This is a genomic window from uncultured Lacinutrix sp. (assembly GCF_947500325.1).
Classification (GTDB): Bacteria; Bacteroidota; Bacteroidia; order Flavobacteriales; family Flavobacteriaceae; genus Lacinutrix.
The window spans coordinates 57672-173014 of sequence record NZ_CANMRQ010000007.1 but is presented as its reverse complement, the minus strand read 5'-3'; the positions used below and the strand labels follow the sequence as shown (position 1 = coordinate 173014).

The window sequence follows — 115343 nt, the reverse complement described above, 5'->3', positions numbered from 1 at the left end:
AAAAATAATTAATGTCCGTTTATAAAACTATTCGTTTAATTAAAAAAACAGCGTGCAAAGCACGCTGTTTAATAACTAATATATTCAAATAAAAATGGTTGTATTCGATTTTTTAGTAGCCAGGATTTTGATCTGCTTGCGTTAGCCCTTCATTAAGATTGATTTCATTAATAGGTATAGGAAATAAATTATTTTTCATTGTGTATCCAGTACCTGTTAATTCTGTTGGAGCCATTCCCCATCTAACTAAATCCCAAAAACGTTGTCCTTCTTGAGATAGCTCTAGAAACTTTTCATTAACAATAACATCAAATAACGCTGTTCCAGACGATGTATTATCTGGAGCTAAACCAGCTCTTACTCTTACTTTATTCAATTCTGTTCTTGCAGCACTATCTTGACCAGCTTTATTATAAGCCTCTGCAGCTAATAGTAAAACTTCTGCATAACGAAACAATCTCCAGTTAGTTGTATAATTTAATTCTCCTGTTCCAGTTGGAGCTGTATCTTCTGGACGAGTAGCAAATTTAACTCTAATAGCCCCTTCATAATCCCATATACCTCCAGCTGGCGGACTAACACTTCCTCCTAATGCAATAAGTTCAGGTTCTTCCATAATACTTGCTGCTTTACGTACTGTGTCTCCAGTATCGTTAAAAGCGTCAACTAATTTAGCTGTAGGCAAGTTAAATCCCCATCCGTTTGATAATCCAGTACCTGTTAAATCAAAAATACCATCTCCTCTAGGTCCCATTAATTGAATATGCAAATTACTTTCAACTCTTCCACCCCATTCTAGATTAGTTGCTGGCCAATCATAGTTTTGATTAGACACATATCCTATTTCAAATAAAGATTGTTTACCAAAGTCTGTACTTTGAGACCAAACAGTACTGACGTCATTTTCTAAATCATGTGCTGGATTACTAATCACAGATGAAAAGAAAGGAATTGCTTCTTGATATTTTTCAGAAAAAACTAACATTTTTCCCATAAGTGCTTGTGCTGTTCCTTTAGACACTCTATATTCTGATTCAATCGCTGTTTTATCTGGTAATCCAGCAATTGCAGCAGTTAAATCTGATTCAATAAACTCATAAACATCAGCTCGAGATGACTTACCTATAGGTAAATCTCCATCACCTTCGGGTAATTGCTTCCTTAAAGGGATGTCTCCAAACATAGTTGTTAGTTCAAAATATGACCATGCTCTAAAGAATTTAGCTTCTGCTAATATTGCCTCTTTATCAGGTAAATTTCCTAATTCTACCCTATCAATAATTAAATTAGCTAAACCAATAGTCTTATAGAAATTTGCCCAAACATTAGCAATTGAAGGATTAGCGGTAGATACAGCAGTATAATCATCTATATCTTGTAATTGTTGCTGGTCTCCAGAATTTCCTCCTGCTGCATTAGCATCGTCTCCTGGTAATAACTTAACTAAAAAAGCACTATGCCAATCTTGACCGTATGTAAATTGCATTAAATCGTACAATCCAACTATAGCCGATTTAGCATTTTCAGAATCTTCAAAAAAGTTTTCGGAATTTATAGATCCAATTTTTGGGTTATCTACAAAATCATCTCCACATGAATTTAGTGATAGTAGTGACGCAATAGCCAATACACTTAAAAATAGTTTTTTCATAATTTTTGTTTTTTTTGGTTAAAAATCTACAGATAGTCCAAATACTGCTTTAGCTGGAATTGGATAGTATCCACGATCTAATCCTATACTGTTTGGAGAGAAATTTCCAATTTCAGGGTCTAATCCTTTATATTTTGTAAACGTAAAGTAGTCATCTAAAGATACATACAATCTTAAGTTTTTCAAAAATATACTCTTCAAAAAGTTCTGCGGTAGACTATATCCTAATTGAATTTGTTTAATCCTCATATAAGAACCATCTTCTACAACTAAATCAGTTTCATAAAGCTTATTTAAATCACCTGCAACACTTTCTGCCGATGGGAATGTAGCGTTATCACCTGGTTGTGTCCATCTATCTTCAAAAAAATGTAACGGTTTATTTGTTCTTTGTCTAGTTGGTTGATGGTAAGTAGCCATTATATCATTTCCTGAAGTCCCTTGAAAAAGCAGGCTAAAATCAAAGTTCTTGTATCCCATAGTAATGTTTCCTCCGTACAATAAATCTGGATGTGGTGAACCGATCTTTGTTTTATCTTCATTATTTATTTGACCATCTCCATTTTGATCTACTCTTATTAACTCTCCAGTTGCAGAATCTACACCAGCAGTTTGATATCCATAGAAATACCATACTGGTTCTCCTAGTTCAAATCTTGTAACTCCATCTTGATTTTGAGGTGCATTCGCTCCTTGAATAAATCCATCTTGAATTGATGAGCCATCTGCTCGTGTAATTTCGGTAACTTCATTATCTAACGTAGATAAATTTAAGTTTATACCGTAACTAAAACCAGAATCAGTTCTATCATTCCATCCTAATTCAACCTCTAAACCTTTATTTCTTATTGAACCTCCATTAAACTCTGGAATTACACCTCCAGCTGATGGTGGAGTAATTAACAATCCATTATTAATTGCTAAATCTTTAGTATCTTTTATATAATATCCTAAATTAAAATCTAGACGATTATCAAAAGATCTTGTTTCTATTCCAAAATCCAATTGCTCTGAGGTTTCCCACACTAAGTTTTTATTAGGAATAGCTCCAAATAAAATACCTAAGTCACCTTCATACTCTAATGGCAATCCTTGATAACCAGGTGAAACTCCCTGTAAGTCAACAACATCTGCATTACCTGCTAAATTAGCTTTACTTCCATTTTGTCCCCAACTCCCTCTAACTTTTAAGAAATTAATTTTCGAATCGTCACTCCAAAAATCTTCTTTAGAAACTATCCAACCAACAGAAGCTGCTCCAAAAAATGCTCCTCTATTATTTTCTGGAAACTTATCAGATTGATCATAACGACCAGATCCTTCAAACAAATATTTACCAGCATAATTATAAGATAAACGACCAAACCCAGAGGTTAAATTGTCTCTAAATAAGCTTCCGCCAATTGGATTGAAAGAGGTATAGTTACTAAAATATGGATCTGTAAAAACAGCAGTATTTGGTAATGAAGCCGATAAACTATAAAAAGGGACTTTTGTTTCTTCTGCTGAATATCCTAATAATACTCCAAAATTATGCTCATTAAATGATTTTTCATAGTTAGCAAAGTTTTCCCATAACCATTTTGTACTTCTAGTAATATTTTCGGAAATCCCATACTGCGTGTTTTGAGCTTCTGATGTCACGTAGTATAAAACATTAGTTTCATTTTTATTAAAGAAATTACCTCTTTCTAATCCAAATCTAGATGTAAATGTCAAACCTTCCATTAATCTTACTTTTGCATAAGCAGACATAAGTAATTTACCATCATTATTTTTGCTATTAGCTATTCTGTTAGCATAAGCTACAGGATTTAATACTTCACCATCTGAGTATGTAGGATAACCATAAACCTGTCCATTATTATTTGTTAACAATGGAACATTAAAGTCATTAGCATTATCTAAAACTGTTTGAGGTACATCTGAACTATTTGCATAAGTTACTGGCGTTAAAGGATCGATAATTAATGCATTTTGAATAACACCTCTTGTATCGCTATTTTGCGGAATACCTCTACCAACTATATTAGTATATGCTGCATTTACTCCAACCTCTAACCAATCTTTAGCTTGTGTTTTTAAATTAGATCTAAAAGAATAACGTTTAAATGAAGAGTTATCTCTTCCTACAATTCCATCTTGATCTAATAGAGATGTAGAAAATAAGAATGTTGTTTTCTCACTCCCTCCAGAAATTGATAAATCATGCCTTTGAAAGAAAGCATTATCAAAAGTCTCATCTATCCAGTTAGTATTGACTCCATTATTAACAATATCTGTCTGTCCAGCTTCCTGCATATACTGCACAAACTGATCAGCATTCATCAATTCCATTTTAGTTTTTACAGATTGAGTACCTACTTGAGTATTATAACTAATTTTGGTCTCTCCTCTTTTACCTTGCTTTGTAGTGATTAAAATAATACCGTTAGCACCTTCGGTTCCATAAATTGCTGTAGATGCAGCATCTTTAAGCACTTCAATGTTTGCTATATCACTAGGCGCTATATTTTCAATACCACCAACTTTCATACCATCTACAATAAATAAAGGCCCAGTATTTCCATTTGAACCTGTACCACGAATTCTTATTTGAGCAGTAGCTCCTGGTGATCCAGAAGAAGACGTAATAGTAACACCAGAAACACGTCCTTGCAAAATTTGTTCAACCCTTTGGTTTGATTGCGTTTGAATATCTTTTGACTTAACACTTGAAATAGCTCCTGTCACTAAAGCTTTTTTCTTAGTACCATAACCTACAACTACCACTTCTTCTAATTGAGAAGCATCTTCTTCTAATAGTATATTAACAGAAGATTGACCAGCTACACTAATCTCCTGAGTCAAGTACCCAAGATAAGTTACCACTAGGATAGCATTAGAATCTACTTCATTTAAAATGTAGTTTCCATCAAAATCTGTTGTGGTACCATTTGTTGTCCCTTTTACGACAACATTTGCGCCTGGCAAAGGACCATTAACATCGGAAACTGCTCCTGAAATACTTTGCGCATACGCACTTATACTTAACACAAACACTCCTAGAAATAGTAAATTTCTAAATAAATAGTTTTTCATAGTTTATGAATTAGTTAGTTATATATTAAATTTTAATTTATAATTATTAATTTTACAATATTAATAGACAAAATAGTATTAACAATTAATAAGATTAAATAATCTATTTCGTCCACTACAAATCTAACCTTGATATATTCAGATAGCTAATATGATTTTATCAATTATTAATATATTTTTAACATTATTACTTTAAAAACCTCAAAATAAACATGCTAGAAAACATCCATAGAGAAATAACACAATTAACTCCTGAAGACAGTTTCCTTGTCTACGACAGAGTTAAAGACGATTTTGATTTCCCAATTCACTTTCACCCAGAATACGAATTAAACTTTATAAAAAACGGCAAAGGCGTTAGAAGAATTATAGGTGACCACATTGAAGAGATAGATGATTTAGAACTTGTCTTAGTAGGCCCAAATCTACCTCATGTATGGGAACTTCACAACTGTACAAACAAAAAAATACACGAAATAACCATACACATAAACAACGACTTATTAGATGAAAAACTATTAGCCAGAAAAATATTCAAACCCATTAAAGACATGTTTTTAAGATCTGCTCACGGGGTATTGTTTTCAAAAAAAACAATAAGCGAAATGACACCCAGACTGAAGAACCTATCCAAAATAGCAGGCATAGACTACTATTTAGAATTTGTCTCAATACTTTACGACCTATCTAATTCTAGAAATCAAAAAATGCTTTCCACTTCTTTTTCACAAAAGAAAGATTTTGAAAATAGCTCTAAAATAAAAATCGTCTATGACTATATTCAAGAAAATTTTCATAACAAAATCTCTCTTAATGAAATATCTGAACTGGTAAACATGAGCCCTGTATCTTTTAATAGGTTTATTAAAAATCGTACCGGAAAAACCTTTGTAACCTATGTAAACAATACCCGTATTAGTCACGCCACCAGATTACTTTTAGAAGAAGATTTAAGCATTGGAGAAGTCAGTTTTAAATGCGGTTTTAACAACATAGCAAACTTCAACAGAATATTCAAAAAAATTAATAATTGCACACCATCAGAATTCAAAAGTGAATTTATTGGCATAAAACGCGTATTATAAACTCATCAAATTATTAACACTAAAGACCTATACTATTTAATTACTTTTTAAATAAAAATAACACTATCAAACAACTCTATAGATTTAAAAAAATATCGTATTAATTAAAAATAATACCACTAATTGATTATTTAAGCTTAATTTAATGACATTCTTTAATGTAATTTTACACTGTTTTATATAATAATATGTCATTTATTTGCACATTAAAATATAAATCATTGACTACAAGAATATTAACTGTAGACACTAAACTTATAATGAAAATTAATTATAAACAAAATAGTACATATCACCTTACAAAGGTGTTTATTTTAGCGTTAACAATTTCGGCTTTTATGGGATGTAAAGAAAACAACCAATCAACTGTTTTAGATTCTAATTCAGAAAATGTCATTAAACAAAAAGTAGATTCTCTATTAAACCTAATGACTATAGAGGAAAAAGTTGGTCAAATGAATCAATATAATGGTTTCTGGGACGTTACTGGCCCTACTCCAACTGAAGGAAATGCAGAAAAAAAGTATGAGCATTTAAAAAATGGATGGGTAGGTTCGATGCTTAATGTTAAAGGTGTTAAAGAAGTAAGAGCTGTTCAAAAAATAGCCGTAGAAGAATCTCGTTTAGGCATACCCTTAATTATAGGTTTTGATGTTATTCATGGATACAAAACATTAAGCCCAATACCATTAGCGGAAAGCGCCAGTTGGGACACTGAAGCAATAAAAAAATCAGCTCGCATTGCAGCCAGTGAAGCTTCTGCCGCAGGAATAAATTGGACTTTCGCTCCGATGGTAGACATTTCTCAAGATGCTAAATGGGGACGCGTTATGGAAGGCGGAGGAGAAGACCCTTATTTAGGAAGTAAAATAGCTCAAGCCAGAATTAAAGGTTTTCAAGGAGACGATTTATCTCTCCCAAACACAATAGCCGCATGTGCTAAACATTTTGCAGCTTATGGTTTTAGTGAATCTGGGAAAGATTATAATACTGTAGACATAAGTGGAGCAACATTACACAATTTAGTTTTACCTCCTTTTAAGGCAGCTGCAGATGCTGATGTAAAAACGTTTATGAACGCCTTTAACGACCTTAACGGCATACCTGCTACTGCAAACAAATATCTTCAACGTGATATTTTAAAAGGAACATGGAATTGGAAAGGATTTATAGTTTCGGATTGGGCTTCTATAGGAGAAATAAAAACCTGGGGAAGAGCAAAAGACAACAAAGACGCAGCTCGCATTGCTGTTGAAGCAGGATCTGATATGGATATGGAATCTTATGCTTATATAGAAGAACTAGCAAATCTTGTAAGAGAAGGCACCGTTAAAGAATCTATTTTAGATGACGCCGTGAGAAGGATTTTACGCGTAAAATTTGAATTAGGTTTATTTGAAGACCCATATAGATACTGCGACGAAGCAAGAGAAAAAGAAATCATTGGTAACAAAAAAAATCATGATGCTGTTCTTGACATGGCAAAAAAGTCTATTGTTTTACTAAAAAATGAAAACAATTTACTACCATTAAAAAAAGAAGGGCAAAATATAGTGCTTATAGGAGCATTAGCATCAGACAAAAATAGCCCATTAGGCAGCTGGAGACTTGCCTCAGATAACAACACTGCTGTTTCTGTTTTAGAAGGTATGCAAAATTATAAAGGCAACTCTTTAGTCTACAAAAAAGGTGCAGATCTTACAATTGGAAAAACCAGTTTCACCAAAGAATTAAATATAAACACAACAGACAAAAGCGAATTTAATAGCGCTATTAGTGCCGCAAAAAAAGCCGACGTTGTTGTTATGGTTCTGGGAGAGCATGGATTTCAAAGTGGAGAAGGAAGAAGCAGGACTAACCTACAATTACCAGGAGTACAACAAGAATTATTAGAAGAAGTATATAAAGTAAATAAAAACATAGTTTTAGTTTTAAACAATGGTAGACCTTTAGCCATAACATGGGCAGACAAACATATTCCTGCAATAGTAGAAGGATGGCAATTAGGAACACAGAGCGGTAATGCTATAGCTCAAGTCTTATATGGAGATTACAACCCTAGCGGAAAACTACCAATGACATTCCCTAGAAACGTTGGACAAACTCCAATTTATTATAACCACAAAAGCACAGGTAGACCAGAACCAATGCAAGACCCAAACATGGTTTTTTGGACGCACTACTCTGATGTAGACAACTCACCACTGTATGCTTTTGGACATGGCTTAAGTTATACCTCTTTCAAGTATAGTAATTTAAAATTAAGTAAATCTACCGCTTCAATTAAAGACGATATTACAGTATCTGTAGATATTACCAACACAGGAAAAATAGACGGAAAAGAGGTTGTTCAATTATACATTAGAGACCTAGTAGCTAGTCTAGCCAGACCTATAAAAGAATTAAAAGGTTTTAACTTAACTGAATTAAAAGCAGGCCAAACAAAAACTATTGAATTCACCTTAAACAAAAGCTCTCTTGGTTTTTATGATAATAAAGGAGAATACATGATTGAACCAGGGGAATTTAAAATATTTATTGGAGGTAGCTCAAATACTGTATTAGAAACAAATTTTGAATTAATCCCTTAATTACATATTATTAATAGCTAAAAAACAGGATTCAATTCGTATTGAATCCTGTTTTTATTTAAATTAATTTAAATAAAAACACAGAATAGATTTCTAATAAGTAAGGAAAAATATAAATTTGCATAATTAGAAATAGCTAATCACACTTATAATTTTATCTTTTGGAAAACAAAAAAGCAATTAAATTAATCGACAATATTCTAAAAAACCTTGAAACAACAGGTATTAACACAGATGCATTAATTGAGGATATTAAAAAACTAAGAACTTACGTTATAGAAGAAGAAATCCCTCTTGCAGTAAAGGTTCTTCGTTACACTTACGAACATATTGAAGAAAATAATTCATTTCTTATACCAATACCAGAGGACAATCCAATAGATGAAGATTCTGAATTAGACAATACCACAACAGATACTGATCCTGTTGAAAGTCTTAAATATTTAATTTCTCTTATCAAAAACCTTGACAACGAACTAAACATATTAGACTTAAAAGACTACAAAGAAGCTCTTTTAGCCTATTAAATCTTTACAAATAGCATTATTGAATTATATAGATGAAATTGAATAATGCTATTTTTTTTACATATTGTTTTTTCCTTTAGCTTCATTTTTTAAGCCCTTTCTTCTAGTATTTAACTCTAAGGTTATCACATCCATTTTCTTTTGATTTAAAGGATACAATAACATTAAGCTAGCAGCTAGCATTACCACAATAGCAGGAACCCAACTCATTAGCATAACTACACCAGGAATAGCACCTGATATAGACGCAGCATCTTGGCCATTATAGTTAAATGCAGCTAATACAAAACCTATAATAGCACCAGCTATACCTCCACCAAATTTAGTAGCAAAAGAACCTGCAGAATATATAAGCCCAGTAGCTCTTCTAGAGTTTTTATACTCAGAATAATCAGCTGCATCACCTAACATAGTAAAAAATAATGTTGGAAAAATTGCAGAAGCAAATTCCGATATAAGGCCTAATGTAAAAATAGCACTAATATTATCAGGACCACAAAAAACCAATGACGCATTAACCAAACCCGAAAAAATCAATGCATAAATAAATAGATTTTTCTTACCAATTTTTTTACCTAATGAAGCTGTAATCATTGCTCCTCCAATGGATGCTAACATGAGTCCTATTAAATAAGTTGCTGTTAACAATTGATCATTTAGATAATGTGTGAAATATATAACCACAATACCCTGCTTAATGGAATTATATACATTAAATAATAATCCAACTACTAATAACACCAACCATGGCCTATTAACTATTAAATCTTTAAAATCTTTAGCAAAGTTATTTTTTTGATTTGCTGGAGGCATCACCCTTTCCTTAGTTGAATAAAAAGTAAATAACATAAAAACTATTAAAAAAACAGACAACACATAAATTGATTTACTATAACCTGTTTTCTGATTAATAATAGAGATATTATTGATTTCTAGATTAGCTTCACCTTCAACAACAAAAGTATATTTTTCGCCAGATTTCATTGCAAAACTTTTACCACGTGTTCCTTCCTTTTCACTTGAAGAACCATTTTCCCATGCAAAAGTTGCAATCCCTGCTTCAGTTTTTATGTTAGCATTAGGCACATTATCTAAAGCAGACACCTCAACTCTAAACTTTTCTTCACTTAATCTATCAACTTGAATATCACTATTTACATTTCCAAAATAAGCCACTAAAAACAACAACAAACCTTGTACAATCATACCTCCCGCAAAAGCTCCAACCATCCTAAAAGACCCTAAGCTAGTACGCTCTTTATCATCACCAGTCATTACAGCCATTAACGCTCCATATGGTATATTATTAGCAGTATAAATAAGCGTAAACAAAATATAAGTAACATAAGCATACACAATTTTCCCTGTAGCACTTAAATCTGGAGCAGTAAACAATAAAGACAAAACAACACCTAAAGGAATTGCTGTCCATAAAATCCAAGGGCGAAATTTTCCATATTTAGAATTAGTACGATCTCCAATAACTCCCATCAATATATCACTAATACCATCACTAAACCTTGCTACCAAAAACAAGACCCCAACTATTGCTGGACTTAAACCAAAAACATCTGTATAATAAATAAATAAAAATGTGGACACACCTCTCCACGCTATATTCGCCGCACCATCTCCAAATGCATAACCAATTTTCTCTTTTAATGAAAGTTTAGCCAATTTCGACATAATTATTCTTGTCTTTTTAAATTAATAATAAATTATTATACCTCTATTACACACAAAGGTTTTCCTACCTAATTTGTTCACTTTAAAATCATATTCAATTAAAAACAAATAATTAATAAGAGTGAAAAATACTATCTATACAAAAATAGAGATCACATTCACAGTCACAAAGCCTACTAATGCTAACAATGTTGTCATTACAGTCCAGCTTTTAAATGTTTGCTTTTCAGTTAAACCTAAATATTTACTCACCAACCAAAACCCACTATCATTAACATGCGATAATATTGAAGCTCCAGATGCTATTACTATAACCAAAAGTGCTTTATCTACCTCTGACACATTTACAGATAAAAGTGGCGCACAAATTCCTGCAGCTGTAATCATTGCTACCGTAGCTGAACCTTGTAACACTCGAACCAATACTGCAACTACAAAAGCAAAAACAAAAACACTTACTCCTACATCTGTAAAATAATTAGCCATCATCTCTCCTACTCCAGTATTAACTAACATTTGCTTAAAGACACCTCCGGCTCCTGTTAATAAAATTATAATACCTGCTGGTTCCATAGATTTTGTTGTGATATTCAGTAATGACTGACCACTAACTCCTCGTCTAATTCCTAAAAGATACATTGCTATTAAATTCGCTATAATTAAAGCAGAAAAAGGATGCCCTATCATTTGCAACCATTTTTTAATATCTTCTGACACCAAACTTTCACTAAATAAACTACTATTTAATACTGTATTCAAGACAATTAACACTATAGGTATTCCTATAATACCTATTATTAAACCTACTGAAGGATATGAAGACACCTCACTACTTTCTTTCAACAAATCTGGCGCTTTAACATGAATTTTGTTACCTATATATTTTGCAAAAAGAGGTCCGCTAATTATAGCAGCAGGCACTCCAGCTATAAATCCAAATAAAATGACCCATCCAAGATCTGCCTTTAAAATATCTGCAACAGCTACTGGACCAGGTGTTGGAGGAATAAATGAATGTGTAATTGCTAAGCCTGCTAATAATGGGATACCATACAACAGCAAAGACTTTTTTGTTTTTCGCTGTAAAGAATATATCAATGGCACCAGTATAATAAAAGCTACATCAAAAAAAACAGGAATAGCAATAAAGAAACCGGTTAACATTAAAGCCCAAGAAGCATTTTTCTCCCCAAACTTACTCAATAAATACCTAGCCAAAGCTTCTGCTCCTCCTGAATACTCTAAAATAGCACCAAACATAGCACCTAAACCAACTACAACAGCAACAAAACCAAGCGTATTACCCATACCATCTTGCATTGTTTTAATTATATCCACTGGATTCATTCCCGAGATAATACCAACCAAAATACTAGCTATAAGCAACGCAATAAAAGCTTGTATTTTAAACTTAAGAATTAACACCAGAAGAACGATAATCCCTAATATTACAGCAAAAATAAGATTAGAATCTAACATAAATCACTTCCAATTAGTATGAAAAAACACATCCAATGGTGCATCTATACGGTTATAAGTATGCGCTCCAAAATAATCACGCTGCGCTTGTATTAAATTAGCTGAAGATTGATTTGTTGTTATACCAATCCAATAATTATATGCTGCACAAAAATTTGGAGCAGCTATTCTATTAGACACAACATATTTTATTACTTCAGAAACAGCATCTTCATTAACGTTTAAGTCTTTAATAATTGACCTATTATCAAACAAAGAAGTTGTTGTATTAAAATTTCGAACCAACTCATTCATTAAACTAGACTTTATAATACATCCATTAGTCCAAACCCTAGCAATTTCACTAAGATTAAGCTCCCATTGATACTTCAAAGAAGCCTGTTCTATTAATTGAAACCCTTGATTATGATTAATTATTCTTGCAAAGTAATAAGCCTTCTCCAAAACCGCTAAACTTATCTCTACACGTCTATACTGCCTCCTTTTCACTTGTTTAGACAGAAGCTTTCTTAGCGACTTATATGACGATATATAGCGAGCAAAAACTGCAGCATTCATCATTGTATTAGGCACTCCTATATCTAATGCAGCTTTACTAGACCAAGAACCAGTTCCTTTACTACCAGCCTTATCCAGTATTAAATCAACTAAATAACTATCTTTTTCTTTTTTACGTAAGATGTTAGTTGTGATCTCTAATAAATAACTCGAACTCTCTCCTTTATTCCAAAATTCGAAAACTTTAGCAATATCCTCATTAGACATAAAAACTGACAATATCTGATACATTTCGGCAATCAGTTGCATTTCGGCATATTCAATACCATTATGCACCATTTTCACGAAATGCCCCGAACCATCTGGCCCAATATATGAACAACAGGGCTTACCATTCTTATCTTTTGCTGCTATAGACTCTAAAACAACAGCAACATTTTCATAAGAACTTCTACTTCCTCCAGGCATTATTGAAGGCCCTTTTTTAGCTCCTTCTTGCCCTCCAGAAATACCAGCTCCAATAAAATTTATATTATAAGCTTTTAAAAAGTCACTTCTTTTTTTTGTATCCAGGTAATGAGAATTACCACCATCAATTACAATGTCATTAGCAGACAATAACGGCAACAACACTTTTATTAAATCATCTAATGCTGTACCTGCTTTAATCATTATCAGTATTTTCCTAGGTGTTTGTATAGAATCTATAAACTTTGACATACTAACAAAGCCCTTGATATTTTGCATATCATTATTCTCTTCCAAAAAATCAGAAACTACAGCTTCTTCCCCTTTAACGCTTCTATTATATACAGATAGTGTATGCCCTTTACCAGCAATATTAAGAGCTAAACTCTTACCCATAACTCCTAATCCAATAACCCCGAAAAAAGATCTATTTTTCATTTTTTAATTTTTGATATTATAATTTGAATAATATCTAAAGGCTTATTCTCAATATTTACATACAAACCATAATTAGGCTCTTCTAAAGCATTAAATTGAGATTCTAATAAATTTGACTTCATAAAGTGCCCTGCTCTTTTTTTTATTCTCGATTCAATAGTATTAAATGCGCCTTGCAAATACACCCAATGTATATTACTTACATTAGAAGCCAAAATTCGTCTGTAACTTTCTTTAAGCGCTGAACACGCTAAAACCACTCCATTATCGTCTTCCCAAGAACTCAGCTTTTGAGAGAGACTAGTTAACCATGGTTTTCTATCTACATCATTTAAAGCTTTACCTCTTTGCATTTTATCTATATTAGATTGCGGATGAAAATCATCTGCATCATAATAATCAAAACCTAATTCTAGAGCGAGCTGCATACCTATTGTAGTTTTTCCGCAACCACTAACTCCCATTACAATAATTATCATTTTATTTTAAAACAAAACCTTTCACTAAACCTGAGACCGAATTTTGCCCAACATAAACATTAAACTCCCCTTTTTCAATTACTGGCTTAAGACTATTATTAACAAATTCTAAATCTTTACGGTTAATTATAAATTTAACTATTCTCGTTTCTCCGCTATTCAACCTCACTCTTTTAAAGCGCCTTAATTGCCTCACTGGTCTTGTCAAACTACCAACTTTATCCTGTAAGTATAACTGCACCACTTCTTCACCAGCGCTTTCACCTGTATTAGTTAGAGAAACAAAAACCTCTAATTCCTCAGATTCTGTTATTTCTGTCTTTGACAGTCTTAAATGTTCTAGTTTAAATGTTGTATATCCTAAACCGTAACCAAATGGAAAATGCGGTGTAAAACCTGCATCTAAATAATGAGTTGTATTACCCAAAGAACTTTGCCAAGCGCCTACAGGTATATCATCTATTTGCACAAAACTCTCAGCATCTGATGGTCTACCTGTATTTTTATGATTATAGAATAATGGTAATTGACCAGCAGTTTTTGGCCAAGTCACTGGTAATCTTCCTAATGGTTCTTTTTTTCCAAAAAGAATATCATAAATTGCAGGACCAGCCATTGTTCCTGGGTGCCAAGCCATTAAAACAGCATCTACATCATCAATAATATTAGTTATAGTAATTGGTCTACCTGCCATTATTACCAAAATTATAGGCTTACCTGTTTTTGCTAATATCTTAATTAACTCTTCTTGTTTTCCTGGTAAATTTATATTCGCTCTACTATGCGCTTCTCCAGAAAGAATAGCCTCTTCTCCAGCAATAAAAACAATTACATCTGAAACTTTAGCTGCTTCTATTGCTGCCTCAAAACCGCCAGTTGATTTATCTCTACTATAAGACAATCCTTTAGAAAACTTAAAAGACACTCGCTTATCTTTAAATGTTTTTAAAGGTGTTACTGAATGCTCTTTTTCCCCATCAAAAGTCCATGTTCCTAATTGCTCTCTTGGCGCATTAGCTAACGGTCCAATAAGTGCTATTTTAGCAGACATTTTAAGCGGTAAAACACTTTCATTTTTTAATAAAACTGTACTTTTAATTGCTGCCGTTTTTGCCTTAGTTAAATGTTCTTCAGAATATAAATCCCCAGTATGAGTTTTAGAACGATATGGTTTTTCAAACAAACCTAACTTGAATTTTACTCGTAATATATTGCGAACCAAAAAGTCTATTTGATCTTCTTTTACTTTACCTTCTTTAATTAATTCTTTCACATAAAACTCATAAGACTTACTGGTCATCTCCATATCCAAGCCTGCATTCACTGCTAAATCAGCGGCCTGTTTTTCATCTTTTGCATAACCATGATTAATCATTTCTGTAACAGAATTCCAATCACTAACAACAAATCCATCAAAATTCATCTCATCTCTAAGAACATCTGTTAACAACCATTTATTACCAGACGCTGGCACTCCATTTACTTCATTAAAAGAAGTCATTATTGTCTGTACACCTGAACTCAATGCTGCTTCAAAAGGTTTTAAATACACATTTCTTAATAAAGGCTCGTGAATAATAGCTGTATTATAATCCCTACCTCCTATTGCTGCTCCATATCCTATAAAATGCTTAGCACAAGCTGCCATACTTGTAGGGTTTGTTAAATTATCTGTTTGAAACCCTTCTACATACCCTTTTGCAAGTACAGAAGCTAAATAAGGATCTTCTCCAGGAGACTCAGCTATACGTCCCCAACGACTATCTCTAGCTATGTCTAACATTGGAGCAAATGTCCAACGTATTCCATAAGAAGATCCTTCTATTGCTGATATTCTTGCAGAAGTTTTGGCTGTTTCCTTATCCCATGATGCCGCAATACCTATAGGTATAGGAAATATTGTTTTAAAGCCATGTATAATATCTCTTGAAAAAATTAATGGTACTCCTAATGGACTTTCCTCTATAGCTATTTTTTGTAATTCATCTACATAATCTACCTTCATAACATTTAAAAAAGCTCCCACTTTACCATCTCTAACGTCTTGTTTTAACTCCTCAGGAAGTACTTTTGTTCGACTAGATGTTCCTCTTAATGATAATTGTCCTATTTTTTGCTCTAAAGTCATTTTAGTAATGATTTTAGTAATTCTATCTTCTATATCTTGCTCTTGTTGAGCACTTGTAGCATTATAACTAAATAACAACACTCCCAAAATCAGCAAATAGTTTATCTTATAGATTTTCATCTCATCGTTTATTTTAAATTATTTTGATTTCCAAAAAAGGAGCTTTTAACGCCTTTAACCCCAGGATTAACACTAAATACAGAACCAGATAAAGGATATTGTTTCTTTTCTTCCTCTGTCATATCTACACTAGCAGTAGTTACATATAAAGTTTCTAAATTATCTCCTCCAAAAGCACATGAAGTTACATTATGAGCTGGTATTTCTATTTTAGATATCAACTGTCCAGTAATAGGGTTAAATCTAGCCACAGCATTACCATTCCATAGACCTACCCATAACATATCATCTTCATCTATAGTCATTCCATCTGGATATCCTAATGAAACAGGAACTTTTATAACAATACGCTCGTTTTTAATAGTATTTGTTTTTACATCAAAATCAAAAGCTCTAATATTTCCTGTTGGAGTATCTATATAATACATAATTTCCCCACTAGATGTCCATACAATACCATTCGAAATGGTAATATTACCTAGCATTTTTAAAACCTCTCCTTCTTCATTTATTTTATACAAACTAGCATTAGGTTTTGTTTGTTCTAAATGCATAGAACCTACCCAAAGGTTTCCAGATGGGTCGCATTTTCCATCATTAAACCTATTTTCTATCATATTAGCTTCTACGTTAGCTAACAAACTAAAATCTCCTAGGTCTGTATTTATTTTATAAATACCATCTTCTAAAGCTATAACTGCTTCCGTTTCGTTATACGGCACAACAGTTCCTACTCGTGATGGGGTAGAAAAAGATTTATTTTTTTTTGTTTTAGGGTTATAAATATGAATTTTTTTATCTTCGATATCTATCCAATACAATTCTTTCGTTTTATGATTCCAAAATGCACCTTCACCAAGTGATGATTTAATTTCATATTCAAGAATTGGAGTTTTATTTTCAACAATTACAACTTTATCATCTTGTAATTGTTTCTCGGTTTTACAACTTAGCATTATAGTTTGGGGCATAAACAACAATAACAACAGAACATTAAAAACCCTATATTTAAAGGGCGTAAAACGTTTTTTTAAATTCATAGAGATCATTTTTAACAAAAATATTTCTCATATATAAAACATAAGAAATATTTAAATTATACCTAGCCCCTAAGATATCTATTATTGATAATACTATTTTGTATGATTTTAATCGTATTTTATCTAGTATATAGAATTTTATAACGAATAAAAATTATTTTTTAAGAATATAATTACTTATAATTTTGAAAACAATAAAGATTGATACTTCTCTTTATTATAGAGTCTCATGTAAAAATACCCTGTTCCTGCCAATCCCATCATTAAGCCTGGTGTATATTGGTTAGTATTTAAACCTGAAGGCCATGACGAATTATTTTGTTGATATTTATTAATACCCGCTACACCAACTGCTTCTGCAAGTTTTACATGCTCTTCTCTACCACAATCTAGCAAAATATCTGAATTCCCTGCTACACCATGGCATAATGAAAAATTAGTATTACTTAAATCTGCATTTAGTGTATTATAAACATTAGCAGTAGTAGTAGATAGTGCAATTTCCATTTCCTGAACATATACTGAATCTGGCATTAATTGATTAGCTCTATATCTAGAAATTGCTATTCCAGGTGCTCCATGACACCAAGATATACCACATACATTCCCTGAATCTTGCTTAACGACACCATCTCTATAATCTGGCCAATTTTGTTGTGCAGAATCAAAAGAAACTCTTTCGTAATTAAATCCTCCTATAGCTGTATTTAAATATTCTTTGCTTCCTGTAACATTATAAAGCTGCAGCAAAGCTAATGCAATTCCTGAAGCCCCATGAGAAAACCCAGTTAAATCTTTTTGTGATGGCACAGTAGACCAAGAACAGATATGGCCTTCTTTTTTAGCTGTATTATTTAACAAATCTCCCAATTCAATCGCTTTATCAAGCAGTTCTTTTTTATTGAATTTTCTATAAGCGTCCAACAATACTGGAATAGTTCCCGCTACTCCACTTATTAAATCTATCTCATGATTTTTAATTGAAACAGAAGTAATACTATCGAGGAGTTCTAAACCATCTTCTATCCATTTTTTTCTATTTAGCGTCTCTCCTACTTTTATTAATGCTGAAGCAATACCTGGTTTACCTGAATAAAAACCATGGTTAGATAATTTAGTTGTATTTAATTTCATTTGCGAAATAGCTCCCTCTATAGTTTTTAATAAAATAGGATCCTTTTTTTCGGAATATAGTGCAACCAAGAAAAGGACTATACCAGAAGTTCCTGAATAAACATCAGAACCAAAAGCTCTTACGACAGTTTTATATTCTCCATTTAGAGCCTCTATAGAGTAGCCTTGCCAGCTACAAGAGTCTTCATGCCAAATGGCTGAGTTTATTAATTTACAGCCAATTTCCCAAGCTGTATCTAAAAATATATTTTTATCTATATTATTCATAGGTCATTGTTTTAATTTTAAAATAATTGAGATCCTGAATTCAAAAATGGTTTTTCAGGATTGATTCCTTTTTTTATAAAAGCATTAGAAATGTTATTTAACATAGCATTAGAGTCTAGTTTTTTACCTATGTTATTCAATATAGTTTCTGCAACGGTAGTTATTCTATTCATACCAAAACTTTCATGAATACTAGGGCTTTCAGCAATCCCTACTCCTTTACTATATCTATAGGTAAAAAGAGGCACATCTTCATCAAGATAACTCTCCATTAATCCACAAAGTTCTGGCAACAACAATTTTACTACTTGCATATTTTTGTTTTCTATATACAACACTGCTGCATCACGCCTAAAGTAAAGTTTTGGATTATTTAAGCATTTAAATAAAAAAGGGATATTATAATGATTTAGTTTTTTTGTGATTTTTTCTATAAGAACTGGCGCTCCTTTATCATTAATATTCCAATAAATTCGAGTCATCATTTTATTAAAATCAATAATTTGATTACTATTTACATAATAAAACGTTGGTTGCTTATATTTTTCTTCTCTTGGAAAAAAAAGACTCACCATATCTCCTACTTTAGTAGTTAATATTTTTTCCTTAGGCCTTAGCTCTGTTTGATAAATTGTTCTTACATTTAACTCTTTAGCTACTTCAAAAAAACCATTAGACAAGTTTCTTTTTACTAACCAACCATCTTGAGTTTTATCTTTTGTATAGTTATTTTTAGATAATAAACTAACATATATCTCATCTAAATCTATAACTCCATTATATTTATTTACTTCTCCTTTTTGATAAGTATCTTTTAAAGCATAACATTCAGAGTACAATACACGAACTAATTTACTTAATACATTTTGTGATGTTATCTCATAGTTTTGTCCTCTAAAAGCAATATTAAATTTAGAAATATCTAATTGCGAATTAATTCTTACCAATTCTTTTACTATAACATCATCTTTAAACATATACTTCTGTTTTTATATTAAACAATTCTGATAATGCTTGTAGAGGATTTTTAATAATATTAAAAGCCAATTGAACACATCTTATATTATTAGCTTCAACTTTTAAACTATAAGTAGTTCCTTCAACACTAGTTTGTATAATTCTAGCAGCTGTTAATTGCATTGTTTTTATAAAAAAAGCATTATAAGATTCTCTAGGATAATTTTGCAACTCTAAATATTTAAAAAGAAAAGCCTTAGCAGAAGGTTTCATGTGTTTAATATCATAAGGCTCCATATCCTTAGGCAAACTTTGATTAAAAGGGTCATTATTATCAAAACCAAAAAGCCATGCAGTAATATAAGACTGTAATAACCCTGCTATATCCCATATAGGATCTCCTATATCTGCTAATTCCCAATCAATTAACTTTTGACTCTGTTCATCTTTAGAAATTAAAAAATTCACCCATTTAACATCTCCATGAATTAAGTGAGTAAACTGCCATTTTTTTGCCAAACCAATCAACGTCTCTTGTAATTGGTTATTTTCTTTTATCAAACTAATAACAGCAGTACTGGCTTTATTACCAACAAAAAACTCATGAGCTTTATGTTTATCTAATTGTAAAATCCATGGTAAGTTTTTAGGAAGTTTATCAAAATTATTAAGTTTGTTATAACTTACATGATAAGTTGATAAAATTTTCGCTTGTTCTTCAGCAAGATTTAAATCAAATTTTTTAGTATTCATATAGTAATCATGTAAGCTTTTTGCTCCGTAAAAGAGCTCTGTTACCATAATATTATTTTCTTTATCACAATGAATAAGTGGAGGAACATACTTAGACATTAAGGCTAGTGATTTATTTTCTTTAAACAAATGATATGTATTTATTTCTCTTTCAAATAAATTATTTGTTTTAAGGTCTGAAGCCATTTGTTTTATAAAAAGAGAATTATTAGGTCCAATCACTATTTTCATAATATTATTTCTTGTTCTGACTGGTTGGATTAAATAATTTCCTTTTATAACTTCAGAAGCATCTACTATTTGCCTTTTATACAAATAGTTATATACATCAAGAGGTTCTAATCGCATAATCTATCTTATTTTTATAGTATAGATCGCAGAAAATGATTTTCTGCGATCTAACTTGGTTTATACTAAAATCTGTTAGCAGATAGGTGGTATATTAGTACATGTTGTAACACAACTTACAACCGGCACTGTTGGAAAACCGCCTGCAGCATTTGCTGTTGCTACCTGAGCTGGTCCTGTAGCACATAAAGGCGGTACGTTTGTACATGTAACTGCACAACTCACGACTGGCACAGTTGGAAAGCCTCCCGCTACATTTGCTTGAGCAGCCTGAGTAGCTCCTGTAGCACATACTGGTGGTACATTTGTACATGTTACTGCGCAACTTACAACTGGCACTGTAGGAAAAGCTCCTGCAGTATTTGCTGTTGCTGCTACATTTGCCTGTGCAGAATTACATACTATTGGTACTCCAGTGCATGTTGTTACACAACTCACTACTGGTACTGTTGGAAATCCTCCTGCTGTATTAGCTGTTGCCACCTGCGCTGGTCCTGTAGCACATAAAGGCGGTACATTTGTACATGTAACTGCACAACTTACAACTGGTACAGTTGGAAATCCTCCAGCTGTATTTGCCGTTGCTGCTACATTTGCTTGTGCAGAATTACACACTATTGGTACTCCAGTGCATGTTGTTACACAACTCACTACTGGTACTGTTGGAAATCCTCCTGCAGTATTTGCTGTTGCTGCTACATTTGTTTGTGCAGAATTACATACTATTGGTACTCCTGTACATGTTGTTACACAACTTACTACTGGCACTGTTGGAAATCCTCCTGCTGTATTTGCTGTAGCCAATTGAGCCGGTCCTGTAGCACATAAAGGTGGTACATTTGTACATGTAACTGCACAACTCACAACAGGTACCGTTGGAAATCCTCCTGCAGTATTTGCTGTTGCACTTACATTCGCTTGGGCTGTATCGCAAACTATTGGTATTCCTGTACATGTTGTTACACAACTTACTACTGGAATAGTTGGAAATCCTCCTGCTGCGTTTGCTCCTTGTCCTTGTAAATAATTATTATAAATATCTCCTTGTAATAAAGAAGATGCCGATTCATCTCCACAATCTTTACAAGCGCTATGCAATGATCCTCCTGCATTTAATGATAAAATACTAGCAAATTGACTATCATCAATCTCATTATGAATACCATTAAGTACTAATGGAATAGAGAAGTGATGTGTAAAGTCAAAACATTTCCATCCAAAAACAGGAACATCAACACATGGTTTTAAACCTAAATCAAAACTAATAATACCATCTGCTTCGTTAAAGTTAGCAACACTAATTGTAATTTTGAATCTACTAAATGGTTGCCAAGTAAAACTAACATTGGTATTGAAATTGAAACTTTTGCTAACATTCCCAAAAGGAGTGTTTAGCGAAATTGTAATAGTAACTCGACCTTTTACAGCACTTGCAGAAATACATGCATTACACCCTAAAAAAGAAGGTGTACACCATTGTACTGCAGTTAAATTGTCGTACCCTTCTATAAGAGCACCGTCTTTCACGTTTGATACTTTAGACATGACTTTGTTTTTTTGATTTCCCTTACTCGTAAGGCTTTTCAGGTTCCGCCCCGTTTATTAATGTGGTATCTGAACTCCACAATAGTATTTGTAATATTACATCGTGAAGTTATTACCTTTAAAAGGTGCTCTTGAGCGTAGAAATACTCGTTTTTCAGTTAGGGGATTTACACCTTTTCTTAGAAAACATTGAGGTGTTTATAAAAAAAATCATTATTTTTTTTATAAATTAAGGCAGGCTATTATGTCTAAAATATATTCCATAAAAAAAGGCTTCCTAGTAAGGAAGCCTTTTTTTATTTAAGAAATTTAATTCTATTTTGTTTTTACTGGTGCATTAAGCGATTTACTCATTTCCATTGAAATTGCAGAACGATCGAACTTTAATTTTCCAGACATAGTTTCTATTACACAACTACCATCTTTATCATTAAGCTCAACTACTTTTCCATGTAAACCACTTTTAGTAATTATTTTATCTCCACGTTTTAGCTCTGTTGCAAATTTCTTTTCTTGCTTATTTCGCTTCATTTGTGGTGCTATTATAAACAAATAAAAAACTGCTATAATAGCGACTATTGGTAAAATACCTGAAATATCTCCCATTACTTAATTACTGGAGATAAAGGTTGTGCCTTAGCTGGCGCATTAGGATCTGGCTTTACAAAAGCTGTAATCTTAACTACATCTTTAGTATTTTTAGTATTTGATGTAACAGTAATTGCTTTAGAAACTTTGTTATTTCCTTTACCATTAAATTTAACTGTAAATTTACCTTCTGCTCCTGGAGCTAATGGCTCTCTAGACCAATCTTTTGGTATAGTACAACCACATGTACTTTTTACATCTGTAATTACTAATGCAGATTCTCCAGTATTTTTATAAGTAAATACCGTTTCTACTGGAGTTCCGTTAATTATTTCTCCAAAATCATGTTCCATCTTGTTAAACTCAATTACTGGATATTTTGAAGCTGCCGCATCTCTAACTGCTGCTGCCGCTACATTACTTTCATCAATTTTTTTTGTTGCATCTTCTTTACATGATGTGAATGCTATCATGCATAACGCGCTAAATAATACTACTGCTTTTTTCATAATTTAATTTATTTATTTTGGGTAATGGTCGTAAAAATAATAATAATTTTGAACTACATCAACCCTCGACCAACTTTATTTAATTTTCCTTCATTTTGGTATTCTTTTACCAGTTTATCTAAAATACCATTAATAAACACGCTACTTTTTGGTGTTGAATACTCTTTAGCGATCTCTAAATACTCATTAATAGTAACTTTTGTAGGTATAGAAGAGAAGTTTTTAAGCTCACAAATTCCCATTTTCAAGAGTAAATGATCAATATTTGCAATACGATCTGCATCCCAATTTTGAGTTTTCTTAGATATTTCTTCTGTTAATGCATTTTGATTTAGAAGTGTTTTCTTAAATAAATTTACTGCAAATTCTTTATCGTCAATATCTTTATACAGTTTAGGAAGAAAATGAAAAGCATCAGATTGTGGCTTCGATTTTCTTAATAATTTTAATATAGATGTATTGACTGTAGGTAAATCATCTAACCATGTTAAATTTTTATCTTCAAGATAATCATATAACTTATCATTTGGTGCAATAATTTCTTTAAAAACTTCTACAATAAAATTTCTATCTTCTTTAAATGTTGAAGTACTAGTATTTAAGTATTCAGCATATAAATCACTATTAAGGATTGCTTTGAAAATAATTTCTACATATTCACTATCTAAATCCCAATTAATAAATTTAGATTCTGCTAATTTAGCTTGCAATTGCTCATTATTTTTTAGCATTGCTAAAACTTCATTATTTACAAACTTACGATTAGGATTTTTTTCTTTATCAGTTGCTAAGTGTTTCTTACTGGTTTTTTCTAAGTGATCTTCTGCGCGTTTCTGAACAGCTATTAATAAAGAAATAAGCAGTAAATAAAGGTTGTACATATTATTAATACTGTACATTAAAAACTTTTGGTCTTTAGAAAAATCATCACTTTCAGTACCTTTAAAAGCGTATAGTACTTGCATGACTTTAATTCTAATGTGTCTTCTACTTAACATATTTACAAAGAACGATTTTTTTTAAAAATTAAGAGGCGAAAGTGAATCTCACTTTCGCCTGCAAAAATAGTATATTTTATGAATAGTTAGCTATTCGAGTTTTCTTTTTTTCTTACATCAATTCTACCTTGCGCAATATTTAATGCTGCTTGATGTGTTGTGATGTTATTTGTTTCGGCGCTTGTTAAAATTTCTAACGTTGTATTATAGATATTTTCCGTTTTACGCATAATTTCTGTTTTACCGTAATTTTCTAACTCTGCATATACATTAATAATACCACCTGCATTAATTAAAAAATCTGGTGCATATACGATACCTCTATCTTGAAGCATTTGACCGTGAATATTTTCGTTTGCTAACTGGTTATTTGCAGCACCAGCAATAACCTTAGCTTGAATATTATTTATTGTAGCATCATTTATTGTAGCACCTAAAGCACATGGTGCATATATATCTACAGCTTCACTATACACATCATTACCTCTATATATAGTCGCTCCATATTTCTCACTCACCTCTGCTAAACGCGCTTCATTAATGTCTGAAATAATAACTTTAGCTCCTTCATTTGTTAAGTGTTCAACTAGAGACTCTCCAACATGACCAATACCCTGAACAATCACACTTTTATCCTCTAAAACATCTGTACCAAATTTATATTTTGCAGCTGCCTTCATTCCCATAAAAACACCATATGCAGTAATTGGAGAAGGGTTTCCTGCACCTCCTTTAGATTCAGAAATACCTGTAACATAAGGAGTTACTTCACGAACTAAATCCATATCACTAGTTTCCATTCCTACATCTTCAGCAGTAATATATCTTCCACTTAAAGAATGAACAAACTCTCCAAAACGTTTCATTAATTCTGGTGTTTTTTGAGTTTTAGCATCTCCAATTATAACAGCCTTTCCGCCACCAAGATTTAAACCTGTAATTGCAGATTTGAAGCTCATACCACGAGACAAACGAAGCACATCATTTAAAGCTTCCCATTCGTTATTATATTGCCACATTCTAGTACCTCCTAATGCAGGTCCTAATACTGTATTATGGATACCAATTATTGCTTTTAAACCTGTATCTTTGTCGTTGCAAAAAACTATTTGCTCGTGATTATCGAATGATAATTGACCAAAAACTGGATCAATTTTATGTAGTTCATTTGTATTTATTACTTCTGATACCATATCTGATTTTTAAATTAGGGATAACATTTTTACATATTATGTAAAAACAACGTCCAAAAATAACCTAATATTAACATTAATACAACAATATTAACGTTAAATTGAGAAATTGTTAAAAACTTTTAAAAGCACCAATAATTGTAAATGAAAGAATTACAGCACCTTAACAAATATTTCTTAAAATATAAACGCCAATTGTTAATTGGTATTTTTATTACCATAGTTTCTAAACTATTCACTGTATTTGTCCCAAAACTTATTGGTTCTATTATTGATAATGTTAGCGCAGAAATGCAAAATGCATCTCAAAACATTGATGTTTTTAAATCTGGCTTACTTCAAAATATCTTACTAATAATTGGAACAGCAATAATAGCAGGTATTCTTACTTTTTTTATGAGGCAATTTATTATTAATGTTTCTCGATATATAGAATTCGACCTTAAAAATGAAGTCTATCAACAATATCAAAAACTATCTCTAAACTTTTATAAAAAAAATAGAACTGGAGATTTAATGAATAGAATTAGTGAAGATGTTGGCAAAGTTCGTATGTATGCTGGCCCTGCAATAATGTATAGTATAAATACCTTAACGTTATTTGTTGTGGTTCTTATTTTTATGTTTAAGCAAGCACCAATATTAACTTTATATACTATTATACCTTTACCAATACTATCTATTTTAATCTATAAAATTAGCAAACAAATACATAAACGGAGTACTGTTGTACAGCAATATTTATCAAAACTGTCTACGTTTACTCAAGAATCTTTTAGTGGCATTTCTGTTATTAAAGCCTATGGAATAGAGCCTCAAACTGCTTCTAGTTTTACAAATCTAGCAGAAGATAGCAAACAAAAACACTTACATCTAGTAAAAATTCAAGCATTCTTTTTTCCTATGATGATTCTCCTTATCGGCATCAGTAATATTATAGTTATTTATTTTGGTGGAAAACAATATATAAACGGTCAAATATCTTTAGGTAATATTATTGAATTTATTATTTATGTTAATATGCTAACTTGGCCTGTGGCAACAGTTGGCTGGGTTACTTCTATTATTCAAGAAGCAGAAGCTTCTCAAAAACGAATTAATGAATTTTTAAAGGTGAAACCAGAAATAACAAATCATAACAACACACTTTCAGAAATTAATGGAAATATTACATTTAACAATGTTCATTTCACATACGACGACACTAATATTAAAGCAATAAAAGGGATTAGTTTTTCTGTCAAATCTGGAGAAACTTTAGCAATTATTGGTAAAACAGGTTCTGGTAAATCTACTATTTTAGATTTGGTTGGTAGGTTATATGATATTGATAAAGGTGAATTATTAATAGATGACAAATGTATAGATCAACTTAATCTTTATAGTTTACGCGATGCTATAGGTTATGTTCCTCAAGATGCCTTTTTATTTAGTGATACTATAAACAACAATATTAAATTTGGTAAAGAAAATGCCACTAATGAAGAAGTAATTAATGCTGCAAAAAATGCAGAAGTTCATAAAAACATAAATAAATTCACTAATAAATATGAAACAGTGTTAGGTGAACGAGGTATTACTTTATCTGGTGGGCAAAAGCAACGTGTATCTATAGCTAGAGCCATTATTAAAGATCCAAAAATATTATTATTTGACGATTGCTTGTCGGCAGTTGACACAGAAACAGAAGAAAAAATACTTAACAATTTAAAGAAAGTATCTACTGGAAAAACTACCATTATTGTTAGTCACAGAATTTCTTCAGCCAAAAATGCAGATCAAATTATTGTATTAGATGATGGCCAAATTGTACAAAAAGGTAATCATAACCAACTTATAGACATTGATGGCTACTACAAAGAACTATATTTAAAGCAATTAAGTGAGAATTCAACAGTTACAACAGAAATAACTCCTTTAAAAGAAAAGCCTTAAAATGTTGTACGGTTTCAATTTTTTTATATTTTTGAAACTCAAATAACAACAACATAAAGACTATGCACAATAACGAGATGATGGAGAAAGAGGAAATTTACTCGAAAGTTTTAAGAGCAGGAAGACGTACTTATTTTTTTGATGTTCGAGCTACAAAAGCTGGAGACTACTACTTGACAATTACAGAAAGTAAGAAATTTACAAACGATGATGGATCGTTTCATTATAAAAAACATAAGATTTACTTATACAAAGAAGATTTTTCTGAATTTAATTCTATCTTACAAGAAATGACAGATTATGTTATTGCCGAAAAAGGAGATGAAGTTATAAGTGATCGTCACCAAAAAGATTTTAAAAGAGAGTATGATACGCCAGCTGCTAACACAGCTACAGAAGCGCCATCGACAACTGAAGACAATACCCCAGCAGAAAGTCGTTTTACAGATATAGATTTTGATGATATATAAATAGTCTTTACTATAAAAACATATAAAAACCGTTACTTTTTTAGTAGCGGTTTTTTTTATCACAAAAACGAAATCCTTTGATATTTAGATGTTTATAACTACATATAAGTAACTAAGATCACAAAATCAATGCGCTATTATCGACTTTTACTATACACTTTATTACTTTTAATACCATTAAAAATACATACACAAAACGAGAACAAAATCTCATTAGACAGTTTTAAAAAACTTCGTAAACAAATTAAAACTTATCAATATCAATATAATTACTCTGAAGCGATTAAAAATAGTTCTTCATTAATTGAAGAAGCAAAAAAAAACAATAACGATTTTTACGAATTTTATGGACTTATAGAATTAGGTTTTGTTCATCATTTAATAAATGATAGTATAAAAGCGAAAACATATACAGAAAGCGCTTTAGAAAAAGCCATAGAAACAAAAGCGGATACTTTAATATTATGGGCCTATAATGACTTAGCAAATGTTCAAAAAGTAACTAAGTCAAATTATACAAAAATGATAGGTTATTATCAAAAAGCTATAGATATATCTAATAATACTCCTGAAGCTTCCTTACCTGTAGCAGAACACATGAATATTGGAAATGCATACATAACAGTAGAGCAACCCGAAAAAGCATATTATTATTTAAAAAAAGCTAAAGACTATTTAAATCAAGAAAAAAGACATGAATTATTTTATTTAAATCTTAATATTCTTTTTGGACGTTATTATAATGCTATAGGCGATTATAAGAAAGCTATTCAAACTTTAGAAACATCTCTAAGTCTAGCAGAAGAAAAATATTTAAATCAAACTTCAAGTTCATATAAATACTTAGCCATTGCCTATGAAAAATTAAAAAAACCTTCTAAGGCAAATAAATACTTAAGGCTACAACAAGCTGTCGACTTAAAATTACATAATCTAGAAAAAGATGTATTACTCGCAGAAACTAGTGCCAAATTTGAAATCGATTTGTATGAAAAAGAAATTGATGCTATTAATATGGAGAAAATTAATTCTCAAAAATTAGCAAAAAAGTCTACTACATTTACAAGAATTCTAAGTTTTCTATCTTTAATATTATTAGCTGGTTTAATCGCCATCTTTGTTCTTGCCAAAAATCGAAAAAAATATATTAATCAATTATCCTATAAAAATGAAGAGCTCACACATGCAAAAAATAAAGCTGAACAATTATCTAAATTAAAGACTAAATTTTTCTCTACTGTAAGCCATGAAATTAGAACACCTCTTTACGGTGTTATTGGATTATCTTCGATTCTTTTAGACGATAAAAAACTAGAGTCTCATAAAGAAGATTTAACCTCTTTAAAATTTTCGGCAGATTATTTACTGGCATTAATAAACGATGTATTAATGCTAAGTAAAATGGAAAGCAATGGCGTAAAACTAGAAAAAACACCTTATAAATTAAGTAGTTTAGTAAACAGCATTACCAATTCATTTGCATTTTTGCTTGAACAGAATAATAATAAACTTATAGTAGATATTGATTCGCAAATTCCTAATGATTTAATTGGAGACTCCATTAGGCTTTCACAAATTTTAATGAATTTAATTGGAAACGCAGTAAAGTTTAATGAAAATGGAAATATTTGGTTATCAATTAAATTAATAGAGGTCACTAATAACAATCAATATTATTCAAAATTCATCGTAAAGGATGATGGTATTGGTATTCCTTTAGAAGAACAAAGTGCTATTTTTGAAGAATTTTCACAAGTCCAAAATGACAACTATAGTTATCAAGGTACTGGGTTAGGTTTACCTATAGTTGTTAAATTACTAGATCTACATAATAGTGAAATACATCTAGAAAGCACACCAAACAAAGGAGCTACTTTTAGTTTTATATTACCATTAACAGCAAATTTAGCTATTAAAAACACAAACATAGAAAATGGAAATTGTTTAACAAAAAACAAGAAAGAACATATTAAAAATTGCCACATACTTATAGTAGATGACAATAAAATTAATCAAAAAATCACAAAAAAGATTTTGCAAACTAAAAATTACAACTGTAGCATTGCAAGTAATGGGAAAGATGCTATAGACCTAGTTAAACAAAATAAATATGACTTAATATTAATGGATATTAATATGCCCGAGGTAGACGGACTAGAAGCCACAAAAATTATTAGAACTTTTAACAAAACAACTCCTATTGTAGCTTTAACGGCAGTTGAAGATAGAGGAATTAGACATAAAGCTTTCAATTCTGGTATGAATGACCTTATTCTAAAACCCTATGATAATTTGCAGTTCTTTTCTACTATTTTAAAGAATTTAAGTAAGTAAGATATTATAACTTAACAGCTAAAATAGCAATAATTAAAATAGAAATAATTGTTATAAACGCAACAAAAATACCACAACTGCCATATAAAATAGATGCAATTATTAATAACCATAAAGGTACGAGTACAAGAGCTATAGCAAACCTAAAAGTAGATGTAAATTCAATTTCTTTAATTTTGGGTTGTACTATTTTTTTCCAAACTAAATAAGGAGCACAACAAGTTATAATTAAAAGCATTTTAAAAAACGCTTTTACACTATTCTTTTTTCTTTCTTTTGATAGACCTATGCATGTTTCAAAATTTGAATTAATACATCCGTTAATTTCTTCTGGCTTTAAAAAATTAGCATTTAAACCTTTTAACTTATTTAAAACAACATCATAATCATCACCATCAATATGTGTTGTTAGCTTTGATAAAGCGATATGTATATCGCTTTTTACTTTTTTTATTGCTTCATGCTTATTCTCAAAATTATAATTAGCGGCTTTAATAGCTTCGCCAAAAACAAGTAAAGCTTCATCGGGGCAAGCCTTAGCATTTTTATAGTTAAATCCTATAGGAATAAGCTGTAATTCCGTTTCAGGATTTGTTTCTAAAACTTCAAAAATAATACGTGTAAATCCTTTACTTAATGGTCTTACTACTCGTTTTAAATTGTGACTCCCTTCAGGAAAAATAGTGACAGCTTCATTTTTATTCAATAATCCTACACATTGACTAAAAATGGCATTATTTTGAGATATATTTTGCCATCCATCACGCACACGATATACAGGAATAAGCTGCAAACTTTTTAAAATCTTAGCTACTAAAGGTTTTTTAAACACCTGTGCTCTAGTTAAAAAATGGGCATATCTACCAGATTTAACTGCAATTAACAAAGGATCTAATAATGCATTTTGATGATTACCTAAAAATAAAACTGGTTTATCTTTAGGTATTTTATTGTGCTTACGTACTTCTATTTTTTTAAAATAGAAAAACAAACCTATTGTTATATAGGTTTTAACAAACAAAAGCCAAAGTTTTTTCAATAGAGAAGATTGCAAATTAGTTAGTTTTCTATCAATCAATATAATAATTAAATATAAAGCTTAAGAAATAACAGAACCATTTTTAACAGCTATTTCTGGATTTAATAAAATCACATCTTTACCATTAACAGCTCCTAAAACTAAACATTCACTCATAAATTTTGCAATTTGTTTTTTAGGAAAGTTTACAACCGCTAATATTTGCTTATTTAGCAAATCTTCTTTTTTGTATAAAGTAGTTATTTGTGCAGACGATTGTTTTATACCTAAACTGCCAAAATCAATTTTTAATTGATAAGCCGGATTTCTAGCTTCTGGAAAATCGTTTATTTCTATAATTGTTCCTATGCGAATATCTACTTTAGTAAAGTCGTCAAATTGTATGGTATTACTCATTTCTAATTATATTTGTTATGCAATTTAATGTTTCAAAATGAAATTACTTTATTCATCTATTTTCTTTTTAATGATATATTCGTTTTCTAATGCACAAGCAAAATTTGAAAAGGAATCTAGAATATCTCATAAAAATGTCCCTATTAAAGCTAAAACATTTGTTTTTAAACTCGCTCCATCTAAAAAAGTTAGATGGTATAAAGAACAAAGTCTAGATGGAGAATCTATAGAAGCAAAAACATCGTACAATAATAAAAAATATAGTATTGAGTTTGATACAAATGGAAAACTACAAGATATAGAAATCAATACTAAATGGAATTCTATTAATAAAAATACTATAACAGCTATTAAAAAAAATATTGAGTTTGAGTTTTCAAAATTTAAAATTAAAAAAATTCAAACTCAATATTCTGGAAATAAAACAGACTTATTAAGTTATTTTAAATCTGGACAACGCAATAATATTACAATTAAATATGAAATTGTTTTAAAAGGAAAAACTAAAAAAGGAAAGCAACTTTTTGAAATGTTATTTTCTGAAACTGGCATGCTAGAAAAAAGCAATATTATCATATTTAGAAATACAGATAATATTGAGTTCTAATAATGAAAAAAATAACATTAATACTCATTTTTATATCTATACACTTTGGTTCTATAGCACAAGGCAAGTACCAAATTGGAACACTACCAACATTAAATATCAATAAGAAATTAGAAAATAATTGGCAGATAAATTTTAAATCAGAATTTAGACAATTATTTAAAGAAGGATCTTTTGGTAAAAATAATACTGGAGAGTATATCTACGTGCATACAGATGCAGCTTTTATTGCCTCAAAAAAAGTAGGACTTAATAATAAATTGGCTGGTGGTTTTTTATTGCGTTTTAAAAATAAAGATGTTATAAAACGAGCAATTCAACAATTTACTATTATAACTCGATACAATAGTTTTAGACTAGGACAACGTTTTGCCTCAGACCAAACTTTTAAAAAAAATGAATCTATAGAATGGAGATTAAGATATCGACTTACATTAGACTTTCCTCTAAACGGTCAAGCTATTGATAAAAATGAATGGTATCTAAAAGTAAACAATGAATATTTAAACAAATTTATTAGCGAAAAATACGATTTAGAAATTAGACTCACACCAGTATTAGGTTATGTTTTTACAGATAATAATAAACTAGAATTTGGATTAGATTATCGTCTTAATGACTTTCTAGACAATCCATCTAGGCAACGCTTTTGGTTAGCATTAAATTGGTATATTATTATTTAATTAAACTATTGCTAGTTCTTTTATAGTAAAAACATATTAGGATATATCTTTTTATATTGTAACTATATTATTTTTTTTATAAAAACTGTCCCCCTTTTTGATTTTACATACGTCTTATAGATATAAACAATTTAAAAATATAAAATTATGAAAGAATTTATGATGATTTTTACCGGTGCAGATTATGCAGATTTAGGCTTATCTCCTGAAGACCTTCAAAACCGTATGGGTAAATGGTTTGCTTGGGGAAACAAAATGGAAAATGCCGGCATATTACGTGGTGGGAATGCATTAAACCCAAACATGCGTCGCATTGTTGGAGAAAATCGAACTGTAACAGATTTAACCTCAACAGAAGTTAAAGAAATTGTTGGTGGTTATTATTTGGTTGAAGCTAAAGACTTTGATGCTGTAGAAAAAATTGCCCAAGATTTTCCAGATTATGATCTTGGAGGAACAGTTGAGATTCGAGAAGTAATGGTATTTGACAAATAATGGAAAACAAAATCATAGACCATCTATTTCGCCATCATAGTGGAAAGATGGTCTCTGTTTTAACTCGTATTTTTGGGTTAGATAACCTTGATATAATTGAAGATGCTGTACAAGACACTTTTATTAAAGCTAGTATTTCATGGCGACAACAACTACCAGATAACCCGCAAGCATGGCTTACTCAAGCTGCAAAAAATAGAGTGTTAGATATCTTTAGAAAACTTAAAGCCGAAAAAAAACATCTACCAAACTTTAAACAAGGTATAGACGAAATTACCATTAATGATCTCTTTTTAGATAATGAGATAGAAGATGCACAATTGCGTATGATTTTTACTGCATGCCATCCAAAGTTAAATTCTAGAGATCGCATTTCTTTTGCCTTAAAAACTGTATCTGGCTTCAGCACCAAAGAAATAGCGACAGCTTTATTAACTAAAGAAGACAGCATTAAAAAGCGATTAACTCGTGCCAGAAAAGCTATTCAAGAATCTAAATTACAATTTAACATACCTCAAGGAAAAGCACTTCCAGAAAGATTAGAAAGTGTTATGGAGGTTTTATATCTTATTTTTAACGAAGGTTTTCATTCTAACAAAAAAGAAGAATTAATCCGTAAAGAATTATGTGCCGAGGCTATGCGATTATGCAAAATGCTATTAAAAAATGAGCATACTCGAAGCGCTGCATGCTATGCATTATTTGCATTAATGTGTTTTCATTCTGCGCGTTTAGACTCTAAAACAAATGCTGATAATGAAATTTTAGACCTAAAAACACAAGACAGAAAATTATGGTGCTCTTCGCTTATTGAATTAGGTAACACTATAATGTATAAAGCAGTAGAAGAAGATAGCTATTCATGTTATCATTATGAAGCAGCTATTGCAGCAGAGCATTTAAAAGCATCAAGTTTTGAAAAAACAAATTGGAAAAAAATATTGAATTGGTATGAATGCTTAAATGAAATACAACCAATGCCATCCCATTTATTGACTATGGCTGTTGTTTGTTTACAGGTGAAAGATTACAACAATGCAATCATCTACTTAAATCAAATAAGCCCTAAAGACTTTGAACAACGCGCTTATCTATATTATGGCACCCTTTCAGATTACTATAGTGCAACAAACAACTTTCAAAAAGCCATTAACAATATTGATCTTGCTTTAGAAATCGTTAATAATACACTTGAAAAAGAGTATTTAGAGAAAAAGAAATTAGATCTGTTGTTAAACTAATATTTAAGAAAGTATAAAACTCTTATACTTAATCCCAGCCTTTACGTTTAATCAAATTCGCTATATGCGCATAATGATGCTCACTATGCCAAGCATAAATACCTAAATTTTCTTTTAAAGCAACAGTTTCATTCCCTTCGGGATGAATAAAGGTACGTTCTAAATCTTGTAAACTTAATCCTTTTACAAAGCAGACTAATTTAGCATGAATAACTTTAATATGTAATAATGATTGCTCGATTGGTTCATTATAATCATGTTGCTTAGCCCAAGCATTTTCATTATATGCTTTAATAAGTGGATTATCTTCTGTCATTGCCCACTTAAAACGCGTATAACTATTATGATGACTATCACTTAAGTGATGTACTACTTGACGTATAGTCCAACCTTCTGGTCTATATGGTGTATCTAGTTGTTCATCATTTAAATTAGTGACTAATTGCTCTAAATTACTAGGCAACTGTTCTAAAATAGCAATCCATTTAGTAATATGCTCTTGTGTTATTTTTTTGGGACAATCAAAATGTCCTATTGGGTATTTTAACTGTTCTAATTCTTGTGCTGTCATATAGTAAAATTAATATATTTTATATGATTGCTCAATACTTTATAAGCAAATCGAGAATATTTACCTTACTTTTTTTCATAAGCTTCCACAAATCGCTTGGCTCTTTTGTTTCCACTATTAAACTCCAACGCTTTTTTATAATTATTATAGGCTTCTAAACTGTCTCCGTTTCTTGTATAAGCATCTGCTAAACTATCATAAACATTATCGCTTTCAGGATATAACGCCACATTAATCTTAAGCACCTTTATGGCATCTTCATATTTTTTCTCTCTAATCAATTTATATCCAAAACGATTAAAATCTCTCTCTCTTATATATATACTTGTAGAATCTTCCTTTTGAATATTTAAATAGCCTACAAGCGCCTTATCGTATTCTTTATTCTTTAAATAAGCACTAGGCACATTAAAAGTATCTGGCATTCTCTTATAATCGTATGCTATTTTCTTATCATCTTCTGTTACATCTGTAATATAACGCACCTTAGTTTCTGGGTGCGTCATAAACCGTAACTTTTTATTCATTTCTACGCTCGTAAAAGTATTTTCATCAATTGCTATTGGGCGCATATCTGCACCTCTCCATGTTACTTGTAACTTATTATTAGAATCAAAAGAAACCTCAATTGCTTCATCTAAACTATACAAATAACGACCTGCTGTTTTATCTTTAAATTCTTGTGTGTACTCTATATTTTTAGAGCAACCATAAAAAATGATTGCTAATAATGGAATTAATAAGTGTTTAATTTTCATATTGATTAGATTAATGTATCAAAATGTGTTTAGCAGTAGAAATTTCAATTAAACTAAAAACTAGCACTAATCTGTACATTTTAAATAGGTTTGGTTAATTCTTTAAAAATTGAGACATAAAAAAACGCCTCATTATAAATGAGACGTTTTAAATATATTTTTGTTACGTTTAAGCTTAATAAATAAAATCTATTTATGGCAAACAAAAGCGAGTTAACACATTTAAAAAAAAATATAATTATCTGCTTACTTCACATCCATTAATTCTACATCGAAAATTAAATTAGCATCTGGAGGTATAACGCCACCAGCACCACGAGAACCATAAGCTAAATCACTTGGTATTACAAAACGAGCTTTATCTCCTACTTTTAATAAAGCAACACCTTCATCCCATCCAGCAATAACTTGCCCCATTCCTAAAGCGAAATCTATTGGCGCATTACGTTTGTATGAAGAATCGAAAACAGTACCATCTGTTAATGTCCCTTTATAATGTACAGAAACTGTTTTTCCTTTTTCTGCTTTAACACCATCGCCTTTTTGAATAATTTGGTAACGTAATCCACTATCTGTAGCATCAAAACCTGCAGCATACTTTTCTAATTCTGCTGCTTTAGCTTCTCTTTCTGCTGCAACTCTTTTTTCACGTGCTCCTTCAAATACTCTAAAAGCTTCAATAGCATTAAATTTCTCTGCTGTTTCTCCTACTCTAACTATTTCTAATGTTTCAATTTCATCTCCTTGAGCAATAGTATTAACAATATCTTGTCCTTCTATTACATTTCCAAATACTGTATGATTACCATCTAACCAATCTGTAGCTATATGAGTAATAAAAAATTGACTTCCATTTGTTCCAGGTCCAGCATTTGCCATAGATAATATTCCAGGTCCGCTATGTTTTAAATCTGGATGGAACTCATCATCAAATTTATAACCTGGATTTCCAGTTCCAGTACCTTGTGGGCAACCACCTTGAATCATAAAATCTTGAATCACTCTATGAAATTTTAATCCATCATAATAAGGTGTTCCTTGAGGTTTTGCTGAGTTCTCCATATTTCCTTCAGCTAAAGCCACGAAATTACCAACTGTTCCTGGTGTTTTTTCAAATTCTAAATTGACTAAAATAGTCCCTTTATTCGTATTGAATTTTGCGTATAAACCGTCTTGCATTATCTTGTTTTTTAATGAGGTGCAAAGATATGAAGAAGTTAAAAGTTTTGAGTAATGCCTTAAGAGTTTTTTTAATATGTTATTATATATTTTATTAGCTTTGATGTTCTTAAATAAAAAACGACTATGGGACTATTTAATAAGCTTTTTGGAGCCTCAGGAGATAAAGACGATGTTTATGAAGACGATAATTATATTAATACCATTGTAGACCATAGTAAAGATGAGCCTTTAGGGATTTCTAATAAAAACTTAATATATGCAGGCTATAGTGAATTAGGTGGTTATTATTATATTCAAACTTATATTATTGGGCAGTTAAAAGTTAAAACAAAAACTGGTGCAAAACTTCACATTGAAGGTGACAATTATTCTTTTAAATTAAATTCTGATATGACTGAGTTAGAATCTGAAAGTGCAGATCGTTTTAAAGGTTATGTTACAAAAATTGACTTTGAAATTGAAAAGGAAGCTGTTGATAAAATATCTAAAAGCACTATAAAAACATTAACTTTTACTACAAAAAAAGACAAAGTCATTTTCACTAAATATAAAAGTCAATAATAGAATCTAATAAATTTAATACTATGCTAGAACAATTTTCTAAATTTAAAATTAAAAACACTCAAGTTATTTATGGAGGAAACCGTGGTACAAATATCGCTAATTCAGAGAAATCACATAATGAAGACGATCAACCTGCATAATTGATTTTAAGTGTAATAAAAAGACAATCTAAATTTTAGATTGCCTTTAAAATATAAAAAAGTCTGTCAATAAAATATTCTAGTTTGCAACTTCACTAATAAATTTAATACGATATAAACGTAATTCTTCGTCATCGTAATCGCCATCAAATTCATCGATAGCAACATCTATTTTATCTGTTTCCGACTCCATAAAATAATCATGAAGTTCTTCCTGTTGATCTTCATCAAGCAAATCGTCTATCCAATAGTTAATATTTAATTTCGTTCCAGAAAACACAATAGCTTCCATTTCTTTAATAAAAGCGGGCATTTCCATTCCTTTAGCAGATGCTATATCAGATAAAGGGAGCTTTCTATCAACATTTTGAATAATATATAACTTTAAACCTGAATTAGTACCTGTAGATTTTACAACAAAATCATCTGGACGTTCAATGTCATTTTCTTCAACATACTTTTCTATTAATGCAACAAAATCTTTACCGTATTTTTTTGCCTTACCTTCTCCAACACCATGTACATTACTTAATTCTGAAAGTGTTATTGGATATTTCAAAGCCATATCTTCTAATGAAGGATCTTGAAAAATAACAAATGGTGGTACTCCAATTTTTTTAGCATTAGATTTACGTAAATCCTTCAACATTTTCATTAGTGTATCGTCAACAACTGCTCCACCACCTTTTGATGCTGTTATAATATGGTCATCATGCGTCTCATCAAAAGTATGATCTTCAGTCATCATAAATGATATCGGCTTATCTAAAAACGCTCGCCCTTCATCACTTATCTTTACTACACCATAAGTTTCTATATCTTTCTTTAAATACCCAGCAACTATAATTTGACGTAATAATGCCATCCAATACATTCTATCTTTCTCCTTACCATTTCCAAAAAATGGTTGTAGATCTGTTTTATGGGAGCTTATCATTGCGTTAGAGTTACCAGTAATTACACTAACTAAATCTTTAGACTTATATTTTTCGTTAGTTAACTTAACAGTTTCAATAACTAAAGCAGCCTCATCTTTGGCTTCATGTTGTTTTTTAGGATGCCTCATGTTATCATCCATATCTCCTCCATCTCCAGTTTCATTATCAAACTCTTCTCCAAAATAATGTAGTATAAACTTTCTTCGAGACATTGAGGTTTCACAAAATGCAACAACTTCTTGCAATAGTGCTTGTCCTATTTCTTGCTCTGCAACAGGCTTTCCTGACATGAATTTTTCTAATTTTTCAATATCCTTGTATGCATAATATGCTAAACAATGCCCTTCACCTCCATCACGGCCAGCACGACCGGTTTCTTGATAATAACTCTCTATACTTTTTGGAATATCATGATGGATAACATAGCGAACATCTGGCTTATCTATTCCCATTCCAAAAGCAATAGTAGCAACAACAACATCAATATCTTCCATTAAGAACATATCCTGATGCTTGGCCCTAGTTTTAGCATCTAAACCTGCATGATATGGCACTGCTTTAATACCGTTTACTTGTAATACTTGTGCTAATTCTTCAACCCTTTTTCGACTTAAACAATAAACAATACCTGTTTTACCTTCATTTTGTTTTACAAAACGAATAATATCAGAATCTACACTTTTAGTTTTTGGTCTAATTTCATAATATAAATTAGGTCTATTAAATGATGCTTTATATGTTGTTGCATCACTCATCCTAAGGTTTTTTAGTATATCTTCTTGTACTTTAGGTGTTGCAGTAGCTGTTAAACCTATAATTGGAATATTATCTCCTATTCGTTGAATAATGGTTCTTAAATTTCGATATTCTGGTCTAAAATCATGTCCCCATTCACTAATACAATGTGCCTCATCGACAGCCATGAATGATATTTTTACACTGCGTAAAAATTCTACATTCTCTTCTTTAGTTAATGATTCTGGTGCTACATATAATAATTTTGTAATACCATTAGTAATATCTTCTTTTACCTGTTTAACTTCTGTTTTATTCAATGAAGAATTTAAAACATGAGCAATACCATTATGATCTGAAACACCACGAATAGCATCAACTTGGTTTTTCATAAGTGCTATTAATGGAGAAACCACAATAGCTGTACCTTCTTGCATTAATGCAGGTAATTGATAGCATAATGATTTACCTCCGCCCGTAGGCATAATAACAAAAGTATTTTCTCTATTTAAAATACTCTCTATAACTTGTTCTTGTAGGCCTTTGAACTCACTAAAACCAAAGTATTTTTTTAGCGCAGCTTGAATTTCACTCTTCACGTTTAATTATAAGGAATTTATTAATACTAAATCTTTAATAATAAATGACTCTTTAAATTTCTATCAACAAAATGGTAATTTAACAGCTCTTCTTTTTTTGAAAAAATTTAATGTTCTTTTTTAATTGAAAAACAATTTAAAGTCCTTTTAATTTTTCGCTAAATTTGCAGCTGTGTTACAAATACCTAATAGAATCATTTGCACAATATTTAAAGATAATAAAATCTTTTAAAAGCAGACTAATTAAAAATTGATAAATTTTGAATACTAAAAAATCTATTATAAATATTGCTAAAGAAACCATTGCATTAGAAAGCGAATCAATTAGTCATTTAGCCAATTTATTGGATAATGATTTTGCAGATGCTGTAGAATTAATATACAATTCGAAAGGGCGTGTAATTATTACTGGTATTGGTAAAAGCGCTATTATAGCGACAAAAATCGTTGCAACTTTAAACTCTACTGGAACACCTGCTGTTTTTATGCATGCTGCAGATGCTATTCATGGAGATTTAGGTTTAATTCTTAAAGACGATGTGGTAATATGCATTTCAAAAAGTGGTAATACGCCAGAAATAAAAGTATTAGTTCCATTAATTAAAAATGCAAAAAACAAAATGATTGCCATAACTGGTAATAATGAGTCGTTTTTAGGAACTCAAGCAGATTATGTTTTAAATGCTTATGTAGCAAAAGAAGCTTGCCCTAATAATTTAGCTCCAACAACCAGCACTACTGCTCAACTAGTTCTTGGTGATGCTTTAGCTGTTTGTTTATTAGAATTAAGAGGGTTTTCGAGTAAAGATTTTGCAAAATATCATCCTGGTGGTGCATTAGGCAAAAAATTATATTTACGTGTACACGATTTATCATCTGTTAATAAAAAGCCACAAGTTCAACCTAATACAGATGTTAAACGAGTGATTATTGAAATTTCTGAAAGTATGCTAGGTGTTACAGCTGTTGTAGAAAACAACAAAATAATAGGTATTATTACTGATGGAGATTTAAGGCGTATGCTTACTAAAGTTGAAGATTTTTCTGGATTAACAGCCAAAGATATTATGAGTAGTAATCCAAAAATAATAGCTGAAGATGCCATGGCTGTTGATGCAATGGAAATAATGGAAACCAATGGTATTTCTCAATTATTAGTAGAGAACAATGGCAATTATGCTGGTGTTGTACATTTACATGATTTAATAAAAGAAGGCATTATATAATGGCAAAAAAAAATGTAAACGAGATGTCTTTTTTAGACCATCTAGAAGATCTAAGATGGCATTTGATACGTATTTTTATCGCTATAGTAATTAGTGGTACAATTGCATTTCTTTTTGGTACATTTATTTTTAAGAATATAATAATGTGGCCAAGAGACATGTCATTCCCTACCTACCAGTGGTTATGTAGCATGTCACAGTTAATAGGTTTTGAAGACACTACTTTTTGTAAGGCCGAGTTTCCTTTCATTATTCAAAACCGAACAATGGCTGGTCAGTTTTCTGCTCACATATGGACATCTGTATATGCCGGTTTTATTATAGCTTTTCCGTATGTAATATATCAACTATGGCGCTTTATAAGCCCTGGTATGAAAACAAAAGAACGTAAACACTCTCGTGGGTTTATTATTATATCGTCTTTATTATTTTTTATAGGAGTGTTGTTTGGTTATTTTATTATTATACCATTATCTATAAACTTCTTAGCTAATTATAATATAAGTGCTGAAATATCAAATGAAATAGATATAAGCTCATATATATCACTTATAAGATCTTCTGTTATTGCTTCAGGTTTCGTATTCGAGCTTCCTATAATTATTTATTTCTTAACCAAAGTTGGTTTAGTCACACCTCAGTTTTTAAAAAAATACCGAAAGTTTGCTTTAGTAATAGTATTAATACTTTCAGCAATTATAACACCGCCAGATATTGCAAGTCAAATTATTGTAGCTATTCCTATATTAATATTATACCAAGTAAGTATATTTATCTCAAGGGTTGTTGTAAAAAATCAAAATAAGAAAAAAAGTAAAGATGTCAGAGTTAGTTAAGGAATTCAACGATTACCGTTCAAAAATGAACGACAAAATATTAGCCGATAATAATAAAGTTATAAAGCGTATTTTCAATTTAGATACCAATGCTTTTAATGAAGGTGCTTTAGATGTTCCTACAAAAGAACTATTGGGATTAGTAGCCTCTACTGTTTTACGTTGTGATGATTGTGTTAAATACCATTTAGAGTCTTGTTATAAAGCTGGTTTATCTAAAGAGAAAGTTGTCGAGACGCTAAGTATTGCCACTTTAATTGGTGGTACTATTGTAATACCTCATTTACGTAAAGCCTATGAATATTGGGATGCTTTAGAATCTCAAAGTTAAACTTTAGCTAAATTATATAGCCTAAAACAGTAGTCTAATAGATTTTACTATTTTTATAACATTCTAATATATACAAATGAAACTTAAAGCCGAACATTTAATGAAGTCCTATAGTGGACGAAAAGTTGTAAAAGACGTTTCTTTAGAAGTTAATACTGGAGAAATTGTTGGTTTACTTGGCCCAAATGGAGCAGGTAAAACAACTTCATTTTACATGATTGTTGGCTTAATAAAACCAAATGGTGGTAGTATTCATTTAGAAGGGACAAACATTACTAAATACCCAATGTATAAACGTGCCCAAAATGGTATTGGTTATCTTGCCCAAGAAGCATCAGTATTTAGAAAATTAAGCATTGAAGAAAATATTTTAAGTGTTTTACAACTTACTAAGCTTAGTAAAAAAGAGCAATTACATAAAATGGAATCACTTATAGATGAATTTAGTTTAGGGCACATAAGAAAAAATCGTGGAGATTTACTATCTGGAGGAGAACGTAGGAGAACAGAAATTGCTAGAGCATTAGCTACAGATCCAAACTTTATTTTATTAGATGAACCTTTTGCTGGTGTAGATCCAGTGGCTGTAGAAGATATACAGCGTATTATAGCTCGTTTATCTAAAAAGAACATTGGTATTCTTATTACCGATCATAACGTACAAGAAACTTTAGCTATTACAGATAGAACATATTTAATGTTTGAAGGCGGTATTTTGAAAGCTGGAGTTCCCGAAGAATTGGCAGAAGACGAAATGGTTCGTAAAGTGTATTTAGGACAAAATTTCGAACTCCGTAAAAAGAAAATTGACTTTTAAAATTAATATTAAAATCTATACTTTAAAAAACAGCTTATTATTTTAAAATAATAAGCTGTTTTTTTTTATGTCATTATAAAAAGTAGGGTAAAAAGGCTATTAATTGTTCATAGTACATAAATAGATATTTAATGGATTACTCTATTTAAATTGTTTAGGTTATGATACTTATCCCTTGAAATATTTAATAGCCATTTATTTTATAAATGAAATACTACAAGAGGTATTATAATTATTGATTACTAGCCCAACAAAAAAAGTGCCCTTAACTTTTAATGTTGGGCTTTAACATTAAATTAAAGACTATGTTATTTATATTATTATATAGCTATTTCAAGCTTAAAAAAAACAGAACAACTTCTATAAAAATAAATATTTTTTAGCCCTTAATAAAAAAATAAATATTTTTAGTAGGGTGTTTTCTTATATAGATGTTATTATAGTAAGTAGGTATTATTATCTTATTTATAAATAATGATTTAAACATGAAACATACAGTAAATACTATTATATAGTATCCCTAAAAAGAAACATAAATTAAATTACAAGGGTAAATAAGAAACAAAAAAATCCAATATCAAAGCGGTATTGGATTTTCTTTTTTATATAAAATAATATTTATCCTTATTCAGTATTACGCTCTTCATTCACTAACTTTTTTTAGTAACGGCCTTTTACAACATCTGTAATTAGTAAAATAATAATTATAGATATAGAATGTAGTTTTACTCATTTTGAACAATTTTATTCTCAAAGATTTTTAGATAAGTTAAATGCTATTTCAGCCGCTAACGTTATCCCATATCTATAAGTTTAAATACTTTATACATTTCACTCTTCAATAAGAATATTAAAAAATATTCTTATATAATTTGTAAATATTAAAAATATAGTTATATCTTTATGATATCAAAATAATATCATTTTAAATTAAATATATAATTATGAAAAAAGAAAAAATAATTACACCTGCTAACGGATATCTTATGCTATTCATTTTCTTTATTATGTTCTTTGGTAGCATTACTGCACTTATTATAACAAAACAGAAACTTTATATTATTCCTATTCTTATTGCCATTTTTATTGCTTTTGGATTTTTAATGGTACAACCTAATAATTCTAGAGTGTTATTACTTTTCGGAAAGTATGTTGGTACAATTAATAAAAATGGGTTCTATTGGGTCATTCCTTTTTACACAAAAAAGAAAATCTCATTACGAGCAAGTAATTTTGATAGTGAACGCTTAAAGGTAAATGACAAACTTGGTAACCCAATTATGATTAGTACAATTTTAGTTTGGCGAGTTAAAGACACATACAAAGCTGCTTTTGATGTAGATAATTATGAAAATTTCGTTCGTGTACAAACAGATGCTGCTGTTCGTAAACTGGCTAGTATGTATCCTTATGATAATTTTGCAGATGAGGGACATACAGAAGATATTACGTTACGCTCTAGTGTAAATGAAGTTAGTGAAACTTTAGAAAAAGAAATTGATGAACGCTTATCTATTGCAGGTATTGAAGTATTAGAAGCTAGAATTGGTTATTTAGCTTACGCTCAAGAAATTGCAAATGCTATGTTAAAACGTCAACAAGCAACAGCTATTGTCGCAGCAAGACATAAAATTGTTGAAGGCGCAGTAAGTATGGTAGAAATGGCGCTTGAAGAATTAGGAAAAAAACAGATTGTAGATTTAGATGAAGAACGTAAAGCTGCTATGGTTAGTAATCTTATGGTAATTCTTTGCGGAGATAAAGATGCTTCTCCTGTTTTAAATACTGGAACATTAAATCAATAATTTGTATTAATTTTAACGAATTAATTAAAAATTAAAATGGCTAAGAAAAAAGCTTTTGCATTACGTATAAATGAAGATATGCTTAAGGCTATTGAAAAATGGGCTGCAGATGAATTTCGTAGTACTAATGGTCAGATCGAATGGATGCTAAATGAAAGTTTAAAAAAAGCAAAACGTAAACCTAATACTAAAAACACAAACAATTAATCTCATCACATTTTAAATAAAATAAGCATCGCTAACTATTTGTTTTATATGTACTAATTTATTTTTTCCGAAGAAAGTAAGTCATTCCATTTTCTGCAATAATTCCTAGTCATAAAAATTAGCAATACTATATCTGTGTAAGACATAAAATTGAGATTTATGTTACAAGAGAACGTTACTATATAACTAAAGAATTAATTAGACTTATTAATCTCTTGAGATTCTTTTGCCATAATTTCACTTTCTGCTATTATTTTTTTTTGATAGCGACCTTGTACTACATCTATAATTACTAGAATAAAAATTACAAAATAGAATGTAGTTTTACTCATTGGAACAATCTCATTTCCAAAGATTTTTAAATGAGCCAAATGCCCTCCTTCAGTTATTAACATAATTCCAACTATAAATAATATAAACAAACCTAATACTTCATACATTCTGTTTTTTGCCAAAAACGCTGAAATCTTATCTGCCATTATTAACATTAATAAACCACTAATAACAATAGCAATTGCCATTACTATAAAAGCAGTTGTAGGGTTTTCTATTTCGCTAGTAAGCCCTATTGCCGCAAGAATAGAATCGAAAGAAAATACTAAATTCATTATAACAATACTAGTAACAACTGCATTCGCAGACTTTGTTCTCTTCTTATTATCACCTTCAACATCATGACTTAAATCTGGCACTGCAATCATATGCCATATTTCTTTAATAGCTGTGTATATAATAAAAGCGCCACCAGCTAAAACAATTAAACTATGCCCATTAAATGCAAATTTAAATACATCTTCAATTTCACCAGTAAGCCAAGAAAAAGGTTCTTGAAAAAAATCTATAATAGAAACTAAAACAAATAATAAAACTATTCTAAGCACAATAGCTATTAATATACCTACTTTTCGAACTCTTTTCTGTTCAGATTCTGGTGCTTTTTTAGATTCTAAAGAAATGTATAATAAGTTATCGAACCCTAAAACTGCTTGTAACATTATAAGCATTAAAAGTGTAAAAATAATTCCTGCCATTGGTGTTTAATGTTTTTTATTTAATAAAGAAAAAATAATATATAATAATATAATTAATGGGATTGCTGCAAAGTGAAGTACAATTAGTAGCACTATACTTAAAATTATAAAAATATAACGCACTGCATTGTTTTTAAAACTATAATCTTTGAACTTAAGTGCAAACAATTTGATGTTAGCATTAAGCAAATAACAACTCACTATTGTTAAAATAATTAGAAACCATTTATTCAATATTATTTCATTGAACAAATCGTTATTTTGAAACTCCATAATTAAAGGCAAAGACATAATTAACAATGTGTTTGCTGGTGTAGGCAAGCCTTTAAAATAAGTTTGTTGATCTTCGTCTATATTAAACTTTGCTAACCTATATGCAGATGCTAAAGTTATAAATAAGCCAATTATAGGAGCCAAAGCCATAGAAAAGCCAGACCAATGTAATGACCAATCGTTAGAAGCTTCCATCGCAGGAGCATCTACAGCTATAGCAATTAGTTTATACATAATTATACCAGGCACTAATCCACTTGTAACCATATCTGCTAAAGAATCCAACTGTACACCTAAAGCACTCTGCACATTCAACTTACGAGCCAAAAGCCCATCAAAAAAATCAAAAAAGATACCTAGAAAAACAAACAAAGCTGCTGTAACAAAATGATTTTGAACAGCAAATAATACTGCAATACTTCCAGATAAAAGATTTAGAAGCGTTACAAAATTTGGTATAAAACTTTTTATTTGCATTGGTTAGTTTTTTGTAAAAATAGGAAAGTATTTACGTCTAAAAAAAGGATAATACAATATACTATTTAATTTGAAGTTTAATATATAGAAAAATTGTACCATCTTTGTAAAAAATTTGCGATTGAAATCTCTTTTTACACTAGTTATAGTGACAGTGTCATTGACACTTTATGGACAAACTAAATATTCTAATGAATTTATGAATATTGGTGTTGATGCTGCTGCATTGGGTATGAGTAATGCAGTTACTGCAAATACTAATGATGTTAATGCAGGCTACTGGAATCCTGCTGGATTAGTTAATTTAGAAGATAGCCAATTGGCTTTAATGCATTCTAGTTATTTTGCAAACATTGCAAATTATGATTACTTAGCTTTTGCAAAGCCAATTGATGACCGAAGTGCTTTAGGTATATCTGTAATACGTTTTGCTGTTGACGACATTTTAGATACTACTCAACTTATAGATGATCAAGGTGCTGTTAATTACGATCGTGTAAGCTCTTTTTCTACAGCAGATTATGGTGTAACTTTATCTTATTCTAGACGTTTACCTGTTCAAGGTTTTAGTTATGGAATAAATGCTAAAGTAATAAGACGTGTTATAGGGGATTTTGCAAATTCTTGGGGTTTTGGATTAGATGCTGCCATTCAATTTGAAGCACGAAAGAACTGGAAATTTGGTATTATGGCTCGTGATATTACGACTACTTATAATTCATGGAGTTATGATGATGAAGCATTAGCAAGAATACAAGATGCAATTGATGGGCAAAACCAAGAAATTCCTGAGAGTACCGAAATAACAATACCAAAATTACAAATAGGAATTTCTAAAAGCTATATATTTCATTATGATTATTCATTACGTGCCGAATTAGATTTAAATATTCGCTTTGAAGAAAACAATGATATTTTTTCAACTTCATTTGCCAGTATTAACCCTGCATTTGGTTTTGAATTTGGCTATATAGACATGATATATTTACGTGGAGGCGTTGGTAATTTTCAAAATGAACTCCAAATAGACGATACCAGCGAAAACTTAACATTTCAACCAAGCTTAGGTGTTGGCTTTAAATACAAAGGAATACATGTAGATTATGCCTTTACAGATATTGGAGATCAAAGTGTCGCTTTATATTCTAATGTGTTTTCTGTGAAATTAGATTTAAGTATCTTTAGATAGATTTTTTTAAGTATCCATGAAACATTTTATACTCTCGCTAACTTTTCTTTTTAGCTACATTTCTTTTTCTCAAATTTCTACAACATCTCAAAACACAGAGATTAGTATTATTACTATTGGACCAGGAAACTCTTTAAATGATGCTTTTGGACATAATGGATTTAGAGTAAAAAACGACTATATTGATGTAATATATGACTACGGAAGGTATAATTTTGAGGACCCCAATTTTTACACAAATTTTGCAAGAGGAAAACTAAAGTATTTAATGGGTAAGTCTAGAAGTAAAGACGTTATTCTTTCTTATAAAAGACAAAACCGAAGTATTAAAGAACAAGTACTTAATTTAAACGAAAATCAAAAGCGTGAGTTATATAGGTATTTAGTAAACAATAACAAACCTGAAAACAGAGCTTATCTCTATGATTTCTTTTATGATAATTGTGCCACAAAAATGCGAGATGTTTCTGAAAGTGTTTTAAATAGTAATATTGAATACATTAATCCTGATGTGTACAAGGCTGAAACATTTAGAACACTAATACAAAATAATTTAAATTGGAATTCTTGGGGAAGTTTAGGAATAGATATCGCTTTAGGCTCTGTTATTGATAAAAAAGCAGAACCTAGAGAGTATATGTTTCTTCCTGAAAATGTTTTTCAATTTTTTGAAAAAGCAAAATTTAAAGGAACAGATACACCTTTAGTTAAAAAATCTAAGGTAATTTATACTCCAACTGAATCTTATAAAAAAGGAAATTTCCTTATGAGTCCTATATTTATTTTAGGTCTAGTTGGTTTATTTATTTTATGGGTGACTTATAAGGATAACAAAAAAGAAAAACGTTCTAAATGGTTAGACGTTTCAATCTTTTTAATAACTGGAGTTATTGGTGTTTTTATTCTTTTACTTTGGTTTGCTACAGATCATACAGCCACTGCTTTTAATTATAATTTACTATGGGCTTTCCCTTTTAGCTTAATAGTAATATCCCAAGCTTACAAAACCATTGCTAAACGTTGGTTTATTAAATTTATAAAATTGCTAATTATTATGCTTTGCTTAATGGCTCTTCATTGGATTGTTGGTGTACAACGCTTTGCTCCTGCCTTATTTCCATTGGCAGTTGCACTTATAGTTCGTTATGTTTATTTAATTAAATTTTATAAATCTCAAGCGCAATAAACTTATTATTGTCCTCGAAAGAAAATAACTGTGCTTAACGTTTTTATAATAATATTAAAATCTAGTATAAAACTACGGTGTTTAATATAATATAAGTCATATTGTAATTTCACTAAACTATCATCAATACTGGCTCCGTAACGCGCTTTTACTTGTGCCCAACCTGTAAGCCCTGGTTTTACTATATGCCTAGTTTCATAAAAAGGGATTACTTGTGAGAGCTCACTAACAAACATAGGTCTTTCTGGTCTTGGACCAATAGTACTCATATCTCCTTTTAAAATATTTATAAATTGAGGTATTTCGTCTAATCTGCTTGTTCTTAAAAACTTTCCAAAAACTGTGATACGAGAATCATTCTTTTTAGCCCAAACGGCACCATTTGCTTCAGCATCTGTAACCATGGTTCTAAATTTATAAATACCAAAAAGTTTTCCATTCATACCAACACGTTCTTGCGTATAAAATAATGGTCCGCGATTACCAATTAGGTTTCCAATTAATATAAATGGTAAAAATAAGATTCCAAACAATAAGCCCGTAAGAGAGATTAAAATATCAAAAATACGCCTATAAGCTAAAAACAACTTGTTTTTATTATTCCGGCTAAATGGAAAATATTTATAAAAATCTTTTCCTACAAATTGAACAGGCACCCGATAGGTCATATCTTCATATACTTGCGTATATTCTCTAATAGGAAATCCTTTTTCTAATAAATGAATTAAATCGGTATAAATACTTGATGTAATTGTTTCAGAATTATAAGTAGCTATAACTACTTCAGAAATATTTTCCTCAGCAATTATGCTATGAATATCTTCAGGTCTATATTCAGGAACACCTTTAAACTTTATAGCATCTTGTTTTTTAGTTTCACAATTAATAAATCCAATAATTTTATAGTTTGGATCTGCTTTTTTAAAAGCATCTACTATATTTTCTATATTAGAAGTCTCTCCAACTAACAAAACTTTTTTATAAAATCTAGCAGAAGAAACAAAATTAATATAAGCCAATCTCCATAGTAACAAAGCCAAAGTAATAGCAAGAAAAAAGTAAACAATTTGCAGACGATTTTCTGGTAAAGAAGGCGTAAACCAAGGAGTTAACAAGTAAAACAATACAGTAACAGAACTAGTAACAATCACTGTTCCTGTAACGGATTCCATTTTACTAGATTTCTGTAAATCGTATAATTCGAAAATAGTACCAAAACCCATTATATAAATGGCGAGCACAATAAGCCATCTCCAATTATACTCATTTATAGTAAAATAATCGAATCCGGGGACATGACTTAAGCCATATAAAGCAAAACCTACAAAAAGTAAGTCGAAAATACGTAATAGTACTTTACGTTCTGAAATTTCAAAGTGAATACTACTCTTATTCATTAATTAGATATAATAGCAATTGTAAAGATAGTAAGTAAAAGAGCTAATACAACAAATTTTACGACAATGTATTTTTCCATTTCTCTTTTACTGTATGCCATTGAAACTGTTCTGCTGTTTTTCTAGCATTTTTTATCATCTCTGTAGTTACTTTAGTGTTATTTTTTAAGTTTAAAATCGCTTCTACAAAAGCATCTGCATCATTAGCAGGTACCATTACTCCGTTAACATTATTATTAATTAAATACGGCAACCCACCAACATTTGTGGACACTACAGGTAACCCTAATGCCATAGTTTCTATAACACTCACAGGCATATTATCAAAATTAGTAGTATTAATAAAAACATTAGACTTTTTAGACAAATCAATCCATTCTTTTTTAGACAATCTTCCTGTAAAGTTCACATCAAGTTTTAACTCTTCTGCATATTGTTTTGTTTCTTCTAAACTTCCATCGTTATCTGGGCCAACCATACAAAGTTCACTTTCAATATTACTATGTTTAAGTTTATTTAAAATATCAATAGCTAATTTAGGATTGTATAATTTAGAAAACGACCGTACCCAAAGTAATTTTACCGTATTTATTTCGCGAGGTTTAAAAGTATAATTTTTTAATATTATACTATTAGGAATAACAGAAACATTATTAATATTTTGATTTTTAAAAGCGTCTTGAGTATACTTTGAAGGCGCTATATTTATATAGGCATTTTTAAAAATAGCTTGGCTAAATTTAGGACTATTTTCTAATCGTTTTGGTAAATTTCCTCCATGTAATATTGGTAAATATTTTAATTTGAAAAAACGACACAATTGACTTGTAGCATATGCATAATAAAAATTTTGAGTACTATAAGTGTCTATAAGTACATAATCTGCCCATTTTGAATACCTAATAACAGCGAACAACATATCTAAAAACCTAAACCATTTATTAGCTATACTAGATACTGATTTAACTTTAAAACCTTCAGCCACAAAATTAGCACTCAAAGTTTCAATAGTGGTAACTGTTTTACCTGTTTTCGATAATTTGTTTCCTATGTACAATAGGTTTTTCATAAATAATATTTAGTAAACTTAGTCCATAAATAAATGCTGGTGCAGCTATACGCATTGAAGAATGGTTAATAGTTAGGAACCAAAATAGAAAAAATGAATAGAAAAATATATTAGATCTATTTTTAATTCTTAAAAACAAAGGCGTGATAAACAAAATACTAAAAGCAAAGAGACCAAATATACCATGCTCTGATAATATTCTACTCATTTCGTTATGAGAAGCTGCTTCAATGCCTGTTTCCTCTAACCTTATTTCTTTTACCTTACCTACTCCAATTCCGAAAATTGGGTTTTCTAAAAACTCATTTAATTCAAAGGAAATTAAATCTCCTCTACCTGTAGAAATATCTTTTTTCTCTCGCCCTAAAGCATCTTCATTATTATAGCGTTTATCAATAAAACCACTCGTTTCTGCAGAAGAAATCGCCCATACAAACCCTCCAAACACAACAAATAAAGCTACTAAATAAAGGGTTCGTTTTTTATTCTTTTTATTAGATTTTTTATAGTAATAAAATAAAAATGAAGCTATCATTATAAATGCTACAAAAACACCTCCACGACTAAATGTAACAATAGCCCTAAAAGAAATAACCCCCAACAAAACGATATTAATAAGGTTATATAATTTATATGGTGATTTAGTAAAAAACCTAACAGTAAAAACAAACATTGCTATTCCTAGAACAGTTGCTACTTGATTGGGTCCAAAACCTCCAGAGGTTGCAAAATTAGATCCTGTACTATTAATAACTTCTTTTACACTAGGGTTATATAAAAACAAATAAGTTGTTGTTGATATAAGTGGCAATGTTATATAATATAATAACTTATGAAAATTAGAATAACTAATCGCTTTACGATAACAAAATATAGCTACAATACCTAGACATACTGGACCACTTAAATTGAATGCTATTGCCTTTCTAATAACCGTATTTGCGCCTAAGTTTAATCCGGCAACAAAAATACCTGGTATAAGTAATAACAAGTAAAGTATGTATATAAAACTATTTTGAGAGATTCTTATAGTGATGACTCCAGTTAGGCAAAAGAAAATAACCATGTACTTAGAAGCTTCATATAAAATACTACCTCCAGTCATTCTAATAAACACTTCTGCACCAACAACATAACCACAAGCTAATAATATTTCTAACGTACGCTCTTTTTCCTTTACTCTAATTATTCTAAAAAAAAAGGTTATAAAAATACCTATTAGATAAAGATTAGAAATTACTGGTACTGTATAAACAGCTATTGCAATCGCAATATGGAAACCAATTAATTTTATATCTTTAAATAAACTCATTAGTAATTTAAAATTTCTAAATAGGTTTGTTTTACTTTTTCAACAGTATGATTAGCTGAGTAATTATCGTTTATATGTTGCTTAAATGCCTTTGCATGTTGCTCTCTATAATTAGGATCTTCAATATACTTAATAATAGCATTGTACATCAAATCTACATTTTTTGAAGGTACTATTTGCCCTAGTGCTCCTTGTAAAAGTACCTGATTGCACTCTCCAACATTAGTAACAATTACAGGTAACCCTGCTAAACCGTATTCTAATAATGCTATAGGCAATCCTTCTGAAGATGAAGATAGAACTCCAATGGTACTTTGCTTTAAAATAGCAAAAGTATCTGGACAACTACCATAAACATGTACATGATTATTTAAGTTTTCTTTTTTTATAAAGCTATATAGAGATTGAGAATATTCATCTTTAAAATCCTTACCAACCAAATGCAATGTCCAACGCGGATATTTTTCTTTTATTTCTTTAAAAGCAATTAATAAATTATGGTGGTCTTTCTGTTTTCTTAAGTTTGCCAAACATACTATGCGTTTGCCAGATTCGCCCTTTAAATCTGTAATGTTCTCTGTTTCACTTTTTACTGCGAAATTAGGTAAATAACTAACTGTTTTGGCCTTTAAAACTTGCTCTGCCCAAACTTTTAATATGATATTTACGCTAAATACATGATTAAAAAAACGAGAACAAAATCGTAAAACACTTTTTGGTCTTTCTTCTAAAAATTCACTTTTCCCATAGTGATCATGCCATACAATCTTCAATTTACTATTTAACATTCTCATAATAGAAGCAATAAAAAAAGAACTAGAATGCGCATGAATTATATGTATTTCTTGAGTTTTAATAAACTTACTTAGACTTTTAATAGCTTTAAAATCTAATGTTGATTTTTTATTAAGGTATAGATAACCAACTTCATCAACTATAGTTTCTTTTAGCAAACCTTCTTCACGAGTAACACATAGATACGATTTTTCAACTTTATTAACTAAAGTATTAGCTAAGCTTACAGCTACACGTTCTGCGCCTCCTGCATGTAAAGAATCTATTAATTGTAGTACTCGCACTAAGTTTTAATTATTTTTAATAAGTTTAGCTATTTCGTTTTCAAACAAATCTAGAGTATAAAGTTGCGACCAGTCTTTAGCAGCTTGAGATTTATTTTTTAATTCTTCATTATTCTCTAAGGCATTTACAATTTCAATAACTGCTTTCTCTAAATTAGGTTCTATTAATAATCCTCGTTGTCCATTATTTAACATATAAGGAACACATGAGATTTTAGTAACTATTGGTATTGCTCCAAAAAACATAGCTTCTGCAATGGCTTTTGGCCAACCTTCTGACTTAGATGGCAAGATAGAAAAATGTGCTTTTTTTATAGCGTCTTGTATAACTTCTTTAGATTGGTTTCCGTGCAGTTTTACAAATTTAGATAAGTTATTACTAAGAATGTACTGCTCCAAATCGTTTTTTAAAACACCATCTCCATACATATCTAAATTTACTATAATACCTTCATCTATTAGTCTTTGAATAATTTTGACTGTTAGCAATGGACGCTTACCTTCTACTAAACTCCCAATAAAAACAAAATTTAAAACAGTTGAATAATCTCTATTTTCTATAGATACTATTTCTGATTGCTTATAAGTTGCTGTAAAAAAAGGTTTTATGTTTTTGGTTTGTTTTTCCCATTCACCATAAACTAAAACCTGCATATTCCTGGTAAGTAATGTATTAGATAACAACCATTTTTGGAAGTTATAACTTAAAGGTTGTTTTGCTTTAGGATCCCAATTTCCTGCATATTTTGCTGTCTTTATTTTCTTTGGAAAAAAAATTTGAATAATACATCCAAGTAAGCCAATATTCCCTGGACATCGCAAATGTATATGATCTGCACGACGGCATGCATTTATTAAATTAAATAATATTATAGGCAAATTAAATAATGACATTATTGCCTTTTTAGGATTTACAAAAGCAATAGAAGGTACTTGAGTTAGTTTTATTTTATTTCCTTTATATGCTATATCTATTGGAGAAATAGTATCTGTTATTTTGGGAGCTACTATTTCAACTTCACTTACATGATTTAACCACATGTTCATTTCACGTACATATGGCGCGTAGGCAAACCATTGGCTACCTTTTTGTTTATGTCCTACATGTGAAATGATTAAAAACTTCATACTGAGTTTTGAAACCTTAAGTTATTTTAAAAATTTATATTTTAAAATGCAATAAATAGCTCGAACTCCATCTTTCCATCCAATTTTTTTTCCTTCTGCATAAGTTCTTCCATAATAACTTATACCAACTTCATAAGCTCTTATATTTTTTATTCGAGATATTTTGGCAGTTACTTCTGGTTCAAATCCAAAACGTTTTTCCTTTAATTTTAAAGATTTTAGATGTTCTGCTCTAAATAATTTATAGCATGTTTCCATATCTGTAAAATTCATATTAGTCATCATATTACTAATAAACGTTAAGAATTTATTTCCTAAACTATGCCAAAAAAACAATACTCTATGTGGATGTCCTCCTTTAAATCGGCTACCATAAACAACATCTGCAAATCCATCTAATATTGGTTTAAGCAAATCATTATACTCATTTGGGTTATATTCTAAATCGGCATCTTGTATTATAATTAGGTCACCTGTAGCCTCTTTAATGCCTCTATGAATAGCAGCTCCTTTTCCATAGTTTTTATCTTGAGAAATGAGTTTTATATCTTCTTCTCCATGAGTATTAATATAATTATCTACAACAGTTTTAGTATCATCACTACTATAATCATTAATAATAATTATTTCCTTTTTAATACTGCCTATTAAATTAACATCTATAATCTTATTTAAAATTAAATGTATCGTTAAGGCTTCATTATATGCAGGGATTATTATAGAAAGTTTAGAAATCATCAGCGTTAATATATATTAATTTTAGGAGCATTAAAGAATAAAGATAACCATCCTACGGTTCTACCAAAACTTTCGGTTAATGCTTCCTTTTTATTTTTACTTGTTAGTACATTAGAAAAACGAATTATAGTCAATAAAAATGCTGTAGCATGCCATTTAAATCTAGCTTTAAAATTGGGATTAGAATACTTTACTCGCCAAACGTACCATCCATTTCTTACTACCATTTTTCCATAGTTATATCTATTTGGTCTTCCAGAACCATCGTGATAGTGCGCTAGTCTTGCATTAGTATTTATATAAAGATTACTTACTTTTGCTAATCTTAAGGAAAAGTCGGCATCTTCATATAGACCATAACCTTCAAAATAAGTAGAAAAAGAGAATTTATTAAATACTTCTCTTTTATAACTTGAGACGCCTCCCATAATTTGTTCTACTTGGTATATTTTTCCAGAAGGTGGTAAAAAACTTACTGAGCGTCCGTGTGAAAATGTTGGTAAAAAGCCAGGTTCTGTATCAGGTTGCAACCCAACTCTTTTTCTTAATCTAAACCTAGATGGTTCATTTCGTTTCCATCCGTCAAAATAAAAATTTAATTTATTACTCTCACTAGAAGCTTTATTCCATACAACTTCATTAGTAATATAGCCACCAATTGCTATAGCATCTGGTTTTATTTTATATGTTGAAATAAGTGCTTTAAAATATTCTTTTTCTAAAACGACATCATCATCTAAAAAACAGATTATTTCTGAAGTTTCAATTACTTTACTAATGCCGAAATTACGTTGTTTAGTTAATCCTCGATTAGTTTGGTCTACTTTGTAATACTTTAATTTCTTAAACCTATTTTCATTTAAAATAACTTCAGTTTCATTATTAGTAGAACCGTCGATAATTAGTATTTCATTTGGATAAAGCGTTTGTTTCTCAACAGACTTTAAAAGCTTAAGTACAGCTTTTGGCCTCATGTAAGTACAAATTATCAATGTAAAAGCCTTATCCATTAGCATTTATTTTTTTAATGAATGTATCATGAATCACAACAAAATAGTTATGTCTTATTAATTTTGTTTCCCAAAGTTTACGATTATTAGATTGCATTGCCGTAAAATCATCAACAGATAAACTATTATGGAATTTTGTAATTATTTCTGGCATATTTCTCACCTCATTTTCTTCTATAATAATACAGTGTTTATTCCAATCAATAATAAAGTCTAAAGGCAACCTGCAATCTGTATTAAGCAAAATAGGAATGCGCCCCATAGCCAAGGTTTCATAAAAACGGACAGAAAAATTACCAACTCCTCGACTACAAAAGGTATAGCCAGTATTAAAAATGTTATCGTAAAATTCGGTTGTGGATTTTTTCTTTTCAATTTCTTGACTAACACCAGCCCTATAATTATTACGCAAAATAAAATTGGTAATTAGTCGTTTATCACTTGCTAAAAGAAACAAATAAAATGCTCTTTTTATACTTGATGGGTAAAAAGGTTGTTTATCTGCTACTAGTTCTCCTAAATAACGCTTTACTTTAATTTTATAATAACTAACCTTTTCTTTAATCCATTTTTGAATGCCAGATTGTGCATGGCCTACAAAACCTATAGTAGGTTTTTCTTCCTTTTCTATAACAGAAAATCCATTTGGTATTTGTGTAAGATAAGGATCATTTATAAAAGAGGGTAGGATAAAACTCTTATCGGTTAATTTACTATGGAAACCACCTAGTCGAAAAGTATAGCTATTTGCTATATAATTAGTAAACCCGAAATCTCCTGCCGTATATATCCATATTGGTTTATTATTGTTTTTTGCCGCTTTAGTTAAGACATTAAGTGCTTCCCTATGCTTTAAAAACGCACTATAATCTATAGGGAAGACAACTATATCACAAGTTTCAATAGTATCAACTAAACTATAATACTTTAAGAGCAATTCATTTTGTTTAAAATGCATATCAAACAACAAAGGAAACACTTCTCGTCGATGCGTTTCACTTAAAAACTGGGTATTTGTATACAATTTAAGCACTTATTCTTTCTTTATTTTTTGACACCAAAGTACACTTTGTTGCCATTGTTTTTTAAAGTATTTAGCATATGCTACTGGATTTTTTAATCCACTTCCTTTTAATTGCCTTAAAAACAGCAACAATTTGTAGCCCAGCATTTGTTGCTTTGTAAAATAGGTTTGATATAACAATTGCACTGTTGGCGATGGTTTTGGCTGGACTTCTTCTTCCTCCCAAAGGTGTTTTACTTTGGTTCTATAACCACCAAATGGTGCTTTTAAATGTGTAATTTTAAGGTTAGGCGTAAAGATTACATCTTCACCTTTATTTCTTAATTGCATACCAAAATCTGAATCTTCTCCAAACCCAAATTCGTATGCCATATTAAATTTAATGTTTTCCAATAGTTCTGACTTTACTAAGCTTGAACCAGACCCAAATACAGTAGTTTGATGTATCTTAAAATAGGTTTGTTCTTGCTCTGGTTGTAAACATAAGTAATTTAATATCTTAATACCGTATGTTTTAATATCATTAAATGACTCTTCAAAAAAGGTAGTATTAAATCTAATATCATCGTCTGCTAAAAATGCCCATTCACTTTCTATTTTTAATAGAGCTATGTTTCTAGCATTACAAACTCCCGGTTGCTGTGTAAACTCATGCTTGATATTAAATGGCCATACTTCAGAATTTAAATATTCTAACTCTGAAATAGAATTTGGCTTAGGGTTTTGTTCTACTATAATGACATTTTTAGGTAAATGTGTTTGATGAGCTAAATCTTTAAGTACATTATACAAGTGTTTTTTTCTTCCTATGGTAGGAATAATAACATCAATAGACTTCTCTTGTAATACATTTTTTGAAGAGTTTACAGCTACTTTTTCTAAATTAAAATTTGAGTTAAGTCTTTTGTAAAATAGAGATATAATAATATTATAAACCGATATCTTCCTTTCGAAAACAGCATAATTCCATGCTAATAAAAAAACCCAAACCCACTTATAATGCTGTTTTACAAATTTAAACAACATCTGTTTAGAAGCTTTCGGAGTATTTATTTTTAATTCATGATTGGCTTTTAACAACTTTGGTTCTGAGTAGCAAAATAATCCTTCTACCATATTATTTTTAGCTAACGAATTTAAAAAGTAATCAAAAGGAACATTATTATTTAATGGTACATTTATATCATTAAGTATTGTAGTATTAATACCACCTACATGGCTACTCATTAACCAAGTTGGATAGCATACTTTTTTGTTAACTTTTAAAAAGAAACTACGCTCTATATAACCTATTTGCTTTGGTAAATAATGATCTGTATTTGTATTAAAACTCACTAATAGACTTTCATGATGAAAAATAGAACTAAATGCTTCGATATTTAATGAATCTAGTAATCTATCATGACACCAAACTACCAACCTATTTGTCTCTTTTTTAGCTATTATTTTTAATAATTTTACGATAGAGTTATTTAATTCAAAACCAGCTATTGGCTGCAATACTTCATTTAAAACTGAAGTAACTGTTTTTCCATTATGAACTAAAATAATCATACTAATCTGTAATAATTTCAAATGGCTTACCTCCAATTATAGCGGCATATTTACTAAAGCTACTATGGTACATTTTTCCAATTTTTAAAAAATAAACTTTTTCACTTTCAGAAATCATAAAGAAGTCTAATACTGTTTTTAAATGTCCTTCTAAGTTATCATCATTCTTAAAATTGTCCATATGAAAAGGATTTCCTTTAACTAAGTTTATATCTTCTTTTGCTTTAATAGTATTTAAAAAATGAATACTATCTGAAAACGCGTAACATTTATGATTTGATGATTCTGTTATTACTTGTATTTCTTTTTGAAGTTGATTTATCAATTTGTCTTTTTCTGTATTATTTAAAATCAACGATGTAGTATCAACAAAATCTCCCATTAATGTAGTGAATCTTGTATGGAAACAAATATATTTATCTTTTTCTATTCCTTTAAGTTTTGATTCTAAAAGCTTAGATTTTTTAAATAATTCATTAAAATTAGTTTTCCATTTTTCTTCTAAAAACGCAGAAGCTTCATTTGGATGCAATATTTTTAGATAATCAATATTAGCGTATATTAAAAAGGTTTCTGCATTCGATTTCTTTATGCTATCTAATGGATTGATATTAAAATTATTTACAGTGTAAATAATCTTTGTTTTAGTAGGATGATACTGTACTTCTTTCCTCTTAATTTTCCAATCTAAGACATTGGATTCTAAAAAAACATCTAAACTAAAAGGATCATCGAATTGTATATAAAAATCATAATCTAAGCATTTCGCTATCTCATAATACGATACTATTCCTTTTAACCTATCAACTAATCCTCCATGTGGTAAAACACCATTAAAACATACTATAATACGTTTTCTTTGATACCTTTTCAAACTAAGTTGTTTAGTATGAAATTGTATCAACTTGAGTTGTTTAGCTTTCTTACTAAGTACTTTTCGTATATTTTTTTTAAAGCTCAAACGGTTATGACTTTTCTATAATGTTATGATAATATGCAATATTAATATCTGCCTGCTTTACAATATCAAAAGTAGACATAACTTTCTTTTGGGCAGCTTTTCCTATAGTAACACATAAGTCTTTACTATTAAATAACTGGAGAATTCTTGAGCTATACGTTTCTATATCTTTTGGATGTACCAAATAACCATTAACCTCATCATCTATTAACTCTTGTGCCCAACCAATATTTGTATTAACCACTGGTTTCTGCAATGCCATTGACTCTATAGTTACCATACCTAAAGTTTCTGCAAATGACGGAAAAGCACAAACGTGTGCTTGTTTAATATGTGTTTGCACTTCGGCATATGGTATTTTACCTAAATAAGTAACATTCTTTTTTGCTGCTTCAGAAAAGGAATCACTCATTAATTGATAAGTAGATTTATTTCCAGTTTTAATGTCTGGTGCATCTCCTCCAATAAGTTTTAACTGAGTTGCTGGTTCTTGCTCAATTATTTTATTAAAAATTGAAGCTAATTCTAGTACGCCTTTTTTACGAATTATTGTCCCTATATAAAGTAGTGTTTTTTCATTATAACTAGAAGGCGATTTATTCTCAAATCGCTCTAACTGTAAACCATAGTGAATGGTTTTTATCTTATCTCGATTTAATCCAAATATTTTTGCAGTTTCTTGACCTGCAAAAGTTGTTGGAGCAATGTAAGCTACTGCACTTTTTAAAGCTGTTTTTTCGAAAACAAAATTTTTAAATTTTTGTTTTCTATTATCTAACTTGCAGAAATAAGCATCACTACCATGAAACCGAATAACTAACGGCACTTTAAATCTCATGAAAGCGGTTATACCTGTCCAATCTGGTGCTTCTATGAGTTGAATATTATTCTGTTTAATGACTTTATTTATATAGTTCTGAAGGTGTTTTCTATATTGATACCAAGTAAAAAGTGAATATTTCTTTTTTTCTATTAAATGTATAGCTACACCTTGATCTTCGAAAATTTCATTAGTATTTTGATGGTAAACAAACACAGTAACTGCAATGTCTTTTTTTACTAATGCTATTGCTAAATTCTTAATACTCGTCGCTATACCTGCAGCATTTGCTACTTTAGCGTGAGGATATTCTGAGGTTAGAAATGCTATATGCATATTGACTATAAACTTGCTTTATTTTTAATATGAGCTGCTATCGATTTTGAAAATAATTTTGCACCTTTATAATTTAAATGAGAATGATTATAAAAATTTGATTTATTATAGACTAAGCTATCTCTTGAAAAATTGAGATAGTCTATGTCATAATTACTTGCTATGTTATTTATTAAACTATCGACATACTGCCTTTGATTTTCTTTAAATTTATGTACTTCGAAATATTGAGGAGACCAAACTAAATATGTTTTTATCTTATTCTGTTTGCAGAAATCTAAAATCTCGTTAAGTTTCAAATGACCTTTCTTATACAAGTCGTAAAATGTATCGCTATTAGCAACTTCATTCATCCTTTTAGCTTTAAAAATATTCCATTCATTTTCATTCCAAGACTTATTTTTAACCTTATATCCATTTTCACTTTCTTTACAATCTTTATAAAAAAAGGATTTTAATTTACTAAAAACGGCTCCTTGCTCTCCTTGATATTTATATAAAGGAAGATATTGGTCTAAATTAAAATCTTTATCTACTCTTTGCGCTATATGTTGGTATTCTATTTCATTAACATAAGGTAAATATTGAAACTTCTCGTAAATACCTTTTCCTTCTCCTAAAAAATTATAATCCAAATCTATTATTAATATTTTAGGTAACTTATTTCTATTTATATAACTCTTCCATCTAATATCATAAATATTAATTGGTGTACCGCTTAAACCAAGATTATAACATTTTAATCCAGTAATGCTACTAATAATTTCAGGATTGTAATGGACTTCTGCTCTAGAGTTTCCTATTACAGCAATATCTACATCTAAGTTTGCCTTAAAAATCTCACTCCATGTGTTATTGCAAAACTTACCATTTTTAAAGAAATAATCTAATGTAATATGCAACGTAGAAAAAACTACTGTTACCAATAAAACAAACTTAATTACCTTTTTAATGAATGTATTCAAAATGAGTTGTTTTTGCTCAAAAAAATAAATTTAAACAATGTTTCTCTTTATTCTTAAAACTATTTGTTATTAATTAAGAACACTATTTATACTTTCCCAAATATGTCTAGAAGCTTCTGTTGGGTGTTTTCCTGCAACAATTTCAAACCATTCTAGACCATCTTTAACATTAGATGTTTTTCCATCCAAAATATTTTTAACAATACTTTCTAAATCCTTTTTATCTGTACAAAAAACAGCTGCTTCACTACTTGGCATAGATCTAAAATGAACGTATTTATAGTTCTGCCCAATATCTCTTATACCTTTTTTTAGCTGTGGTTGCTCATAGTTATAATAAATACAAGGCTTTTTATGGGCCACAAAATCAAAAACAGTAGAAGAACATACATTAGTAACAAATTCACTATGCTCGCAAACATTATACAACTCTTTAAAGTCTTCTTTTGCCGGTAATATTTGATTCCATTGATCGCCTACTTGTTTCCATATTGGATCTAACACTTCAATAATATCTTTATTAGCCTCAATTACTGCATCATACCTTGGTGTAAAATCTACAGGACACTTTCTATAAATAATACCTAAATTTTCGCCTTTACTATTTAAACTTCTAACAGCATTGGCTAAATCCTCAAGGTAATATTGATCTAAAGGTGATGTCGTTTCATCATCACCAGAGTAGCAGATATACTTTTTGTTTACATCTAAATTATGTTCTTTAAAAAAATCTTCCCGCGATTGTTTCAAATTATCATCAAAATGAGGTTCAAACTGTGGTGTTCCTGTAACAAAAACTTGCTCCTCTTTTACAAAAGGATAATATTTAAGCACTTCATTTTTCATTAAATCACTCCACACAAAATAATAATCGCTTTCTACTACTTGCATCGCTTTAGGCACATTGTCCCATGAATACACAAATGCTACTGTTGGTATCCCTAAGTCTTTTGCTGCTAAAAGAGCACTAATAGATTGTGTAGCACGCTGAGTAGTACAGAATATTAAATCAGGTTTATGGGCTTCTAATTGTGCTTTACAGTACTTATATTTTGAAGTTGAACGCTCTAAAGTATTAATCTTTTGTCTAAGTTTTACTATTCCTTGTTCTGAAGAATATAATCCTATTAACCACTTAGCATACAAACTTCTTATAACATTTTTTACGCCTTTATAATTAAACGGAAACTTATAGGTTGGATATACCGGATCATTAAACTTATCTCTCGATACATTTAATTCGGCTCTTTTTCTTGCTCTTGAATAGATTGGTAATAATTTATGAGCAGTATGATCTTCTATAGTTACTTCATTAAAACCTAAATTGTCTTTTAATGAAAATATAGTATTGTTCCAATAGGTGATATCAAAACCCATTTGCTCTCCAATAGTTTTAAAATTGGTAAATGCAAAATTTCGTAAGCCTACGCCGTCTGGAAAAAAAACGAATACTTTTTTCTTCATCTAGAAAAATTATCCTTTTTGGTTTTTTAATTTATCACGTTGCACTTGCTCTATTGGCAAAATATCTTGACTCTTAAATGCTAATGCTTGGTGTACAGCTCTTAAATCGCGAGATAACTTACGCAATCCCATTGGTTCTAATGATGCTGCGTGATCTGTTCCTTTCCAGGTTCTATCAATAGTATAATGACGCTCAACAATATTAGCGCCTAAAGTATAAGCAGCTACATCTACAGCAATACCTAAATGATGACCAGAGAAACCTATATGTTTAACTTCGTCTTTATATTTATCTAACAATAAATTTATATCTAATAAGCAAACATCATTAAACGGTACTGGATATCCAGAAGTACAATTATATAATACTAAATCTTTATTTCTATTATGTTTTTTGAAGAGTTTTACCAACTCGTCTATCTCATCTTTAGTTGTCATACCTGTAGAAATATGCAACTCTCCTTTATAATTCTCACATAACCATTCTAGCATTGCAACATTATTATTACATGCAGACGGAATCTTTATAAACTCGGGGTTTAAAGAAGCTATTTCTTTAGCAGATGTTACATCCCATACAGATGTTGAATAGGTAATACCTATTTCTTCACAATATGCTTTTAATTCGGCATGTTGCTCCACATCAAATTCTAAAAACTCTCTATGTGCTCCATAAGTATCTCCATAAGAATTAATTGGGTTTGGGTGCGGATTATTATACTGTTCTTCGGTTAATAATTCTTTATTATTTCTTTTTTGAAACTTTACTGCATCTACATTACAAAAGATTTTTGCCACTTTTATTAACTCTTTAGCGAGTTCCATTTCTCCTTTATGATTGCATCCTATTTCGGCAATAACGTATGGTTTTTTATAGGTATTCATATGCTTTTAAAATCTTTTATTATAATTCATTATAAACTGGCAGGCTTCTCTTATCGCTCCAGCTCCTGAAGGTTTAGACAATACAATATCTGCATGTTGTTTTACAACATCTGTAGCATTATTTGGGGCTATAGACCAACCTACACTGCAAATATTTGTTAGATCATTAACATCATCACCTAGGTAAGCAAAATTGTTTATTGAAAGTTTATTGTCTTTTAATATATTCTGTAGTAAACTGTATTTATCCTTTACTCCTAAATATACATTTTCTATTTTTAGTTTTTGCATGCGCTTAGCAACCAACTCTGAGTTTTCTGATGTCATTACCATTACATTCACATCAAATTGACGCAATATCTCTAATCCCATACCATCACGCATATCAAACTGTTTTGTATGCTCTCCATCTTTAGTATAAGTAATTGTACCATCTGTAAACACTCCATCTACATCTAAAACTACATGTGTGATTTTCGCAGATGTTTTTGCTCTTTTTTGACGTTCTATTAGTAATTGTTCTACAGCAATCCAATCCATTTCTGTATCAATTTCTAATAGCGAGTCTTCTGGCATCTTCACAACTGCTGTTTTCTTTCCTATTCTATTTTTATATTTCTGTAATGCAACTTTAGTTGTTGTATAAACTGCACCATTTTCAATTAATAAACCATCAAAATCTTGACGTCTTGGTCTCTCATGAGGATTATAATTTATAGGAGTTCCATTTTCATTCCATAAAAACCGATGTGTATTAACTACCGTTAATGCAGAATCGTATTGTCCTTGTATAGCAGACAAACAGTCATTAATATTCTCTCTTTTTGTAAATGGAGACGTTGCTTGTAACAAGCAAAACGTTTCAAAATTATAATTAATAGACTCACAATACTCAAGCATAGCAAACTCCGTTGAAGCTGTATCGCTTGCACTTTCAGCACTTCTAAGAACCGCTTTCACCTTAGTAGTCCATTTGTATTCCTTATCAATAAAACTAATAATATCTTGATCATCTGTATATACTATAATTTCATCTAAGTTAGAAAATATAGCTTCTCCTAAAACCCACGTAAATAATGGCCTTCCAACCATTTTACGTTTATTTTTATTTGGAATTCCTTTAGATCCTTTACGTAATGGAATAAAGCCTATGCTTTTCATTAATTTGAAGGTTTTGGTTTAGGTTTATTTCCGCTAAAATACACTTTTTTCGGACGAAAGCTACAAAAATTAGGATAAAAGGTAACTTAAGATAAGGTTTTGAAAAGATAATCTATTTCACTCTTGAGTGAAATTTGGTGATTTCCAACAAACAATCCATGTTCATCTAAATATTTAGCATTCTTCATTTCTCCAAAAACTTCATAATCAAAATACTTTAATACTTCATTTTTGGTAAAATCTCCTGTAACTATTGGTCTACAATCTATATTATGCTTAGTCAATTTCTTAACTACTTCTGTACGTTTAATATTCGATTCTGGTTTAATAATTAAACTAAAACCAAACCAACTACTATTATCTATATTTTTTTGAATATAATACTCTTTGTGATCTTTAAATAGGTTAACAAAGTACTCTGCATTAGCTCTTCTATGTTTTAAAAAGCTCGGTAGTTTTTTTAGTTGCTCTACTCCTATTGCCCCACTCATTTCTACAGGTCTTACATTATAACCAGGTAAAACAAAACGAAAAGATTCTGTAAACCAATCATCACTTTTATTAGATACTTGATTTTCTTTTGGCAAATGTCTTGTCCAACCATGCGCTCTTAAACTAATAAGTACATGATACAATTCTTCATCATCTGTAGCAATTAAACCTCCTTCCATTGTTGCCATATGGTGAGAGAAAAAAGTAGAAAATGTTCCCATAATACCAAATGTACCTGTTTGCTTCCCTTTATATTCGGCTCCCATAGACTCACAATTGTCTTCTAGCAACAAAATATCTTTATCACCAATAATAGTAGTAATAGCATCAAAATCATTAGGATTTCCTAAAAGATTTACAGCAAAAATCATTTTTGTCTTATCTGTTACTGCCTGTTCTAATTGTTCTAGATCGAAATTAAGTGTTTGTAAATCGACATCTACAAACTTTAATTTTAAACCGTATTGATATAATGGATAATACGTTGTAGACCATGATACTGCGGGTACAATAACCTCATCGCCTCGTTTTAATTTTGGTGCTTTTGTATAAAATAAGGCTGCCACAGCCAATAAATTAGCCGAAGATCCAGAATTAACCATTACACAATGTCTTGCGCCAACAAAAGCTGCAAATTCATTTTCAAATTGCTTTACATGTTTCCCCATGGTATACATATCGCTAGCTATAACCTTATTTATAGCTTCAATTTCTTTATCATCCCATGTTGATGTAGCTAATGGATATTTCATTTTGTAACCGTATTTATGTAATAATCGTATGTTAATTTAATACCTTCTTCCAAACTAATTTTTGGAGACCAACCAAAGGCTTTTAACTTTGTATCATCTATAAGTTTTTGTTTCATGCCTACTGGTTTGGATAAATCGTGAATAAACTCACCTTCAAAACCTATGCTTTTAGCTATTGTGTTATAATACTCATTAATTGTATAATCTTTTCCTAATCCAACGTTTATATTTTGTGGCATGCTTTCAAAATTAGTAATCGCATAAAAAATAAAATCGGCTAAGTCTTGTGCATACATAAACTCTCTTCTGGCTTCTCCATCTCCCCAAATAGAGATTGTTTTATTTTTATGAATTTTAGCTTCATGAATTTTTCTGATAACAGCTGGTAACATATGTGAATGTTTTGGAGAAAACTTATCATATTTACCATACAAATTACATGGAATAACAGTTTTATAGCTAAAAAAACGATCTTCTTTATTAATATATTCACATAATCGTGTTGTTACTATTTTCGCTAAAGCATAGCCTTCATTGGTAGGTTCTAATTCGCCTTTAAGAATTAAACTTTCTTGTAACGGATTTATTGCTTCTCTAGGATACATACAAGAGCTTGATAAATTAATAAAGCGTTTTACTTTATTCTTTTTTGCTGCCATTATTATGTTTCTACCTATATCTAAATTCTTTATAAGAAAATTAACCGGATGCGCTATATTATCCTGAATACCTCCTACTAATCCTGCTGCATGAATAATAATATCTGGTTGGTGGGTTTTTATATAATTATCTACAGCTAAAAAATCTTCAAGATTAAGCGCTTTACGATTAGGAGCTATAATAGTATGAGTCTCTTGATTATAATCCAAGATATTCCTACCCACCATTCCATTACCTCCAGTTAAAAAAATAGTCATAGATTTTATTTACTATTAAACTTTAATACATGTTTTAAATCATGTTCCATCATTATTTTCACTAATCCTTCAAAAGAGGTTTTATTTGGGTTCCATCCTAGATTTTTCTTTGCTTTTGCAGGGTTTCCTAATAAGGTTTCGACTTCTGCTAAACGATAGTAATTTGGATCTATCTCAATAAGTATTCTACCCGTTTTTGAACAAATCCCTTTTTCATTTTCATTATTACCTTCCCATTTTAGTTTAATTCCAGCCTCGGCAAAAGCTAACTCACAAAACTCCCTTACTGTATGTTGTTCTCCAGTACCAATAACATAATCTTCTGGTATTTCTTGCTGTAACATAAGCCACATACACTCTACATAATCTTTAGCATAACCCCAATCTCTTTTTGCTCCAAGATTACCTAAATATAGTTTATCTTGAATACCATGTGCAATTCGTGCTGCTGCTAATGTTATTTTTCTAGTTACAAACGTTTCTCCGCGTCTTTCAGATTCGTGGTTAAACAGAATACCATTTACGGCGTACATTCCATAAGATTCTCGGTAATTTTTAGTTATCCAAAAAGCATATAGTTTTGCTACGCCATAAGGTGAACGTGGATAAAAAGGAGTCGTTTCTGTTTGAGGTGTTTCTTGAACTTTACCATACAACTCTGAAGTTGATGCTTGATAAATTCTTGTTTTGTTCGTTAAATTACAGATGCGTACAGCTTCTAATAACTTTAATGTACCAATACCATCTGTCTCTGCTGTATATTCTGGCATATCGAACGATACTTTTACATGAGATTGTGCTGCTAAATTATAAATCTCATCTGGTTGAATTTCTTGAACCAATCGAATAAGATTAGTAGCATCTGTCATATCTCCATAATGCAATTTAATATTCTGCTTCTTATGCAAATCTTTTAATAATGTATCTATATACAAATGCTCTATACGTTCTGTATTAAACGTAGAACTCCTTCTAATAATACCATGTACTTCGTAACCTTTATCCAGCAACAATTCTGCTAAATATGATCCATCTTGACCGTTTATCCCTGTTACTAATGCTATTTTCATTATTCCTTGTTTTGGTTGATAAAATCACTTATTTCTGATGTAAAAATCTCTGCTCCAAGCTTATTTAAATGAGATTCATCTCTAAAATATTTTTTCTCCTTATACCTATTATCTAGCGTATCATACACTATAATTTTAGTTTGGTCATTAACTAGTTTTAAAAATCGATTATAAAAAGAATTACTAAAACTATAATAATTAGGAGGAAAAGCATAATATAATTCAATATCATTAACTTTACATAAATGTTGTATTTTTCTAAATGCTTCTAACTTTTCTTGATTTTCATTACTACTATCGTACTCTATAATCTCTTTATTATATTTTAAATTAGGTTTTGTTTCTACAGGAAGTAATTGACTTCCATGTAAACTTGTTTTCTCTAAAACAGATGCTTTTTTAGGTTGTAATTTAAAATCGCTAATACTGATTCTTCCTATACAGAATATTTTAGACAAAATATTTTTTTCGCCTTTATTGATTAGTTCGTCGTGTATATATGTATATTTCTTTAGAGGTAAAAGTTTATCTATTCTATAGTATAAATTTCCAATCGGTTCAAATTCAGGTACACCATCAATAACTAAAATAAGTTTTTTAGGTGCCTTATTATACTTTAAAAGCGTTTTTAAAACAAACTCTTGAAATTGTATGTTTGAAGCGATATAAGATAAATTATATGTTTTTAATTTTGTTTCATGTTCTAATTTCTCGGCAGAAATACTACGCGCTCCTCTAGAAGAGCCAATAATAATTATGTCTTTATTTATTTTCCCTTCAAGAACATACTCTAAACGCTTATCATGTTCTCTATTTGGAGCTCTATCTATGAAAAAGTAAAAAGCTTTATCTATTATAAAAAAAATAGTAGCAAAAAGAATGATTTGTAATAAAAAATGTCTCATTTAAAATTGAAAGTATATAAATTCTTGTTCTTCTCCACTAAGCATCCAAATACAAATGATAAGGATTATATAAAACCCCCATTTTATAATCTTTCCTTTTTTTAATAACAATGTTTCTAAAGCATGTTTATTTTTTCTTCCCAACCATTCAATGCACATGAATAAAAATAAAAATACAATAAGGTAAGTTGGCCTTACTATAGGTATTTCAAGGAATGTGGATGAAAATATATTTCTTATATAACTTATTGCATGTGTTATAGATTCTGCCCTAAAAAATATCCATGCAAAAACAGTTATACTAAATGTCACTAACATTGCAATACAGTCTTTTAAAGAAGGTAGTAATTTATTAACTGCAACAATTTCTATATTATTCCTATTGTTTTTGGTTAGTAATAATGGCATAAAATACAAGGCATTTAAAAGTCCCCAAACAATAAAAGTCCAGTTTGCGCCATGCCAAAACCCGCTTACAATAAAAATAATAAATGTGTTTCTTATTTTCATTAAAATTCCTCCACGGCTACCTCCTAAAGGAATATATAAATAATCTCTAAACCAAGTAGATAAGGAAATATGCCAACGTCTCCAAAACTCGGCTATATCTCTTGAGAAATATGGAAAAGCAAAATTTTGTTTTAAATCAAATCCAAATAATCTAGAGGTACCAATAGCTATGTCTGAATATCCTGAAAAATCTCCATAAATTTGAAATGTAAAGAAAATAGCTCCCATCACTAATGTACTCCCAGAGTAATCGCTAGAGTTATTGAATATAAGATTAGCATAAATAGCACATTGATCTGCAATTACAACTTTTTTAAATAAACCCCAAAGTATTTGTCTACAACCATCTATTGCTTTAGAATAGTGAAACGTTCTTGTTTTATAAAATTGCGGCAGTAGATTTGTTGCCCGTTCAATTGGACCTGCTACCAATTGTGGAAAGAAACTTACAAAAGCTAAAAATGATACAAAATCTTGAGTTGGTTCTAACTTACGTTTGTAAACATCTATAGTATAACTTAATGTTTGAAATGTATAAAAACTTATGCCTACTGGCAGAATAATATCTAAAGTATTAGGTTGAATTTTACTTCCAAAAAATGAAAACGCTTCAACAAAATTATCTACAAAGAAATTATAATATTTAAAAAAGCCTAAAAAGCCTAAATTTACAAGGATACTTATCCATAACAAGCCTTTTCGTTTAGATTGCCTTCCTTCCTTATTTAACTCAATACCAATAAGATAATCTACTATAGAACTAAAAATAATTAAAGATAAAAACCGCCAATCCCACCAACCGTAAAAAACATAACTCGCGGCAACAAGTAATGCATTTTGTAATTTTAAATGTCGTTGCGTAACAAACCAGTATAGTATAAATACTACAGGAAGAAAAACCGCGAAATCTAGGGAGTTAAAAAACATAATCTAGTACTTTAAAGATTTTATTGTCTCCTTTTTGACAATAGTTGATGACTTAACAGGTTTTCTATAATTTAGTATATATGGTAATTTAAAAAGTGTTGTAAAAAACACACTAATAAATGACTTAAAATATTTCCAATCGCTTATAGCATATTTTTTAAAATTATGAAATAATAGTTTTGCAATTTTAAATAGAGGCTTAGGGTAATATACTAGATATAGTCGAATAGAATTCTTTAATTGCCTTTCAAACCTAAAATAATTACGTCCTTGTTTTTTTCTTTTTTCTACATCCACTCTATGATTTACTTTAATATCATAACTATACAAAATATCGTATCCTAGATCTAAAACTTCAATCGCTACTGCTGGTTCTTCTCCATATATATCTATCCATACAGGAAAGCCGTTTGTAGCGTTATAAACTTCTTTAGCTATAGCAAAACCACAACCTACAAAATCATTCGAAAAGTAATTCTCTCCTGATATAGATTGTTTTAAAGCCTCTTTATCTGACGAAAACAAACCTCTTACTTCTTGAAAAGCAATAACTCCTAATTTTGAGTTTTCTTTAAAAGTAGTTTCTACAGTTTCTATAAAATTTTCACTTATAGGATGCGCATCATCATCTAAACCAATAAAAATAGCTCCTTTTGCTTTTTTATACAATGTGTTACGAGCAGGAGACGCACTTACACTTTGTTTTGAGACTGTCCAATGTACCCAACTAAAATCTGAAATAATAGCTTCTGTTGCTTTACAACCGTCAATAAACACCAATACTTCATGCAATGATGTATTAATTAATAACTTGAGTTTACTCAGCGTCAACCTCAAGTCATCTGGTCTATTTTTAGTTACAATTAAAAACGAAATTTTCATTAGTAGTTAGTGTTTTTGAACGTTTTTATATAACTCTTTAATTTTAGGTTGCAATGTAATACGATTATAATAGTTTTCTATAAAATTAATATTGAAATCTTGAGCCTTTACTCTTAATTCTTTATTATTAATTGCGGTTGTAATACAACTAGCAATCTCTTTTTCATCTAAAGGGTTTGTAATAAGCAAACCATTTTTATTATGTGTAATAACTTCTTCGGTAACTTTCCCTGGATTAGACTGAATAGGAAATGCTCCCATACTCATGGCTTCAAGAAGTGCATTAGGCATACCATCTGATAGACTATTTGCAATATGAACACAACTATTACCCATTAATTCTAAAAGTTTAGCATTAGGAATAAATTCATATCTAGAATGCATTTTTATTGACAAGCTAGATAAAATCTTAGAGTTTTTAATTTGACTTTCTAAAATAGTATCTGCACTATAAATAATAATCTCTTTATCTTTTAAAAGTGCTTTTGAAACTAACTCTAAAGCTTTTAATATAACTGAGGCTTTACCAACACCATCTTCATAGCCTTTTATTAAAATAATAGTTCTTTTACTATGACTCTCTATTTTTGAATTGTCAATTGTAATGCCTCCATTACCAGGAAACACTCCTAAATACTCATTTACATAACCATTATTTTTAGCTATTATATAGTCACGTTTACAATCTGTAATTAAATAATTAGTGCGATTAAAAAAGGTTTTAACGTCTTGTTTAGATAGTCCTTTTTCTTCAAAGTAAAATAGATCACTTCCCCAAGAAGAATATATAAATGGCACTTTGTTGTCTTGCATAACAGACAATATTGGCAAACCTGTTAATTGCATCTCAAAACAATGTACTATATCTGGTTTAATATCATCAAGCACTTTTTTAAAGACCACATCAATTGGCTGTTCATTTATTTTTTGGATACTTTCATACAATTTGGGCACACCTTTTTTTAAGCGAGAACGCATTGGAAAATCCCATTTTAATTTCCAGCCTTTTAATTGAGTTACCCAATCTATTTTATTTGACTTTGGACCGCCATCTGTTACATCAAACCAAAAGACCTCATATCCAGAATCTTTCAACTGGTTTACCCATTGAAAAAAATGATGATTTGGTATAGCAACCATTACTATTTTCATATTACAATTTAAAAAGCGGTTTAAATTTCGTATCTCCTTTTTTAACTACTTTAAAAACGGCATAAAAAAAATGAATACGAAAACATTTCATTTTCAAATTAAAACTATAACATAATTCCTGTTCTTTTATAAAATTTAAACATGTACTAGCTGCTTTAAAATTACGCTCGGCTAATGCTTGTCTAAAAAAACCCAATGTCATTTTTAAAACTGCTAATTTTATTGTTTCTGTGTTTGATAGTTTTAATACTGTTTTTTTTGCTTCAATATAAGACGCTAAACCATATTCTACATTGGTATAAAACGAATTAGTAGATGAAGAAGAGCCTATACGATAGTATATTAAATCGTTATTTACAACGGCTATACTTTTTTCTTCTGAAAGTGCTCTTGCATACAGTTCATGGTCTTCAAGAATATGTAAATCTTCGCGAATTGGCATATAGTGTTGTAATGCTTGCTTCTTCCACAACGGAGCTACCATCATCATAGGAAACTCACCAGTTACAAAGGCTTCAAAACTATTATCAGGCATAGCAATATCAGGTGATGACTCATAAAAATCAAATCCTTTAAAATCACCTGAAAAGTCTTTCAACTTACAAACTACTAAATCATTGTTTTTAATGTTGTTCTTTTTAAGTTGTAAATGCTCTGGATGCATGATATCATCACTATCAAAAAACTGAATATAATCTCCTTTAACTATTTTAAAAGCATAGTTTCTACATGCACTTGGTCCTTTAGTTATTTCTACTGGTCGCTGATGTAATTGAAACCGCAAATCGCCTTCTATTAACTGTTTTGTATAGCTTACTGTATTATCAGTACTACCATCATCTACAATTATACATTCCCAGTTAGTATAGGTTTGTGCTTTAATAGATTGGATTGTTTCCTTTATTAAAGTTTCGCGATTGTATATGGGAATAATAATAGAAATCATTAGTAGCTTTTATGCAATATAGATTTAATTAATAATTTTGCTTCATCTACACTATTTAAACGATATTCTAATTTTCGTTTTAATTTAACATAATCAAAGTATAGTTTTAAATTATATGTTTTTGCACCTAAAAAACATTGTCTTACAGCAGCTTTTTCATATTCTTTTAATAATACACGTACTTCACGTTTATCTATAAAATTAGAAAGAGAACTATTAACAGCATCTCTTAAACCTAGAAACTGAAAAACATCTTCTGGCTTTACTTTATTAGTATAAGAGAACAAGTTTATATAGGCTTCTTTCTGTAATTCACTTAATGGTACGTTAAAGTATGATAGCATTTTAAAACGCGACTCACTTGCTTTTGTTCTTTGCTTTTCTTTTTTTGTTATTGATACTTGTCCTTCGTGAACGCGATATAAAAATAGCAGTTCTTGAATATTATAAAACTCTCCAAATTCTAGCAATCTTACCCAAAGATCATAATCCTCGGCAGGTTCTTTAGATACATCGTAATTTATATTATGTTCTTTTAAAGTAGACGCTCTTAACATAGCTGTTGGATGGCCAATTGCTGAGTCTTTTAACATCGCTAATGTAATCTCTTGATGAGATTCTGGGTTATAAATAACTTGGTCTGAATCTATAATTTGAAAAATAGAACCACAAACTACCAATTTTGGGTTCGTTTCAAATATAGCTACTTGTTTTTCAAATCTTGTAGGTAAGCTTATATCATCACCATCCATTCTGGCTATATATTTACCTTTTGCTATGGTTAAGCCATAATTTAAACTATTAGTATAACCTGAATTCTTAGGCTTCTCAATAAGTTTTATTCTATTATCATTAAAAGATTTTAAAATCTCAATTGTTTTATCTGTACTACAATCATCTATAATAATGCACTCAAAATTAGAATACGTCTGATCTAAAATACTTTGTACAGCTTCTTTTACATATAATTCGCAATTATATGTAGGTATTAAGACTGTTATAAGTGGTTGATTAGCCATAGTTATATCTTTATCCAGCTTTTAGGCACAACATCTGTATAATCGTATTGATCACCATTAAACCATTGCTCTGGAGCAATTACTATTTTATCTAGGTTTGTATTTAACCAAGCAGACCACCAACTAAAGCTACTATTAGCAACAATATTATGTTGGCAATGCGACATTAATTTTAAATCTTCAAAACCAGTTGAAGCATCATTAAAATCTACAAAAACAGCTTTATAATTTGTTTTGAAATTATTTCTAACCCATTCTATATCATCTGAAAACAAGTAATAAGTAGGTTGCTCTATTTTATCTTCAATACATTGCATTGCCGCTTTATAATAGTCCTCTTTTGAAGTATTATGTACATCGTGTTGCAAAAAATCGCCTCGTCTAATATGAATTGAAACGGCATTCGTTTTACTTATATCATTAAGTAATGCCTTTGTTTCTTTTTTTAATTTAGATGTAATTTTAAAATCTTCTAAAAGCGTCGTTCTATGATTTAAAAAATAGTCTTCAGATTGAAAATAACCATCTAAAAAAGTGTCTTTTGTTTTTATTTTGGACAATTCAGGGTTAAACCTAAACGATGCTTCTTTATAATTAGTAACTAAATTTAGTTTGTTTTTAACCTTTCTATACCACTTACCTTTTTGTTTATATTCTTTTTCTTTAATATTAAAATGATGTAATCCATAGGCATGTAAATCATAATTTTTAAATGCACTAGTATCTATGTACAGCTTTTGCTTTTTCTCCAAAGCTAATGCTTTAGCTGCTGCATACTGAAACATCTGATTTCCTAATCCTCCTATTAATTTTACAACTATCACTATTATTATTTTAAAGTCCAATTTTCCCAAACAAACTCATATTGATATGTTAGTTTGTGAGTTTTTGCTAGTTCTTTTTGAATACTTTGCATTCTTTCTTTTGCATTGGGAATTATAAAATCATGAAACTGAATTTGGATATCTGTAAAGTACGTTAGCATACTATTTTCAATTAAAGACTCTAAAACGTCGTATTCTCCACCTTCTATATTTATTTTTATTAAATCTATATGCTGAATTGCATTAGCTTTAATAAAATTCACAATAGATTTAAGTTTAATTGTCTCTGTGTCTTTCGATTTTATATATACTGAAGACGAATTATCTGTCAAACTTATTTGCATTTGATGATCTTCTCCTGCCAATCCGTATTGAAATGGTTTTACTTTACTGTTATTTACAAACTTGTTTTTTATAATATTATAAAAAGAAAGGATAGGCTCAAAAACATAAATAGTAGATTCATATGTATTATATATATCTGTAGCAAATTCACCTTTATAGCCACCTAAATCAAAAACTACTGAGTCTTTATCTAACGGATAATTTAAACGCAATGTATTATCTCCATCTGCTTCAAACCATGGTATACAACGTTGGTACTGTATATTATCCTGCTCAATCTTTAATCTTTCGTTTTTAGACTTTAGATTAAATTTAATTCTCTTAATAATTTTCTTAATTAACACTTTCATTCTTTACAGTGTGATCTAGATCTATAATTCTTTAATTTTTTACGAATCTGGTTTTTATATATGTTCTAATTGGTGTTTCAAAATACTTAAAACTTATTGCAGACATTACAATTAAGACTACTATTCTAATTAGGAACAAAATCAAATCATCTTCTCCTTTTATAAGTCCTAAATAATTTTTCATTCTAAAATCTGATAAAAACAACCATACTGGAAATTGTAGAATGTAAATACCAAAACTTATTTCACCTAAAAACACAAATTGTTTATTTGATAGAAAGTTAACAAATTTAGATTTGGACAGAGATAAAAGTACAATTATTGGTGTAAAAACCAACGCCAGTAAACCGTTATGGTATATTAAACCGTTATTAAATTTTAATAATAATAAAAACGCAATTATAAAGACAAAAATCGCTTTTAAATAATTCCCTTTATAGGTTTTATAATTTTTCATGAACCATAATCCTGCCAAGTTCCCTATTAAAAATTCGTTTAAATGAAGTAATGGATGATATAATGCCGTCTTTACTGTTAAATTAGGCACCATTACTATCTCACTAATTATTAAATAGAATATAACTTGACTTACTAGCCAAAACGCAATAAGACTAATAGCTAACTTTTTAGTCTCTATACTTTTATAAATTTTATTGAATAAAAAAGGGAACATTATATAAAAAATTAGTTCTACAGATAGAGACCAACCTGGCGGATTTACAGTTAATGCTTTTAAGGGCATCCAAGTTTGTAGCATTGTTATATTTAATAATAACTCTTGGTAGTCTTCAATTCTAAAACGGTTTATTACTAAAACCATAATAATAGCCAACAAATAAAGTGGATATATTCTCGCTAATCTATTTTTAATAAACTGAAAAAAACCTACAGATTTCTTATTGTAGTATGCAATAATCATTACAAAACCAGATAAGATAAAGAAGTAACTTACTCCAAAATTAGCTTGTTCGAAAATAAAGGACACATACTCATTATTAAATAAAAAAATATTTTGTCCATAATGAAATATAACAATCGATATTGCTGCTAAAAACCTAGTAAAAGTAAGCTGTTCTAATCTCAAAATTATAAAAAATCACTATTAGTAAAATTGTGCAATTGTTCTTTATTAAGTCCTTTACGTTTGTATGCAAAACGTTTAAATGATTTTATATAAAATAACTTTTTAAATATTTTTTCGGATATAAAATAACTAATTGAACTGGATGATAATTTTGGTATTATATCGTAATCATTATACTCTTTTTTAGAGTCTTCTAATGTTTTAAAAGTCTCTTCGGCCCAATCTTCTAATTTGTTCCCTAAGTGATAGGCATAATTATTATACGTTGCTAAACGGTAGCCACCAACTTTTAATACAGGCTCATCCAGATATAAAAACTCACTATTGCCTCCTAATTTGTATAATGAATCTTCTTTGGGTAATTGTTTAAAAACTTCATTTTTATAGGTTCCAACAAAATGTGAATTTCCTACATAAGCAATAATATTACTTTTAGACTTTAGCGTTAAAGCAACATCTTTCATCTTATTAGATAAATTTGGCCATCCTACACTTTTCGCAAAACGCTCTAGTGCTTCTGGGTTTTTTACTGGTCTAAATTTTAATGTATTAGAGAAAAAATAACGCAGCCAAATATTAGATGTTAAACGCAATTGGGTTCTATACATTGGCACAGGACTTACCATACCTGCTTTTGGAAAGGCATTAAACACATCTACTATTGCTTGTTCCCAATTATTTAGAAATAATACATCTGCATCTGTAATAGTTATTAAGCGTTCTTTACTATGCCTTAAACATTTAAGAATACTATTAATTTTACCAATTTTAGATGTTGTAATAATGAGTTCGTCTATAGCATTAGTATTACAAAATGATGCGATTTTTGTATTAATTGCATCACTACTACCATTACTAATTATAGATATTTTTACTGGAGAGTTACTTGTTTTTAATATAGAGCTTACGCAAATTTCAAAAACCTTATAGGCATCTTTATAATAGCCTTCTTCATTAGGTATATAAACAGGAATAATAACCCTGTGTGAAGATTTACTAACCTCAACAAGTTTATCTCTAACTATATTTTCACCATTTCTCATATGCGACTATACTATATATCTATTTAAATACCCTAGTCCTAAATTAGAGCAGTTTTTAGCTAAAAACAACTTCATTTTAATTAACTTTCTACTTCCCCATTTTTTATGAAAAGCAATTAAACCATTAATCATTTTTTCATTACTTAAAACCCAAGTCCATTGCTCTTCAATAATATATTTAGGCGTATTTTCAGGAAGTTTAAAATTAGTTTCAACAACGTCTTTTAATGTGCTCTGTGCTTCTAAATGTTCCACATAAGCTTTTGTAACTAGTGCGTGTTTAATATTATATTTTTGTAGTTGCATCGCATAATCGTTATCGGCATAATAAAAATCAAATCGTTCATCTAATTCTTTTATTATTTTATAGACGTCTTTATGCATCACTATACACCAACCTGTTATATGTTTCTGTATTTCGAAACCTAAGATATGTGATTCTGTATTTATTTTCGCTTTTGGTAATTTATTTGAACGTGCATCGTATGGAGAAAAAGACTTAATATTTTTGTTATTATTAATAACTTTAAAAAATTCTACCAAACAGTTTTTATCAAAAACTACATCATTATTACTAAAAATAAAATAGTCTCCTTTTGCAGCTCTTAAACCTATATTGGCAAACTTGTGAAAATTAAAAACGGTATTAGGCTTTAAAACTTTAACGTCTTCATTGTATGTATAATCTGCTTCATTACTACTTTCAACAAGAATAATTTCAAATGGTTTATTAGCAAGCTTGGCACTTTTTACAAATGAATTTAGACACTCTACATTCATATTATAAATAATGCTGCTGTTTGTATTCGATAAGATTACTAATGAAACCACAATAATTAATTTAGTAACTTTTTTAACGCATTACTCATTCTATCTTCATGAGATCTAAATTTGTTTCTACCTTTTAATCCATCTATATATATATTTGGTAAATGATGAATTAAATTGTCTTCAAACTCAGATATACATATTAGTTTTTTCATTCCTCCATAATCATAAACATCTGTATTAACCTTACATTTCACACTATAAGTATTAGGATGCTTTAAAGGTTTCTGCATTACTTTCTTTAATTTATTTAGAACTTTATCCATAAATGATAATGATGGATCTTTAACTAAGTTATTAAAATTAAATCGTTCACCAATTTTATGTAATTGTGCTTTAGATAAAATAAAGGTTGCTTGGTGTGTATTAGAAAAATGTGCAAATTTTAAACCATTATACTCTTCTACAGTATTGTATTTCCAATCGTAATGATGATGGTATCCTGGATAATAGCGTCCTTTTTCGTTTTCTTCAAACTGTATTAAACCTGTAATTCTATTTTCTGGAAGAATTTTCTCGTATTCTAAATGTTTATCGATATGGCTTTCAAGAAACAAATGGTCGTTTTCACCAAAGAGAAAAACATCATAATCGTCTCTATTATCCCAAATCACTTTTCTACATGTTAATGGTAATAATTGGTAGTCTTCCAATGTTATTACATTAACTGTATCTATACCTTCTATATTTAAAGTTATATTACTTTGTACAATTACAGTAACATCGTAATGTTTAAAACTTTTTAAACCAGAAACAACCTCTGCCAAATAGTTAAGTTGCTCATCTCCATAATTTACTAATACTGCAAGTAGTTTGTTTTTATTCAAAATCATTCGTTATAATTTAAAAATGCGTAATCATCATTTTTAACTTGTTTTATAATCTCTCTTATTTGCTTCTTGTTTTTATACGTTTTCTTTAAATATTTAAAATCATTTTTAAAACTTGATTTGTTGAACGTTAAAAGTGACTTTACAAGCTTCTTAAAAGTTAGATTTAGCATTTTAGATGCATCTATATTATTATTTGGATTCATAAGCTTCACATCGCGAACATTATTTAAAACATTACTTGTCACCATTCGTTTTTTTTGCAGCCTATCATGATAAGCATACGAATTAGGATCTACTGAGACTTGCAAACCTTTATATTTACATCTATTTATATAATCGTTATCCTCAGCATAATGAAAAAAATAAGGATTAAAACCGCCAACTTTTTTTATTGTTTGCTTAGAAAGTAACCAAATAGCAGCATTTATAAAATCTACCGTATAAAGCGTTTTTAATTGTTTCTTTAAGAAGACATCAGAATATAAATTTTTACAGTTTGACGGCGCTATATAAGATTGAAAATAAATATCTAATTGCTCTCCACTTCCATCTAAATGAACTGGGCTAATAATACCTTGAGATTCATTTTTCTTCATTTTAGAAACTAAATTTTCAAGAGTCTCTTTTTGTAAATAAGCATCTTGATTTAATAAAAGAAAATACTCTGCTCCTAAAACCAATCCTTTTTCAATCCCAATATTATTTGCTTTACCAAAACCAAAATTTTCTTCATTTTCAATTAAAACAACATCTTTAAAATTATTTTTTATAATTGACAAAGTACCATCTGTAGATTTATTATCCACAACTATAATATGAGACTTGATTGTAGAATCGATAACGGAATTTAGACATTTTCTAATCCATTGTTCTCCATTGTAAGTCACTATTATTACTGCTGTATAACTCATCTTTCACCTTAACAGTTTAGCCTTTTTTAAAAGCTTGATTAATTGTTTTTTTTGTTTCTCTCCTATTGAAGCTTTTAGTTTCCATTTTAAAAGATCTAAACTAAAACCTGATGCTTTAGATAGTTCAACATCCAACTTTTCTAATATTAAATTAAATCTTTTTTCTATTAAAACTTTGTCTTGGTAATCTTCTGGTTTTATACTTAAAAACTCATCTATGAAATATTTAGCAATTTTTAATTTACCAAATGCAAATTTCAAAGTTTTCCCCATTGAATAAGCATCACTAAAACCGTTTCCTATATATTTAAAATTAGATCCCAACCTTAAAGGTGTGATTGATTCTTTATTGTCATTAATATTTTCTGCCCAACCAAAATCAATTAAAAACATTTTATATGTCCCATCTCTCTTGTTTAAAATAATATTATTAGGCTTTATATCTCGATGCTTTGTATTAGACTTTAATAGAGAAACTAAAATTAAAGTAGAATCTTTAATTAGATTTAAAACATTTTTATTATTCCAATAAGATATAGGTATTTCTGTTATTTTATCAAATCCAAGTCCTTCAATTTTTTCTATTTCAACTTTATCATACTCACCAAAATTATTAAATGAATACGTTTTAGGAAAAAAATTATAATCCCTTAGTTTATTTAAGAACAAATACTCATTCTCAGCTATGGGTTTAGCTGCTATCTTTAATATTTTATTATTACTCTCATATACTTCCGATAAAAAACTACGATCTATAGTTCTGGAAGAAGATGAAGAGATTAATTTCTCATTATCTTTAAGATTAATATTATTTACCTCAACATTACTTTTATTAAAAGTAACACTCAAATCTTTAGGTAAAGAGAAGTTATATAACTTTTCTTTCATAAAATCTGACAATAAACCTATTGCATCAGTAACTTTCGTTTTTGAGTTAAAGGGAATAAATATTTTTTCTGCATATTCTGATAATATATCTCTATAATCTATAGACACTTCTTTTTTGTGTATATATGCATGGTATAAAAGACTATAAAAATGATTTATTTTATTTGGTTTATAAAAACCTTTCTCAGAAAACACTTTATTATTAAGAATATCTAATTGCCATTTTTTATCATAATAATTATCTCCTAAATATCTAAAATCAAATGGAACTTTTTCTCCTTTAATATCTATATAATGATAAACTCTATGTTCTTTTTCAGGAAACACATCTAATGCACCAGTAATATACTTTGCATAATTATAATCTTCTACTAAAAGGTCTATATCTCCATGACCATCTATATGATAATCATTGGGCAAACATTCAAAATTCCTTAATACTACATACTCAAGACTGTTATTAAGAACAAAAAACAATTCATTAATTGAACTCCAAAAAGGAACTCCCAAAATGTTATTACTTCTATTTATTATATTAGGTGAAGATTCGTATTTATTTCTATAATTATCTAATGTAGTATCTAATAATAAAACTAGATCCTTATTAGACTCAAAATAATTATCAGATGCATGGATTTTATGTCCTCCACCAGTTAACAATCTATAATCTCTTTTTTTATCAAATACGTTTACATTTACATTATTAACTCCATTAGATGTTTTTCTATTTTCAAATTTCGGATTTAAATCTTCAAATATTATTAATGTAAAATCACCTGAGCCACAATGCTCTATTTTATTTTTAATTATATAATTGTATTCGGCTTCATTTTTATCTTTTTGCGAATGAGAATAAAATCGTTTTAAATTTTCATAAAACAGATCATCCTTCCATGAGAAGTTAAAAATATTTAATATTTGAAAAGAGTCTCCAATATCTTTAAGAATATGATCTACATGTGAATTCCCTTTAGACCAGATTATTAGTGTATGAATTAGAGGTGTTTCCATATTAATTTGAAAAAATCCATTGATTTTTCTTTAAGACCAAAGGAATATCTGATGTAACCAATCTTCCAGAATTAAAATAATCTGTTGGTTCAATTATTATTTCAGAAACTTTTACAATATGATCTAGTAATTTATCTAAAGATCTAATCGATATATTTATATAATATTCTCCAGGTTTAATTTCTAAACCATTTGGTAATAGACATTCTAATGTATTCTCTCCTTTTTCTATATTAAAATAAGTAGATGTGTTTTTAGAATCAAAAGCAAAAATTCGTGTTTCATTTTGATCAAAAACAGTAATTCTAGTTGTTATTTTTATATCTACTTTACTCTCTACTTTTATTTGAAATTTAGTGGATTCATCAATTAAGATTCTTTCCGTAATTTCATTTCTTTGATTTAAAATATTAAAATCAGTAAAACTAACTTCTTTACCTGCTCTATCTCTATTAGAAAACCCAAATTTATTTATATCTGTAGATACTTGTTTTCTATAGTATGAGATTGTGTCTTCTACATTTCCTTCAAAAGCAATAGAACCATTTACTAATAATATTCCTCTGGTACATAATTTTTCTACTGAAGCCATATTATGACTCACAAACAAAACTGTTCTACCTTCTCCACTACTAATATCCTGCATTTTTCCAATCGCCTTCTTTTGAAACTCTGCATCACCTACAGCCAATACTTCATCAACGACTAAAATTTCTGGTTCTAAAAACGCAGCAACTGCAAATGCTAAACGCACTTTCATACCAGAACTGTATCGTTTTACTGGTGTATCTATATAACGTTCACAACCAGAGAACTCAATTATCTCACTAATTTTAGTTTTGATTTCTTTTTTGGTCATTCCTAAAATGGCACCATTTAAATACACATTTTCTCGTCCAGTCATTTCTCCATGAAATCCAGTACCCACTTCTAATAAAGAAGCGATACGGCCTTTGGTTTTAATTTCTCCAGTAGTTGGACCTGTAACTTTAGATAAAATTTTTAATAGTGTAGATTTACCTGCTCCATTTTTTCCTATAATGCCTAATACTTCGCCACGTTTAACTTCAAAATTAATATCTTTTAATGCCCAAACATATTGAGAGTTTCCTTTTGAACTACGATCGTTAGTTTCTCCTACTTTTAAATAAGGATCTCCTTTTCCTCGTATTTGCGACCACCATCTGTTTAAATCGTGACTAATGGTTCCTGTTCCTACCAATCCCAAACGGTATTGTTTAGAAATGTTTTCTGCTTTTAAGATAATGTCTTGCTCTTTCATACTAAACGGTATCTATAAAAGTTTTTTCTGTTTTATTAAATATAATCAGCCCTACTAAAAAAAACACAATACTAACACTACCAGCATATAAAAATTTAGAAAGAGAAAATTCACCAATTCCTAAAGTCATATATCTAAATAGCTCTATAATTGTGGTCATTGGGTTATATTCTACTAACCATGCGTATTCTGGCACTTTTTCTTTAAAATAAGACAAAGGATACATTACTGCAGAACCATACATTAATAACTGCACACCAAAACCTACTAGAAAACTAAGATCTCTATACTTTGTAGTCATAGAAGAAATTGTCATCCCAAAACCTAAACCAAATAAACCCATAAAAGCAATGAGAATTGGGAGGTATAAAATAGCAATTTGAGGCACAGCATTAGACGCTTTGTCTGTAAAAAAAACAAAGTAAATGTAAAAGCATATAAATACTAATAATTGAATTCCAAACTTTAAAAGATTTGAAAACACAACTGATAATGGTGTAATTACTCTTGGAAAATAAACTTTTCCAAAAATTCCTTGATTTGCAGTAAAGGTATTACTGGTACCAGTTAAACAGGCACTAAAATAGTTCCAAGATGTTATACCAGCTAGATTAAATAAAAATGCAGGAATACCTTCTCCTGTTGGTATTGCTGCTAGATTATTAAAAATAAGCGTAAATATAACACTAGTAAATAAAGGTTGTATAAAATACCATAAAGGGCCTAATATGGTCTGTTTGTATTGCGTAATAACATCTCGCTTTACAAATAAAAACAGTAGGTCACGATAACGCCATATTTCTTTAAAATTTAGGTCTATTGCCTTCTTTTTAGGAGAAATAGTATATAACCAGTCTTGTGATGTTTTAGCTTTACTCAACAGTGTGTGTTTTAAAATAATTCCACGTTTTTACTAATCCTTCTTTTGTATTGTATTGCGGTTCGTAACCTAATAAGTTCTTAGCTTTAGTTATATCTGCTAGAGAATCTCTAACATCTCCCAAACGACTTGGCCCATGATTCGCTTTTATATTTTTCCCTGCAGAAGCATTAAGCATATTCCATAATTGATTAACACTAATACGATCGTTACAAGCTACATTAAACACTTCATTTTGTGCTTCTGAAGATGCAAAGAAACCACGAATATTAGCTTGAACAGCATTATCTACATAGGTAAAATCTCTTGTTTGCTCACCATCTCCATTTATTTTTGCTGGCTTGTTATCTATAATAGCTTGCATAAATAAAGGAATTACTGCTGCATAAGCTCCATTAGGACTTTGCTTTGGCCCAAAAACATTAAAATAACGCAAACCAATAACATCTGTGCCATAGGTTTTACCAAAAACATCTGCATATAACTCATTTACATACTTAGTAACCGCATAAGGAGATAAAGGCTTCCCTATTTCATCTTCAATTTTTGGCAAACTTTTACTATCTCCATAAGTAGAACTAGATGCTGCATATACCATACGTTTAACAGTATTACTTTCTTTTAAAGCAATAAGCATATTTAAAAACCCTGATACATTTACGGCATTAGAAGTTGCAGGATCATTAATTGATCTTGGTACCGATCCTAATGCAGCTTGATGACTAACATAATCTATGCCTTCCATAGCTAACCTACAAGTTTCTATATCTCGAATATCTCCTTTTATAAACTCAAAATTAGGCAAGTTCATAAAAGCGTCTATGTTTGCCATATATCCATTAGATAAATCATCTAATACACGTACTTTTTTTGCGTTATGCTTTAATAAATAGTCTACAATATTAGACCCAATAAACCCAGCGCCTCCGGTAACTAAAAATTGTAATTTTGATAAATCTTCTTTATGATAAATACTACTCACTAAATTTATTTTTTCTTTTTAAACAACGATGTTAAACGACTAAATACTCCTTTTTTTCTTTCTTCATTTTCATGGTAACCATTACCGTATGTACCATAACCATAACCGTAACCGTAGCCATAACCGTAGCCATAACCATATTTACCCTTCTGATTATAAAAGTTGTAAATAAAACTTAAGTTTTTTATTTCTCCGCGTTTATATTTATCGTTAATAAGCGTTAACATCCCTTTTTTAGTATAATCTTGTCTTACCACATATAATGAAGCATCAACATACTCTACTAGTTCTAAAGCATCAGATACTAGACCTATTGGTGGTGTATCTAAAATAATATAATCGTACTTTTCTTTTAACTGAGCTATAAAACTATCCATCTGTTCTCCAATCAATAATTCTGATGGATTTGGAGGTATTGGTCCTGATAATATTAAATCTAAGTTTTCAATTTGGGTTTCTTGAACAATCTCATCTACAGATTTTTGCCCTATCAAATAATTTACAGCTCCTAAATCGTTTTTAACTTCAAAATCATCAAATATTTTAGGCTTTCTTAAATCTAATCCTACAAGCACCGTTTTCTTACCACTTAAGGCAAATACAGTAGCTATATTTATGGAACAAAATGTTTTTCCTTCTCCACTAACAGATGAAGTAACCATTACAGTCTTTGTACCTTCTGCGCCATGTTTTTTATAAATATATTGTAAACTCGCTCTAATCGCTCTAAAAGCTTCTGCAACTGTAGACTTTGGTTTTAGATGTACTGCTAAATTATTTTTGGTATTGTTCTTTCCAACAACACCTAACAGAGGTATTTTCGATAATTTCTCAAGACTTTGAGGGTTATGTAATTTATTATCAAAAAAGGTTACCAAAAAGGCAACTAATAACGGAATTATAAAACCACCTAAAAAAGCAAATATGTAACGTGCACTTAATTTTAAATCTATTGGTATAGCACCTGTATCTTTAGCTGTGTCTATTACTAAAATATCACTTACGTTAGCCGATTTTAATATATCTGCTTCACTTCTCTTAGCTAAAAATAAATTATAGGTTTCCTCACTTAAACTATATTGCCTTTGTATTGTTAGTAACTCTTGTTGGTCTTTCGGCAGTTTTCTTATTTTACTATTACTTTGCCCTATTCTTCCATTTACAAGGTTTAATTCTCTACGTAATCCTCCAGTAGCAGAACTAATGTTTTCTAATAATACCGACTTTAAACCATCAATTTGATTATTTAAATCTGTAAAAATTGAGGCATCACTTCTTACTGTAGATTCATACTTAGACTTTTGAACGGATAGTGCATTTATTTTCGAAATATTATTTAAAATATTACTATCATCTATACCTGCAATTGAAGGTGCTGGTAATTTGGTAAACGTATTACTAGTTTCTAAATAGTTTTTTAAACTCTTATAATAGGCTAGTTTTCTATTTATACCATCTCGTTCTTCTTCAAATTCAGATAATTTTGCATTTATTTGAAGGCTTTCTTCATTTAAATTAAAAATTTTATTTTTCTCTCTGTAGCGATTTAATGAATCTGCTCTAGAAGTCAGTTTTTCTTTTTCTAATGCCAATTGCTTATCAATAAATGCAATGGTATTAGTAACAAATTGGTTTTTTCTATCTAATTCATCTTTACGTAATACTTCTACTGTTTTATTTAAATAATCTACAATCTTATAAGTATTAAAATCACTCATACTTAAATTAAGTATAGAAGAACTCGTTGGGTTATTAATACGTAATTTCCCTTTGTATTGAGCTACAACGGCATCAAAGTCACTAAACTGAATAAAATATTCATCATTAGGTAGTATTTTACGTTTAGGTCGAGGAAATAAAATCCCTTTTACAAATGGCAAATCAATAGTATCACCTAATTTATACTTATACTTTTTCTCTCCAATTGTAACCGCAATAGCTTCTCTTTCTTTTGTATCAAAGTTTTGAGTTCTTAATGTATTGAGCTCAAAATTTGTTTGTAGCTCAAAATTATTTTCATCAAGAAAAGTAATTTTAAAAGGCACATTTAAGGCTTGAAAAGTATTAGGAGTTAATTCTACTACAAATGGAGCTGCTTTATATATATCATCTTTTCTAAAACGAGCTTGTTTTAAGTAATGAATATAGAATTGTAAGCTATCAACCACTTTTTCATGATTAGATCTAGACTTTAAAGTCGTCATGATAGTTTGTACTTTTCCAGAAACGCCTCCCCAATTAAAAGTTAAGCTTGTATTAGAAGTAAACAAAGGGTTTTTATCATCTTCTATAGAAATTTGAGTCCCTAATCTATAAGACTGTTGTTTTCTAATATTTTGTTGATAAACAATAAAAATACCGAGACCAATACATAAAACAAACCACTTCCAATAACTTAAAGCGCGTATTAAAAATGCCTTAAGATCAAACGGAGATTGTGTTTGAGATTGCGACTCTAAAAGTTCAAATTCATCATTCATAAATAATCACTTTTATAGGTTTCTTGCTAAAAAGTAGGTTGAGACTATTACAGAGAAAATAGATGCAATAGTAGTAAATGTTTGTGTTGCTGTTTGCCCAGCACCTAAAGCTTTACGTTTTAAAGGTTTAACTAAAATCATATCATTAGGTTGAATATAATAATATGGTGATTGCATAGCTGCCATATCTGTTAAATCTATATGGTGTATTTTTTGTCCTTGCGGATATTGACGTATCACCATAACATCTGTTCTATCACCAGTATCTTTTATATCTCCTGCATTTGCCAAAGCCTCTATAATATTTACTCTATCTTGATACAGTGTTAAAACACCTGTTCCATTAACTTCTCCAGAGACTGTATATCTCAATCCTGCTAATTTTACAGTTACAAAAATTTGAGAAATATCTTTTAAATAATTCTTTAGTAATGACTGCCTTACTTTTTCAACAATCTCATCAGTGGTAAAACCTAATACATTAATATCTCCTAATATTGGAAATTTTATATTACCATGTAAATCGACAGTAAATCCACTATAATACAATCCTTCTTGACCTCCTGCACTTCCTTTTTCTGTAGGTTGAAATATCTCTACTAGCTTTGCCAATTCAGAATCGGTAGATTTTATATCTATACTTAAAATATCGTTAATCTGAACTCTGTAAGGCTTTGCTAGCTCTTTCAATAATAAAGCATTATCAGTAACAGTGCCTTTATCTTGAAGATATACTACATCTTTATTAGTAATACAAGATGTAGATAATACACTAAATACTATAGTAATAGCTACTATAAATTTATTCATTTCTAAGTACTTTGATTAGTAGCAAATATAGCTTTTCATCGTGAATAATAAAACTTTTATCGGATTTTTTGGTTTTTTATCCGTTATTTATAAAAATGATGAATAAACAAAGTTTTATAAAATTTCTAAATCTAAACCCATATCTAAATATGAAGAAGTAAATTTTTATCAGATTTTTTAGTTTTTTATACGTTATTTGTATCAAAAATAGACCTTGAATTATTTAAACGTTGAAAACATATCGAAATCCTACGGAGAGCTTACACTTTTTGAAAATATTTCGTTTAGTATCCACAAAGACCAAAAAGTAGCTTTTGTTGCAAAAAACGGTACAGGAAAAACATCTATTTTAAATATACTAGCCAAAACTGACGAACCAGATACAGGTCAAATAATTTTTAGAAAAAACATCAAGGTTTCCTTTCTTCCTCAAGAACCCTATTTAGATAGTGATTTAACAGTAGAAGCAACCATTTTTAGTAGTGACAATCCTATTCTTGAAGTGATTAGAAATTATGAAAATGCACTATTAAACCCAGAAGATACAGAAGCATACCAAAATGCATTTGAACAAATGGATATTCATAATGCATGGGATTTTGAAACACAATACAAACAAATCTTATTTAAATTAAAACTAGAGAACTTACAACAAAAGGTAAGTAGCATGTCTGGTGGGCAAAAAAAACGACTATCTCTAGCTAATGCTTTAATAAATAAACCAGATTTATTAATTCTAGACGAACCAACTAACCATTTAGATCTAGAAATGATTGAATGGCTTGAAGAGTTTTTTGCAAAAGAGCATATTACCTTATTTATGGTAACGCATGATCGTTACTTTTTAGAACGTGTTTGCAATGAAATTATAGAGCTCGACCATGGTAAATTATATAATTACAAAGGCAATTATTCATACTATCTAGAGAAAAAAGAAGCTAGAATAGAACAAGAAGCTACAGAAACAGGAAAAGCCAAACAACTTTATAAAAAAGAGCTTACTTGGATGCGTCGTCAGCCTAAAGCGCGTACAACAAAATCTAAATCTAGAATTGATGATTTTGCAGATATAAAACACCGTGCGCATCAACGTCGTAAAGATCATGAGGTACAACTAGAACTTAACATGGAACGTTTAGGCAGTAAGATATTAGAACTCAAAAAGGTATCTAAAGCCTATAAGGACAAAGTTATTTTAGATAAGTTTGACTATATGTTCCAAAAAGGCGAGCGTGCTGGTATTATTGGAAAAAATGGAACTGGAAAATCAACATTCTTAAACATATTAACACAAACAGCGCAACCCGATTCTGGTAAAATTGTAGTTGGAGAAACCGTTAAGTTCGGCTATTATACTCAAAGTGGTATTACTCCAAAACCCGAGCAAAAAGTTATAGATGTTGTTCGTGAGTTTGGGGATTATATTCCTCTAAAAAAAGGAAGGCAAATTAGTGCGCAGCAATTATTAGAACGTTTTTTATTCGATAGAAAAAAACAATACGATTTTGTAGAAAAACTAAGCGGCGGAGAACGCAAACGGTTGTATCTATGTACAGTGTTAATACAGAATCCTAATTTTTTAATTCTAGATGAACCTACAAACGATTTAGATATTGTAACCTTAAACGTACTAGAAAACTTCTTGTTAGACTTTCCAGGTTGTCTATTAGTAGTCTCTCACGATCGTTATTTTATGGATAAAATTGTAGATCACTTATTTGTATTTAGAGGTGAAGGTATTATTGAAGATTTCCCTGGAAACTATAGTGATTTTAGAATATATGATGATAGTAAACCTGTTATATCTGAAGCTACTGAGGGTAAAAAAGAAAAGAAAAACTGGAAAAAAGATAGTAATGTAAAACTCTCTTACAATGAGCAAAAAGAGTATAAAAATCTTGAAAGCAAAATCAAGTCTTTAGAATTTGATAAAACAGAACTAGAAAAAGAGTTTTTAAACCCAGACTTATCTCCAGATGAAATTAACACACTTTCAAATAAATTACAAGTTATTATTGACTCTATAGATGAAAAAGAGATGCGTTGGTTTGAACTTACAGAAAAAATGGAAGAATAATGCTTTACATTATTTTATCTTATTTTAAATTCTTAATAAAATCTACCAATCAACATGGGGTTCACTCACCTTTTATTTATGATTTAATTACAAAATGCTTCTACGATAAAAAAAGATATAGCACCTATTCGTTATTAAAAGAATATAAAAATCATTTACTCTCCATAAACAAAACCATTTCAGTTACAGATTTAGGTTCTGGCAGTCGTGTTTTTAAAACAAACGAACGTAGTGTTTCTAGAATGGTAAAAAAGGTTGGTGCATCAAAAAAAGAAACTCGTTTACTTTATAGGTTATCACATTATTTTCAATTTAATAATAGCCTAGAATTAGGGACATCACTTGGTATTGCTACTCAAGCGATCCATCTTGGCAATACAAAAAACAGAATCACAACTATTGAAGGCTGCCCTAATATTTCTGAGTTTACTAAAAATAAGTTTAAGCAATTCGGAATAAAAAACACTACACTTTTAACTGGTAATTTTGAGGAAGTTATTCAAAAATTAACAACCAATACTTACGATTTAATTTATTTTGATGGCAATCATCAAAAAGAAGCTACACTAAATTATTTTGAAACATTATTACCTACTGCTTCTAATAACTCTATTTTTATTTTTGATGACATCTACTGGAGTAAAGGCATGACAGAAGCATGGGAAGTTATAAAACAACACCCAAAAGTAACTGTAACCATAGATACTTTTTTTTGGGGCATTGTCTTTTTTAGAAAAGAACAGGCTAAAGAGCATTTTACTATTAGGGCATAACCTGTATGGATATAACTTAAAACATGGAAATAATAAAGTTAGATAAGCTTTTTTATAAACCTTTTGCCTTTTCCCTATTTTACTTTTAACTTCGTAACTATGAAAGTATATACTAAAACTGGAGATAAAGGCACAACTGCTTTATTTGGAGGTACACGAGTTCCTAAACACCATATTCGAATAGATAGTTACGGTACGGTTGACGAATTAAACTCATACATAGGTCTTATTCGTGACCAAGACATTGACGAACAATACAAATCTATTTTAATTACTATTCAAAATAAATTATTTACTGTTGGTGCAATTCTAGCTACAGATCCAGAAAAAATGGTTCTTAAAAATGGAAAAGAGCGTCTAAACATTAATAAAATCTCTTTAAATGACATTGAGTTATTAGAACACGAGATGGATAGTATGAATGAAGCTTTACCTCCAATGACTCATTTTGTTTTACCTGGCGGACATCAAACGGTGTCATTCTGTCACGTAGCGCGTTGTGTTTGCCGTCGTGCCGAACGTTTAGCTTCTGCTTTAAATGATTTAGAACCTTTTTTACCAGAAGCACTTACTTATTTAAACCGTCTTTCTGACTATCTTTTTGTGTTGGCACGAAAGTTGACATTTGACTTACAAGCAGATGAAGTAAAATGGATTCCTGAGAAGCATTAAGGCTAGACAAATTAAGCATTTTAAAGACACTGTGATTACATTAACACTGCAAAAGATTTACAATCAAATAGTTTCAGTGAAAAACGACGTTCTTTTTTATTATTGAAAATAATTCACTTTTTTCTTGACTATTTAAACTAAAAAATTATTTTTGCAAAAAAATAAACCTATTAAGAAATGTATTGGACATTAGAATTAGCATCTTATTTAAGTGATGCACCTTGGCCGGCAACAAAAGACGAGCTTATAGATTACGCGATTAGAACTGGAGCGCCATTGGAAGTTGTAGAAAACTTGCAAGCCATTGAAGATGAAGGCGATTCTTACGATTCTATCGAAGAAATCTGGCCGGATTACCCAACAGATGAAGATTACCTCTGGAATGAGGACGAATATTAATACAAACGTTATTTTAACGCTTGAATAAAAAAACAAAGAAAAAGTCTCAAATTGAGACTTTTTTTGTGCTTCAATTTTTAGAAAAGCACAGTAACAAAACGTATATTTAAGCCCTTAAAAAAAGGGCCATTCATAGACTGCTCAATATAGCAGCTGTCTTACATAACCAGAAATTAAAATAAATGTTACGTTTAGCGCAGTCTTAACGAAACAATCGAAAATAAAACATAAAACTATGAGTTTTTTAGATTCAATACTAAAAGTATTTGTTGGCGACAAATCGAAACAAGATGTTAAAGCCATAAGTCCTTTAGTAGATAAAATTAAAACCTTTGAAGCCGCTTTAGAAGCTTTATCACATGATGAACTTAGAGCAAAAACAATAGAATTCAAAGCTATTATTGCAGAAACACGTAAACCATTTAATGAACGTAAAGCATCACTTCTAGAAGAAGCAGAAGCTACAGATGATATTGATAGACGTGAAGATATTTATCAAGAAGTTGATAAGATCGAAGACGAATCATACGAAGCTGTTGAGAAAACTTTAAATACTATTTTGCCTGAAGCATTTGCTGTTGTAAAAGAAACTGCAAAACGTTTTACAAACAATACAGAAATTACAGTTACAGCTAGTCCTTATGATAGGGAAGTTTCTGGTATGGGAGATTATGTAACACTAGATGGAGATAAAGCAACATGGTCGAACTCTTGGGATGCAGCAGGAAAAGCTATTACTTGGGACATGATTCACTATGATGTACAGCTTATTGGTGGCGTTGCATTACATGAAGGGAAAATTGCAGAAATGCAAACAGGAGAAGGAAAAACTTTAGTAGCAACATTACCGGTTTATTTAAATGCTTTAGCCGAAAAAGGTGTGCATTTAGTAACGGTAAATGATTACTTAGCAAAACGTGATATGGCATGGATGGCTCCTATTTTCCAATTCCATGGTATGACAATCGATTGTATTGATAATCATAAACCTAACTCTGAAGGTCGTAGAAAAGCATATAATTCTGATATTACATACGGTACAAATAACGAATTTGGTTTCGATTATTTACGTGATAACATGGCCAATTCACCAGACGATTTAGTACAACGTCCGCACCACTACTCTATTGTAGATGAAGTAGATTCTGTATTAGTTGATGATGCTAGAACACCATTAATTATTTCAGGACCAATTCCAAAAGGAGATGTTCATGAGTTTACAGAATTAAAGCCACAAGTAGAAAATATTGTTGCTGTACAACGTAAACAACTAACGCAAACTTTAGTAGAAGCTAAAAAATTAATTGCAGCTGGAGATACTAAAGAAGGTGGCTTTCAATTATTAAGAGTATATAGAGGTATTCCAAAGAATAAAGCTTTAATTAAATTTTTAAGCGAAGAAGGTATTAAGTTATTACTTCAAAAAACGGAAAACACTTACATGGCAGATAACAACCGTGAAATGCCAAAGGTTGATGCTGAGTTATACTATGTTATTGAGGAAAAAAACAATCAAATTGAGTTAACAGATAAAGGTATTGAATATCTGTCTGGAAAAGACAACCCTGACTTTTTCGTAATGCCTGAAATTGGTATTGAGATCGCAAAAATTGAATCTCAAGGTTTATCTCCAGAAGAAGAGGCTAATTTAAAAGAAGATTTATTTAGAGAGTTTGGTGTAAAATCTGAACGTATACATACACTTAACCAGTTATTAAAAGCATACGCTTTATTCGAAAAAGACAATCAATATGTTGTTATGGACAACAAGGTTATGATTGTAGATGAACAAACTGGTCGTATTATGGATGGTCGTCGTTATAGTGATGGTTTACACCAAGCGATTGAAGCTAAAGAAAACGTAAAGATTGAAGATGCAACGCAAACATTTGCAACAGTAACACTTCAAAATTACTTTAGAATGTATCGCAAATTATCTGGTATGACAGGTACAGCGGTAACAGAAGCTGGAGAATTTTGGGAAATCTATGAGTTAGATGTTGTAGAAATTCCTACTAACAGACCAATTGCTCGTCATGATAGAGAAGATTTAGTATACAAAACAAAGCGTGAAAAATACAATGCTGTTATAGACGAAGTAACAAAATTATCTCAACAAGGTCGTCCAGTATTAATTGGTACTACTAATGTTGAAATATCAGAGTTACTTGGAAAAATGTTAAGCATTAGAAAAGTACCTCACAATGTATTAAATGCAAAACTGCACAAAAAAGAAGCAGATATTGTTGCCGAAGCTGGACAACCAGGGCAAGTAACAATTGCCACAAACATGGCAGGTCGTGGTACAGATATTAAGTTAATAGACAAAATTAAAGAAGCTGGAGGTTTAGCCATTGTTGGTACAGAACGTCACGATTCACGTCGTGTAGACAGACAATTACGTGGTCGTGCTGGTCGTCAAGGAGATCCAGGAAGCTCACAGTTTTACGTGTCTTTAGAAGATAACTTAATGCGTTTATTTGGTAGTGAGCGTATTGCCAAAATGATGGATAGAATGGGCTTAAAAGAAGGTGAAGTTATCCAACATTCTATGATTTCTAAGTCTATTGAACGTGCACAGAAAAAAGTTGAAGAAAATAACTTTGGTGTACGTAAGCGTTTATTAGAATATGATGATGTTATGAACTCGCAACGTGAAGTTGTATACAAACGTCGTCACCATGCTTTATTTGGAGAACGTTTACGTGTAGATTTAGCGAATATGATATTTGATACTTCTGAAGGTATTGCTGAAACAAATAAAGGCGCTAACGATTACAAGAATTTTGAATTCGAATTAATTCGTTACTTCTCTATGGCATCTCCTGTGTCTGAAGAAGAGTTTAATAAGTTATCGGCTACAGAATTAGCTAAACGTATTTATAATGGAGCTTTTGACTATTACAAAGCGAAAATGGAACGTAATGCAGAAGTTGCTTTTCCTGTAATTAAAGATGTATATGAAACTCAAGGTGATAAGTACAAACGTATAGTAGTGCCATTTACAGATGGAGTAAAAACATTACAAGTAGTTACAGATCTTGAAAAAGCATACGAATCTCAAGGAAAAGAGTTAGTAAATGACTTTGAAAAGAATATTACTCTAGCTATTATTGATGATGCTTGGAAAACGCATTTACGAAAAATGGATGAGTTAAAGCAATCTGTACAGTTAGCGGTTCATGAACAAAAAGACCCTTTATTAATTTATAAATTTGAAGCTTTCGAATTGTTTAAAGGCATGATAGACCAAGTGAATAAAGATGTTATATCATTCTTATTTAAAGGTGAATTACCAACTGAAAACACAAACTCTATTAGTGAAGCTAGAGAAGTAAAAAAGAAAGACAATTTACAAACTCAAAAAGACGAGATTCCTAATTTAGACGAACGTTCTGCTCAAAATAGAGCTGCTGGTAATACACAACGTCAACCACAAGTAGTTGAGACTATTGTACGTGACCAACCAAAAATTGGGCGTAATGATCGTGTGACTATAAAACATGTTATGAGCGGAGAAAACAAAACCGTAAAATACAAACAAGCAGAACCTTTAATCGCTAAAGGCGAATGGGTTATGGTTAACGAATAATTTCATTTCTTAAAGATAGAAATCTTAATAATTAAAAATAAAAATCTCGAAGCTAATTAGTTTCGAGGTTTTTATTTTTAAACTGTTTTAATTTTAATTTCATAAGCGTAATAGTAAGACTGATCTCCTATTTATAAGAATGACAAAACTTTTTCGTAATTTTAAGTAATAACTAACTCTTATTATTATGCTTAAAAACATTCTTGCAACAATAGCCGGCTTTATAGTAGCATCACTAGTTGTTTATATTTTTGAAACACTTATTGGTCATAATCTATTTCCCTTACCAGAAGGTTCAGACCCCACAAATATGGACTGGCTAAAAAGTAATATGAATAAAATACCTGTAGGCTCTAAAACCTTTGTAGTGATAGGTCATTTTATGGGTATACTTGCTGGTATGGCTGTAGCAGGATTTATATCTAAAACAAGCATGATACCGGCCTACATTGTTGGTGTATTGCTGATTTTAGCTACAGCGGCAACAATTTTTATGCTACCAAAAGACCTGTGGTTTATTGTAGCCGATGCTATACTAGTAATTGCTGGTTTCTTTTTTGGAAAGTCTTTAGCCCAACGTTTTGTATTTGACTAATTAATGCTTTAATGTGAATAATAAAAAAAACATAAAAGTACACGAAACCGCATTTGTAACGTCAACTTTTCGTTCCATAAACGAAAACCTAAGTCACGATGTTTATGCCAAACTATGGTGTAATGCTAGAAGTAAAGAATTAAGTGACATATATCTTAATAGCGTATCTACAGAAGAAGTCTACACACATTGTTTAAGAAACAGGTATTTTCTCGACAAAATAAAAGAGTTAATAAGTAGCAGTAAAATTGAAGTACTAATAAATTTTGGTTCTGGTTTTAGCATGTACCCTTTTCTATTAGATAAAACATTAATTAATATAGAAATAGACAAACCTGAAATAGTAGATTATAAGAAAAATAAAATCGAGTATTGGCAAAATGAAAACGTATTACCTAATCGTAATATTCATTTTATAGGTGTTGATTTCAGTAAAGATTATGTACAAAGTTTATTGTCTAAAATTAATACTATAACAAAAAACAAAACCTCGTTTATACTTATTGAAGGAGTTCTATTTTTTTTAAATAGAACAGAAACAAATACACTATTTCAACTTTTTGAAACCATTCAAAACAAAAAAGGTTTTATTGGTAGTGTTTCGTTTCAAAAATCACTTAAAGATACTGTTGCCTTCAAACGATTATTGAATTTCATGGGAGATAAGATGCCTGAATTGCATGAAGACAATTACCAAACAATAGAAAACGATTACTACAAACAAAGACCGCATTATAAATTAATTGATCATCAAGATTATTTTACTCTTTCTAAAACATACAATCATCAAGTAAAACTTGAAAAGGATATGATCTTGAATGAACATTTTTATTTACTGGAAAAAACAAATATTTAAAAACGGTTTTAATTTCAACTTTAAAAATCAATTAAAAATTAAAGTTTGATAAGCTTCTTAATAAATTCACCTTTATCAGTATTTAATTTCACAAAATAGATCCCTTTAGCTAAATCACTCACTTCTACTTTATTTTCTATAGCATGATCAAGAAGCTTTATTTCTTTAACTATTTGCCCATTAATATTGTAAACTAAAACAGTATTTACTTTTGAATTTGTATTTACAAAAAACACTTCTTTAACTGGGTTAGGATAAATAGAAACATTTGGATATTCAAACTCTTCAACACTTAAGTTATTTGTAACTACTGTTACAGTTTCATTATTAGTAATAATAGGAAAGTTAAAATCGAAATAAATCTCTGCTTCATTACTAAATGTATCTCCTACTACAAGAGTATTATGTGTTTTTATTTTAAAAACCACATAACCATCATTACTAGCGTCATCAAAAGGAAGGTTAATGTTTTCAAAAATAAATTCAACCTCATTATTGTTTTGAATTCTTGTTACAAAATTATGGCTAGCATGTAGAGGAATAAAAGATGCCATATCAAACTTAGTTTCATCTATTATATCTTTTACAACTATATTAACAGCACTAGCAGTTCCTGTATTCTCAAAACGAATCATATAATGTAGATACTCTCCTACTTTATCTAATTCTATTTCATTTCCTTCTAAACATCTTTTATCATTAGGATCGAAAGAATTAACAACGTCTTGTCTTATAGAGTGTGTATTATTAAATGGAGTTTCATCATCAGGAATAGGGTTTACGATAGCACTATAGCTTAAAATATCTCCATCATTTAATGGAAAATCTATATCTGTTGGTGTATTAAGGTTCATGGTAACAAGAATCTCTCTTTGCTCTAATGGTTGTAAATCAATATAATCCCATACCAATGTATTGGCTATTTGTTGGTCAACAGCAATACTAGATGAAACATAATTGACAAAATCGCTATTATAATTAAATTCTACAGAGCCTGAGACTACAGTATTACCCACATTTTTATATATAACTCTGTAAATGGCATCAAAACCAGGACGCGCTTCTGTAATTGGTATTACATATATTTCTGTATCTATAATAGTAATATTTGGACTAATGCAAAAGTCCAAATTAAATGGACTAGCGTCTGTTGGGAAATCAACAGAAACGTTTGATGGAGAAATATTATAATAATCTGAATTAGGTAACTCTGCAGTAATAGTATTTAGGCCATCTAATAAATGTAATTCATAATCGCCTGAATTATTTGCAAAAAGAGTACTATTATATGTTCCATTAGAAATATTCAACTTTAAATTATTATAACCTACATCTGTAGCATCTCCACATCCATTATTATTAGAATCCAGAGTACTAGAACCTTCAACAATGTAATTTGTCCCTGCCGGATTTAAAGTACAATAATTTGTAATAGAACAATTTGTATAACCATATTGAGTAATTAAATTCGAAACTAAATCAAATTCATTATTATCTACACATACAGAATTAAGCATATCACAATTTGAAAAATCAAGGTTTGTTATTGCTGTTCGGTTTTTTAAATTGATAGACTCTAACATAAATCCTTGGTAGCAATTTAAAGTCACTAAGTTTGGGTTATTTGAAAAATCCAACTCAGTAATATTATCAAACCCTATACCACTAAAAGAGGTTAAATTTATATTATTACTTAAATCAATAGCTGTAATTCCTGAATATCCAAAGCTTATTGATTCTAAATTAATATTCTGTGAAAAATCAATATTAGATCCAAAATACATCTCTGTCCCAAAACTAACCAAATTAACATTTTGAGTTATATCAATAGATGACAAACTTGTCATTCCTAGATATAAAGCGTTTAAATTCTGACAATTACTAACATCAATATTATTTAACTCTAATGTATTATAAATATCAAAATTGGTAAGATTAGGTTTACTCCCTAAATTTAAATCGCTTAAACCTGGTAAATTACTAATTGTAATCTCTTCTAAATTTATATTATTAATACCTAAATCTAACGCAAAAGTTCCTGAATTAGTAATAGAAGGGCTATCAATAAACAATTTTTGAATGTTAGAAAAACCTTCTATTCCTGTCATATCGGCGATATATGAGACTACTCCAGTAGATGTATTATTATATTGATTTGTTGGAATCACAAGATTAATAACAGACTCTGCTTCAGACACCTGTATTTCGCCATCATTATTTAAATCTATAATACTATCACCAACATTATCGCCATTTGTATCAACACAATTCTCATTTAATAAGATTTCCTTAAAAGCTACATCTGGAATATTAACTGTTTGCGCATTTAAAAATGAATAAGAAAAGAAAGCAAATAAGAAAATGTAAATATGTTTCATAGGTCAAGTGTAAAATTGGCTGCAATATTAAACTTTTTTTCTCTGGAATTGTACTTTTAATGTTATGATTATATTTCTATTTCCAAAACCAATTCTGGATTTACAGTATTTGCGCTATAAAACTCTAAATCAAGTAAAGAAGATACTCCTGGATAGTCTCCATTATTACCTTGTAAATCTTTTATAATTTGAAAATGCAAATGCGGTGCATAATCACCATTAACTTGGGCTGTTCCTAATTGCGCTATACTTTGCCCCTTTTTAATCTTATCTCCTACGTTTAAACCTATTAAAGATTCACGAGACAAATGGCCATATAGTGTATAAAATAGTTCATTTCCAATACTATGCTGCAAAATAATAGTAGGTCCATAATCCCCAAAGTTGGTATTATCTTTAAAACTATGTATTTCGCCATTATAAGCTGCTAAAACATTAGTTCCAGCTTTAATCCATAAGTCTAAACCTAAATGAATATTGCGTTCGGTTTCTGGATTAGGATTATTAAAATAATCGCTTCTATTATAAATGCCTCGCTTTTCTAAATAACCTCCAAAAGCAACTTTTTTTTGATGCTTTTTTAAATAATTAACAATGTATTTCTCCCATGCTTTAGATGAAGAAATATCAAAGGTCTTTAAATCATTATTCGCTTGAGATAAATCGATCGCTATATAATCACTTCTAGAAATAGAAGCATCAATTACTGGATGCGCTTTATGAAATTGTAGAAATTCTTTAAAACTATTCATTAAAATAACAACTATATATTTTTATTAATCATTGCTTCTAATTTTGTAGCCTTATCTAATGCATATTCTAGTGTATTATCCATCTCATAACACTTCTTAAAATTACTTAAAGCATTTATAGAATCTCCTTTTTCTAACAAAGCATCTCCATAACTATCGTATACATTTGCAGATTCTGGGTACTCATCAATATTTAATTTGAAGATTTGTATAGACTCATTTACATTACCATTTTGTAATAATAAATACCCTAATTGATTAATATTATTTTCAGTCACTTCGTATGTTGTTGTATCTGTTTTTATTTCATGATAATAAGCAATACCTTTATCTATATCCTCATTCAGTATTTTTTTTGCTAAAACACGTTCTGCCTTTAATTTAGGCATTTCATAAGGTTTATTTTTAGAAATATTTGTTAAACCAAAAACAATATCACGAAGATTGTTGTTTGAATTATTAGTTAACAAAATCATCCCGCTTTGATCATCAAGTTCATTATACAAGTAGGTTCCAAAACCAACCCAGCCGCCAGAATGAAATACGACTTTAGGTTCGTTTTTAGACTCAATAAACCAACCAAACCCATAACGTGTTTCTTCTCCATTGTTAAGTTTTCCGGGTTTGAATGCTTCATCTAAATACTCTTTTGAAATAATTGTAGAATTAACCAGTGCCATATTCCATTTATATAAATCCTCTAATGTAGAATAAATACCACCATCACCTCTTACGTCATTTACCAAGTTATAGTCATTAAGCTTTAAATCTAATTGATTTAGTGTTGTTTCGTATCCAAAAACACGGTTTGGCATATTTAAATCTTCAGCTTCTTGATATTTATATAAAACAGTGTTGTTCATCTTTAAAGGCTCGAAAATTTGCTCTTTTAAAAATGTTCTAAAGTGCTGTCCAGAGACCTTTTCAACTATAGATGCTAAAAACAGATAGCCAGTATTACTATACTCCCATTTTTCTCCTGTTTTAAAATCTAATTCTGGATTGACTCTATATATTTCTTTAATAATTTCATCATTCCCCAAAATGTATTTTTTAGTAGAATCTGCTGGTTTCCAATTGTAAGCCAGCAATCTTTCATAATCTGTTAACCCTGAAGTATGATATAATAAATGTCTTATAGAGATATCTGCATAAGGAAAGTTTGGAAGAATACTATTTACTTTTTGATCGTAATCTAATTTTCCTGCTTCTTTTAATTTCATAATAGCCATACCTGTAAACTGTTTACTTACTGAGGCTAAACGAAATTGAGAATCAAGAGTTAAGGAATCTTTAGGGTTAATACTTCTTAAACCTGAAGCATTTTTATAAACGACCTTTCCATTTTTATAGACTAGAACATTCCCTGTTGTAATACCTTGTTTTTGAAGTTTATTTAGAAACTCTGCATAGCGATTAGTTTCTATATCTTGTTTATGTTCTGTTTTACAAGAAAAAAAGCATGCTAAGAGAAAGCATACTATAAATAGTTGTTTAAGTGATTTCATTTTTTGATTGATTAATTGTACTCACTAAATTACAATTAAATCTTCACTTATTCTGCTACCACATTACTATACTTGGCATTAATTATAATAGTTCTATTTCTATTATTATTCTTAGGGTAATTTTTAATCGTCTTGTTGTTTACTCTTTCACTATTAAATTTAGAGTGACTACCTTTAAAGTATAGATTATAATCTATGGCATTAGGTAGTTTTAAAAGTGCATCACTATTTTCTAAAACTATATTTAAATTATTAAAATTCTCTGATATGTTTTGAACATATAAATCACCAAAACTACCATCAATAATACTATTACCTCCTAAAGTTACTATATCTATATTTGATGAAATGGCATTTAGCATTAAATCTTTTGCAGACTTAATAGTTGTTTGATCTGCATAATTTAATTTTAAACCGCCTTCTTTCCAATTTAAAATTTTAGCATTAGAATAAGAAACATTGATGGAAGTGTCACTTCCATCAATGGTATTTGCTAATAATGTGCCATGAGAAACAGTCACATTAGGGTTACTAATTACAGAAGCCATTTTTAGCTCACCGTGCTTAACATTTAGCTCAAGCTTTGCTTTTTTAGGCATTTTAATTTTTATGGTTTTAATTAAATCATAATTCTTAAAATTCTTAGATTTTCTATTTTTAGATTTAGAATCACCAAACGCTTCTTCCATTCTTTCTCCAAATGCTTCTCCAAATTCCTCTCCCCATTTCTCTATAGCCGGCGCCACATTTTTCTCAAAATTCTTTCCAAACTCTTCTCCCCACTTTTCCATACGCTCTTCAAAATCTTTTCCAAAACCTTCTTCAAAAGCTTTCTCTATATCTTTACCAAACTGCTCTCCCCAGTTCTCCATGCGCTTTTCAAAATTATCTAAATCTGATTGCTTGATGCTTTTTGCCCATTCTCGCATTTCTGCTTCATATTCTTCGCCATATTCTTTACGGTATTTTTTACTCCAAGAATCTAAATATTTTTCGCCTTCTTTTTGATAGCGATCATAATCAAAGTCTATATTATAATTGCCATTTGGAGATTTTGGAATACGCAATACACCTAAGGCTTCAGGCAAATCTTTTAATGACTCTAAACTAGTTAAACTCTCTAATAATGGTTCTAAATTCATATTAATATCTGTAGGTAAATTCACTAAAGCTTCAACAGATTCTTCATCTAGAATACTAAGGCTCATATCATTAGACCAAGCACCACGCGAACCTTTAGATGTAATTTTCACTTTACCTCGAGTTCCTTTAACGTCTAAATCCCAGTCATCTAAAGCGTCTTGAAGTTCTTCTTGTGTTAATTTTTTTCCTTCTATATAAGCCTCAACTTCTACATAATCCTTACTCCAAGTATCTACTTCAATGTTAGTATGACTAGTATTTAAATCTATAGTTACATCACTATTGACCTTTATACTTTGAGAGGTTTTCTCTAATTTGTTTTGTGCTGCCACACTAAAAGTTGTAAGCAACAGTAACATTATTATTTTTATATTTTTCATTTCTTTTGATTGTTTAAAGTGATACTGAATACATTGATAAACTCAATTCAATTTTCAGTATACACTGTTCGATTTTTGATTGTTTAAATACGACCTGAATTTGCTGCACTCAAATCTTTTAATTGTTCTTTTAAACGATACATTAATTTTAATCTCAATTTTAAATTACTAATTAAAGCATCTACAGTAGGTTCATCTGGACCTTCATTAGCTAACTCAACAGATAATCTATGATACTCTGCCTTTAAATCATTTAAGCGATTTACATAACCATCAAACAATTCTTTATTCTCTGGTGTTAGCTTAATTTTAGATAACTCTAAATTAATATTAGCTAAATAATAGTCTTCAACCTTTTTAAGGTCTGGAGATATCTCGCCTAAAGTCATTGTCTTTACATTCTCTTCTGGTTCTGTCACTGTAACTTCTTTTCCAGAAGGATCATCTGTATTAAAAATTTGAAATGCTCCAAAACTTAATCCTAAAAGCAATACAATACTAGCTGCAATATTTATAAAACTAAATCTTGATTTTTTGCGTTCAGGTTTAACAGCTTCTAACTTTTTAAGAAAGCGATGCTCATGACCTTCTGGCATTTTTTCTACAGACATTTTTTTATCTGCTTCAAATAAGTCTCTAATATCTTTAGCCATAATGTTTATGTTTTAGTAATTCTTGTAATTTTTGTTTTCCTCTAGACAATTGTGTCCGTGATGCTACCTCTGTTATATTTAATATCTGTGATATTTCTTGATGGTCGTAACCCTCAATTAAAAACAGCATCAACACATATTTATATTTATCTGGCAAACTATTAATAGCTACTTTAATTTCGTCTAAAGTAACTGTATCGTCCACTAACCATTTGCTTTCACTAGAAGTATCTACCACTTTAAGATGCGCATCTTCTAACTCAACTAAGCGTTGCTTTTTAAGTTTTAAGAAGTCTATACTTTTATTAATAACAATTCGTTTTAACCAAGCTCCAAAAGTAACGTCTCCTTTAAATTGATGTAGTTTAGAAAAGGCCTTAATAAAAGACTCTTGTACTACATCTTCAGCTTCTGCCGTATGGATTACAAAACGTTTCGCAATACTGTACATACCATCGCAATACTGGTTATACAATTGTAATTGCGCCTTGCGATTGTTTTGTTTACACAATTCAATAATATCTAATTGAACTACTTTCACTTATTGGTTTTTTAGTTGGTGTTCTCTATAAAGACGACACAAATTTCGTACTGTTGCAAAATTGTTATTTTTTTTTTCAAAAAAGGTATACTATTTGTAAATAAATTATCGTTTTATATTGACTAACAGCCACTTTTTGAAGTATCTTTAACCTTTAAATTTTTTATTAAATGAATTTCTTAAAACGACTTATAGTCGTGCTTTTACTTGCAGCTGTTGGCACATTTTGTTACTCTTATTTTAATGGAGGCATATTAAATAAGCCTTTAAGTCCTAAAAAAACTGTAGTTTTTGAAGTGGATGATATAGAATTGGAAGTTTTTTACAATAGACCCTCTAAAAGAAATCGAGATATATTTGGAGCTTTAGTACCATTTAATAAAGTATGGCGAACTGGTGCTAATGAAGCTACAACTTTTGAAACCAATAAAGCGTTAAAAATAGGAAATGACTCCTTGCCAGCTGGAAAATATACTTTATGGAGCATTCCTAACGATACTTCTTGGAATGTGATGTTTAATTCTAAACAATATAAATGGGGTGTTGATGAGACCATGAAGCCTATGCGTGAGCCAGATTTTGATGTTGTAACTTATACGGCTCCAGTTGAACATTTAAAAAAGCCCGTAGAACAATTTACTATTGCTTTTGATAATTCTACAGATAACTTATCTTTAACAATGGCTTGGGATTTTGCAAAGATTGTTGTGCCTTTAAAGTAATAGATAATAAAGACTTTGAGTTTAGATTCAAAAAAATCAGCATTGAAAGAAAATGATGGTATTTCTCCTCCAGAAATAACTAATGCTAATTCTATTTCAAGAATTAAAAAAAATCGTAAAAAAAGACGCACTGCTGAAGCTTTAGTTTCTGATATTTTAAAGGGTAATATAACCGCTCTAAGTCAAGCTATCACTTTAGTAGAAAGCAAAAATCCAAAACATTTAAAACAAGCAAATGCTATTATAAAAGCCTGTTTACCTTATGCAAATCAATCAATTCGTATAGGTATTACTGGTGTTCCTGGTGTTGGAAAAAGTACTTTTATAGAAGCTTTTGGTAGTTATTTAACCAATACGAGTAAAAAAGTAGCTGTGTTAGCTGTAGACCCAAGTAGCACTTTAACCAAAGGCAGTATTCTTGGAGATAAAACTAGAATGGAAGATTTAGTAAAAAATACTAATGCTTTTATTCGCCCTTCTGCTTCTGGAGACTCTCTTGGTGGTGTAGCTCGCAAAACAAGAGAAACGATTATACTTTGTGAAGCTGCTGGATTTAATACTATTATTATTGAAACTGTTGGTGTTGGTCAAAGTGAAACTGCTGTTCATAGTATGGTAGATTTCTTTTTGTTATTAAAACTTGCTGGAGCTGGAGACGAATTACAAGGTATTAAACGTGGTATTATTGAAATGGCAGACATGATTGCTATTAATAAAGCAGATGGAGATAATATTAAACGTGCTAAACTGGCAAAAGTTGAATTTAATCGAGCCTTACACTTATACCCACAAAAAGCATCAACATGGACTCCAAAAGTTACAACATGTAGTGCTATTAAAGAAGATGGTATAGATACCATATGGGGCATCATTTCAGATTATATTTCCCTAACTTCCAAAAATGACTATTTTAATATTAAACGTAATGAGCAAAATAAATTTTGGTTATTACAAACTATTGAAGAGCAATTAAAAAGTGACTTCTTTAATCATATAGATATTAAAAAAGAACTACAAAAACAGTTAGAACTAGTGGAAAATAACGAGACGACTCCTTTTGTAGCTGCAGAATATTTATTATCATTAAAAAATTAGATTAATAACTACCGTTTCACTTCTCTAAAACTTAAATAATAGGTTTATCTAACCACTTTATAAAACTTCTCGCGCTTAAATTATAGTATCGAAAAAATTAGTCCATAACATTTAAGAATATATCTTTTTACATGCTTTTAACGAATACAGAGATAAAACTCTTTATAAAGGGGGAAAACACCCTTTTAACATATTCACTATTAAACTAATTTTGGCAAACAACCATTATTATTCTATTATGAAAAAAAAACACCTTTTATTAACCGTTATTTTTGCAGCTATATTATTAGTCTGTTGTAAATCTTTACACATATCACCTTTTAATCCTGAAGTACTTGCAAATCATCTTATTTCATCGGATCGTGCTAATAATATTAAAGAGTTATATAAAACAGATAGAATAGATTTATTAGACGACATACTAAAAGATCGTTATAATAATAATGAGTTTAGAGACTCTAAATTTGCGTGGTTTAGTTTAGAAAAAATGAAGTCATATATAAATTACATAGAAGCTATTAATTCTGCTAATCCTGAAAAAGTAGTATCTGGAATACGTATTTATTTTGCGGCCTACCCTAATCAATCTAATGAAGAACACCCAGGTAAGCAAACAATTTTTATGGTACCTACTGTAAAAACAGCTTTTAATGATACAGAATTTGAAATAATGAATCATTTACCTTTTGAAGTACAACCTAGTAATTCTAATATGCCACTTAAAGGGGAGTTTAAAATATTAGATGATCTTATGTTAAGATATAAAAAAGATGAACGCTATAGTCTCTATAGTAACAATAGTAATAATTCACAAAGAATTGGAATATCTAGTAATACTACAAGTAGTCAATTAATGAGAGAAGATGTAACAAAAACTATTCTTAATGAAGGTGATTTAGCACCACCACCAGAATAATCTTTGTTTCCACTAACAAACCTCAACCTATGCTATTAGAAATTTCGTTTACATCTTTAGGCAAATCAATTAAATATATAGAACTTATTACTGCTATAGTAGGTTCTATTTATTATTATAAATACAAACATACTTTTTTAAAGTACTTTTTAATCGTACTATGGTATGTAACTATTAATGGTTTTTTAGGTCGTTTTTTATTTGAGAACTATATTCTTAGAAATAATACTATTATATATAATATATATCATTTTATTAATTTTTCATTCTTATTATTTCTATTTAAAACCTATATAAAAAATGAAAAACAGAAACTATGGATTGTAGGATTTATTATAACTTATATAATAAGTATAGGCATTGATAGTATTTTTTTTAGAGATTATTTATTGAAGATACAGGTTATTCCTTTTATAATTGGAGGCTTATTTATCATAATTAGTATTGTATTCTATTTTTTAGAAATTTTAAATACAAATAAAGTTCTTTATGTATCTAAGAATTTACTATTTTGGATTAGTATAGGACTTCTATTATATTTTGTAGGTAAAATATCAACTAGAATTATTAGAAATTACTATTGGAAAGATATATCATTCTATAATGAAATTTTAGTAGTTGAATTTATTTTAAGTATTGTTATGAATATTTGTTTTATTACCGGATTTATATGCAGCAAAAAGGACAAGCAATATTAATAAAGACATCACCTGAAGGGCAAATTGTACTTGCAGCAATTATAACATTAGTTATTTTATGTATTATCATTATTATACTATTCATAATATTTCAAAGAAGAAAAAACAGTTTATTACTTGAACAAAAAGAAACTGAAAAGCAATTTGAACAAGAAATTGCTAAAACACAAATTGAAATTAGAGAAGAAACATTTAGAAATATAAGTTGGGAATTACATGATAATATAGGCCAACTTATAACTTTAGCAAAAATACAATTACAAAACGATACAGATATTAAAGAAGTTATACTAACTTTAGATAAAGGTTTAAAAGAATTAAGAACACTATCTAAAGCAATAAACCCCGAAGCATTAAAAAACACATCTTTAACTACTGCTGTAGATCAAGAAATGGAAAGATTAAATAGACTTCAATATATTGAAGCTACTTTAATAACCAAAGGAGAAGAACAGGTAATAGATCATGAAGTGGAAATTGTTTTTTTTAGGATTCTTCAAGAATTCTTTTCTAATACTATTAAACATGCTAAAGCAACTAAATTAAAAGTTATTTTAGTATTTACAGAAGATCAATTAGACATAATTGCTGAAGACAACGGAAAAGGATTTAATAAAAAAGAACTTAAAAGTACTGGAATAGGTATCTCTAATATGACAAAAAGAGCGCAATTAGTTAATGCTACAGCTACAATTAATTCAGCCGTCGATAAAGGAACCCAATTACATATTTCGTATTCTTTTTAAAGTAAAATAGACATGAAAACTCATAATATAGTTATTGTAGAAGATCACATATTGCTTTCGCAAGCCATAAGTGTTCTTGTAAATTCATTCGCAAACTTTAATGTATTATATCTATGCAAAAATGGAAAAGAACTTACCACCAAATTAAAAACACCAAAAAACATTCCAGAGATTGTACTTATGGATGTGAATATGCCAATAATGAATGGTATAGAAACCACTCAATATTTAAAAGAGAATTATCCTGAAATAAAAGTAATAGCCTTATCTGTTGAAGAAGATGAAGACATTATTATTAAAATGCTAAAAGCTGGAGCCAAAGGTTATTTATTAAAAGATGTAGAAAAAAACATTCTTGAAATCGCTTTAAATGAAGTTATCTCCAACGGTTATTATCATACAAAAGACGTCTCTAATATTCTTATAAATACATTACATGAAGATTCTAATAATTCTAAAAATAAATTAAAAGAACGGGAAATTGAATTTATAAAATACGTTTGCACAGAATTAACTTATAAAGAAATAGCCGATAAAATGTTTTTAAGCCCAAAAACTATTGATGGGTATAGAGATTCATTATTCTTAAAACTTCAAGTAAAAAATAGAATTGGATTAGTTATTTATGCTATAAAAAATAAGATATTCAAAGTTTAAAAAAGAATACATTTGTAATAATGAATGTAGTCTTATGAATTATGAATTTACAATTATTGTTCCCGTTTATAACGAAAGTGATAATTTATTACGAGTTGAAACCGAATTACTAGCCTACTCTAAAGTAGCATTAAAAAAAACAAAAATTTTGTTTGTAAATGATGGTTCTTTAGATAACAGCCAAGATCTTATTGAAACTATATGTAAAAGAAATGAAATATTTACATGTATTTCTTTCAATAAAAACTATGGTTTAAGTGCTGCAATTAAAGCTGGTTTTGATAATATTGACACTAAATATATTGGCTACATAGATAGCGATTTGCAAACATCTCCAAACGATTTTAATTTACTCATAGCACATATTAATGATTATGACTTGGTAACAGGAATTCGTAATCAACGAAAAGATAATTTATTAAAAAACTGGTCTTCAAAATTAGCTAATAATTTTAGACGCCTCTTTACTAAAGATGGAATAGATGACACTGGTTGCCCTTTAAAAGTAATAAAAACTGAATATGCAAAAAACATCCCTATGTTTAAAGGTATGCATCGGTTTTTACCAGCTATGGTTTTATTACAAAACGGGAATATTAAACAGGTTCCTGTACAGCATTTTGAAAGAACTTCTGGCACTTCAAAATTTGGTTTCTGGAACCGCTCTATCGGTCCTTTTACAGATTGCTTTGTTTTCCTTTGGATAAAGAAACGCTATATAAACTATCATATTTCTAAAAAAGTTAATGACTAATTGGTTACTATATAGTATTGGTTTTTTAGCACAACTATTATTTTCCTCAAGATTAATAATACAATGGGTATTAAGTGAAAAAAAGCAAAGCGTTGTTACTCCAAAACTTTTTTGGGTTCTTAGTTTATTAGCCTCTATATTGCTTTTTATTTACGGTTACTTAAGAAATGATTTTCCAATTATGTTAGGACAAGTTCTTACCTATTTTATATACATTAGAAATTTACAATTACAAAAGGAGTGGCAAAAGCTTACCGCATTTTTCCAAGTAATTATTGTTATATTTCCAATAGGAATGATTACTTATATGTTGATAAATAACAACTTTGATATTAAATACTTACTCTTAAATAAAACGGTAACTAATTGGCTTTTGCTATTAGGTATTTTTTCTCAAGTAATCTTTACATTTCGTTTTATTTACCAATGGTTATATTCTGAGAAAAAAAAAGAATCAAAATTACCATTAGGTTTTTGGGTACTTAGCCTTATTGGAGCAATACTTATTTTAATCTATGGTTTTTTTAGAAAAGATCCAGTTTTAATAATTGCTCACCTTTTTGGTATAATTATATATATTAGAAATATAACCCTTATAAAGACTGTTTTTTAAAACGCTTTTCAAGATACTTATCTAACTTATAAAAGCTAAATCCAGTAATTGCCCCAAAAATAAAACCACTAATAACATCTAAAGGAAAATGCACACCTATATAAATACGACTATATCCCATTAGTGCTGCCCAAAATAACATTATAAAAACGAGGTATTTATATTTATTTCTAAGTACTAAACCTGTAAATACAGCTACAGCCATAGAATTACTAGAATGTCCAGAAAAATAACCAAAACGACCACCACAACCCTCTTTAACAATTCTCATAATATCTATTAAACTTGTATCATGACAAGGTCTATATCTCTCAAAACCATGTTTAAAAATATTAGTTACTTGATCTGTTACTAATACCATTAAAGCTATTACTACAACCGCTAAAAGAAAGGGTTTTAGACTTATTTTTTTCTTATAAATTAAATAGATTAAAAGCGCATATAGCGGAATCCAATAGAATTTAGTAGTATAAAACATCCAGAAACCATCCCAAGTAGAGTTTCCTAGTCCATTTAAAAATAAAAAAAGTTCTTTATCGTACTGTATTAATTGTTCTAACATAAAAATTAATCGTCATATCTTGAAACTTCTCTATCATAAAAAGCTGTTGCTTCTTCAATCAAACTTTCTGCCTCTAGTTCTAATTGTTTTTGATCATGTTGGTCAAAATCCTCTAGCCATTCTACTTCATCATCCTCAAGGTTTATAATAAACATTGGGAATTCTGTGTGAATCACAAATATTGCATTAGGAAAATCTGTATTGTCGCCTAGTATGAATTTTGGTAATGTCATTATGAGTTTTCTTTTTGTAAAATTAATCTTTTTGTTAGATAGTTAAATCTAATATATAATAAAAGTGCAGCACTAGTTAATCCAGCTAGTAACCCTAACCAAATACCAAAGCTACCATACGCCTCTTCTTTCCCTAAAAACCAGCTAATAGGAAACCCTATTATCCAATAAGCTATAAAAGTAATTAATGTTGGTATTTTCACATCTTGCAAACCTCTTAATGCTCCCAAAACAACAACTTGTATACTATCACTTATTTGAAAAATTGCAGCAGCCAATAATAACTTTGAAGCAATACTTACAACTTCCATATTATCATTAAAATTTATAGCATCGTCAAAATCAACATATAGTCTAGGTAAATAATCATGGAATAAAAAGAAAATCAACCCAAAACCAATAGCTAAAATTGTACCTAATAAAAATAGTGAAAATGCAATACGCCGTAACTCAAAATATTGTTTTAACCCTTTTTGATTACCTACTCTAATCATAGAAGCTACACTTAATCCCATAGCTACCATAAATGTCATAGAACTTAAATTTAAAGCAATTTGATTAGCTGCTTGAGGATTTTTCCCTAATAAACCACTTAACCATATAGCTGCTGTAAAAATGGCAACTTCAAAAAACATTTGCATAGCACTTGGCGCGCCTAAATTAATAATCTTTCTAAGCATTAATTTATCCAAAACAAATAGTTTAATATTTGTGACAAAAGCTTTCGATTTCTCTTTTTTTCTAAGTAAATACCATAAATACCAAAGCATTATAAAACGAGACAATAATGTTCCATATGCAGCACCTACAATCCCTAATTCCGGAAAGCCAAACTTTCCAAAAATTAATAAATAGTTTAAAACCACATTTGCAATATTAGCAATTATAGTTGCATACATTGGATACCTTGTCATAGATAAACCATCACTAAATTGTTTAAACGCTTGAAAAATAATAAGTGGGACTAAAGAAAAAGCTACTAAATCTAAATATGGAATTGCAAGTTCTACAACCTCTACAGGTTGTTTCATAAAATACATTAAAGGTTTAGCGAAAAAGACTAACAAAAAAAGTAAAACTCCTAAAACACTACATAGAAACAAGCCATGTTTTAATGACGATTTTCCGCCTTTAAAATCTTTAGCAGAATCTGCTTCAGCTACTAATGGTGTAATAGCTGTACTAAAACCAATGCCTAGAGACATAGCTATAAACATAAAGCTATTACCCAACGATACAGCGGCTAACTCAGCAGTACCTAATTGGCCAACCATAATATTATCTATAAAACTCACAAAAGTATGGCCAAGCATACCTAACATTACTGGTGCTGCTAATTGCCAATTATATTTAAATTCTTTTGTGTAGTTATTT

At 29.8% G+C, this 115343-nt stretch carries 104 protein-coding genes (1 of these 104 only partly in view); 34 read left to right on the top strand and 70 right to left on the bottom strand.

The window, feature by feature from the left end:
* Positions 1–112 precede the first annotated feature (112 nt).
* On the bottom strand, positions 113–1651 hold the full coding sequence (locus Q0997_RS10980; protein WP_299888765.1) for a RagB/SusD family nutrient uptake outer membrane protein: 1539 nt from the start codon (positions 1649–1651) through the stop codon (positions 113–115).
* An 18-nt stretch (positions 1652–1669) separates the two neighbouring features.
* Positions 1670–4732 carry a TonB-dependent receptor gene (locus tag Q0997_RS10975; RefSeq protein WP_299888762.1) on the bottom strand — a complete coding sequence of 1021 codons (3063 nt, stop codon included), beginning with the start codon at positions 4730–4732 and terminating at the stop codon, positions 1670–1672.
* Between the two features lie 212 nt (positions 4733–4944).
* Between Q0997_RS10975 and Q0997_RS10970 the strand changes: the two genes are divergently transcribed.
* The 3 genes from Q0997_RS10970 to Q0997_RS10960 all read left to right on the top strand — a co-directional run bounded on the left by Q0997_RS10970 (position 4945) and on the right by Q0997_RS10960 (position 8935).
* The gene (locus tag Q0997_RS10970; RefSeq protein ID WP_367180215.1) at positions 4945–5817 is read left to right on the top strand and encodes an AraC family transcriptional regulator; all 873 of its coding nucleotides are present in this window, start codon (positions 4945–4947) and stop codon (positions 5815–5817) included.
* Positions 5818–6155: 338 nt separating this feature from the next.
* On the top strand, positions 6156–8408 hold the full coding sequence (gene bglX / locus Q0997_RS10965) for a beta-glucosidase BglX (protein WP_299888863.1): 2253 nt from the start codon (positions 6156–6158) through the stop codon (positions 8406–8408).
* Positions 8409–8569: 161 nt separating this feature from the next.
* On the top strand, positions 8570–8935 hold the full coding sequence (locus Q0997_RS10960) for a hypothetical protein (RefSeq protein WP_299888759.1): 366 nt from the start codon (positions 8570–8572) through the stop codon (positions 8933–8935).
* Positions 8936–8992: 57 nt separating this feature from the next.
* Here Q0997_RS10960 and Q0997_RS10955 read toward each other — a convergent pair whose 3' ends face one another.
* From Q0997_RS10955 to Q0997_RS10890, 14 genes are all read right to left on the bottom strand, one after another.
* Positions 8993–10621, bottom strand: coding sequence for an MFS transporter (locus tag Q0997_RS10955; RefSeq protein ID WP_299888756.1), 1629 nt, complete (start codon positions 10619–10621; stop codon positions 8993–8995).
* A 135-nt stretch (positions 10622–10756) separates the two neighbouring features.
* A complete protein-coding gene (locus tag Q0997_RS10950; protein WP_299888753.1) occupies positions 10757–12100 on the bottom strand; it encodes a gluconate:H+ symporter in 1344 nt (447 codons plus the stop codon).
* Positions 12101–12103: 3 nt separating this feature from the next.
* Complete coding sequence (gene gndA, locus Q0997_RS10945) at positions 12104–13504, bottom strand: NADP-dependent phosphogluconate dehydrogenase (protein ID WP_299888750.1); 1401 nt, start codon at positions 13502–13504, stop codon at positions 12104–12106.
* Positions 13501–13983: a gluconokinase gene (locus Q0997_RS10940; protein WP_299888747.1), complete on the bottom strand. Its 483-nt coding sequence runs from the start codon at positions 13981–13983 to the stop codon at positions 13501–13503. Before Q0997_RS10940 ends, gndA begins: the two co-directional genes overlap by 4 nt.
* A gap of 1 nt (position 13984) precedes the next feature.
* On the bottom strand, positions 13985–16231 hold the full coding sequence (locus Q0997_RS10935) for a glycoside hydrolase family 3 N-terminal domain-containing protein (RefSeq protein ID WP_299888744.1): 2247 nt from the start codon (positions 16229–16231) through the stop codon (positions 13985–13987).
* A gap of 8 nt (positions 16232–16239) precedes the next feature.
* Entirely contained in the window at positions 16240–17271 is a 1032-nt protein-coding gene (locus Q0997_RS10930) for an SMP-30/gluconolactonase/LRE family protein (RefSeq protein ID WP_299888741.1), read from the bottom strand.
* 177 nt (positions 17272–17448) lie between these two features.
* Entirely contained in the window at positions 17449–18672 is a 1224-nt protein-coding gene (locus Q0997_RS10925) for a lanthionine synthetase LanC family protein (protein WP_299888739.1), read from the bottom strand.
* A gap of 17 nt (positions 18673–18689) precedes the next feature.
* Positions 18690–19649 (bottom strand): T3SS effector HopA1 family protein, encoded by a 960-nt coding sequence (locus Q0997_RS10920; protein WP_299888736.1) that lies wholly within the window; start codon positions 19647–19649, stop codon positions 18690–18692.
* Complete coding sequence (locus Q0997_RS10915; RefSeq protein ID WP_299888734.1) at positions 19642–20730, bottom strand: aminoglycoside phosphotransferase family protein; 1089 nt, start codon at positions 20728–20730, stop codon at positions 19642–19644. The genes Q0997_RS10920 and Q0997_RS10915 overlap by 8 nt, the downstream gene beginning before the upstream one ends.
* A gap of 75 nt (positions 20731–20805) precedes the next feature.
* Positions 20806–22275 (bottom strand): hypothetical protein, encoded by a 1470-nt coding sequence (locus tag Q0997_RS10910; RefSeq protein ID WP_299888732.1) that lies wholly within the window; start codon positions 22273–22275, stop codon positions 20806–20808.
* Between the two features lie 315 nt (positions 22276–22590).
* A complete protein-coding gene (gene yajC / locus Q0997_RS10905; RefSeq protein WP_299888727.1) occupies positions 22591–22881 on the bottom strand; it encodes a preprotein translocase subunit YajC in 291 nt (96 codons plus the stop codon).
* Positions 22881–23372, bottom strand: coding sequence for a DUF1573 domain-containing protein (locus tag Q0997_RS10900; RefSeq protein WP_299888724.1), 492 nt, complete (start codon positions 23370–23372; stop codon positions 22881–22883). The genes yajC and Q0997_RS10900 overlap by 1 nt, the downstream gene beginning before the upstream one ends.
* Positions 23373–23425: 53 nt before the next feature.
* Positions 23426–24337 (bottom strand): transcription antitermination factor NusB, encoded by a 912-nt coding sequence (gene nusB / locus Q0997_RS10895; protein ID WP_299888721.1) that lies wholly within the window; start codon positions 24335–24337, stop codon positions 23426–23428.
* A gap of 119 nt (positions 24338–24456) precedes the next feature.
* Positions 24457–25563 (bottom strand): Glu/Leu/Phe/Val dehydrogenase, encoded by a 1107-nt coding sequence (locus tag Q0997_RS10890; protein WP_299888718.1) that lies wholly within the window; start codon positions 25561–25563, stop codon positions 24457–24459.
* A gap of 144 nt (positions 25564–25707) precedes the next feature.
* Between Q0997_RS10890 and Q0997_RS10885 the strand changes: the two genes are divergently transcribed.
* The 3 genes from Q0997_RS10885 to Q0997_RS10875 all read left to right on the top strand — a co-directional run bounded on the left by Q0997_RS10885 (position 25708) and on the right by Q0997_RS10875 (position 30302).
* Entirely contained in the window at positions 25708–27498 is a 1791-nt protein-coding gene (locus tag Q0997_RS10885) for an ABC transporter ATP-binding protein (protein WP_299888716.1), read from the top strand.
* A gap of 62 nt (positions 27499–27560) precedes the next feature.
* The gene (locus Q0997_RS10880; protein WP_299888714.1) at positions 27561–27968 is read left to right on the top strand and encodes a PUR family DNA/RNA-binding protein; all 408 of its coding nucleotides are present in this window, start codon (positions 27561–27563) and stop codon (positions 27966–27968) included.
* A gap of 129 nt (positions 27969–28097) precedes the next feature.
* Entirely contained in the window at positions 28098–30302 is a 2205-nt protein-coding gene (locus tag Q0997_RS10875; RefSeq protein WP_299888711.1) for a response regulator, read from the top strand.
* 4 nt (positions 30303–30306) lie between these two features.
* Here the strand turns inward: Q0997_RS10875 and Q0997_RS10870 are convergent, their stop codons facing one another.
* Together Q0997_RS10870 and Q0997_RS10865 are read right to left on the bottom strand one after the other, a co-directional pair.
* Positions 30307–31341, bottom strand: a complete 1035-nt coding sequence (locus Q0997_RS10870; protein ID WP_299888708.1) for a 1-acyl-sn-glycerol-3-phosphate acyltransferase — start codon at positions 31339–31341, stop codon at positions 30307–30309.
* Positions 31342–31401: 60 nt separating this feature from the next.
* The gene (locus Q0997_RS10865) at positions 31402–31737 is read right to left on the bottom strand and encodes a tRNA-binding protein (protein ID WP_299888705.1); all 336 of its coding nucleotides are present in this window, start codon (positions 31735–31737) and stop codon (positions 31402–31404) included.
* A gap of 37 nt (positions 31738–31774) precedes the next feature.
* On the opposite strand from Q0997_RS10865, the gene Q0997_RS10860 reads away from it, so the two are divergent.
* From Q0997_RS10860 to Q0997_RS10845, 4 genes are all read left to right on the top strand, one after another.
* Positions 31775–32344 carry a hypothetical protein gene (locus tag Q0997_RS10860; protein WP_299888702.1) on the top strand — a complete coding sequence of 190 codons (570 nt, stop codon included), beginning with the start codon at positions 31775–31777 and terminating at the stop codon, positions 32342–32344.
* A 2-nt stretch (positions 32345–32346) separates the two neighbouring features.
* Positions 32347–33027 carry a DUF2490 domain-containing protein gene (locus Q0997_RS10855; RefSeq protein ID WP_299888699.1) on the top strand — a complete coding sequence of 227 codons (681 nt, stop codon included), beginning with the start codon at positions 32347–32349 and terminating at the stop codon, positions 33025–33027.
* Positions 33028–33174: 147 nt separating this feature from the next.
* Positions 33175–33522: a YciI family protein gene (locus Q0997_RS10850; protein WP_299888696.1), complete on the top strand. Its 348-nt coding sequence runs from the start codon at positions 33175–33177 to the stop codon at positions 33520–33522.
* Positions 33522–34763 carry a sigma-70 family RNA polymerase sigma factor gene (locus Q0997_RS10845; protein WP_299888693.1) on the top strand — a complete coding sequence of 414 codons (1242 nt, stop codon included), beginning with the start codon at positions 33522–33524 and terminating at the stop codon, positions 34761–34763. Before Q0997_RS10850 ends, Q0997_RS10845 begins: the two co-directional genes overlap by 1 nt.
* Positions 34764–34791: 28 nt before the next feature.
* On the opposite strand, the gene Q0997_RS10840 is transcribed toward Q0997_RS10845, so the two are convergent.
* The 3 genes from Q0997_RS10840 to Q0997_RS10830 all read right to left on the bottom strand — a co-directional run bounded on the left by Q0997_RS10840 (position 34792) and on the right by Q0997_RS10830 (position 37271).
* Positions 34792–35334: a YfiT family bacillithiol transferase gene (locus Q0997_RS10840; RefSeq protein ID WP_299888689.1), complete on the bottom strand. Its 543-nt coding sequence runs from the start codon at positions 35332–35334 to the stop codon at positions 34792–34794.
* A 65-nt stretch (positions 35335–35399) separates the two neighbouring features.
* Complete coding sequence (locus Q0997_RS10835) at positions 35400–36092, bottom strand: tetratricopeptide repeat protein (protein ID WP_299888686.1); 693 nt, start codon at positions 36090–36092, stop codon at positions 35400–35402.
* A gap of 246 nt (positions 36093–36338) precedes the next feature.
* Entirely contained in the window at positions 36339–37271 is a 933-nt protein-coding gene (locus Q0997_RS10830) for a peptidylprolyl isomerase (protein ID WP_299888683.1), read from the bottom strand.
* A gap of 126 nt (positions 37272–37397) precedes the next feature.
* Between Q0997_RS10830 and Q0997_RS10825 the strand changes: the two genes are divergently transcribed.
* Positions 37398–37835, top strand: a complete 438-nt coding sequence (locus tag Q0997_RS10825) for a hypothetical protein (protein WP_299888680.1) — start codon at positions 37398–37400, stop codon at positions 37833–37835.
* 222 nt (positions 37836–38057) lie between these two features.
* On the opposite strand, the gene Q0997_RS10820 is transcribed toward Q0997_RS10825, so the two are convergent.
* Positions 38058–40250 (bottom strand): ATP-dependent DNA helicase RecQ, encoded by a 2193-nt coding sequence (locus Q0997_RS10820; protein WP_299888677.1) that lies wholly within the window; start codon positions 40248–40250, stop codon positions 38058–38060.
* Between the two features lie 260 nt (positions 40251–40510).
* Here Q0997_RS10820 and Q0997_RS10815 point away from each other — a divergent pair, with 260 nt between their 5' ends.
* The 6 genes from Q0997_RS10815 (at position 40511) to Q0997_RS10790 (ending at position 45472) form a co-directional block, all read left to right on the top strand.
* Entirely contained in the window at positions 40511–41476 is a 966-nt protein-coding gene (locus Q0997_RS10815; RefSeq protein WP_299888674.1) for a KpsF/GutQ family sugar-phosphate isomerase, read from the top strand.
* Positions 41476–42312 carry a twin-arginine translocase subunit TatC gene (gene tatC, locus Q0997_RS10810; protein ID WP_299888671.1) on the top strand — a complete coding sequence of 279 codons (837 nt, stop codon included), beginning with the start codon at positions 41476–41478 and terminating at the stop codon, positions 42310–42312. The genes Q0997_RS10815 and tatC overlap by 1 nt, the downstream gene beginning before the upstream one ends.
* Positions 42296–42643, top strand: a complete 348-nt coding sequence (locus Q0997_RS10805) for a carboxymuconolactone decarboxylase family protein (protein WP_299888668.1) — start codon at positions 42296–42298, stop codon at positions 42641–42643. Before tatC ends, Q0997_RS10805 begins: the two co-directional genes overlap by 17 nt.
* Positions 42644–42719: 76 nt before the next feature.
* On the top strand, positions 42720–43460 hold the full coding sequence (gene lptB / locus Q0997_RS10800; protein ID WP_299888666.1) for an LPS export ABC transporter ATP-binding protein: 741 nt from the start codon (positions 42720–42722) through the stop codon (positions 43458–43460).
* Between the two features lie 944 nt (positions 43461–44404).
* A complete protein-coding gene (locus tag Q0997_RS10795; protein WP_299888663.1) occupies positions 44405–45265 on the top strand; it encodes an SPFH domain-containing protein in 861 nt (286 codons plus the stop codon).
* 36 nt (positions 45266–45301) lie between these two features.
* The gene (locus tag Q0997_RS10790; RefSeq protein WP_299888660.1) at positions 45302–45472 is read left to right on the top strand and encodes an Arc family DNA-binding protein; all 171 of its coding nucleotides are present in this window, start codon (positions 45302–45304) and stop codon (positions 45470–45472) included.
* 194 nt (positions 45473–45666) lie between these two features.
* Here the strand turns inward: Q0997_RS10790 and Q0997_RS10785 are convergent, their stop codons facing one another.
* Together Q0997_RS10785 and Q0997_RS10780 are read right to left on the bottom strand one after the other, a co-directional pair.
* The gene (locus tag Q0997_RS10785) at positions 45667–46503 is read right to left on the bottom strand and encodes a tellurium resistance protein TerC (protein ID WP_299888657.1); all 837 of its coding nucleotides are present in this window, start codon (positions 46501–46503) and stop codon (positions 45667–45669) included.
* 6 nt (positions 46504–46509) lie between these two features.
* On the bottom strand, positions 46510–47253 hold the full coding sequence (locus Q0997_RS10780; RefSeq protein ID WP_299888654.1) for a CDP-alcohol phosphatidyltransferase family protein: 744 nt from the start codon (positions 47251–47253) through the stop codon (positions 46510–46512).
* A 121-nt stretch (positions 47254–47374) separates the two neighbouring features.
* On the opposite strand from Q0997_RS10780, the gene Q0997_RS10775 reads away from it, so the two are divergent.
* A complete protein-coding gene (locus tag Q0997_RS10775) occupies positions 47375–48442 on the top strand; it encodes a PorV/PorQ family protein (protein WP_299888651.1) in 1068 nt (355 codons plus the stop codon).
* A 16-nt stretch (positions 48443–48458) separates the two neighbouring features.
* A complete protein-coding gene (locus tag Q0997_RS10770; protein WP_299888648.1) occupies positions 48459–49628 on the top strand; it encodes a DUF4105 domain-containing protein in 1170 nt (389 codons plus the stop codon).
* A gap of 5 nt (positions 49629–49633) precedes the next feature.
* Here the strand turns inward: Q0997_RS10770 and Q0997_RS10765 are convergent, their stop codons facing one another.
* The 37 genes from Q0997_RS10765 to Q0997_RS10585 form a co-directional block, all read right to left on the bottom strand.
* Entirely contained in the window at positions 49634–51025 is a 1392-nt protein-coding gene (locus Q0997_RS10765; protein WP_299888645.1) for a sugar transferase, read from the bottom strand.
* A gap of 58 nt (positions 51026–51083) precedes the next feature.
* The gene (locus tag Q0997_RS10760; RefSeq protein WP_299888642.1) at positions 51084–52094 is read right to left on the bottom strand and encodes a glycosyltransferase; all 1011 of its coding nucleotides are present in this window, start codon (positions 52092–52094) and stop codon (positions 51084–51086) included.
* The gene (locus Q0997_RS10755) at positions 52048–53406 is read right to left on the bottom strand and encodes an O-antigen ligase (RefSeq protein WP_299888639.1); all 1359 of its coding nucleotides are present in this window, start codon (positions 53404–53406) and stop codon (positions 52048–52050) included. Before Q0997_RS10755 ends, Q0997_RS10760 begins: the two co-directional genes overlap by 47 nt.
* Complete coding sequence (locus Q0997_RS10750) at positions 53406–54485, bottom strand: glycosyltransferase (RefSeq protein WP_299888636.1); 1080 nt, start codon at positions 54483–54485, stop codon at positions 53406–53408. The genes Q0997_RS10755 and Q0997_RS10750 overlap by 1 nt, the downstream gene beginning before the upstream one ends.
* Before the next feature lie 6 nt (positions 54486–54491).
* Positions 54492–55613 carry a glycosyltransferase gene (locus Q0997_RS10745; protein WP_299888633.1) on the bottom strand — a complete coding sequence of 374 codons (1122 nt, stop codon included), beginning with the start codon at positions 55611–55613 and terminating at the stop codon, positions 54492–54494.
* Positions 55614–55634: 21 nt separating this feature from the next.
* Positions 55635–56351, bottom strand: coding sequence for a glycosyltransferase family 2 protein (locus tag Q0997_RS10740; RefSeq protein WP_299888631.1), 717 nt, complete (start codon positions 56349–56351; stop codon positions 55635–55637).
* A 5-nt stretch (positions 56352–56356) separates the two neighbouring features.
* Positions 56357–57361: a glycosyltransferase family 2 protein gene (locus tag Q0997_RS10735; RefSeq protein WP_299888628.1), complete on the bottom strand. Its 1005-nt coding sequence runs from the start codon at positions 57359–57361 to the stop codon at positions 56357–56359.
* On the bottom strand, positions 57354–58394 hold the full coding sequence (locus Q0997_RS10730) for an exostosin family protein (protein ID WP_299888625.1): 1041 nt from the start codon (positions 58392–58394) through the stop codon (positions 57354–57356). The genes Q0997_RS10735 and Q0997_RS10730 overlap by 8 nt, the downstream gene beginning before the upstream one ends.
* The gene (locus tag Q0997_RS10725) at positions 58395–59939 is read right to left on the bottom strand and encodes a glycosyltransferase family 2 protein (RefSeq protein ID WP_299888622.1); all 1545 of its coding nucleotides are present in this window, start codon (positions 59937–59939) and stop codon (positions 58395–58397) included.
* Position 59940: 1 nt separating this feature from the next.
* Positions 59941–60813 carry a hypothetical protein gene (locus tag Q0997_RS10720; RefSeq protein ID WP_299888620.1) on the bottom strand — a complete coding sequence of 291 codons (873 nt, stop codon included), beginning with the start codon at positions 60811–60813 and terminating at the stop codon, positions 59941–59943.
* A 91-nt stretch (positions 60814–60904) separates the two neighbouring features.
* Entirely contained in the window at positions 60905–62056 is a 1152-nt protein-coding gene (locus tag Q0997_RS10715; RefSeq protein WP_299888617.1) for a glycosyltransferase family 4 protein, read from the bottom strand.
* 5 nt (positions 62057–62061) lie between these two features.
* Positions 62062–63021 carry a hypothetical protein gene (locus tag Q0997_RS10710; protein ID WP_299888614.1) on the bottom strand — a complete coding sequence of 320 codons (960 nt, stop codon included), beginning with the start codon at positions 63019–63021 and terminating at the stop codon, positions 62062–62064.
* Between the two features lie 69 nt (positions 63022–63090).
* The gene (locus Q0997_RS10705) at positions 63091–64485 is read right to left on the bottom strand and encodes a CDP-glycerol glycerophosphotransferase family protein (protein WP_299888611.1); all 1395 of its coding nucleotides are present in this window, start codon (positions 64483–64485) and stop codon (positions 63091–63093) included.
* A 9-nt stretch (positions 64486–64494) separates the two neighbouring features.
* The gene (locus Q0997_RS10700; protein ID WP_299888609.1) at positions 64495–65370 is read right to left on the bottom strand and encodes an N-acetylneuraminate synthase family protein; all 876 of its coding nucleotides are present in this window, start codon (positions 65368–65370) and stop codon (positions 64495–64497) included.
* Positions 65371–65376: 6 nt separating this feature from the next.
* Positions 65377–66531 carry an acylneuraminate cytidylyltransferase gene (locus tag Q0997_RS10695; protein ID WP_299888607.1) on the bottom strand — a complete coding sequence of 385 codons (1155 nt, stop codon included), beginning with the start codon at positions 66529–66531 and terminating at the stop codon, positions 65377–65379.
* Between the two features lie 86 nt (positions 66532–66617).
* The gene (locus Q0997_RS10690) at positions 66618–67775 is read right to left on the bottom strand and encodes a DegT/DnrJ/EryC1/StrS aminotransferase family protein (protein ID WP_299888605.1); all 1158 of its coding nucleotides are present in this window, start codon (positions 67773–67775) and stop codon (positions 66618–66620) included.
* Positions 67772–68692, bottom strand: coding sequence for a GDP-L-fucose synthase (locus Q0997_RS10685; RefSeq protein ID WP_299888603.1), 921 nt, complete (start codon positions 68690–68692; stop codon positions 67772–67774). The genes Q0997_RS10690 and Q0997_RS10685 overlap by 4 nt, the downstream gene beginning before the upstream one ends.
* A 5-nt stretch (positions 68693–68697) precedes the next feature.
* Positions 68698–69762, bottom strand: coding sequence for a GDP-mannose 4,6-dehydratase (gene gmd / locus Q0997_RS10680; protein ID WP_299888600.1), 1065 nt, complete (start codon positions 69760–69762; stop codon positions 68698–68700).
* Positions 69762–70667 carry a hypothetical protein gene (locus tag Q0997_RS10675; RefSeq protein WP_299888598.1) on the bottom strand — a complete coding sequence of 302 codons (906 nt, stop codon included), beginning with the start codon at positions 70665–70667 and terminating at the stop codon, positions 69762–69764. The genes gmd and Q0997_RS10675 overlap by 1 nt, the downstream gene beginning before the upstream one ends.
* Positions 70668–72104: an MBOAT family O-acyltransferase gene (locus Q0997_RS10670; protein WP_299888596.1), complete on the bottom strand. Its 1437-nt coding sequence runs from the start codon at positions 72102–72104 to the stop codon at positions 70668–70670.
* A gap of 3 nt (positions 72105–72107) precedes the next feature.
* Entirely contained in the window at positions 72108–72986 is an 879-nt protein-coding gene (locus Q0997_RS10665; RefSeq protein WP_299888593.1) for a glycosyltransferase, read from the bottom strand.
* Positions 72987–72992: 6 nt separating this feature from the next.
* The gene (locus Q0997_RS10660) at positions 72993–74138 is read right to left on the bottom strand and encodes a glycosyltransferase (protein ID WP_299888590.1); all 1146 of its coding nucleotides are present in this window, start codon (positions 74136–74138) and stop codon (positions 72993–72995) included.
* 1 nt (position 74139) lies between these two features.
* Complete coding sequence (locus Q0997_RS10655) at positions 74140–75084, bottom strand: glycosyltransferase family 2 protein (RefSeq protein WP_299888587.1); 945 nt, start codon at positions 75082–75084, stop codon at positions 74140–74142.
* Complete coding sequence (locus tag Q0997_RS10650) at positions 75084–76103, bottom strand: glycosyltransferase family 2 protein (RefSeq protein ID WP_299888584.1); 1020 nt, start codon at positions 76101–76103, stop codon at positions 75084–75086. The genes Q0997_RS10655 and Q0997_RS10650 overlap by 1 nt, the downstream gene beginning before the upstream one ends.
* A gap of 2 nt (positions 76104–76105) precedes the next feature.
* The gene (locus Q0997_RS10645; protein WP_299888581.1) at positions 76106–76927 is read right to left on the bottom strand and encodes an alpha-1,2-fucosyltransferase; all 822 of its coding nucleotides are present in this window, start codon (positions 76925–76927) and stop codon (positions 76106–76108) included.
* A 5-nt stretch (positions 76928–76932) separates the two neighbouring features.
* The gene (locus Q0997_RS10640; RefSeq protein ID WP_299888578.1) at positions 76933–77622 is read right to left on the bottom strand and encodes an FkbM family methyltransferase; all 690 of its coding nucleotides are present in this window, start codon (positions 77620–77622) and stop codon (positions 76933–76935) included.
* Between the two features lie 31 nt (positions 77623–77653).
* Positions 77654–78706, bottom strand: a complete 1053-nt coding sequence (locus Q0997_RS10635) for an acyltransferase (RefSeq protein ID WP_299888576.1) — start codon at positions 78704–78706, stop codon at positions 77654–77656.
* A 2-nt stretch (positions 78707–78708) separates the two neighbouring features.
* Positions 78709–79749: a glycosyltransferase family A protein gene (locus Q0997_RS10630; protein ID WP_299888574.1), complete on the bottom strand. Its 1041-nt coding sequence runs from the start codon at positions 79747–79749 to the stop codon at positions 78709–78711.
* Between the two features lie 6 nt (positions 79750–79755).
* On the bottom strand, positions 79756–80529 hold the full coding sequence (locus Q0997_RS10625; RefSeq protein WP_299888572.1) for a glycosyltransferase: 774 nt from the start codon (positions 80527–80529) through the stop codon (positions 79756–79758).
* A 56-nt stretch (positions 80530–80585) separates the two neighbouring features.
* A complete protein-coding gene (locus Q0997_RS10620) occupies positions 80586–81404 on the bottom strand; it encodes a hypothetical protein (RefSeq protein ID WP_299888570.1) in 819 nt (272 codons plus the stop codon).
* Between the two features lie 2 nt (positions 81405–81406).
* Positions 81407–82321 (bottom strand): glycosyltransferase family 2 protein, encoded by a 915-nt coding sequence (locus tag Q0997_RS10615; protein WP_299888568.1) that lies wholly within the window; start codon positions 82319–82321, stop codon positions 81407–81409.
* A 3-nt stretch (positions 82322–82324) separates the two neighbouring features.
* Positions 82325–84220 (bottom strand): serine/threonine-protein kinase, encoded by a 1896-nt coding sequence (locus tag Q0997_RS10610; protein ID WP_299888565.1) that lies wholly within the window; start codon positions 84218–84220, stop codon positions 82325–82327.
* A 1-nt stretch (position 84221) separates the two neighbouring features.
* A complete protein-coding gene (locus Q0997_RS10605; RefSeq protein WP_299888562.1) occupies positions 84222–85502 on the bottom strand; it encodes an ABC transporter ATP-binding protein in 1281 nt (426 codons plus the stop codon).
* A 1-nt stretch (position 85503) separates the two neighbouring features.
* Entirely contained in the window at positions 85504–86382 is an 879-nt protein-coding gene (locus tag Q0997_RS10600) for an ABC transporter permease (RefSeq protein WP_299888559.1), read from the bottom strand.
* On the bottom strand, positions 86375–87364 hold the full coding sequence (locus Q0997_RS10595) for an SDR family oxidoreductase (RefSeq protein ID WP_299888556.1): 990 nt from the start codon (positions 87362–87364) through the stop codon (positions 86375–86377). Before Q0997_RS10595 ends, Q0997_RS10600 begins: the two co-directional genes overlap by 8 nt.
* Before the next feature lie 5 nt (positions 87365–87369).
* Complete coding sequence (locus Q0997_RS10590; protein WP_299888553.1) at positions 87370–89844, bottom strand: exopolysaccharide transport family protein; 2475 nt, start codon at positions 89842–89844, stop codon at positions 87370–87372.
* 12 nt (positions 89845–89856) lie between these two features.
* Entirely contained in the window at positions 89857–90654 is a 798-nt protein-coding gene (locus Q0997_RS10585) for a polysaccharide biosynthesis/export family protein (RefSeq protein ID WP_299888550.1), read from the bottom strand.
* A gap of 214 nt (positions 90655–90868) precedes the next feature.
* On the opposite strand from Q0997_RS10585, the gene Q0997_RS10580 reads away from it, so the two are divergent.
* The 7 genes from Q0997_RS10580 to Q0997_RS10550 all read left to right on the top strand — a co-directional run bounded on the left by Q0997_RS10580 (position 90869) and on the right by Q0997_RS10550 (position 99618).
* Entirely contained in the window at positions 90869–92731 is a 1863-nt protein-coding gene (locus Q0997_RS10580) for an ABC-F family ATP-binding cassette domain-containing protein (RefSeq protein ID WP_299888547.1), read from the top strand.
* A complete protein-coding gene (locus Q0997_RS10575; protein ID WP_299888544.1) occupies positions 92731–93504 on the top strand; it encodes an O-methyltransferase in 774 nt (257 codons plus the stop codon). The genes Q0997_RS10580 and Q0997_RS10575 overlap by 1 nt, the downstream gene beginning before the upstream one ends.
* A gap of 99 nt (positions 93505–93603) precedes the next feature.
* A complete protein-coding gene (locus tag Q0997_RS10570; protein WP_299888541.1) occupies positions 93604–94176 on the top strand; it encodes a cob(I)yrinic acid a,c-diamide adenosyltransferase in 573 nt (190 codons plus the stop codon).
* A gap of 177 nt (positions 94177–94353) precedes the next feature.
* Complete coding sequence (locus tag Q0997_RS10565; RefSeq protein ID WP_008272287.1) at positions 94354–94575, top strand: DUF2795 domain-containing protein; 222 nt, start codon at positions 94354–94356, stop codon at positions 94573–94575.
* A 235-nt stretch (positions 94576–94810) separates the two neighbouring features.
* On the top strand, positions 94811–98167 hold the full coding sequence (gene secA / locus Q0997_RS10560; protein ID WP_299888538.1) for a preprotein translocase subunit SecA: 3357 nt from the start codon (positions 94811–94813) through the stop codon (positions 98165–98167).
* A 187-nt stretch (positions 98168–98354) separates the two neighbouring features.
* A complete protein-coding gene (locus tag Q0997_RS10555) occupies positions 98355–98762 on the top strand; it encodes a hypothetical protein (RefSeq protein ID WP_299888535.1) in 408 nt (135 codons plus the stop codon).
* A 13-nt stretch (positions 98763–98775) separates the two neighbouring features.
* Positions 98776–99618, top strand: coding sequence for a class I SAM-dependent methyltransferase (locus Q0997_RS10550; RefSeq protein ID WP_299888534.1), 843 nt, complete (start codon positions 98776–98778; stop codon positions 99616–99618).
* Positions 99619–99656: 38 nt separating this feature from the next.
* On the opposite strand, the gene Q0997_RS10545 is transcribed toward Q0997_RS10550, so the two are convergent.
* The 6 genes from Q0997_RS10545 to Q0997_RS10520 form a co-directional block, all read right to left on the bottom strand.
* Positions 99657–101996, bottom strand: a complete 2340-nt coding sequence (locus tag Q0997_RS10545; RefSeq protein WP_299888532.1) for a T9SS type A sorting domain-containing protein — start codon at positions 101994–101996, stop codon at positions 99657–99659.
* A gap of 68 nt (positions 101997–102064) precedes the next feature.
* Positions 102065–102748 (bottom strand): peptidoglycan DD-metalloendopeptidase family protein, encoded by a 684-nt coding sequence (locus tag Q0997_RS10540; RefSeq protein ID WP_299888530.1) that lies wholly within the window; start codon positions 102746–102748, stop codon positions 102065–102067.
* Between the two features lie 11 nt (positions 102749–102759).
* Positions 102760–104256 (bottom strand): beta-lactamase family protein, encoded by a 1497-nt coding sequence (locus tag Q0997_RS10535; protein ID WP_299888528.1) that lies wholly within the window; start codon positions 104254–104256, stop codon positions 102760–102762.
* A 47-nt stretch (positions 104257–104303) separates the two neighbouring features.
* A complete protein-coding gene (locus tag Q0997_RS10530; RefSeq protein WP_299888525.1) occupies positions 104304–105779 on the bottom strand; it encodes a hypothetical protein in 1476 nt (491 codons plus the stop codon).
* An 83-nt stretch (positions 105780–105862) separates the two neighbouring features.
* Positions 105863–106432: a hypothetical protein gene (locus Q0997_RS10525; RefSeq protein ID WP_299888522.1), complete on the bottom strand. Its 570-nt coding sequence runs from the start codon at positions 106430–106432 to the stop codon at positions 105863–105865.
* Positions 106425–106973, bottom strand: coding sequence for an RNA polymerase sigma factor (locus Q0997_RS10520; RefSeq protein ID WP_299888519.1), 549 nt, complete (start codon positions 106971–106973; stop codon positions 106425–106427). The genes Q0997_RS10525 and Q0997_RS10520 overlap by 8 nt, the downstream gene beginning before the upstream one ends.
* 170 nt (positions 106974–107143) lie before the next feature.
* Between Q0997_RS10520 and Q0997_RS10515 the strand changes: the two genes are divergently transcribed.
* The 8 genes from Q0997_RS10515 to Q0997_RS10480 all read left to right on the top strand — a co-directional run bounded on the left by Q0997_RS10515 (position 107144) and on the right by Q0997_RS10480 (position 113174).
* Positions 107144–107695 (top strand): DUF2911 domain-containing protein, encoded by a 552-nt coding sequence (locus Q0997_RS10515; protein ID WP_299888516.1) that lies wholly within the window; start codon positions 107144–107146, stop codon positions 107693–107695.
* Between the two features lie 15 nt (positions 107696–107710).
* Positions 107711–108790: a methylmalonyl Co-A mutase-associated GTPase MeaB gene (gene meaB, locus Q0997_RS10510; protein WP_299888513.1), complete on the top strand. Its 1080-nt coding sequence runs from the start codon at positions 107711–107713 to the stop codon at positions 108788–108790.
* 238 nt (positions 108791–109028) lie between these two features.
* Positions 109029–109706 (top strand): hypothetical protein, encoded by a 678-nt coding sequence (locus Q0997_RS10505; protein WP_299888510.1) that lies wholly within the window; start codon positions 109029–109031, stop codon positions 109704–109706.
* Positions 109707–109735: 29 nt separating this feature from the next.
* Positions 109736–110404: a hypothetical protein gene (locus Q0997_RS10500; RefSeq protein ID WP_299888508.1), complete on the top strand. Its 669-nt coding sequence runs from the start codon at positions 109736–109738 to the stop codon at positions 110402–110404.
* Positions 110377–111150, top strand: a complete 774-nt coding sequence (locus Q0997_RS10495; RefSeq protein ID WP_299888506.1) for an ATP-binding protein — start codon at positions 110377–110379, stop codon at positions 111148–111150. The genes Q0997_RS10500 and Q0997_RS10495 overlap by 28 nt, the downstream gene beginning before the upstream one ends.
* Positions 111151–111162: 12 nt before the next feature.
* Complete coding sequence (locus tag Q0997_RS10490) at positions 111163–111807, top strand: response regulator transcription factor (RefSeq protein WP_299888503.1); 645 nt, start codon at positions 111163–111165, stop codon at positions 111805–111807.
* A gap of 34 nt (positions 111808–111841) precedes the next feature.
* Positions 111842–112561 carry a glycosyltransferase gene (locus Q0997_RS10485; protein WP_299888501.1) on the top strand — a complete coding sequence of 240 codons (720 nt, stop codon included), beginning with the start codon at positions 111842–111844 and terminating at the stop codon, positions 112559–112561.
* Positions 112554–113174: a lipid-A-disaccharide synthase N-terminal domain-containing protein gene (locus Q0997_RS10480; protein WP_299888499.1), complete on the top strand. Its 621-nt coding sequence runs from the start codon at positions 112554–112556 to the stop codon at positions 113172–113174. The genes Q0997_RS10485 and Q0997_RS10480 overlap by 8 nt, the downstream gene beginning before the upstream one ends.
* Here Q0997_RS10480 and Q0997_RS10475 read toward each other — a convergent pair.
* The 3 genes in view from Q0997_RS10475 to Q0997_RS10465 are tightly spaced (at most 5 nt apart) and all read right to left on the bottom strand, a layout consistent with a single transcriptional unit that may run on beyond the window.
* Positions 113155–113736, bottom strand: coding sequence for a phosphatase PAP2 family protein (locus Q0997_RS10475; RefSeq protein ID WP_299888497.1), 582 nt, complete (start codon positions 113734–113736; stop codon positions 113155–113157). The genes Q0997_RS10480 and Q0997_RS10475 overlap by 20 nt on opposite strands.
* Positions 113737–113741: 5 nt before the next feature.
* Complete coding sequence (locus Q0997_RS10470; RefSeq protein WP_299888495.1) at positions 113742–113969, bottom strand: hypothetical protein; 228 nt, start codon at positions 113967–113969, stop codon at positions 113742–113744.
* Positions 113969–115343: the 3' portion of an MATE family efflux transporter gene (locus tag Q0997_RS10465; RefSeq protein WP_299888494.1), read on the bottom strand. It continues 8 nt past the right edge of the window; only the last 1375 of its 1383 coding nucleotides appear in the window; the start codon falls outside the window, past its right edge; it ends in the stop codon at positions 113969–113971. The genes Q0997_RS10470 and Q0997_RS10465 overlap by 1 nt, the downstream gene beginning before the upstream one ends.

Coding starts and splice junctions, on each gene's coding strand:
- Q0997_RS10980 (WP_299888765.1), bottom strand. CDS start 1,651: ATGAAAAAACTATTTTTAAGTGTATTGGCTATTGCGTCACTACTATCA.
- Q0997_RS10975 (WP_299888762.1), bottom strand. CDS start 4,732: ATGAAAAACTATTTATTTAGAAATTTACTATTTCTAGGAGTGTTTGTG.
- Q0997_RS10970 (WP_367180215.1), top strand. CDS start 4,945: ATGCTAGAAAACATCCATAGAGAAATAACACAATTAACTCCTGAAGAC.
- bglX (WP_299888863.1), top strand. CDS start 6,156: ATGGGATGTAAAGAAAACAACCAATCAACTGTTTTAGATTCTAATTCA.
- Q0997_RS10955 (WP_299888756.1), bottom strand. CDS start 10,621: ATGTCGAAATTGGCTAAACTTTCATTAAAAGAGAAAATTGGTTATGCA.
- Q0997_RS10950 (WP_299888753.1), bottom strand. CDS start 12,100: ATGTTAGATTCTAATCTTATTTTTGCTGTAATATTAGGGATTATCGTT.
- gndA (WP_299888750.1), bottom strand. CDS start 13,504: ATGAAAAATAGATCTTTTTTCGGGGTTATTGGATTAGGAGTTATGGGT.
- Q0997_RS10940 (WP_299888747.1), bottom strand. CDS start 13,983: ATGATAATTATTGTAATGGGAGTTAGTGGTTGCGGAAAAACTACAATA.
- Q0997_RS10935 (WP_299888744.1), bottom strand. CDS start 16,231: ATGAAAATCTATAAGATAAACTATTTGCTGATTTTGGGAGTGTTGTTA.
- Q0997_RS10930 (WP_299888741.1), bottom strand. CDS start 17,271: ATGAATTTAAAAAAACGTTTTACGCCCTTTAAATATAGGGTTTTTAAT.
- Q0997_RS10925 (WP_299888739.1), bottom strand. CDS start 18,672: ATGAATAATATAGATAAAAATATATTTTTAGATACAGCTTGGGAAATT.
- Q0997_RS10920 (WP_299888736.1), bottom strand. CDS start 19,649: ATGTTTAAAGATGATGTTATAGTAAAAGAATTGGTAAGAATTAATTCG.
- Q0997_RS10915 (WP_299888734.1), bottom strand. CDS start 20,730: ATGCGATTAGAACCTCTTGATGTATATAACTATTTGTATAAAAGGCAA.
- Q0997_RS10910 (WP_299888732.1), bottom strand. CDS start 22,275: ATGTCTAAAGTATCAAACGTGAAAGACGGTGCTCTTATAGAAGGGTAC.
- yajC (WP_299888727.1), bottom strand. CDS start 22,881: ATGGGAGATATTTCAGGTATTTTACCAATAGTCGCTATTATAGCAGTT.
- Q0997_RS10900 (WP_299888724.1), bottom strand. CDS start 23,372: ATGAAAAAAGCAGTAGTATTATTTAGCGCGTTATGCATGATAGCATTC.
- nusB (WP_299888721.1), bottom strand. CDS start 24,337: ATGCAAGTACTATACGCTTTTAAAGGTACTGAAAGTGATGATTTTTCT.
- Q0997_RS10890 (WP_299888718.1), bottom strand. CDS start 25,563: ATGGTATCAGAAGTAATAAATACAAATGAACTACATAAAATTGATCCA.
- Q0997_RS10885 (WP_299888716.1), top strand. CDS start 25,708: ATGAAAGAATTACAGCACCTTAACAAATATTTCTTAAAATATAAACGC.
- Q0997_RS10880 (WP_299888714.1), top strand. CDS start 27,561: ATGCACAATAACGAGATGATGGAGAAAGAGGAAATTTACTCGAAAGTT.
- Q0997_RS10875 (WP_299888711.1), top strand. CDS start 28,098: ATGCGCTATTATCGACTTTTACTATACACTTTATTACTTTTAATACCA.
- Q0997_RS10865 (WP_299888705.1), bottom strand. CDS start 31,737: ATGAGTAATACCATACAATTTGACGACTTTACTAAAGTAGATATTCGC.
- Q0997_RS10860 (WP_299888702.1), top strand. CDS start 31,775: ATGAAATTACTTTATTCATCTATTTTCTTTTTAATGATATATTCGTTT.
- Q0997_RS10855 (WP_299888699.1), top strand. CDS start 32,347: ATGAAAAAAATAACATTAATACTCATTTTTATATCTATACACTTTGGT.
- Q0997_RS10850 (WP_299888696.1), top strand. CDS start 33,175: ATGAAAGAATTTATGATGATTTTTACCGGTGCAGATTATGCAGATTTA.
- Q0997_RS10845 (WP_299888693.1), top strand. CDS start 33,522: ATGGAAAACAAAATCATAGACCATCTATTTCGCCATCATAGTGGAAAG.
- Q0997_RS10840 (WP_299888689.1), bottom strand. CDS start 35,334: ATGACAGCACAAGAATTAGAACAGTTAAAATACCCAATAGGACATTTT.
- Q0997_RS10835 (WP_299888686.1), bottom strand. CDS start 36,092: ATGAAAATTAAACACTTATTAATTCCATTATTAGCAATCATTTTTTAT.
- Q0997_RS10830 (WP_299888683.1), bottom strand. CDS start 37,271: ATGCAAGACGGTTTATACGCAAAATTCAATACGAATAAAGGGACTATT.
- Q0997_RS10825 (WP_299888680.1), top strand. CDS start 37,398: ATGGGACTATTTAATAAGCTTTTTGGAGCCTCAGGAGATAAAGACGAT.
- tatC (WP_299888671.1), top strand. CDS start 41,476: ATGGCAAAAAAAAATGTAAACGAGATGTCTTTTTTAGACCATCTAGAA.
- Q0997_RS10805 (WP_299888668.1), top strand. CDS start 42,296: ATGTCAGAGTTAGTTAAGGAATTCAACGATTACCGTTCAAAAATGAAC.
- lptB (WP_299888666.1), top strand. CDS start 42,720: ATGAAACTTAAAGCCGAACATTTAATGAAGTCCTATAGTGGACGAAAA.
- Q0997_RS10795 (WP_299888663.1), top strand. CDS start 44,405: ATGAAAAAAGAAAAAATAATTACACCTGCTAACGGATATCTTATGCTA.
- Q0997_RS10790 (WP_299888660.1), top strand. CDS start 45,302: ATGGCTAAGAAAAAAGCTTTTGCATTACGTATAAATGAAGATATGCTT.
- Q0997_RS10785 (WP_299888657.1), bottom strand. CDS start 46,503: ATGGCAGGAATTATTTTTACACTTTTAATGCTTATAATGTTACAAGCA.
- Q0997_RS10780 (WP_299888654.1), bottom strand. CDS start 47,253: ATGCAAATAAAAAGTTTTATACCAAATTTTGTAACGCTTCTAAATCTT.
- Q0997_RS10770 (WP_299888648.1), top strand. CDS start 48,459: ATGAAACATTTTATACTCTCGCTAACTTTTCTTTTTAGCTACATTTCT.
- Q0997_RS10765 (WP_299888645.1), bottom strand. CDS start 51,025: ATGAATAAGAGTAGTATTCACTTTGAAATTTCAGAACGTAAAGTACTA.
- Q0997_RS10760 (WP_299888642.1), bottom strand. CDS start 52,094: ATGAAAAACCTATTGTACATAGGAAACAAATTATCGAAAACAGGTAAA.
- Q0997_RS10755 (WP_299888639.1), bottom strand. CDS start 53,406: ATGAGTTTATTTAAAGATATAAAATTAATTGGTTTCCATATTGCGATT.
- Q0997_RS10745 (WP_299888633.1), bottom strand. CDS start 55,613: ATGAAGTTTTTAATCATTTCACATGTAGGACATAAACAAAAAGGTAGC.
- Q0997_RS10740 (WP_299888631.1), bottom strand. CDS start 56,351: ATGATTTCTAAACTTTCTATAATAATCCCTGCATATAATGAAGCCTTA.
- Q0997_RS10735 (WP_299888628.1), bottom strand. CDS start 57,361: ATGGATAAGGCTTTTACATTGATAATTTGTACTTACATGAGGCCAAAA.
- Q0997_RS10725 (WP_299888622.1), bottom strand. CDS start 59,939: ATGATTATTTTAGTTCATAATGGAAAAACAGTTACTTCAGTTTTAAAT.
- Q0997_RS10715 (WP_299888617.1), bottom strand. CDS start 62,056: ATGCATATAGCATTTCTAACCTCAGAATATCCTCACGCTAAAGTAGCA.
- Q0997_RS10705 (WP_299888611.1), bottom strand. CDS start 64,485: ATGAAGAAAAAAGTATTCGTTTTTTTTCCAGACGGCGTAGGCTTACGA.
- Q0997_RS10700 (WP_299888609.1), bottom strand. CDS start 65,370: ATGAATACCTATAAAAAACCATACGTTATTGCCGAAATAGGATGCAAT.
- Q0997_RS10695 (WP_299888607.1), bottom strand. CDS start 66,531: ATGAAAAGCATAGGCTTTATTCCATTACGTAAAGGATCTAAAGGAATT.
- Q0997_RS10690 (WP_299888605.1), bottom strand. CDS start 67,775: ATGAAATATCCATTAGCTACATCAACATGGGATGATAAAGAAATTGAA.
- Q0997_RS10685 (WP_299888603.1), bottom strand. CDS start 68,692: ATGACTATTTTTTTAACTGGAGGTAATGGAATGGTGGGTAGGAATATC.
- gmd (WP_299888600.1), bottom strand. CDS start 69,762: ATGAAAATAGCATTAGTAACAGGGATAAACGGTCAAGATGGATCATAT.
- Q0997_RS10675 (WP_299888598.1), bottom strand. CDS start 70,667: ATGAGACATTTTTTATTACAAATCATTCTTTTTGCTACTATTTTTTTT.
- Q0997_RS10670 (WP_299888596.1), bottom strand. CDS start 72,104: ATGTTTTTTAACTCCCTAGATTTCGCGGTTTTTCTTCCTGTAGTATTT.
- Q0997_RS10665 (WP_299888593.1), bottom strand. CDS start 72,986: ATGAAAATTTCGTTTTTAATTGTAACTAAAAATAGACCAGATGACTTG.
- Q0997_RS10660 (WP_299888590.1), bottom strand. CDS start 74,138: ATGAAAATAGTAATGGTTGCTATACCAAATCATCATTTTTTTCAATGG.
- Q0997_RS10655 (WP_299888587.1), bottom strand. CDS start 75,084: ATGATTTCTATTATTATTCCCATATACAATCGCGAAACTTTAATAAAG.
- Q0997_RS10650 (WP_299888584.1), bottom strand. CDS start 76,103: ATGGCTAATCAACCACTTATAACAGTCTTAATACCTACATATAATTGC.
- Q0997_RS10640 (WP_299888578.1), bottom strand. CDS start 77,622: ATGAAAGTGTTAATTAAGAAAATTATTAAGAGAATTAAATTTAATCTA.
- Q0997_RS10630 (WP_299888574.1), bottom strand. CDS start 79,749: ATGAGAAATGGTGAAAATATAGTTAGAGATAAACTTGTTGAGGTTAGT.
- Q0997_RS10625 (WP_299888572.1), bottom strand. CDS start 80,529: ATGAATGTAGAGTGTCTAAATTCATTTGTAAAAAGTGCCAAGCTTGCT.
- Q0997_RS10615 (WP_299888568.1), bottom strand. CDS start 82,321: ATGAGTTATACAGCAGTAATAATAGTGACTTACAATGGAGAACAATGG.
- Q0997_RS10610 (WP_299888565.1), bottom strand. CDS start 84,220: ATGGAAACACCTCTAATTCATACACTAATAATCTGGTCTAAAGGGAAT.
- Q0997_RS10605 (WP_299888562.1), bottom strand. CDS start 85,502: ATGAAAGAGCAAGACATTATCTTAAAAGCAGAAAACATTTCTAAACAA.
- Q0997_RS10590 (WP_299888553.1), bottom strand. CDS start 89,844: ATGAATGATGAATTTGAACTTTTAGAGTCGCAATCTCAAACACAATCT.
- Q0997_RS10585 (WP_299888550.1), bottom strand. CDS start 90,654: ATGAATAAATTTATAGTAGCTATTACTATAGTATTTAGTGTATTATCT.
- Q0997_RS10575 (WP_299888544.1), top strand. CDS start 92,731: ATGCTTTACATTATTTTATCTTATTTTAAATTCTTAATAAAATCTACC.
- Q0997_RS10570 (WP_299888541.1), top strand. CDS start 93,604: ATGAAAGTATATACTAAAACTGGAGATAAAGGCACAACTGCTTTATTT.
- Q0997_RS10565 (WP_008272287.1), top strand. CDS start 94,354: ATGTATTGGACATTAGAATTAGCATCTTATTTAAGTGATGCACCTTGG.
- secA (WP_299888538.1), top strand. CDS start 94,811: ATGAGTTTTTTAGATTCAATACTAAAAGTATTTGTTGGCGACAAATCG.
- Q0997_RS10555 (WP_299888535.1), top strand. CDS start 98,355: ATGCTTAAAAACATTCTTGCAACAATAGCCGGCTTTATAGTAGCATCA.
- Q0997_RS10545 (WP_299888532.1), bottom strand. CDS start 101,996: ATGAAACATATTTACATTTTCTTATTTGCTTTCTTTTCTTATTCATTT.
- Q0997_RS10540 (WP_299888530.1), bottom strand. CDS start 102,748: ATGAATAGTTTTAAAGAATTTCTACAATTTCATAAAGCGCATCCAGTA.
- Q0997_RS10535 (WP_299888528.1), bottom strand. CDS start 104,256: ATGAAATCACTTAAACAACTATTTATAGTATGCTTTCTCTTAGCATGC.
- Q0997_RS10530 (WP_299888525.1), bottom strand. CDS start 105,779: ATGAAAAATATAAAAATAATAATGTTACTGTTGCTTACAACTTTTAGT.
- Q0997_RS10525 (WP_299888522.1), bottom strand. CDS start 106,432: ATGGCTAAAGATATTAGAGACTTATTTGAAGCAGATAAAAAAATGTCT.
- Q0997_RS10515 (WP_299888516.1), top strand. CDS start 107,144: ATGAATTTCTTAAAACGACTTATAGTCGTGCTTTTACTTGCAGCTGTT.
- Q0997_RS10505 (WP_299888510.1), top strand. CDS start 109,029: ATGAAAAAAAAACACCTTTTATTAACCGTTATTTTTGCAGCTATATTA.
- Q0997_RS10500 (WP_299888508.1), top strand. CDS start 109,736: ATGCTATTAGAAATTTCGTTTACATCTTTAGGCAAATCAATTAAATAT.
- Q0997_RS10495 (WP_299888506.1), top strand. CDS start 110,377: ATGCAGCAAAAAGGACAAGCAATATTAATAAAGACATCACCTGAAGGG.
- Q0997_RS10490 (WP_299888503.1), top strand. CDS start 111,163: ATGAAAACTCATAATATAGTTATTGTAGAAGATCACATATTGCTTTCG.
- Q0997_RS10485 (WP_299888501.1), top strand. CDS start 111,842: ATGAATTATGAATTTACAATTATTGTTCCCGTTTATAACGAAAGTGAT.
- Q0997_RS10480 (WP_299888499.1), top strand. CDS start 112,554: ATGACTAATTGGTTACTATATAGTATTGGTTTTTTAGCACAACTATTA.
- Q0997_RS10475 (WP_299888497.1), bottom strand. CDS start 113,736: ATGTTAGAACAATTAATACAGTACGATAAAGAACTTTTTTTATTTTTA.
- Q0997_RS10470 (WP_299888495.1), bottom strand. CDS start 113,969: ATGACATTACCAAAATTCATACTAGGCGACAATACAGATTTTCCTAAT.